We start from the raw sequence: 81,606 nt of genomic DNA on the forward strand, positions 1-81,606 counted from the left end.
AATATTCCTTTTTTAAATAATCTCCTCAGTACAAAACACCAATGCTTATTGCGTTTTAAAACGCTACTCGTCTCATTTGCACTTTGATCTGATTTACCTAACCCCATGTAGTAGAACAGGTAAGCATAACTACGACTATTTAATTACCCTTATGTTGATTAGGTAGTGTGTAATTTTTATGACAGTTGGGTATAATCCGCACCCTTGTCGCAACAGAGATGTAGGTTAATGTCAGTAGCATTTCGAGTGGATCAGGTAGAGTACCCGTTCCCAGCAAAACCACAGCCATTGTCAGAAGCACGTAAAGCTGAATTAAAGGCTGAGATCAAAGCTTTACTTAAAGCCCGTAACGCTGTGCTTGTCGCACACTATTACACCGACCATGAAATTCAGGCACTCGCTGAAGAGACTGGTGGCTGCGTAGCAGACTCATTAGAAATGGCGCGCTTCGGAAGAGATGCACAAGAACAAACCTTAATTGTTGCTGGCGTTCGCTTCATGGGTGAAACGGCAAAAATTCTTAGCCCTGAAAAAACCGTACTAATGCCAACACTTGAAGCAACGTGTTCGCTTGATATTGGTTGCCCGGTAAAAGAGTTTAGCGAATTCTGTGATCAGCACCCTGACCACACCGTCGTGGTTTACGCGAATACATCAGCGGCAGTAAAAGCACGCGCCGACTGGGTAGTAACGTCGAGCATCGCGCTTGAAATCGTTGAGCACTTAGACAGCCAGGGCAAGAAAATCATTTGGGGCCCTGACCGACACTTAGGCTCGTACATTGCCAAGCAAACGGGTGCCGACATGCTAATGTGGCAGGGCGAGTGTATCGTTCACGACGAGTTCTCTGCACAGAAACTAGCAGACATGAAAACACTGTACCCAAATGCCGCGATACTGGTTCACCCTGAATCACCCGCAAGCGTGGTAGAAATGGCAGATGCAGTTGGCTCAACCAGTCAATTGATAAAAGCCTCGCAAACCATGGATAACGACACCTTTATTGTTGCTACCGATAAAGGCATCTTTTACAAGATGCAACAACTTACTCCAGAGAAGACGTTTATAGAGGCTCCAACGGGCGGTAACGGCGCTACGTGTAAAAGCTGTGCTCACTGTCCTTGGATGGCAATGAACGGCTTAGAAGCGATTAAGGCGTCTTTAACGGGCGAAACTGATGGGCATGAAATCTTTGTTGATGATGAATTGCGTAAAGGTGCACTTATTCCACTTGATCGCATGCTTAACTTCTCAGCCGAGTTAAAAGCGAAGGGCGGGCTATAAGCGCACGTTTTATAAGCACTTGCTGAATATTTTCCAGCAAGTTCTTGATTAAGCGCGCGGCTTTACCTACTATACGCGCGCTCAAGGGTTTTCGTCGTTGAAATCTTCTTGATACAAAATTTGGAGAGATGGCTGAGTGGCTGAAGGCGCACGCCTGGAAAGTGTGTATACGTTTATAGCGTATCGAGGGTTCGAATCCCTCTCTCTCCGCCAAATACTGAGAACCGGCTTTAGGCCGGTTTTTTTGTGCCTGCCGATCAGCGCTGGATGATGCGCGGATACTTTTCGCTTACGTAAAAAGAAACCCGCTATGAAGCGGGTTTCTTTTTAAACGCGATTGTTGCGACGCTGGTATGCTAAAGCTAATGGCTTTTCATCTGTGATGTCGCGCCGCTGCTAATTACTTCGCAACCTGCTGGTGAAGCTTGATTAGGTCAGGAAGCTTTTTCGCGTAAATCGCTTTCTTTGTACCTGGGTGAAGTAATTGGCTCACGAACGTGCGTAGGAAGCCAAGTACAAACGTTTGAACGCGATCAGCGTCTGCATCACTTGGGTTAGCAATAAGCTTTTCTGTCTCCGCTTGTACTTTGTGTACAATCGGGTCCATGGTGTCTTTTCCAGAAACTAGGTCATTACCAGTCACAACGCCTTTGCCAAGCAAGTCTCTAACTGCTGAGTATAAATCAGCAGAAACAGCGTTAGACTGTCCCCAGTTCGCAATGTTGAATTCTTCAGCAATCTTATCTAGATCAGCAGTTGGGTCGTTCGACTTCAATAGGCTGTCGATAAGTTTATGGGCTTCAGTTTGTTTTACGGGTGTTGATAATTCTGACATGGTTACATTTAAAGATTATGTGGGTGAGCGCGTTATAAATATTCTGCCAGACAATGTCAACCCGTTTGCCGCCAATAGAGGCAAGAACGGGAGAGGAGCTTACTAAGTCATGATGTAAACATGGCGAACAAAGCACCGAAATAGCACCGAAATAACACAGAAATATTACTGAAAGAGTAGCAAAATAGAGAAAAGGCACCTGCTGCCAAGCACCCTTTATCAAATGAGTAAACGGGCTACGCGGAGATCCTATTCTCTTTGTCTACTTTATCTATTTTGCCTGTTCGACGTGCTGGGAAAGGCAACTTAATTGGACGTTTACCATTTAATGCAGCATGTTCTGATTTCACACTATAATTAGCGCTGTCTTTACTATGCATGCCCTTGGGTGTATCAGTTACATCGAAAAGCGGAGCAACAGGCTGTCTGTTTTCCTCTAGCTGGTAAGCAATGACTTTGTTTTCGGTTTCTAAAAAGGCACTTCCAGCTTGCTTACCAAGCTTATAATCATGACGAAGTTGTGCGTCTGTACTACCTAACAATTTACTTTGAAGCTTATCTGACGCAAAAATTTGAATAACCTCTACGCCTTCTGGCGGGTTTTCAATAAATGCCAGTTCTTTTTGATACGCTTGTTCGTGCTGCAGCAGATAGTCGATGGTCTTTGGGCACGTGCCCGTTGCGCACATTACCGCGCTTAACCTTTGTAGCCAAGGCGACTGTACTTGAAAGCCTCTATCTACGGTGCGAATAACTACGATTTTCGTCGCGCCGCGCTTGTACGCTTCGGTAACAGGCAACGGTGCAGCCAAACCACCGTCTAGAAAGAAATCGGTATTGGCTGCCTTTTTTGTCTCGACATCAATGTGCAGCGGTACGCCCTGTTTGTAAAGTAAGGGGAGGGCGCTCGAAGCCTTGATAAGATCGACCCAGTTGTGAGTACTTTTCATTGGATCAAGAAAATACGCCTGTCTGTCTCTGGAATTTGTGGCGGTAAATAAAATTTCTCTGTCCGCAACATTAGCCTTCGCAGTATCAAGATCAAGTAAACGGTTCGCTTCTTGGGTTTTGTCAAAATACCAATCTAAATCGACAATATGCTTTCCCATTAAACCTCTTCCCATTTGGAAAAAGCGTTTGTGTCGAGTTAAGCCGCGAATAAGACGTTTTGCATAGCCTTTTTGACGCGCGACAAAGCTCGTTAAGTTCTGTGAACCTGCTGATGTGCCGATAAGAATATCGAAAGGGTCGTGTCCGGCGTCTAACCATGTATCGAGTACGCCTGCCGTGAAAATTCCTCGCTGTCCACCACCTTCCGCAACCAAGGCAACTTTGCCATTGTTCGACATTTCAGCATTGTGTGCTTTTGAATAAGCGAGACAAGGAGCAGATTGTTGACCCGACATGATAACCCTCTATTTGACCATGACTATAAATTGACTACTTGGTCTAATTGTAGGGAGATCACGACGCCGGGGAAAATTGAAAGAATAAATCGGACTGATAGGAAATAACTGATACTGAAACACTTTTTGTTATTTTATTGTGATTTTTGTGTTTACATTTCGATCGTTTAATCGCAGTCTAACAAAGTATTGAAAGCTAAACTTTCATTGGGAGTCAATAATGAAAATTGCCGTGTTAGGTGCGGGAAGTATTGGATGTTATGTAGCGGGCTGCCTGTTAGCCTCTGACCCCACATTGAGCGCCGCTAATGCACTTACGCTCATTGGCCGTCAGCGTTTATATGATGATATTACTGCCAATGGTCTTAAAGTAACGGATTGGCAAGGGCGTGAGCAGCTAACAAAGCCTGAGCATATCGCATTTTCAATTGAGAACGATAGTTTAGTTGATGCTGACGTCATTTTGCTTTGCGTTAAAAGCCAAGATACCGAGCAGGCTGCTGAGATAATCAATCAGCATGCAAAGCAATCAGCAGTCGTAGTCAGTCTTCAAAACGGAGTGGGTAATGCACACCTGCTTCGCCAGCACATAAAACAATGCGTAATTGCAGGTATGGTGCCTTTCAATGTTTTTTATAAAGGTAACGGCCATTTTCACCGTGGTACTGAGGGTAATATTGCCCTTGAAGATCCCAATAACCAATGTAGTGACGTCATAAAAGCGCTTAGTAACGCGTCGTTGGCCGTTACGGTTTATAACGATATGAAAGCTGTACAGTATGGCAAACTCATTATGAACTTGAATAACGCGGTCAATGCACTGTCGGGTATACCGCTGAAATCACAGCTAGGAGATAGGCAATATAGGTTAGTTATGGCAAAGGTGTTGTCCGAGGCGTTAGCAGTACTAAAAGCGGAAGGAATTGCACCAGCAAGAACCGGTAAGGTCATTCCCAAACTGATGCCAAAAATTATGAAGCTACCTGATTTTTTATTCAATGTGGTGGCTTCATCTACGCTTAAAATAGATCCCGAAGCACGTTCATCAATGTATGAAGATTTGGCGCTGGGGCGACGAACGGAGATTGATTATTTGAACGGCGAGATAGTCAGGCTCGGTGAAAAAAATCACATAGCTACGCCAGTGAATAAGCATATTGTTAACCTGATCAAACAACACGAAGTTGCTCAGAAAGGAAGTCCTCACTTACCAGCAAATGCTTTACTGTTAAAGTGACAGGTCTATCTAACGGTGTATTTCAACGTTAAATATTACAGTTTTGTGTCATTTTTATGTCAGAGCACTTGATTCTTATACTAAAGTATATATCCTGCGCGCAAACTTCCGTTATATTTAGTGTGCTTTGCTTTTTCAAAATCGTTTTTCTTCTTGTCTTCTGTTGAGTGCTTTATGGGCGTCGCTTTTCCATACGGCGGTTGTAGCGTCTGAGGTTGATGCCGAGCGCGAATCTAGCGCAACGTTCTCTCAATACAATGGCAACGGCCTTTCATTTCAAAGCGACAGCAATACCTTCTCACTACGCGTGCGCGGTAGACTTCAGTTTCGCTATGCCAATCCCGGTATAAGCCAGCCTACCGAGCGTGCTGACTTTGAGCATAACGCCGGTAATCAATTTGGCGTTAACAGGGCGCGGGTCAAATTAGACGGTCACATTGGTTTGCCTTGGATTAAATATGGTGTGGAATATGATGCTGTCGATCAGCGCACCCTGACCGCTACACTATCCTTTGAAAAGTATGACGCGCTTCGGTTTAAGGTTGGTCAGTGGAAAGTCGAGTATTCCAGAGAGCGCAGTGTTAGCAGTGGCGGCCAGCAAATGATGGATCGTTCAATCATCAACAGAATATTTACGCTAGATAGGCAAATGGGGGCATCCCTGTACGGTAATTTTGATGGCCCAGGCGCGGCCAATTTCAATTACTGGGTAGGAGTATTCAATGGCTCAGGCCGTGGTGATTATAGCAATCACGATGGCGAGAATATGTATACAGGGCGATTACAGTGGAATTTCTTAGGTGAGTCTGTCGGGTTTAAAAACAGTGACATTAAACGAACAGCTACGCCCAAAGCCGCTCTAGCAATAGCAGGTGCGAAGTTCAAAAGCCAGTTTACGCGTTTTTCATCGTCTGGCGCTGGTAATTTAGCCAACTTTAGTGCGGGCGAGATCGAAGGTCAGTACGACATTCAGCAGTTTGTGATTGATGGTGCCTATTTTTATAAAGGGTTTAATGCTCAAGCGGAATATCATGAAAAAGATATTGTGGATTTAGCGGACAACGATAGAGAAACTACGCTGCGCGGCTATTATGTGCAGGCGGGTTATTTTTTGAGTGAATCAATCAGCTGGTGGCCAGAGCCCCTTGAAATGGCTGCACGCTTCGGGACCTATTCGCCCCGAGACAGTGAACAAGACGAACGCTTTTTTGAAAAGACAGTAGCATTCAACTATTTTTTTAATGGCCACGAAAACAAACTAACCGCAGAGGTAAGCAGGGTTTCACTGGATCAGTTCGATGCTGAAGTAGGGGACGAGACCATCTACTCTCTGCAGTGGGACGTCAGTTTTTAACTACTCACGCCGGGCGAGCAAGAAACTCACCTAGTGTGTTAACAAGGCGAGCCTTGTCTACGGGCTTGCCCACATGGGCATCCATTCCTGCCGCGTGACAGTTGTCGATATCTTGCTGCATGGCGTTAGCCGTCAGGGCAATGATGGGGGTTTTTAACTTAAGTACATTTCTTATATGCCGTGTGGCGCTAAGCCCATCAACTTCAGGCATTTGAATATCCATTAGTACCAAATCATAAGTGCACGCTTTCAATGCATCAATGGCCTTTTGTCCGTTTGATACGTGTGTTAAATCTAAATGGAATTCATCAAGAAGCGCTTTTATTACTTCAACATTAATGTCGTTGTCTTCTGCAAGGAGGACACGAGCGCCTTCTAGCGTAACGTGTTGCTGAGTTGTCTCAGATAGCGGAATATCAATATCTGCTGCAACAGCAAACGTGACATCAAAAGAAAAAGTAGAGCCTCGTTCTAATTCGCTTTCGAGCGTTAGTGAAGAGCCCATTAGCTTAAGCAGATTATTACTGGTGTTAAGCCCTAGGCCTGTGCCGCCATACTTTCTCGCTATGGAGCTTTCAGCTTGCGTAAAAGGCGTAAACAGCTTTACTTGGTTTTCTTTCGAAATACCAATCCCGTTGTCTTTTACCCAGCAGTGCAGGGCACAATGACTATCGTTCGACTCTGATACGGATAATCCAATTTCTATAATTCCTTTATCAGAAAACTTGATGGCATTGCTTATTAGGTTTGCCAATATTTGCTTAAATCTAAGTTCGTCAAACATCAAATCGTTATTAAGGTTTTTGTCGATATGAAGCTGGAGCACTAATCCTTTGCGTTCCGCTTGGTCTGAAAATATGTCGACTAATGTACACAGGCTTTCATTGATGTCGTGAGGCCTGATAGCCAACGTTAGCTTGCCCGCTTCAATCTTCGAAAAGTCGAGTAGGTCGTTAATAAGTTGAAGCAGCATTTCAGATGCATTGACGATTTTCTTGGTGAGATCCTTTGCTTGCACGTCTGCTGCGCGGCTCGCTAATGATTGTCCAAAACCAATAATGGCATTTAAAGGCGTGCGAATCTCGTGACTAATATTAGAAATAAACTCAGACTTCAACCGATTGTTTAATTCTGCTTTTTCTTTCGCCGTTAAGTAAAGCGCATTAGCCTGTCTTGATTTACTCAATAAAATCAGAATGATAACAATTGTTACTAGGGTGAGTGTGGTAAGTATGACGAGCAACGTGGAAAAAAGTGATTGGGTGCGCTGAGCCTCTGTTTTCAACAAAAGCGCTTCCTCGAATGCTTTATTCTCATTCTCAAGTTGATTTGCTCTGTCTTTCTCTTGGGTTATCTGATCAATTAAGTTGGCGCTTTTTATTAGCTCTAAGTCTTCATATTTCTTTGCATTCAAATAGGCTTCATGGAAAACCTCAAATTGTTTGAATGCCAGCGCGTGATCACCTTTCGCAGCAGTAATGTAGGCTTCTGTTTTGTCCAGCTGTGCGCGCCAAGTCGTTTGCTCGGCTTCGCGGTTTTCATCGTAGAGTACACGTGCTTTATTGAGCGCGTTTGTCGCCTTATCCAGTTCTCCTAAACTAAGGTGAGCTTCCGCTTTTAAACGGTAAATTTCGCTATTGTAAAAAGAAGATGAGAGAGGATGAGCAAGAACGATATCAGACAGTGTCAGTGCTTTCTGGAGGTTACCTGAACGATAATAGGTTGTAGCGATACCGTAAGTGGCAAGAAACTCAGAATAGTTAATATCAATTTGTGAATCGAATTCTATGGCGCGCTCAAAGTAGTCGATGGCCTTGCTATAGTTTCCTAGATTTCTATACAGAATACCAATGGCGTATAGATTGTCACTGACCAAAATTCGCTGGTTTTCAACTTTGGCGCCATCAAGCGACTTCTCATAGTAAGACAGCGCAATGTCATAAGCGCTGACTGATTGATAGTAGTCTGCCACAATTGCATAGTACAACGGTCGAAGCTTGGTAAGCGTATGTTTGGTTAGTATATCGTTTACCGTGTTGATAAGCTCAGCGTTAGGCGCAAAAACCTGCCCCTCGCTGTAAGTTAATACCTGGTAAATAAGCGCGTATGCCTTTACGCTTGGTGGAATATCAGGCGTTGCAACAACGCGGTTAAAGTGCTCGTAGGCTTTGTCGTAGTCTGCTGAAATACCATACATTCTTGCTACACCAGTAGCGATTGTAAGCCCTTCACTCGAGTTGTCTTGCAACGCAATCAGCGAATTTAAGATTTTTTCGGAAGGGCGTTGGTGTATCGAGAGTTGGTACTGAACATAAAGCGCGCCCACTTTTCTTTTTTCATCTTGCGTTAATGTGTCAGATAACAACCAAGCTTCAAGCTTTTTTATTGCTGCCCCTATAGGCATAGGCACTAAGGTTTCAACGTCCACTTTAATTTCGCTGACCTTGTCTGAGATAGATGCATGAGCACTAACCGTTCCCATACTCCAAGTTAGGGCAAGCAATAAAGCCAAACTAATAAAATGCTGCAAACTAAGTGACCCGAATAAATGCTATTTGTCTTATGTTAAACGATTAAGCACGTTTAGAATTTAATCGATAAGTCTAAAGTTGGTGATAGTATGAGCTCATCATTTTTTAAAAAGAGGAGAGTGACATGCAAGAAAGCACCAAACTCAACTATGTAGAATTTGCATCTCTAGATATTCGCCGCTCAAAAGCGTTTTTTGAAAGTGCGTTTGGCTGGTGTTTTACCGATTATGGCAGTGAATACAGTGCGTTTAGCAATGCTGGCATGGACGGAGGGATTTTTTCTGCACAACGTGTGATGAAGGCAGAAAGTGGTGCGCCTTTATTGGTGCTGTATTCCAATAACATTTCTGAATCGCAAGAATGTGTAGAAAAAGCAGGTGGAGCAATTACTAAACCGTTGTTTGACTTCCCGGGGGGCTGTCGCTTTCATTTTGTCGAGCCAGGTGGTAATGAGCTTGCTGTTTGGTCTGAGTCGGCAAAATAGCGCTATCGTGTCAACGAAGTCTAGTGATTCTGGCTTTTATAGTCTGATAAAAAACGCCTTGCGTGTAATGACACAGCAAGGCGCTCTAAATTCAGATTAATTAGCTATAAGCTTGACGTTACTTTTGCTCAAGCACAATGCGCAGCATTCTGCGAAGCGGCTCTGCGGCACCCCACAATAGCTGATCGCCGACAGTAAATGCCGAGATATATTCAGGACCCATGTTAAGCTTGCGAATACGGCCTACGGGAATAGACAGTGTACCGGTCACTTTCGCTGGCGTAAGTTCTTGCATCGTCGCGTCGCGATCGTTAGGAATCACTTTTACCCAGTCGTTGTGGTTAGCCAAGATTGTTTCAATTTCGGCTAGAGGCAAGTCTTTCTTTAGCTTAAGTGTGATAGCCTGGCTATGACAGCGCATGGCGCCAACACGTACACAAATACCGTCTATCGGCACTTCACTGCCTTTAATGCCTAAAATCTTGTTGGCTTCCGCTTGGGCTTTCCACTCTTCGCGGCTTTGACCTGAAGGTAGTTGCGAATCGATGTACGGAATTAAGCTACCCGCAAGCGGAACACCGAACTGTTCACTAGGGTAGTCTGCGCTTCGAATAAACTCAGACACTTGCTGGTCAATTTCTAAAATCGCGGTAGCAGGATCTTCAACTTTAGCTTTCACATTACTGTGAATTGCACCCATTTGATTAATTAGCTCACGCATGTGCTGTGCACCTGAACCTGAAGCGGCTTGATAGGTCATTGGCGAAGCCCATTCAACCAAGTCTTTCTCAAACAGGCCACCGAGTGCCAGAAGCATAAGGGAAACCGTGCAGTTTCCACCTACGTAGGTACGAATGCCTTTTTCAATGCCACTATCAATTTCTTTACGGTTTACTGGATCTAGAATAATTACGGCATCGTCTTTCATACGAAGCGCTGACGCAGCATCAATCCAATAACCGTTCCAGCCAGTGGCTCTTAAATCGTTGTACACGGCTTTTGTGTAGTCGCCGCCCTGACAGGTAATAATGATATCCTGTTTAGATAGCGCTTCGATATCGTGCGCATCTTCTAGAACACCAGCATCCTTTCCAGCAAAATCTGGTGCTGCACTACCTTTTTGCGAGGTAGTGAAAAAGGTGGGCTCAATGTGCGCGAAATCTTGCTCTTCTTGCATGCGCTGCATTAATACTGAGCCAACCATACCGCGCCAGCCCACTAAACCTACTTTTTGTTGTGACATTAAATTGAGAACCCTTGTTACTAAAATGAAAAGTACTTCACCACCTACGCCTTTTGCTCAACGCTAACACATGTACTTTTGAATTAACGTGTCTATCAATTGAACGTAGAATGATGTCGAACGCCGCTGCTTTATTGTGCTGGCGCAATACCTGTCGTTTTTATTTTTGTCTTTGCAGTCTAAGTGTTATTTATCCCGCTGGCTAGATGGTTTTTATAAATAATCTATCGCTGATATAAGCATTTTAGAAACGGCTAGTTCATGGCAAAAAATTTAAATAAAACACTTGAAGGAGCAATCAAATCGCAGGGTAGAGAGTGAACCTGTATTAACCCCTCATTGTGTCTATGCACTGCTTACGGTCTAAAAATTGCTTTATAAATAGAATTAATCCCTCACAATGTGTGAGGAGATATACAATATTGAGATACGCTTTAAGGAAAACGTAGTTCTTAATATGAAAATAAAAGTGAGGAACGCATGCAGTACGATAGTCATAACAAATTTGCTACCACTACGGTATTTTTGCACTGGTTGGTTGGATTAACCATTATTGGCTTGCTTGCCACTGGGATTTACATGTCGGAAAACGGTGTGTATGCACTATACCCCTGGCACAAAGCGATTGGTTTTCTTGTACTCTTTGTCGCACTAGCACGTGTGGTATGGCGCATGAAAAATGGTTGGCCTAGCGCTGCTGCTAACTATAAGCCAATAGAGCATAAATTAGCGTCAGTTGTGCACTGGGTGTTAATTATCGCCACGCTCTTAATGCCAATTTCAGGCTTGATGGCGTCGGTATTGGGTGGGCACGGGCTGTCAGTTTTTGGTCTGGAGGTTTTCGCGCCAAATTATAGTGTTGAAGATCCTGAGAAAACGCTACCGATAAATTATGAGCTTTCCAAAGCAGGTGGCGCTATACACTTCTATCTTGGTTATACCGTTATTGTCGCACTCTTGCTACACATTGCTGGCGCTCTTAAGCATCATTTCGTTGATAAAGATGGCACATTGAAGCGCATGCTAGGCAAAACCATTGGGGAGTAGTGCTTAATATCCTAGTTTTTGTGTATACCTTCGTCATCGTAAAAGTATTTTGACTGAAGTTTGCACCTTGGGAGAACAGGTAGATAACTTTCACGTAGAAGCCGAGCTATTTTTGCTCGGCTTTTTTTCTTCAACATTTATTGGCTGCCATTACGTGATGCTGAGTCAGCAAAGAAGAGATAGTCATTGGGCGCTGAGACCTTGTTTTGTTTCGCTTTGTACATGGCAATGTCAGCCAGTTTTATTAACGTATTCATGTCATCGCTCATGGCAGGGAAAAAGGAAACGCCGACACTCATTGAAATAAAGGTTGGCTCTGGGTCGCCGTTAAAGTAGAAAGGTTGCTTCACCCCGTCATTCACTTTTTCTATGGCGCGTTTTACGGAAACTTCGTCTTCAGCTTGAAGTAATAATACAAACTCATCGCCGCCCCAACGTATCGCTACATCGTTTTTGCGAATTTTTTCCTGTAACTGTTCAGCCACAAAGATGAGTACTTCGTCGCCCGCATCATGACCGAAAATATCGTTCACCGCTTTGAAGCCGTTCAGGTCAATTAACGCGAGAGCGAAGTGGTGGTCTTTTCTCATTAACTTCGCAATCAGCTTTTCACCGCCATTGCGATTATAAATACCTGTGAGTGCATCGAAGTCTGCCTGTAAGGCCAGTTTCTGGAGTTCGTGTTTTCGACTAGAAATATCATTCAGCGTCAGCTGATAGTAGCGTTCGCCATCATCAGTGACTAAAGGGCTTGCGATTAGTTGAACCCATGTGGCGTCGTCAGTTTTCTCTGATTTTAGTTTATATTCACCTGTTGCAAACTCATTGCGTGCAAATGCCTCCGAAAGCGAAGTTTTCATTGCAGTAGGCGCTTCAAATAGCTCCTCAAGTAGCTCGCCATAACCTTGCTTTATCTCTAGGCCAATCTTTTCTACCAAGTCGTTGAAGGCCTTATTTCTAAGCTCGATAATTCCATTTTCCGCCATTAACACAGTGGCAGACTTTGCGTTTTCAAAAAGCATTCTGAAACGCTTTTCCAGAAATTCGATTTCTTCCCTAAGTTGACGCTCTTGAGTGAATTGCTCTTCGACTTTGTTTAACAGTTGATTGGTGTCCTGCACCAGCTCGCCTATTTCACTTCGGGAGTGATACTCCGGCATTTCAATTCTTTCTTTTGTGCCTGGAGTAATCTTATGCAGTGAACGACCCACGCGAAGCATAGGAGAGATTATGATGTAGTAGGTAATTATCAACGCAACAATGCCGACAACCACTGCTTCAACATACAATGAATAATTATTGTCAGTACTTATTTTTTTCGCCTGTTCAATAATGTGGGCAAAGTTAGGGTAAACATTGACCTCAGCCAAGGTGTCTTCAGGAATGAATGGGTGCCTCACCAAAAATACCCGAGGCTTGACGTCTTTGCTGATGGCATCGTTCACGTTGAATTGATAATACATTGCATCGCTTTTTATAGACGCAGCGAGTATTTTTTCACTTTTAACCAAGCCGTTGATCGCCTCTTTTGCCAGATCTTCATCTTCTAAAAAAGCAGCGATAGACGCCGTTGCGGCAACGGTTTGGTAAAGTTCTTGAATATCGTTGTTCGCTTCACTAATTTCGTGTTCATACGTAGCGCGATAAAAAAATTCGGCGGTCGTAAGTACTACCAGCATAGCAGCAGCTACTAATATGAGTGAAAAACGAAACCCTAAGCCGTGGATGTTAATCAAAGCGGTACACTACCTTCATTTTGTCGGTGACGTACGACTCATATACATAGGCTAAGGCTGACTCATCGTCTTCTAGCCGTTGTTTAACATCTTCCATAGTTTGTTCTATCGCAGGTGGTTTAACACGTCCAGAAAACTTCAGTCTAGACCAATACGCATTAACGCGAGCAAGGGGAAGGCCCACCAGCGATTTATAAAATTGACCTTTTAGCTCGTCATTAAGCTCTATATCGATGGGCGTTGCCTGCCTACCGTTAGGGAAAGCCGAGTACTTGCCCATGAAGAGATCTATAATCCCTTTCTTATCTAAAACCTGCACATCATTGTTTAAGTTAGTAACAACAACGATTTTCTCTTGTGATTGCGCTACAGAGGAAAAGCTATACAAGGCAAGCACGACAGCCAGTAGGGGTGAGAAGTGTTTATAAAAAGTCATCTCCTCCCCCTAAAAGCTGAAACTTAACGCAACAAAGAGAGTGTGAACAACCCCATCTTCATCATCTACAACAAGACCATCTCTGGCGCGTAGGCCAGTTCCTCTAGCTTCAACATCAGTTCGCTCAAACTGCACTTTAAAGGCTAGGTTTTCTTGCAAATCCCAACGCCATCCGAGAGAAAGTGTTTGTTGATGATGTGCCAAGCTACTCGCTACTTCTTCTACAAAAACGGCTAGTTGAGCAGTGCTCTCGTTTATTGGGAAGCCAGGTTGCTCTTGGCTAAGAAAGTATGTGTCTGTTTTTGCAAATGAGTATAAACCGTAGAATGTATGCGCACCATAAAGATAGCTGAGGTTGAGGAAGCCATTAAAAGAGGGTCTCAACGCAATTGAATTTGAATCGATATATGATAGCTCGCCAGAAAGCTCCCACGCATCAAAATAACGGTTGAAGTAAACGGACGTATAGTGAATGGTTGTATCTTTAAGGCTTACTTCTTTAGCAAAGTCTATGGCGCCGCTCCAAAATGGCTGTAGCTGCGCAACGGAAGCAGCTACAACTGCTAAATCTTCGTCGTCATTGTCCGCTTCGGTTTGGGTGTGTTTAAGAGCAAGGCTCCAGTCGAATGAGACAAATTCAACACCAATTGAACGTAAGTTATTAAACCTAATCGGGTTGTAATCGTCACTAGAAAAGTCACTCTCTCCGCTTCCCCAAAAGCCTTTAATCAATAAATTAAAGTTGTCGTAAGGCTTAGTGTAGCTAATGTCTCCTCCATCAAAGCTTCTTGCGGGAACAATACCGTAAACCTCGGTGGGGACTTTCACCCAAGGATAGGCTATCGACACGTCTCTGGTATCACTGAAGTGAAAAATATCGGCCGCAAGTCTTCCTGCTCTTACTTGCCACGATGGGGTTATATCGTATCTTAGAAAAGCCATCTGGGTTATCGAATCCAGGTTTTGCTCATCTTGCTCTCGATAAACGAATTGACCCACAAAGTCTAGGTTATCAGAAACGCTGTAATCAAGCTGTACGCCAACTAAACTCAAAGGCTTGAATGCAAGGCCGCCTTTTTTCGCCGATTCAGCTTGAGACCGGTCTGAACGAAACTGATACCTGTCAGAATCGGAAGTTGCTGTTGCAACGGTGCCAAAACCACTAACCTTTACGTTCTCTTTTTCAGCAAACGCACTATTAACAATGAGGAAGCTCATCACCATAGCGATAACTGAGAAGGGCTTTTTAATCATCAATGCGTATCCAAATTCAAGCTTGTCTTTGCTAACACCTAAAAATCATACTTTCGAGCTGCTGGTTACAGTAAGAATAGTAAAGAAACAGGAAAACGTATGAAAAGTCAGCTTTTTTTATTTTTTTAACCGAGCGCTTGATAAATGCGAGTGGTATCTTCGAGCGTTGTTTGACCAGCATATCATTTAGCTTGTCGTTACTGTAGGGGGGATTCCTAATATGACTTATTGTTACTGCTGTTTTTTTATTTTCAACAGAAATGTTTGTAAGCGGCTTTCACTGTCTACGGCTCCAATTTGCTTTATAATTCCTGACGTAAAGGAGAAAAAACGTGAATGAATATGCTCGGTATTTTAACGGCTACCCTTCAACTATTGTGGAGCAAGCCTTACAGCTCATTTCCAGCAATCGGCTACAGCGTTATTTACTAAAAAAATACCCAGAGGCCCATGATATAACCACCGACAAATTGCTGTATCAGTACGCGACGGAATTAAAAAAGCGATACTTAAAAAATGCGCCACCGTTTGGGCGCGCCGCGTTTAAAAAGCAAGGTGATATGATAACTAACGCGCTAGGTACGCATACTTACCGTATGCAGGGTAAAACGCGCAAACACGACTTGGCCATTAATAACGATTTACTCTATGCCCCAGAGGCCTTGTTAAAAGCCCTTGTAGTGCATGAACTGGCGCACTTTAAAGAAAAAGACCACAATAAAGCCTTCTATAAACTTTGCTGCTATATGGAGCCAGATTATCATCAACTAGAGCTGGATTTACGCTTGTTCTGTGTGGCCGTATCAATGGGAGAAAATCCGTACACGTAACATGTGAACGCCTCATCAGGTGTCGCTATGTTTAAACCCATGTTGAGTACAATTGTCGTGTGCTTGCTATAACTAAATTAAAGCCCAAGCGCTGGAATTAACGAGGAGTATTAATGAGCATTGCTAAAATTATGTCTACGCGGGTGGTTAGCGTGCACATGGATGACAGTTTACAGTCATTGCGCGAGCTCTTTGCTGCTACGGGGTTTCATCATTTGGTCGTGGTGCATGACAATAAGCTGCAGGGGATTATATCTGACAGAGACTTGATGAAATCGATTAGTCCTTTTGTAGATACCCTAAGCGAACGAAAGCTTGATCGCGCTACATTGGATAAAAAAGCGCACCAAATCATGACTCGTGAAGTCATTACACTTAACCCAAGTGACTCTGTTTATTCGGCTATTGAGCTTTTTAATACCCATAAAATTTCCTGCATTCCTATTATCGACACGAAAAGGCATCCAGTAGGAATGGTGTCGTGGCGCGATGTGATGAAGTTTATGCAAAGTAGGGTAGAGGCAAAGCGTTAGGTCGGTACTCGTATGTTATTAATAGTGAACACCGCTTTAAAGGGGAGTGGTCTCTCTACCTGCGTTTATAAATTGCGGTAAAGAGACCGTTAGTTTTAAAGCGTTAGCTTTTGCGGTAGCTGACTTTAAACAGCAAACTGTAGAGTACGGGCACAGCGATAAGTGTAAGTACCGTCGCAAAGGCCAGGCCACCCATAATGGTCACTGCCATATCGGCAAAGAAGGCGTCGAACAGCAGCGGCGCCATACCTAAAATGGTCGTTACCGCCGCCAGTGAAACAGGGCGTACACGGCTGATCGTAGCGTCAACAATCGCTTGGCGAATGGCTAAGCCTTCTTCTATCTGAAGGTCAATTTCTTCAATAAGTACAATAGCGTTCTTAATAAGCATGCCAAACAAGCTTAAGAAGCCGAGTAGCGACATAAAGCCAAACGGCATATCGGTACCTAATAGACCAGAGACTACACCAACAATAGCCATAGGTACTACAAGCCAGATAATCAGCGGCTGACGAGCATGACCGAATAGCAACACTGAGATAATAAACATGACTAGGAAGCCAGCAGGCAAGCCAGCGCCCAGCGCTTTTTGTGCATCGCTAGAGCTTTCAAATTCGCCGCCCCATTCTAATGAATATCCAGCTGGAAGTTCTATGTCTTCAATAAGTGGGCGGATTCTCGCTAACGCTTTGGCAGCAGTTTCATCGTCACCCGGCTCAGCTTCTACCGTAATGGTGCGAACGCGGTCGCGACGGTGAATACGCATTTCTTCGGTCATTAACTCCAAGCCCTGAGATACCTGCGTGAAAGGCACATATTGGCGCTGTTGCGTAGACCATACTTGTGATTCACGTATTGATTGAAGCTCGGTATCTTCTGCCTTACCCATCTTTGCAATAATGTTGTAAGCATAATCACCGTCTTGCACCGTACCTAGCTGAACGCCGCTACTTGCATACTGTATAGTCTGGCTAAAGTCACTATGCGAAACGCCAGCAATCCCTGCGTTGTAGTTGTCAAATTGCGTATTAATAGCAAAGCCTTTTTCACGCCAGTTATGTCGAACGTCTTTCACTTGTCCGTCAGCAAAAAGCAGTGCTTTGGCTTCATCCGCCAGTTCGCGAAGTATTTCAGTATCTGGGCCTGAAAAACGGGCCTCAAGTTTTGCACCAGAGCCGGGGCCAAACTGCATGCGCTCCATATAAAAGCTAGCGTCGAAGTCTAGGTCGGTAAGCTTACTCGCAAGCGCGCTTTGAATAGCCGGAATATTATCAAGTTCATTCGCACGAACCATGAAAAAGGCATAGTTTTCGTTAGCACTTTTAGGTGCATAAGTGAGGGTGAAACGATCGGCGCCTTGCCCTATAAAGGTGGTTACAGCCGTGACGTTTTCCATTCCCAAAATACGAGCTTCAGCTTCTTTTGCAATGACTTCAGTGGCACGTATATCTCTATCTTGCGGGCCCCAATAATGCACAAAGAACAGCGGCGCGTTTGACGGAGGGAAGAAGCCTTGTTTTACCATGCCAAAACTTCCATAAGCCACGATAGTAATAACAAACAGTGCACCAATGGTTACCCAACGAAGCTTAAGTGCGCCTAAAAGTGCACGCTTAAACCAGCGTTGCGATGCAGAGAGTTCGTTACCTGTGGTTTGCCCAATACCTTTGCGGTAAAAATACGCGCCAAGCACGGGCACCAAGGTTACCGCTAATACCCAACTTATCATGAGGGAAACCAACACTACGGCAAACAATGAATAAAGAAACTCGCCTGTAGCATCGTTTGAAAGGCCTATGCCTGAAAAAGCCGCAATACCGATAACGGTTGCGCCAAGTAAAGGCCACTGTGTACGCTTAACAATAAAGCTGGCTGATTCTTTGGCTGTAGAGCCGGTGGCCATGCGCAGCATCATCCCCTCAGCAACTACGATAGCGTTATCTACCAGCATACCCATGGCGATAACCATGGCACCAAGTGATATCCTTTGAAGCTGAATATCCATAAGCCACATGATTAGAATAGTACCTAGTACGGTGACAAGTAGCACAGAGCCAACTACCACGCCTGAGCGCCATCCCATGAACAAACATAGCGTTAAGGTAACAACCGCCACCGACATAACGAGGTTATTTATAAAGCCAGTAACCGATTCGTCGACGACTGAGGCCTGATCGTAAATAGGCGTAAGCGTAATACCGACAGGCAGTTCTTGAAGCAGCTTTTCTACTTTTGCGTTAACACGCTCGCCCACATCAACAATGTTAACGTCGGTCAACGCTGATACTGAAAGCGTAAGTGCTTCTTCGCCGTTGTAGCGTACATGAACGGGCTGTATGTCGGCAGGCTCTAACTTTAGCGTGGCAATATCAGCAACCCGAAGGGAACGGTTTGTGCCAGGCACTACCACTGACAGATTAGATATTTCTTCTAGTCTGTCTGGCGCGCGCTCTACAATTAGGCGCACATTTTTTTCGTCAACTTTAATACGGCCGCCGTTGAACGGGCGCAGGTTGTCTTCAAAAAGAGAGGCGAGATCAGGAAATGAAATGCCTAAGCCCGCGAGTTGATAAGGGTTGATATAGGCCACTATCTGTTCTTTTTGAACGCCAGTGACATTTACTTTGGCAACGCCTTCTGTAGTAAGCAGGTCACGTCGAATAATTCGGGCGAATTCTCGAAGCTCCCGGGTATCGAAATCAGGTGCACTTAACGCGTAATAAAGCCCGTAAACGTCACCGAAATCATCAAATACCACTGGGTTTTGTGCACCCGTTGGCAACGAGCTTGCGGTGTCGCGAAGTCGCTTTCTCAACTCATCCCATATCTGTGGTAAGAGGTTACTGTCGTAAGTACTCTTAACTTCAACGGTAATTTCGGAAAGGCCCGGCGATGAAACTGACGTCACTTCCTTTAACTGCGGCATTTGCTGAATGGCAATTTCCAAGCGTTCAGTGACTTCACGTTCTACCTTTTCAGCACTGGCTCCAGGATAGTTGGTGTATACCTTTACCTGTTTGATGGTAAACGCAGGGTCTTCTAAGCGACCAATTTTGCTCATAGCCAAAATGCCGCCTAAAAGCAGGATGACTACCATTAGCCAAATGTTGACGGGCTTATCAATTGAATAGCGTGCGATATCCATAAATTACTTCTCTCCTTGGTAAGGAAGTACTTTCATGTCTGCACGCATTTGTGTTGCTCCAGCAGCAACCACTTGCTGGCCAAGAGTGATTTCACCTTGGCTTTTACCTTCGATAATTGCTAGTTCATTTTCAATATGCTTAACATTTACAGCTCGCTTTGTTACTGCATTCGTTTCTTCGTTGTATACCCATACGGCAAAGCCAGAGTCCTTGTTACCCACAAGTGATCTTACAGGCACAACAAAGCCCTCTGGATACAGACTACCTTGTAGGCTGACTTTTACCACTGCGCGGGCGCCTGGCGTTAACGGTAGTTCTTCGCGAGGCTCCATGGCAAACACCACTTCATAAGTTTGCGACACAGGGTCGGGTTGAGTAGAGTGCTCTACATAGTTCACCGGGTACCACTGGCTGCGATTGGTGGCTAATGTGGCGCTGGCTTGTTTTATCCCACGGCCAATATTGGCAGTAAGTAAGCGCTCAGGAACATTTATGTTGAAGTATATTTTAGACACATCTTGCAGGCGAGCAATCGGCGTACCTGCGGCAACAAAACTGTTATTTTCAACAAGTCGTTGAGATACCTTTGCATCAAAAGGAGCATAAAGCTGTGTGTAGCTCAAATCTTGCTCTGCATTTTTTAAGTCGATAACCGCTAGTTCGTAAGATGTTTTTGCAGTATCCAGAGAGCTCTGTGCAACTAGCTTTTGAGCGAACATTTTCTCAATTCTATCAAGCTCTCGTTTAGCCTGATCAAGTCGTGTCGTAGACTCGTCCACGCGTCTTTCGAATGGTTTACGATCAATAGTGGCCAGTAACTTGCCTTTATTGATATCACTGCCTGTCACCAAGTCGGTCTGGATAAGGCGGCCTGAAACTTCAAAGCTTAAATCGACGGTTTTCACTGCCGATACAACGGCAGGGAAGGTGAATTCGTCAAAATCTGGAATGTTGCTAACCGTAGCGAGTTTGACATAACGAGGTGCAACGTTTGCTTGTTGCTCGGCAGGCTCTTCGGAAGAACATGCACTTAAAGTGGAAACCGATAAAACGCTTAAAAATAAAATGTGAGAGAATCGCATCATGGACATAGGTGTATGTAATCCATAGTCAGGGTAATTAAAGTATAGATGTGTAAACCAAGGTAGTGATGATATGCACAACGGCAGCAAAGATAGTCATTACCTAAAGTAAACTGGTGAGTGCATTTTAGTGCGGTCACATTGAAAAGTAAACTGTTCGGTGTAAAATGATCGGGTTAATGTAGCGGATAACTAATTTTGAGAATTTCCATATGGTAGGCAACACACGTACGCGTAGCGACATCAAACGCGAAGCCATTATTCAGGCGGCAACACAGGCATTCCAAGAGTTTGGCGTTAACGGCACAAGCATGGATAAGCTGGCTGAACTGGCAAATGTGTCAAAGCGCACTGTGTACAATCACTTTTCTACAAAAGAAGAGCTGGTGATGCATTTGGTTACGCAGCAGTGGCAAACGGCTATTTTAAATATTAATAAAAAGTACGATGCTACGCTTCCGCTAGACGAGCAGCTAGAAGACCTTATTTTGCAAGACATTGAGTTTATGGTGAGTGAATCACACCTCGATTTAGCTCGGGTTGCGATTGGCCACTTCTTCTACGAGCCGGAAAAGCTAAAAGATGAAGTTGCGCAATTAAAAGCCCAAGAGACGGCTATGCACCGCTGGTTAAAGGATGCCAAAGCCGACAATAAACTCGCGTTTGACGACTTGGATCGGGTTGTCGATGAAATTGATAGCTTAGTAAAAGGGCAGTGCTTTTGGCCTCAGCTGTTCAAAATTGAAGATTCCCTCAGCGATAACGATAAGAAGAGCTTAGCAAAACACACAGTGGCTTTGATTTTAAGCCGCTATGCTGTTGTGTAGTTGGCAGGCTATATCAATGAGTTTGTTCAAGGCTCTTTCAGTATTGAAGGGCCATTGAACTTTTACTTCCCAAACATTTTTTCCGCTTATCCGTCTTCGCGCTAACTTCACAGATCCCTCTTGATTCAAACGGACTACACTTCAGATGATGTAGCCAGTAAATACCTTTTCACTTAGCTGTTTGTTCTCCCTGTCGCTCGTCCTCCGACACCTGCAATATGCTCCTCTACAATCGTACGAAATATATTCACCTGCTTATTCTTTAGTCTATTTTGGTGCAATTTGAGTCTTATTCATCTAATAAATTAAGAAAATTTATAAAGAGTTTTTAAATTTTGTCGCTTTTGCTCTCGTCATTTGTTCTAAATTTTTATAATATCCCGACCAAAAATAACAACTATTATTATTTGCAATTGCAAAATTCGGCAGAAAGCCGGGTCGTGATAATAGGGTTTTACAGATTTTTAAAAGTAAACACACAACACTTACAGAACACTTGGAGAGCAATTTTGAAATTCAAACTTACGAGTATTGCTGCTGCGATAATTCTAAGCCCAGCAACTTTTGCTGCTGATATGGAAGATATTGAGAGACTAACGGTGAAAGGGAAGTACCTTTCGGTTAACCAGTCCAACTCAATTAAAAGCCCTACACCTATTATCGACGTGCCACAGAGCTTGTCGATTATTACGGCTGAAGAAATAACGGCTCGCGGTATTACTAGCATTGGACAAATTATTGACTACGCACCAGGTGTTAATACATCGCAAGGTGAAGGTCACCGCGACTCGGTAGTATTCCGTGGTGTGCGCTCTACTGCAGATTTCTACTTAGATGGTAACCGTGATGACGTTCAATACTACCGTGCACTTTACAATGTTGAACAGGTAGAAATTCTTCGTGGTCCAAATGCATTGCTATTCGGTCGCGGTGGTACGGGCGGTATCTTAAATCGTGTATCTAAGAAAGCGAAAACGAGCGATAAGTTTGTAAACTACAACGTATCTGCTAATACGTTTGGTGCATATAACTTACAGTTAGACACCAATGTTGACACGGGCGATAAGTCGGCCCTGCGCATTAACGCCATGTACGAAAGCTTAGATAATCATCGCGACTTCTTTTACGGAGATCGTTACGGCTTCAACCCAACGGCACGCTTTGAGTTAAGCGATGACACAATTGTTGATGTGTCGTATGAATATATCGACCACGAGCGCTTTATTGACCGCGGTGTGCCAACAGCCAACGGCGAGCCAGTTGAAGCGTTTGAAGAAATCGTGTTTGGCGATCCAGATAACAATTACCAAACATTGGGCGCTGACGTGTTCCGTGCAAACGTTGAGCACACTTTCTCAGATAACCTGAAAGGTAACTTCAACGCTTTTTACGGTGACTATGACAAAGTTTACTCGACCTTTTATGCGGCAGGTTATAACGCTGAGACTGAGCAAGTAACGCTAGACGGATACGTTGATACTACGCAGCGTGAAAACATGATCTTGTCTTCTAACCTAGTTGGCGAATTTGAAACGGGAAGCATTGGGCACACGGTTATCTTCGGTGGTGAGGTTATTAATACCAAGTCAAACCAAGATCGTTACAACCCTGTGTTTGATTCCACTGACGGTGATAGAGAAACGTTTAATATTTCACGTCCGTTAAGCTTCCGTGGTTTAACTGGTACAAATGCTGAAGGCGTAACAGTTACAGCAGACTTCTCTGACTTGAACGACGATACGCATGTAGACTTGGATGTATACTCTTTCTATGTTCAAGATGAAATTGCACTATCAGACAACTTCGACCTTGTACTAGGTGCACGTTTTGACAGCTTCGATATTGAAGTATTCAACGCGGACCCTGAAGTTTTAGAGACACGCAGCAGAAAAGACGAAGAAGTGTCACCGCGTGCAGGCCTAGTGTATAAGCCACAGAAAAATATCTCTATATACGCTAGCTACAGTGAGTCATTCTTGCCACGCAGCGGCGAGCAATATGCGAATATTAATGGCGACGCAAACGCGCTAGATCCAGACACGTTCACGAACCAAGAAATTGGTGTTAAGTGGGACTTCAACGACAGCATGAGCTTTACAGCAGCTATCTTTGAGAACGAGCAGACGTCATTGGATAACGACCCGAATGACCCTGAAAGCTTTGTTGAAGTTGACTCAGATGTATCTGGTTTTGAGCTACAGCTGCAAGGTTATATCACAGACAAGTGGTATATTACTGCAAACTACAGCAACCTTGACGGCGAAAACGCAAGTGGCGTAGAGCTTCGTGAGCTGCCTGAAAATACGATGTCTGTGTGGACAACCTACGAAGTGAATGAAGTATTTGGCTTCGGCATTGGTGCTACATATCAGGACGAAAGTAAGGTATCGACAAGTGCTTCATCGCCTGTACTACCTAGCTATACGCGTGTTGATGCGTCTGCTTACTACACGCTTAGCGACAAAATGCGCCTTCAGTTAAACGTTGAAAACTTGACTGATACGCTTTACTTCCCGAATGCACACTCTACGCATCAGGTAACAGTAGGTGCGCCAATTAATGCGCGTCTATCACTGATTGGTTCTTTCTAAATTAACCGTCAGTTTTAAAATATTGTTTAAAAGCCATTCGCGAAAGCGAGTGGCTTTTTTTATCTTTGCACTTTGTATTTAGAGGCTTTGTGCTCTATTCGCCTTGCTTTGCAAAGTCGATAAGTGTCTGTCCATCCATACGATAGCCTAACCATTCACTCTTTGGTTTAGCGCCAAGTGACTCGTAAAAATCGATAGCTGGTTTGTTCCAATCTAAAACGCTCCATTCGAAACGCCCGCAGTCGTTTTCTACCGCTGTTTTAGCTAAGTGTTGCAATAACGCTTTCCCTGCACCCAGGCCACGTGATTTTGGTGAAACATACAAATCTTCAAGGTAGAGACCATTGCGTCCTTGCCACGTTGAGTAATTAAAGAAATACACAGCGAAACCAATAGGTGCGTCATCGCTTTCACACATTACACAATGCGCGGTTGCGCCTTCTCCGAATAATGTTTTTAATAGCGCTTCTTCATCTGCTTCTACTTCATGCTCTGCTTTTTCATAAATAGCAAGTTCCAGAATGAACTGGCGAATTTGTGAAATATCCTCAGGCGTGGCGGGTCTTATTGAAATGGCGTTGCTCATGGTGACTCCCATCATAAATAATCAAAAAAAATGAGCCAATAAAGGCTCATTTTAAAACAGTTAGGTGTTTGTAGCTTTTCTCAGCGATAAAAGCTAGTCCATCGATGCACTTGGCTGAGGTACATGTGTGTGTGAAGTACTATTGCCGTCGTTATCCTTAGTAGGCTTTTTGCGTACAATCTTGCGCTTAATAAACGTAAACGGACCACGTAAATCAAGCAATATTAAGTACAAGCACGGCACCAATATAAGCGTTACAAGCGTAGCGTAAAGTACTGCAAAGCCGAGTGCTGCAGCCATTGGTACAACAAACGCTGCCTGTAGGCTTGTTTCAAACATAATGGGCAGTACGCCCACAAACGTAGTGATTGAGGTTAACGTAATCGCTCGGAAGCGCGCGGTACCAGCTTCGGTCACCGCTTCTTTAATGCTGTAGCCTTGTGCACGGCGCTGGTTCACAAAGTCAGTCATGACTAGTGAGTCATTGATAACAACCCCCGCAGCAGCGATTAGGCCAAAGTTAGACATCATAGATAAGTCTAAGCCCAGCACAAAGTGGCCGAAGACTGCGCCTGTAAAACTAAACGGGATAACCGACATGATAATAAGTGGTTGCCCATAGCTTTTAAGTGGTACAGCAAGAAGGATATACACCATGATCATGGCAGCTAAGAAAAACAATATCTGCTCATTCTGTTGCGCTTGCTGCTCCTCAATGTCACCACCAAGTTCAGTCATAACCGACGGGAACGACTCTTTTAATTGAGGAAGTAGCTTCTCTCTAATTTCAGTGACCACTTCGTTTGGCTCAATCTTTTCTTCATCGATATTGCCCCAAATGTAAACGCTACGGTATCCACCTTCACGGCGAATGTAGCTTATACCTGGTTTCTCCTCTAAGGCCACAACGTCACCCAGCATAACTTCCTGACCATTAGGCGTGGTGATCAAAGAGTACTTCAAGTCGGCGAAGCGTTCGCGGGTAAGTTCTGGGTAGCGCACCATTACTTTCACTTCTTCACCGTTTCGAATAACACGTTGTGCCTCGCCGCCGTAGAAGCCTGCACCTACTTGAGAAGCGATATTAGATAAAGTAAGACCCAAGTCGTACGCAACTGGAAGCAATGTCATTTGTACTTCTTTGCTTGGAGGGTCGATAGTTGAGCTAACGTCAAACAAGCCCTCTTGCTGCTGCAGCATTTCAATAAACTTAAGACCTGCTGCGTTTAGGGTGTCGATATCAGGGCCAAAGAGTAAATAACCAAATTCGCCGTCATCACCATCACCGTTTACGTCATCAACTACGGTAAATGATTTCATGCCGGTAATTTCAGGAATGGCTTCGCGCCAGCGACGAGCAAGCTCAAACGTGTCAATAGGGCGGTCTTCTTCATTAACTAACGGCGTTAAAATACGGCCTTCAGTTCTGTCATCGTTAAACGCCAGGCGGTCTCTTATCATGCCTTGACCAAACTCATCGATGATTTGTTCTTCAACGTCTAAGATTGTTTGCTCAACAATTTTTAACGCGTTAATGGTTGCTAAATCTGAGACGTTTTCATTCATCTCTATTTTAACGCTTGGGAAGTCATGAGGTACTTTCGGATTGGGGACCATTCTTACGTAATTAGCACCAATAAGCCCCATACTTAGCATTAGCATTGCGACGAACATCATGAGTACAGCCCAGCGCCATTCAATCGCTTTCGCTAGAGAACGCTTGTAAGGACCGTTAACAAAAGCAAAGAATCGCTTGTTAAAACGCGACCGCCAGCTATTTTGTTTAACTGGGGAAAATTTAGTGTGGGCTAAGTGGGCCGGCAGAATGAGCTTAGATTCAACTAGACTGAATGCTAAACACAAGATTACGACAACAGCGATATTATAGAAGAACGCGCCTTCAGGCCCGCTGCTTAGCGTAAACGGAGCAAACACGGCGATAGTGGTTAAAACACCGAATGTGGCGGGCGTAGCTACGCGCTTGGCACCGCGGATTACATTGTCAACACCGCCACCTTTGCTTTCAATTTCGGTGTAAGCACTCTCGCCAATAACGATCGCATCATCAACCACAATACCCAGTACCATGATAAATGCGAACAGCGAAAGGATGTTTATGCTTACACCAAACAAAGGCATTAGCATCATGGCACCAAGGAAACATACCGGTAAACCAACCATAACCCACACGGCAAGCCTAAAGCGCAAGAACAGGGTTAACATTAGCGCCACTAGAATTGAGCCTTGAACCAGGTTCGACAACATCATGTCTAAACGAGCGTTAAGGTAATAGGTCATATCAACCAGAATTTCTAGGCTTACTCCTTGAGGAAGGCTTTCGTTTTTCTGATCAATATAGGCTTTTACGGTTTCGGCTACAGGAATGGTGTTTTGGGTTTTAGTGGCTTTAACGGCAATGTAGATAGCGTTCATGCCGTTGTATTTAAAGTAGCGTTCACCTTCAACAAATCCATCGTTGATATAAGCGACATCGCCCAAGGTTACCTTAGCGCCGCCTGTGCCAATTTTAATAGGGATTTGCTTAAACTCATCGCCGCTGTAGTACTGGTTTTCAACACGTACCGATACGATACCTGAGTTAGTTCTAAGCTGACCTGCGGAAATGTTGGCAGAGTAACTATTAATTGCCTGTGTGACATCGGCAATAGTTAAGCCGTACTTCCTAAGCGTATCAGGTTTAATTTCAATGGCAATTTCATCGTCCGGCGTATTGGCTTCAACCAAAGAGATAGAGCCAAGTTGTAGAAGCTCATCTTCCACCTCTTTTGCCAGCACTTTGAGTTCTGATAAAGGCAAGTCACCGACAATAGGCATTTCAATAACTTGCTGCTGGAACTCTACTTGGGAAACATTAACCGGCTCCATGCCAGCGGGGAAGGTGGCAATACTGTCAACGCGAAGCTTCACCTTATCAAGTACATCTGTTAATTCAGCTTTAGTGTCAATTTCCAGTGTAACTGCACCGCCACCGCGAAATGCACGTGAAACCGTACGCTTAATCTCAGTAATGTCTTTTACTGCTTCCTCAACTTTAATGAAAATACTCTCTTCAATCTCTTGAGGTGAAGCACCAGGGTAGTTGGCTTCAACGGTGATGTAGTTTATTTCGATGTTTGGAAACATCTGACGCTGAATAGTGAAATAGCTCGCTATCCCCATGATGATGATAAAAATCATCAGTAGGTTGGCGGCCACGGAGTTTCTGGCGAACCAAGAAATAATGCCGGTTTGTGTATCGTTGTGGTTTTCCATGACAGCTCCTTAGTTCGCTTTTGCTGTCACAATTTCGGTCGTGGTCTCAATGACCTTAACAGGCATACCGTTTTGAGGATATTCGGGCAAACTCATCACGACTTTTTTGGCATTGAAATCGCCTTGAATAAGGAAGTCGCCATTTTCTTCGCGAACAACTTTAACCTTTTGCGATTTTAATCTGTCTTCGTCATCTAACGTCCACAACAATCGATTGGTTACCAACTCTTGAGGTACGCGGTATACGTCGCTAAGGGTTTTTCCTTCAAATGCGATTGTGCTATACGAACCAAACTTTACGATAGGCTTCGACGAATTGATGGCGTAAGGATCTTCAATACGGGCAACGAAATAGCTCATACGCGTGGTGTTATCTACCACACCCGTATCACGGTGAATGGTACCTTTTACAGTAGCGCCCTGCACATCATCTACTTCGATGGCGATTTCACTACCAATGGTGTTGTCTGCTAGAAAAACACGGTCAAAGCCGGCTACAGGGAAGGTTACTTCAGCGTATTCGATGTTGTTAATGACAGCGACTGGCGTGCCTTGAGTTACATAGTCACCAGTGCTGATATCTCTAGATACTATAAGTGCATCGTATGGTGCTTTTACCTTACAGTTGTCTAAGTCACGCTTTGCGATTTTAAGCTGCGCTTCAGCTGATTTTACGCCAGCTTGCGCACTCATCACTTGAGGTTTGCGAAGGTAAAGGTCAGTAACCCGTGCGTTAGGCATCGTTTTCGCTTCTTTGGCAGCGACATCAGCTTGGGCTTGCTCTTGGATAAGCTGTGCTTGCGCGCTAGCGAGGTTAGCTTCAGCCAGCAACAATGCCGCTTCATATGCGTCAGCTTCTATTTCAAATAAGGTTTCGCCACGTCGAACCAGACCGCCGCTCACAAACTTAGGGTTCCAGCGCTCAACTTCTCCCGATACCTGAGCTGCAAGGTTTGTGGTTTCAAGGGGCGTTATTTCGCCATACGAGGTAAGTTGAACGCGCACGTCTTCTGGCGATAAAGCTTCAATAGTCACCGTTGGGCGGGTATCAACTTCTTCTGTAATAGTATTATCAGAGGCAGAGGCTTCGATTCCTTTCATACCTAAGTAGCCTACTAATAAAACACCAATAGGCAGTGCAACTTTCATCCATTTCATGGCTAAATCTACTTTTATAGCGAATACTTTACATAGTGTAGCGCTAAAGTGTTTCAGGAATACAGCGCAAATGTAACTAAACATGAGTCAATTTTGTGTAAAGTCAGTTATCCGTACTGATTTAAACAGGGAAATTGGTTTAGTTTTCCGAAAAAGAGGGGGAGCTCAACGACGAAAATTCACACACGAAATCTCGACCATTATCTTTGGCATAGTAAAGTGCTTGGTCTGCTCGACGAACGGCGCAGGAAATATCTATATCGGGATTTACTTCGCTCACCCCGAAACTACTCGTTACATGGATCTCGCTACCGTTAATATTAAGCGGTGCGTTGTTCAAAATATCTCGAATATTTTCCAAGGCATTTACAGCACCCGCTTCATCAGTATCGGTAAAGATGAACATGAATTCTTCGCCACCCCACCGTGCGAGAATATCTTGTCCTCGCAGACGAGAACTAAACACTTTTGAAATCTGACGAAGGACCTCGTCACCTTGTTCATGGCCTAAGGTGTCATTAATACTTTTAAAGCGGTCAATATCTGCAATGGCGACTGAAAATTTACGTTTGCTTCTCAGCATTCTTGCGTACTCGCGCTCTAGACACTGCTGCGCACCTCGCCGGTTTAATAACTGAGTTAAGTGGTCATGCTTGGCCTGGCGCTCAAACTGCTCACTTAAATAAAGTGCTGTGTCGTAACTCTTTTGTCTACTGTACTCATAAAACGCCGACAGAAATGAAACGGTTAAAAAAGAATACAGTAAACGAGTTTTAAACGCGTAGGTGTAGTTTGCTACAAATGAAGCGTCATTGAAGGCGAACAGCACGATGGCGCTAACTAGCGTATAGGCAATAAGTGCGATGAGGCCTCTGACAAAGCCTGCAAAAAACATAGTGACTGGCGGCACCAAGTAAATCCAAAGGGGACCGGTATTGTCTTTTCCACCGGTAATCAGCAGCAGGAGAGTCAGTACCATTAAACAGATAATGAGAAGTGTTATAGACCATGTACGAGCTTTGGCTGACGCAAACCGAACTTGTAAGCGCTGTGAAATAGCAAATACTACACTGGCAGTATAGAGCGTAGTTGAAAGAGAATATTCACCGTCAATAAAAGCCCTAGAGCCAAGCAAGAACGTGATAGACATACCCACTGCCGCAAAAAGGTTCACCACCATAATGCGTCTGTTGGTTTCATCCTTGTAGTGACGGCTTACGCCACTAAATACGTATTGCTTGAGAGCGCCGAACATGATTAAACAGATTTTGTCACAGTTTTTCTAATATCTTCTGCGAGTTGTTGGATAGTATTTCTCATTGCTTTGATACTTGGAGAAAATCCATCATCTTCAAGGGGCGTTTTGAATAAAAATGGATAGCTTTGCGTTTGGCCTTCCACGTGAGTAATCACATATTGGCCAGATAGAATAACTTCCCCTTCATAGGTGCTGACAAAATCATTGAGGTGCAACGCCATATGAATGGCTTCTTCACTTGCGTAGTGATCGGGGCGAAGCAATGACACTTGCTTTGATGCTAACGCGCTGGTTAGCGCCTTAGTAAGCCCTTCGTCTACAGGTTCGGCCCATAAGTGACTGGTTGAGATATGCAAGTTGGTGTCACTGGTTTGGTACACAAGCCCACGGTGTTTGAGATATTCCGGTAGGGTTATCTTATCTATTACAACAGCCGTTGATGCTTTGTTTACGGTATATGCACTGTCACCCGTGGTGTGAAGTAAGTAGTATGTCAGCGAACGAGGCGCGCTACTACACGCCGATAATACGCAGGTGAAAAGCGCAAATACACCGATAAACAGTGCTTTACCTGTAGGTTGAGATGGGAAAACCTTAAACTGCTGTATCATTCTATTTATTCCTTCCATCCTTGTTTTTGGATGTTTCGCTATGGCAATACTGTCAATTGACATTCACTGTAGCGTATTACTTTCTTAATATCGGCTAATTATCAAGGATAAAGAGCATTCATTTTTTACGCCATTGTTGCTCGAAAATTAACCGCGTATTTGTTTGACTCTACTGCGCTAATTCTTCGCTTTAGGTTGAATGTCCGCTTCATCATCCTTTGAAAATATTAAACTATTCGGAGACTGGTTTAGCTTTAACAATAAAGGCTGAATGTTGCGCATGGTTTCTTGCAGCGCATCAACGGTCTCTTTTATCTCAGACTGGTTAAAACCACCCTCGCTGTAATTTTTAAGCAGGCCATCAAGGCTAACAAGAACCTGATTAAGATTACTATTTAATGCTTTCGCATCAATATCAGCGATAAGTACATCAAAGTCGCTGCTCGCCGTTTCCACAGACTCAGCAGCTAAACGCATGTCTTCAACGGCTAACTGCACATTTTCCACCATTTCCTTAAGCGGAAGCTGATTGATTTTGTCTAAAATTGCGTCGGCCTTTTGCGTCAATTGCGTGAACTCGTTACTAACAGTAGGAATTACTTCGTAGCCGTTAATCACTTCAATGCCGCCGTTACTGTCGGCATCAGGTACATGCTGTAAATCTACATACAAACCACTTGTTAATACATTACCCATGCGTAGCGATGCGCGAAGATCTCTTTCTAGCCAGTTTCGAATGGTTTGCTTTATTGCACTAAGGCCTTCTTTGGTATCAGGCTGCCTTGCTTTACCGGGGTAAATATTAATAAGCACGGGGATGGGATAATCTCGCTCCAAAATGTTGCCATCTAAAGCAGGGAAGGAGTTGATAGCAGTTACGTTGCCAATTTCAATACCACGGTATTCAACCGGTGCGCCAACGGTTAGACCTCGCACACTTTCATCGATAAGTAGCAAGTATTCAGCGGCGACTTTATAACGTGCATCTGAGGCGGATGTGCTATCCCCATAAATTGTGAAAAAGGCGTTATCTAGCACTTGTTCACCTTTTGGCACGCCGTCAGGGATCCCAAAGGTAATACCGTTTGCTAATAAGGTTTCCAAGCTGCCTGTTTCAATGCTTACACCGTTCGATTCAAGCAACAATTTAACACCGCTGACATCCCAGAAACGTGTCGTGTTGGTTATGAGTTTATGGTAAGGCGCTTCAATAAATGCGTCGTAATACACCACACGTTCTTCAATATTAAAGGTAGCGTCTTCAAACTCGCCAACTTTAAACCCTTTATAAATAACGGGATCGCCAGGTTTGTAGGCAAATTCGTCGTCACTTTTTAACATAACATGAAGCCCTGGAGTGCCAGGAGGCGTAACCGGTGGGCGCTCAAGTGCCGTAAAATGGAGTTGCTCTTTGCCTTTATCACGGGCTGACATGGCAATATAGCTGCCAGACAAGAGGGTGTTAAGCCCTGAAACCTCTGAAAAACTTATACGGGGGGCGACAACCCAAAACTTTGCATTTTCATTGAGTAGATGGGCCGCGCTAGCATCAATTCTGGCCGTGACAAGTACGCCGTTTAAGTCAGGCTTTAGCGTTATCTTTTTTACCTGTCCAATATCTAGGTCCCGCACTTTTATTGGTGTTTTGTTTACCTCAATACCTGTTGCCGAATGCAGCTCTATCGTAATGAGAGGGCCCTGATTCTTCCATTGGTAGTACACCATCCAGCCACCAATAACGATAACAAGAATTGGGATAATCCAAATGCGAGAAATGGACGAGGTCGGTTTGACCTTAGCTTCATTAATGTTCGGATCGTTTGTGGTCATGGTAATTGCTTCCACTGCTGCCAAATTAGCCTCGAATCAAACGTCATCGCGGCTATCATCGTTACAAATACAACGGCACAAAAGGCGAGTGCCGCTTGGCCCGGATAAATAGACATGGTGTTCCCCATCTGAATAAGGGATACCAGCACTGCTACAACAAAAACGTCTATCATCGACCAGCGGCCTATCGCCTCAGTGATGCGGTAGTAACGTATACGTAATTGTTTTGAAGTGGTTTTCTCTCGCTGTACGGAAAAATTGAGCCAAGCAAGAATGATAATTTTTGCCACTGGCACTACCACGCTGGCAACTAAAATAATTATCGCCACTGGATACGAGCCCGATTCCCACAACGATATGACACCACCAATAATCGTATTGGGCGTCTCTTGGCCAAAAAATTCAGTATACATAATTGGTAGTACATTAGCAGGAATATATAAGATACAAGCAGTGATCAACAACGCCCACGTACGCTGAATACTCTCTTGCGCTTGCGCTTCACACAATGGTTTAGGTTGTGGTGGTTGGCCTTGAGACATCCACATGGCGTAGCGTGTGGGATCAAATTGAGATATACAAAGAGCCGTGAACGCTGAAAAGCCAACGAATGCATAAAATGATAGGCCTATGGAAACGTCGGCCAATTCGGTAATTTTGATAAGGCTAACCAAGGTACCAACAAGAAAAATTTCTGCCATGCTCCACGGTAAGAGGGCTTTCACAAGTTTGTAAAGCCGCGGCAAGTAAAAGGGGCGTCGGTTTTGTATTTGAGCTAAAGATAACAATAGCAGGCCGCCGAGTACCATTCCGGGCAGCAATAATGTTGCTAAGCTGGTTATTATCGCTAGTGACAAATAATCGTTTTCAATGAGTACGGTAATACCGGTAGGCAAATCAATACTGTGCTTTTGCCCGCTAGCTTTAAATGTCAGAAAGTTAAAAGGTAACGAAAGTAATAAAAATATCAGAGCACTGAAAGTATAAGCGAGCAACTTTTCGCTTGCGCCATCGCGATGAGATATTAGTGTGTGGTTACATACTGAGCACACGGCCCGTTGCCTGTGTGCTAGGGCGGGAATGTGTACCTGAGTATGGCATTGCTCACAAACTATAGATAACGTATTTGATTCAGCCATATGCTTTTGCACGCCACTTTTTGTATGCTCGTTGTATGATAGATAGCAGCCTAGAGGTATAACCCGTTGATTTTTAGAATCAACAGCATAGCTTATTGCAGGCATGTCGGGAAGTATAGCCAGTCGTATTTAGCAGTATAACAACAATAATTGACGATTAAGTGATGGAAATAGCAAACGAAATTCGTAGTGTATATGGAAAAATTAAGAAGCAGGTAAGTCGTTTATTCCTGAAAAGGCGTGTTGGTTTTTTACGTTTTTGGATGAGTATTACCTTTGCTCAGCGATGTTATTTTTTAGCAACCAGCATGCTTTTGTTGCAAATATTTCTGAACATAGAAAGTAGACTGTTTGAAGCAATAATGTTTGGTTTTGCTCTTACGGGCATTGTTAGCGAGACATGGCCCAGGTTCATGACACTTTGGAACAGCTTACCAGGTAAAGCTGTGATTCTGTTTGTATACGCAATCATCGCAAACTTTGCACTCGCCTCTGCAAGTGGGTTGGTGAATAGCATAACTGGCGTATCAGCAAACGCCTTGCCTTACAGTCACAACTTTGCGCTTATTCTTATGGTGCCAAGCTGGTTCTTTGTTACCACCATGTTAGGGCTTGTGGGTGGTATGCTTCTTATTATTTTCTATCTGTTTTTCTTACTGCTATTGAAGCCGTTTGGCGTTGCGCGGTTTTGGCATCCAAAACACTATCGGTTTGCTACCTCTACCACATTGGCAAGACTAGCATGGACACTTGGCGTGGCGCTGCAGCTGGGAGTTTTAGCTGGGCAAGTTGGGCTACTCTCTGAATTTAGTAGTGAAAGTGCTAACCCTTTAATAAGCATAGAAAACGTAACGGAAAATGAACTTGAAAATGGTGAAGCGCAACTTACTAAGGAACAAGCGGAAGATATTTCTGAGTTAGAAAAGGACTTAACCTCGCTACTGACTAACGCAAAACAAAAGAGTGTTGATTACAAAAAGTCACAACGACGTGCCTTAGCCTATTTCATTTATGAGTTTGAAGCTGACTCACTCTCACGCTGTGCTCATCCTGAGGGAACCCGCGTTATAGAGCTTAACGACTACGAAATTTTGCAGATTGAAAAGACAGATGAAGTGGAAGAGGGATTTGTTTACACGGTTGAACCTTGTCGCTCTGCTGCAATTGGAATTTCAGTAAGTCCGTAAACTAGCGCTGAGATAATAACGGTTCAAGAAGTAAAAAAGCCCGCATGTAGCAATCTACATGCGGGCTTTTAAATCTAGCGAACAACTGCTTAGAAGCTAGCGTTGCCCGGTGTACGTGGGAATGGGATCACGTCACGTACGTTTTGCATGCCAGTTACGTATGCTACAAGGCGCTCGAAACCAAGACCGAAACCTGAGTGAGGTACGGTGCCGTAGCGGCGAAGGTCGCGATACCACGCGTAGTCTTCTTTCGATAGGCCCATTTCGTCAAGGCGTGCATCGAAAACGTCTAGGCGTTCTTCACGCTGTGAACCACCGATGATTTCACCGATGCCTGGCGCAAGTACATCCATTGCTGCAACAGTCTTACCGTCATCGTTAATGCGCATGTAGAACGCTTTAATATCTTTCGGGTAGTTCTGCATGATAATTGGCGCACCAACGTGTTCTTCTGCAAGATAGCGCTCGTGCTCAGAAGATAAATCGATACCCCATTCAACAGGGAATTCAAATTCTTTGCCGCAGTTTTGCAGAATTTCGATAGCGTCAGTGTAGTCCATGCGAACAAAGTCAGAGCTTACTAACTTTTCTAAACGCTCAATGGCGTCTTTCTTAATACGCTGAGCAAAGAACGCCATGTCGTCAGGCAGCTCTTCAAGCACGGCCTTACATACATACTTCAGCATGTCTTCAGCAAGCTGTGCTACGTCTTTCAATTCAGCAAACGCCACTTCAGGCTCAATCATCCAAAACTCGGCGAGGTGACGAGACGTGTTTGAGTTCTCTGCACGGAACGTAGGGCCGAAGGTGTACACCTTAGACATAGCTGTGCAATATGTTTCAACGTTAAGCTGACCTGATACCGTTAGGTAGGTTTCCTTGCCGAAGAAATCTTCTGAATAGTCAACATTGCCTTTGTCGTCGCGTGGAAGATTCATCATATCAAGAGTTGATACGCGGAACATTTCACCTGCACCTTCTGTGTCGCTAGCCGTTAGAATTGGCGTAGAGATCCAGAAGTAACCTTTCTCATGGAAAAAGCGGTGAATCGCCTGCGACAAACAGTTGCGAACGCGGGTTACCGCGCCGATAACGTTAGTGCGAGGGCGTAGGTGCGCATATTCGCGAAGGTACTCAATGCTGTGACGTTTAGCGGCCATTGGGTAGGTATCAGGGTTTTCTACCCAACCCAAAACTTCAACGTCAGTCGCGTCAATTTCAACGGCTTGGCCTTGGCCCTGAGACTCTTTCACTGTACCGGTAACCGATAATGAGCAGCCTGCTGTTAAGCGCTGGATATCGGCATAATTTGACAGAGAATTTAGCGCAATAACTTGTACAGGATCGAAGCAACTACCGTCGTGTAGTGCAATAAATGATAACCCCGCTTTAGAGTCGCGGCGTGTTCTTACCCAACCCTTTACGGTTACCGATTCGCCAACGGCGTACTTACCTTTAAGTACGTCAACTACGGGCGCATGCGTCATGTTAATTTCTCCGTCTTACTAATTTTATGTTGTTGCTTACTATTGAGTCATTTTCAACAACACAGTGCATTAAACTGTGAATGAAAAAATGCACTAAAATTTGCTTTATAGTCAATGTTTTTGGATTGCCATGCCGATAACTTACTAGAATCTGTATTAGCTTTTCGCTTTTCAAAAAGGCATTTCGCAATTCGCTTGGTGCCAAGTATAAGCAAAATACAGATCGAAACATGACTTGGTGATGTAAAAATAACCAATGAAATACAATCCAATAGCACGCTAGTATACCCAACATAAAGCGGGATGCCAGAGAACAGAGTGACAAATGGGAAATAAAAATGATTCGAACACGCCAGTGTCTCAGCAAGCACAAGAACCGAGTGCTACGCAAAGTGACGCTGACCGTTCTAGCGATGCCGAAAATGAGAGAAGTTCTATGACTTACGAGCAACTTGCAGAGCGACGTTCAACGCCCCGTTCTAAAACGCCTTTTTATAAGGTGATGCTTGGGTTAAACATCGTTGGCTGGGTTGGCATGGTTGTCGTACTCATACTATTTCACTATGCGCGCCCTGACTTTATCAGTGGCGTGCAGCAGTACTGGGGAATAAAAGGCGATACCAGTTGGTCTGAAAGTCATTTATCGGCCATGACCATCATGCTACAGGTATGTTTGATAGTGAGTTTGGTTAGCATAATTATGCGTGCCAGAAGAAACCGTCGTCAAAGCGATAGTTTTGGCATAAACCTATTCATTTTATTTGCTATTGCGGCGATAAGCCTAATCACACTGGCTACCACACTGGGCCTGTGAATAGAGAAAGCGCTCTACATGCGGTGCACGACAAAAACATAACTCAAGGGCAAAATGACAAAGCTTTGTGAGTAGCGCTTTCGACAAGCGGTTTTTATGTCACTTGATGGGGTTGCTGTGAGCTTCCCATCAAGTGAGCGATGCATAATAAGCGTTATTATTTACAAGGCTTGCGGCAATAACTTAAATAAAAGCTGCTTGGATAAGCCAGTACGTATAGGCCGCGTAGGCCAGCACAAATGCTCCGCCTTCCAGACGGTTTAAACGTCCTTGGCGCTTAATGCCAATACAGAAAATGAATAGGGCAATGGTTGATGCGAACATCACCATAACGTCGCGGTATAAAAACTCAGAACCTACAGCCATTGGCTGAATGGTGCCTGCAATGCCCACTACTGCCAAGGTGTTGAACATGTTAGATCCGATCACGTTACCAATGGCTAAATCGTGTTCGCCTTTCTTCACCGCCATTAGCGATGATGCAAGTTCTGGTAACGATGTACCAATTGCGATAACCGTCAACCCGATAATAGTATCGCTAACACCGAAGAAGGTGGCGACTTCTACCGCGCCCCATACCAGCATACGCGAGCTTGCAACTAGCAATAAAAGCCCCGCAATCAACCACATTACATGGGTTTTTACTGTACCTTCGTTGCTATTAATCTCTTCATCGTATTCGTCGGCGAGGGCGTCTTTGTCGCCTTTCATGCCGTGATAAATACTCCAAGAAAGCAGAAGCACAAACAGTCCTAACAAAGAGAATGCGTCGTCTTTCGAGATATTTAAGTCCCACACCTGCCATGCGGCAAAGAAGGTGATGCCAAGTAAAACAGGCAGCTCTTTCTTAATGATTTCTGATTTAACCGCAATAGGACTAATGATTGCGGTAAGGCCAAGGATTAACAAGATATTGGCGATATTAGAGCCATAGGCGTTACCCAGCGCTATGCCAGAGTTGCCTTGAATAGCTGCAAACACTGAAACGATGATTTCAGGGGCCGATGTACCAAACCCAATAATGAGCATACCGATGAGCAAGGGGGAAACACCGAAATGATTGGCAACCGATGCGGCACCACCTACAAACTTCCCTGCGCTCCAAAGCAAAACCGGTAATCCGATTAAAATAGCCAAGCTGGCTAATAACATACGTACTCCTTAAACCATTCGTATCTTGTTTGCTTACTTCAATGTATAGGCAAACTCAATAAACAAAAGTCGTTTCAATCTATTCAAATGCACATTAGTTTTTGTTGTCTTAACGATGAAAAAAAGCCGTGCTGATAATGCTATGCAAATGATGAGTAAAGCGTAAACTCAGCGCTACTTTAATCGTGTTTGTAAATTGAACAAACACAGCAATAATTGTAACTGACAACACACTATTTAGAAGCGAATTACATGCACAATACACTGATTGTTACTGATGATGTTACTCCTTTTTGTAACACAGCTTTAACCGTGCTGACTTTTCAAGATTATCTTGCTGAATTTCCAAAGTTGAACGAGCCCAAAACACGCGTTATCAATATTTGTGATACCACGCGTTACTTAAGCGAAGGGTACTATTGTTCACTTTTGGCTCAGGCACGTAATCACTCTGTATTGCCTTCTGTAAATACCATTAACGATTTACGCATGGCGGAAGAGAAAAGTATCGATCGCATCGTCTTCTCTTTATCGGTATCTCAAGACAATACGGAAATTACTGACGAGCCTATATTAGTACTTTTCGGCGAAGTGAAAGATCAGCGCTTTAAGCGTTTGGCGCGCCAAGCGTTTGAAAAATACCCGTACCCTGTTTTGGTGTTAAGCCCAACAGTTACCGATACGAAAGTGTCGCCTAAAGCCACGGGTAAAGTACAAATTGAAGGCTTTGCAAGCGTACAGGCAAAAGCGTTTAAGGACTTAAACGCCAAGCAACAAGCGCGTTTCATTGAGCAATTAGAAGCACATACCAAAATACAGTGGAAAGCCGGTAAAACGAGCAAACGTACTCGTTGGGATATGGCCATTTTGGTTAACCCTGAAGAGAGCACGCCGCCTAGTGACGAACGCGCCATTAAAAACTTTGTTAAAGCAGCTGAAAAAGTGGGCTTTCGCGCAGATGTGGTGAGTCGCCTGTCGCAAGAAGAATTGGGTCACTATGATGCATTGTTCATTCGTGAAACGACGGCGATTGACCATCATACTTACCGTTTAGCGCGTGCCGCAGAGCGAGAAGGCATTGTGGTTATGGACGATACGCAGTCAATTCTGCGCTGCTGTAACAAAGTGTACTTGCAAGATGCGTTTGCTTATCAGAAAGTGCCAGCGCCGAAAGCGACGTTTGTATCGAGCGCTACTGATGAAGTATGCGAAAAACTCATAGCTGACTTTGGTTTGCCGCTTGTTTTAAAACTGCCAGAAAGCTCGTTTTCCCGCGGCGTGCATAAAGCTGAAAATAAAGAAGCGTTAAAAACGCGCTTAGAACAAATGCTGGCTGAATCGGCGCTTGTTTTGGTTCAGGAATATATATTCACTGAATTCGACTGGCGAATTGGTGTATTAGGTGGCAAACCTATTTACGCTTGCCAATACTTTATGGTGCGCAACCATTGGCAGATATACAACCATCAGGGAGACCGATTCTCTTCGGGTGGATTTGCCACAATGCCAACATTTGAAGTACCTAAACCGGTGTTACAAGCAGCTATAAAGGCCGCTAAAGCGGTGGGTGACGGCTTGTATGGTGTAGACATCAAGCAAACTGGCAATGCAGTTTATGTTATTGAAGTGAACGATAACCCAAGTATCGACTCGGGTGTTGAAGACAAATATTTAGGCAAAGAACTGTACGAATTAATTATGCAGGAATTTGCTGACAGGTTGGAGCAAAGAGGGCGATGATTACATCGGCTGAGCGAGTAATTGAAGTGAATAATGCAAGTCCACAGGAAAGCGCAAATCGTGCATATGGCCTAGCTGAGGGCGCATCTAATACTAAATCGACAAATGGTGCCAGTGTGCCTTCTACACAGTCGAGTGTAGTGCTACGCGTTGCGACATTACACGATCTTGCTTCGCTTCAGCACATTGAGCAAACTTGTTTCACCACCGACAGGCTAAGTAAAAGCCGTTTCAAATTTTACATTGATGCACAGCACGCAGAGCTTATTGTGGCCGAGCGTGAGCCGTCGACTTCAAGTTCTAACCTCGACAAAAATAAGCCGAGTGTAAATAGCATTGTTGGCTATGGACTGTTGCTGCTGCGTCGTGGAACGCAGCTCACTAGACTGTATTCTATCGCAGTCTTGCCTGAGACGAGAGGGCTTGGCGTTGCTGAAAAGCTCATAAATAGCTTGGGGGAGCGGGCGCTTTTGCGGGGAAAGCGATTTATGCGCCTAGAAGTGGCAGTAGGTAATGCCGGCGCCATTGCTCTGTATAAAAAATTAGGGTTTAGTCAGTTTGGTATGTATACCGATTACTACGACGATCACACTGACGCATTACGTATGCAAAAAGTGTTGGTGCCGAGTAAATCAGTTAAGCCAGAGGTTTATCCGTGGTACCAACAGACGACTGATTTTACCTGCGGTCCGTCAGCATTAATGATGGCAATGTGTGCATTGAACAATCGCTATGAGATGACCCAAGAAAAAGAACTATCGTTGTGGCGTACTGCTACCACGATATTTATGATGTCAGGTCATGGCGGTTGCCACCCGGTGGGATTAGCGCTCGCCGCGGTAAACGAAGGTTATGCAGCGAAAGTGGTCATCAATCAGGATGTCCCGCTTTTTGTTGATGGCGTTAGAGATACTAACAAGAAAGCGATAGTCGAAAATGTTGAATCGCAGTTTATGGCAGAGGCGCGTAGAAAAGGCATTTCTGTTGAAATCTCTGACTGGCGAGTTGATGTTATCGACCAAACCCTTAAAGCTGGCGGGGCAGTATTGTGCTTAATCAGCACATACGCGTTTGATAAGAAAAAGGTTCCCCATTGGGTTGCGGTGACTAGCTGCGATTCTCATTGCTATTATCTGCACGATCCAGATGCGAGTGAGGGGCAGCCTGTCGAGTATCAACACATTCCGGTTGCCCGCGAAGACTTTCTAAGGCTTGCCAGCTATGGCTCGCGTAAAGTAAGAACATTGGTACTCCTTAAAAAGAAAAAGTAACACGAATTTTTGCTTAGGCCTGAGGCACGGAGAATGCTTGAGGCCTCATACCATTAGTCCGCAAAGATAAATACCCACTCAGCGAAACTTAAAATAGCCATAACCGTGGCGTGTCATCGCAGGTATTAGTGATGAACTCGTGTAACGTTAACCTTTTTATTTAGCGTTTTAAGTTGTTTTACTAATTGAGAAAGCTCTTTCACCGAACCTGAATAATCAATGTGCTTATTCATTTCTTGGCCTTTCACAGCACTTCTATAAAGCGCCTCACTTTCAAAACACGCAGTTTGCTCATTAAGCGTGTTCCATTCCGCTTTTAGGTCACTTGGAATACAGTGGCGTTTTGCAATAATTTTGTCTTTTATTTGCAACACTTTCCCGATTAATAATTGTGCATCTGTTGGCATAATAATATCTCCTGTATAGCTTTTTGTGCTTAAGTTGCTGTTTATCAAAGGCATTAAGTGTTTACTTTGATAGACGTAGTGTAAATTCAGCAACATCTCAACACACACTCATAATAAGTGTTGCAGCAAAGATGCCAACTCTTACTAGTAGATGACTTAGAACACGCCAAATGTGCCTAAATGCGGATTGCAACTGTTGAGGCTCACTAAAGCGAGAAAGAGAGCGAGGAAAAGAGAGCGAGGAAAAGAGAGCGAGGAAAAGCTAAAAGGAAAAATAGCGAAGCCGGCTAACGGATAGAGAAAAGCCCGAGCGATTTTAGTGCATGGCTTGCATGACGCCTTGAAATCTCAGGCCATGAAATATCAGAGCCATGCTGCTCATTAAGATCTAATGTGTTGGTTTAGTGGGACTGGTAGAAGTGGCTTTTTAAAAAAATAATAAACCACGTATTAACAAGATAAACCCAAGTGCTATTTATAAGCGTAGCGCTTGGGTTTATTTTTAATTTTCTTTACCTGACAATAGCAGAAGTGTGGCGTCCAAATTAACAGATTAAGTAAGATAGCGGTAACAAGGCTGAACACAATTGACGAAGGCGTTAGTGGGACAGAGGGGCTGAAATTATCTAACACGCGCTTCAGCGTACCATATTGAGAAGGCGAGGCCATAAACACAAGCTTTTCGAAGTAATGACCGTGCTCTAGCTTCCTCATGCCTTGCTCTAAAGTGGTGATCTGGGCGAAGCGTGTGGCTTTCATCGAGGCATTCTCTCGCACAACTGGCTCACTGTTTTTCTGTAAGCTTTCAAGCATGGCTTCAACCGAAGAAAAACCATGCTGCTTGGCGAGCGCTGACGAACTAGAAACTTCATCTCTCAGTGCATCATAATAACCATTGAGGTATTGACGATAATGATCCGCCAAGATGGGGACTTGAAGTGTAATGATAAACAAGACTGCAAATACAACTTTATCTAAAACACGTACTATCATTCAAATCTCGCTATAAACACTCTGCATTAATGATCTAATTAGTGACCCGCTTTAAAGTTGAATGTTCACTCTATAACAAAACTAACATCAACCCTCGGGCCAATTGACGTCAACTGGTGGTTCAAAACTCATATTTCACCCAAGAAGATAGTTAGCGTAACAATCTCACACACTATTTCAAGGCGGTGTAAATCGCATGGGTCAGCTTACTTAACTGCTCGGAAGATATAATGTAAGGAGGCATAATGTATACCAGTTTCCCGAATGGCCGTATCCACACACCATGTTTCACAAAATGGCGTTGAATTTCGGCAACATTGACGGGATTTACCGTCTCGACTACCCCTATAGCACCTAACACCCGTACGTCAGCGACTCGCGGCGAGTCTGCACATATTGCCAATTCGGTTTGTAATTGTTTCTCAATGACAGGAACTTGTTGCTGCCAATGATTTTCGTTAATGAGCGACAGACTGGCATTGGCCACCGCGCAGGCTAACGGGTTGCCCATGTAGGTTGGACCGTGCATAAAGACGCCAGGCTCCCCTTGGCAAACTCCTAAAGCTACGTCTTCGGTACACAAGGTCGCGGCCAGTGTCATATAACCACCCGTAATCGCTTTACCCAAACACATGATGTCAGGCGAAATACCTGCATGCTCGCAAGCGAAGAGCTTACCTGTACGGCCGAAGCCAGTAGCAATTTCATCGCAAATTAAAAGTACGTCGTAGGTATCGCAAAGCTGTCGGCAGCGCTTTAAGTATTCGGGGTGGTAAATACGCATGCCTCCCGCGCCTTGAACAACAGGTTCTAGGATAAGGGCTGCCATCGTGTGGTGATGCTTTTCAAAAATCTCTTCAAGTGGAAGAATGTCATCTTCGCTAAACGTTTGGCCAAAGCGAGTTTGAGGAGCGGGCGCAAAAATCTGCTTGCTTAGTACACCCTCAAATAAACTATGCATGCCGTTAACGGGATCGCACACACTCATTGCGGCAAAGGTGTCGCCATGGTAGCCATTGCGCGGCGCGACAATGCGTGACTTCTCTGAGCGCCCTTGACACGCCCAATACTGAATCGCCATTTTTATCGCAACTTCAACAGACACTGAGCCAGAGTCTGCTAAAAATACACGCTCTAACCCTGCCGGCACCATGTTCAGTAACGATTTACACAAATCTACCGCCGGCTGGTGGGTAATACCGCCAAACATAACGTGAGAAAATGCGTCAATTTGCTTGTGCGCAGCATCGTTGAGTACAGGATGGTTGTAACCGTGAATAGCTGCCCACCAGCTAGACATGCCATCTACTAGCACTTCACTTGTGGCCAAGGTAAGTTCAGCGCCTTTTGCACCAACTACTTCATAGCAGGGAAGGGGATTAACCGCCGAGGTATAGGGGTGCCAAATGTGTTGTTTATCAAATTCTATATTGTTCACAAAATAACCATTAGTAAGGGTTTTAAATTGGTCAGAGTTGACAACTCGATATTGGGGCATAGACTAAGCCAGCAATAATAATTAGTAAAGGACAGTCAATGACGCTGGCTAGTGCGCCTTCTGCGCAAACGACAACTATTCGAAACGATTGGACCAAAGCCGAAGTTGAGGCTTTGTTTGCGATGCCATTTAACGATTTACTGTTTAATGCCCAAGTAGTGCATAGACAGCATTTTAATCCGAATGAAGTGCAGGTCAGCACGCTTTTGTCGATTAAAACCGGTGCTTGCCCTGAAGACTGTAAGTACTGCCCACAAAGTGCCCGCTATGATACGGGCCTTGAGAAAGAGCGCCTGCTAGAAATCGAAAAGGTCATCCAGCGTGCGAAAGAAGCAAAGCAAGTAGGCTCAACCCGTTTTTGTATGGGGGCTGCTTGGCGAAACCCGCGCGACAGAGACATGCCTTACATTTTAAAAATGGTTGAAGAGGTGAAAAGCTTAGGCTTAGAAACCTGCATGACGCTGGGTATGTTAACCCGCGAACAAGCTGTGGCCTTAAAGCAAGCGGGTCTTGATTATTATAATCACAACCTTGATACCTCTCCGGAATACTACGGCGATATTATCACGACCCGTACTTATCAGGACCGACTGAATACATTAGAGAACGTGCGTGCGGCAGGTATGAACGTTTGCTCTGGGGGAATTGTGGGCATGGGAGAAACGGTGAGCGATCGGGCTAGTATGTTAGTGCAATTAGCAAACCTTCCTGAGCAGCCTCAAAGTGTACCTATTAACATGTTGGTTAAAGTAAAAGGTACGCCACTCGATAGTGTAGAAGACTTGGACTATTTTGAGTTCATTCGCACTATTGCCGTTGCCCGTATTATGATGCCTAAGTCACATGTGCGCTTGTCGGCAGGCCGCGAAGCAATGAACGAACAAATGCAGGCGCTTTGCTTTATGGCAGGTGCGAATTCCATTTTCTATGGCTGCAAGCTGTTAACCACATCAAATCCAGATACCCATGAAGATGTAATGCTGTTCAAGAAGCTCGGTATTAACACCGAGCGCACAAGGGATTACTCAGACGAAGCACATCAACAAGTGTTAGAAGAAGAAATTGCCCAGCAACAAGAGCAAGGCGACGACAGTAACGACTTGTTTATTGATGCAACCAAGCCTAAGGTAGCGCCAAAGAAACAGCATTTAACGGAGGCGTAATGGCCTTTCACTGGTTAGACGATTCGCTGAGCGCGCGTGCCGAGCAAGGCTTGCTGCGCCAGCGCCACTGCCAACAATACGAAAAAGACAACATTATTTGTATTAACGGTGAGCACTATCTTAACTTTTCAAGCAATGACTACCTAGGCATGCGCCAGCATGAGGGTGTATTGCAAAGTTGGGTTGAGGGGCTAGCGCAGTTTGGTGGTGGCAGCGGTGCATCGCCTTTGGTAACTGGGCACACACAGGCTCACTTGGCGCTAGAAGCCTACATTGCCGATGGGTTAAACCGAGAAGCTGCGCTGTTGTTTAACTCTGGCTTTGCCGCCAATCAGGCACTGTGCATGGCACTTTTTCCTCACATGTCTCACTCTAATAAAAGCGTAAGAGCAGGGCACATAATTGCTGATAAGCTCATGCACGCTTCGTTTTTAGAGGGGGCGCAATGTGTATCTGATAGCGCCAAGCTTCGCCGTTTCAAGCATAACGATCTAAGTCATTTAGAGAGCCTGCTATCGAGCGTTTGTCAAAGCCAGGTGCCCGATGCGGTTGGTAATTCTGGTGCAAACCAGCAAGACACTCTGATTGCCAGTGAAGGTGTGTTTAGTATGGACGGTGACGTAGCGCCTTGTGAAGATATCGCTGAACTGGCCGCTAAATATAATGCATGGTTCATGTTAGACGATGCACACGGTATGGGTGTATTGGGTGAAAACGGCTTCGGCACAGCAGAAGCACTAAACTTAAACCAGCAACAAGCGCCTATTGTTATGGGAACATTTGGCAAAGCAGTGGGCACGGCCGGCGCCTTTATTGCGGGAAGCCAAACCCTAATTGATTATCTGGTGAATTTTTCTAAACACTACGTGTATTCCACTGCCATGCCACCAGCACAAGCGGTCGCGACGTTGTACTCTCTTACACATATCGCCAGTGATACTGCCCGCCGCGAAACGCTGCATAACAATATCGCCTATTTCAGAGACTCGTTTCAAAAGCGCTTTGGACAGACACTTAATACAAGCGAGAAAGGCGATGCATCAATTGAAATCACTTTGGGGCAGTCGCAAAGCGCAATCCAGCCCATTATTGTTGGTAGCCCAGAACGTGCAGTTGCACTAAGTGAGGGGCTAAAGCAGCGCGGTATCTGGGCAACGGCTATCAGGCAGCCTACTGTACCGAAAAACCAAGACAGGCTGCGCATAACGCTTACGTCAAATCATACATCACAAGATATTGACGTATTGCTTGATGCGCTAGAACTTTCACTTAATAACTCGGCGTTGAGTGAGACTGCAGTAGAAAAAGAATCAGACAGCGCTGTGAGCACTCCTGACTCTGTAAGTAAAAAAGAGATGTAACGATGTCATTAAGTCCCGCTATAAAAGCTGCTATGTCGGCAGAATCGAGAAGTCTCTTCGACGGTAAGCTGGCGTGCGACGCGGCACAGGCGGCTTTTAAGGCAAACGGGGCTTTTTCGTCCGAGACATCTTTTGAATCTGAGAGAGCGACCTACGCTAAAGGGACTCTCACAGTTAATACTGCTTCCCCTTCAGATAGCTCCTTCAAAGCTGCGGCACATTTGAGTGCAGAGAAGAGCGTTAAGACTGAGGGCTATGTTACAGCTGAAGGCTCTATAACAACTAAAGGCTCTGTAAAAGCTGAACGCAATGATACTACTTCAGTAATTAACGAGCAGGACGTTGCACATCGTTTTTCAAAAGCGGCTGTGCAGTACAACAGTATTGCGAGTGTTCAGCGCATTATTGCCAAGCAGGCATTAGCGAACTTACCTGTAGACCTTCAGGGTACGGCTCTTGATATTGGCTGTGGTACTGGCATTCATACCCAAACGCTTGCAAGTAAAGGTGCAGCTGCAACTGGCGTAGACATTGCCGAGGGCATGTTGGCGCAGGCCAGAAAAATGTACTCCGACCCCATTTTTGTAGAAGGTAGTGCTGTTGATTTGCCTTTCTCTGATAGCCAATTTTCAACCGTATTTTCATCTATGGCGCTTCAGTGGGTTAGCGATACTCGTCTTGTCGCTAATGAGATAGCGCGAGTGCTTGAAAAGAGTGGTATTGCCGAGCTGGCGATTATGGTGGCGGGTTCATTTAATGAACTTAAAACGGCGCGCAAAGTAGCGCAGCTTCCGCAAGCCGAAACCTATATGCCGACAACCTCACAATGGGTAAATGGCTTTAAGCAGTCGGGCCTTTCTTTGCAACGGGTGATTACTAAGGACTATGTCGATACTCACTGCGATATTATGTCGCTATTGCGCTCTGTGAAAGGGGTGGGGGCAGGTGAGACCGGCCGAAAACAATCGCCGCTCACCCGTCGAGATATTAAAAAATTAGCTATGGCTTACAGCAATATGAGCGGTGTAGAAAGTAAGTTACCGCTTACCTACCGCGTGAGTCATTTTAGATTGGAAAAACGATGAAGCAGTATTTCATTACCGGTACCGACACCGAAGTAGGTAAAACCTATGTTACCTGCCAACTACTACAAGCTGCGCAAAAATCCTCGTTAAGCGCCATCGGCTACAAGCCTATTGCAGCCGGATGCGAACAGATAAACGGCGAGTGGGTTAACGAAGATGCGCTAAATATTCAGAAAGCGTGCTCCAAAATACGCGCAAATAAAGCCATTAAAATTACAGACAATAACGAGCTAAAAAGCGTAAATGAAAACAACGAAGAAAGTGGACAGACACTTCCTTTGCATCAAATAAACCCAATTGCACTAAAGCCGGCTATTGCACCACATATTGCTGCCCTTGAAGAAGGTGTTGCGTTAACGTTTGACGAGATTGCAAAAGGGCTTGACGAACTGCACGCCTATCAACCAGATCTTTTGTTAATGGAAGGTGCAGGTGGGTGGCGTTTACCGCTAACGGTAGGTGATGAGTATACGCCCACTTACTATCTTTCTGATGTCGTGAAAACACTCAAAATGGATGTGATTTTAGTTGTAGGCATGCGACTAGGTTGCTTGAATCATGCGCTATTAACCGCAGAAGCAATTCGCGCCGATGGACTTACCATTAAAGGATGGGTTGCGAACGACATCACGGGTAACATGACGCGATACCAAGAAAATCTGCACTCTCTTAAAGCCATGTTACCCGAACCGCTACTGGCAGAAATTCCTTACCAGGTAGCGCCCAACGATGAGGCGTTATTCGTCGCTATCAAGCAAATAAGTTAAATCATCACCTGAATGAATTGGCGTTTTTTCTTCACCTAGAAAGATAAAGCCGTCTTTTTCACCCACTAGGGTAAGTTGATTATGAGTAAGGCGCAGCGCTGTGCCTTCGCGAATAGCAACTACTGGCGTGGTTGGATTAAGCGTGGTGAACTCTGCCAAACGTTGGTCGCGGGTTTCGCCATTGTGACCCGGCGGCTGATAATCGGTGTAATGCGGGTTTAACTGAAACGGCACGATATCTAGTGCATCAAAACTCGGCGGCTCGATAATGGGCATGTCGTTAGTGGTTCTAATTGATTGACCACAAATATTCGAACCTGCACTCCAGCCAATATAAGGAGTGCAATCGGCGATGGCGTGCTTTATTGGCACAATAAGCGCGTTTGCATAAAGGGTAGAAAGCAGGTGAAAGGTGTTTCCACCGCCTACAACAATGGCTTGGCCGTTTTTCTTTGCGTTATTTACCGCGGCAACCGGATCTTCAACGGAATGTAGCCCAGTAACCTTGCACTCTGGCAGGGCGGTAGCAACGGCGTCTACATAGCTATCGTACGTTTGAGTGACGGCGGCATAAGGAACAAATAGAAGGTCGCGAATTTCGCCTAAGTGTGCAAAAATAAGCGCTCTAGCGTGCTCTAAGTAAGCCTCGTCGCCTTGACGCGAGCTACTTAGCATAAGTACATGTGCGGTCATACTAACTCCACAATTTTTCTGACGGCGTATCATACGTGAAACTAGGCATAAAGTTTAGTCGCGCTCCGTCACTGCGTTGAAATAGGATTTTGAATGAAACAATCTACATCGGTGTTGTTCGTGTGTTTGGGTAATATTTGTCGTTCTCCAACCGCAGAAGCCGTGTTCAAACACAAGGCTGCACAAGCCGGATTAAATATTGAAATTGACTCAGCGGGAACCCACGGCTATCACATTGGTAACCCGCCCGATAAGCGTTCGCAAGCCGCAGGCGTAGAACGAGGCTACAGTTTCAAAGGGCTAAAATGCCGACGTGTGGATGAAAACGACTTTGAGCGATTTGATTTCATTCTTGCCATGGATAACAGCAACCTTGCTAATTTGCACGGTATGTCGCCTAGCCAGTACCACGATAAAATTAAGCTGTTTCTTGATTTTGCAAATGCAGACGATAAAGAAGTACCTGATCCATATTATGGCGGCAAGCGCGGCTTTGAGCTGGTGTTGGATCTTATCGAAGAAGCGTCGGACGGTTTGATTGCGCATATTAAACAAACCCAACAACAATAAACGCAAATCATATTGATAAACCATCTCGAAAGCCCACGTTGAGAACCCGTATTGACAATGACAGGAACTAAACGCACCGCCGTCACTTTGGTTGTAATAACAGTACTTTTGTCACTCGTCATAGGTGTGGTAGGGATTGTTGGCGTGACAGGGCTGTCTGATACGGCGGCTGAACTAAAACAGCATATTATTGTTCAGCTTCAAATACCGCTTATTCTCACTGCGTGTTTAGTAGGGGCGGCACTGTCTACAAGTGGCGCTACCTTGCAAGTAGTACTGCGAAATCCCCTGGCAGATCCGGGAATTATTGGCATTACGAGTGGCGCAAGCTTGGTTGCTGCGCTTTTGCTACTGCTAACCCCACAATGGGCTACAGCGTACCTACACTATTTGCTGCCTTTGGGATGTTTTATTGGTGCGTTGTTATCTACATTTATTATCTACCGCTTAGCAAGAAAACTGTTGGGCTCCTCTACGGCTGTTATTCTAGCGGGTATTGCCATCTCTACTCTTAGCGGCGCTATTATCGCTTGGCTTTACATGTTCAGCGACGCTAATGCCCTGCGCAATCTTACTTTCTGGTTAATGGGTAGTTTGTACCAAACTAACTGGTTAATTTTGTCAGTGGGTGGCCCGTTAATCGCTGTTGCTGTCGCATTACAGCTTTATTTCGCCGGCGATTTAAACAAGCTCTATGCTGGTGAACTTGCAGCAAAAAGCAGTGGTGTGGATGTGGAGAAACTCACTGAGCGCGCACTCATTGTCTGCGCTATTGCTGTAGGCACTGCGGTGTCTATGGCAGGCTCTATTGCTTTTGTTGGCTTATTAGTACCGCATATCTTACGTTTGATCATCGGGCATAATAATCGCTATTTGTTGCCGTTAAGTGCATTAAGTGGTGCAAGTCTGCTGATGCTGGTTGCGTTAAGCTCTGAAATGACCCGTGCCATTACGCTTCCGGTGTCTATGGTAACAGCTACGTTAGGCGGTCCATTATTAATTTGGGCATTAGCTAAAGGTCAAATAAAAGGGTAGTGGAGGGGAAATGAAATGACGACAAACAATTTTAGACCCCAGCAACGCCCTGATTCTGGCAGCAATGAACGAATAAATGCTAGTGAGCAAGACACCATAATTACTAACCCTAAGGAAAACGTTAGCGTTAAAGATGACGTTGCTGATTGCAATAGCCCAGCGAATAGCCATAACCTAGCAGATAGTCGTACCGTTTTAAGCTTACAGAATGTAAAAGTGGCATCGCGACTTTCGGTGGAAGGTTTACGTGCAAAAAAAGGCGAGTGCGTTCACATTATAGGACCAAATGGGGCAGGGAAATCAACACTGTTGCTTATTCTTGCGGGCCTTATTGACGCTGATGAGGGCACCGTCATGCTGCTAGGCAAACCAATGAACGATTGGTCGCTGGCAACACTTGCGAGTGTGCGCACCTTATTAGCGCAACAAAGCGAAAGTGGTTTTCACTTGTCGGTAAAAGAATACCTAAGCTTTTATGCAACAGCACAGCAAGATGAACTAATTCCTCCGGTTTTAGAAAAAGCACTCGAAATATCGGGTTTCTTGAACCAAATTGTCACCCAGCTTTCTGGCGGCGAGCGTCAGCGAGTTGAGATTTGTCGTTCGCTTTTGCAAATTTGGCCGCAGCTAGAGCGCGGAGAGGGGGTAGTGCTTTTAGACGAGCCATTGCAAGGACTTGATATAAGGCATCAATATGCACTGGCTAGTTTGGTAAAATTCCTTTGCGATAAAGGGAATACCCTACTTATGACGTCTCACGATATCGCGCTTAGTGCCAACTATTGCGATAGTTTATGGCTTATGCAAAAAGGTCGCATGGTAGCGTTCGGTAAGCCACAAGAGGTGGCCACGCAAACAAACTTAGAAAGTGTGTTTGAATGCCATTTTGCTATAAGCAAGCACGATAACTTTCTAGAAATTCAAGTTTGCGCACCTATTTCCCTAGAATAAATGTGGTAAAGTGCCCCCAGCATTTTTTTAGATTCACATTTTCACATTAGGCTGATTAGAAAAAAGCGCTACAGACGCACTGTTAAGCGCGTTACAGTCTTTTTATTCGAAGCATCTAGCTTCAATAAATATTTTCAGTAAAACGTTTGCCCTACGTTTTTTATTCAGGAGAACACCGTTGAGTAATTGGCAAGTAGACAGTTGGAGAAATAAACCTATTCTTCAGCAACCAGAGTACGACGACAAAGTACGTTTAAAAGAAGTAGAGCAAACATTAAGTTCTTATCCACCGCTTGTATTTGCTGCTGAAGCCCGTGAGCTTAGACGCCAGCTAGGTGAAGTCAGCTTGGGTAAAGGCTTTCTTTTACAAGGCGGCGACTGTGCTGAGTCGTTTGACGAATTTAATGCGCCTAAAATTCGCGATACCTTTAAAGTTATTCTTCAAATGGCCATTGTGCTTACCTTTGCTGGTCGTTGTCCGGTAACTAAGGTTGCCCGTATGGCAGGCCAGTACGCCAAGCCGCGCTCATCAGATTTCGAAACCCGCGATGGCGTGACCTTGCCAAGCTATCGTGGTGATATCATCAACAACTTCGAATTTACCGAAGCGGCCCGTCGACCAGATCCTGACCGTTTGTTGGAAGCCTACCATCGCAGTGCGTCAACCCTGAATTTACTTCGCGCGTTCGCACAAGGTGGTTTGGCCGACCTTCATGAAGTTAACCGCTGGAACATGGCGTTCGTTGAAAACAATCCGCTTAAAGAGCGTTATTCTGATATGGCCAACCGTATTCAAGACACCCTTGAGTTTATGGATGTTATTGGTATTAACGCACAAACCAGTTCTACGCTGCACGAGACTTCACTGTTCACGTCGCATGAAGCATTGCTGTTGAACTATGAGCAGGCGCTAACACGCATCGATACCCTTACCGGTAAGCCTTACGATTGTTCGGCTCACATGGTGTGGATTGGCGAGCGTACCCGTCAACTTGACCATGCGCACGTTGAGTTTTTCCGTGGCATTCACAACCCAATTGGTGTGAAAGTGGGGCCAAGCATGCAAGAAGACGAGCTTATTCGTTTGATTGATGCGCTTAACCCGCTAAACGATCCAGGTCGTTTAACGCTAATTACGCGTATGGGCGCCGATAATTTAGCCGACAATTTGCCACGCTTATTGCGTAAAGTGAAAGCTGAAGGCAGACACGTTGTGTGGAGTTCTGACCCGATGCACGGCAATACGTTCTCGGCATCGAGCGGCTATAAAACCCGTAACTTCGATGCAATTTTGAAAGAAATTAAGCAGTTCTTCCAAGCTCACGAAGCAGAAGGTACTCACGCAGGTGGTATTCACCTTGAAATGACCGGTCAGCACGTAACGGAGTGTACAGGCGGTGCTTATGAAATTAGCGATGAAGACTTAGCGCAAGCCTACAAAACGCAATGCGACCCGCGCTTAAATGCAGACCAAGTACTTGAAATGGCATTCTTGGTGGCTGATCATTTGCGTAATGCTTAAAGTGACCAACATCGCATTGGCAAGTTGAAGAAACGGCATCATTGAGATGCCGTTTTTTTTACCTAAATTTTACGCGTATATTTGAGGTTAGGTTGATATGCTCATTGTGTTGAAGTAAACACGATTGACCTATGACCCAATTTAAACACGGTTTCTATACACTCTTTATTATGGCTGTGGCTATTTTAGGGTGTTTAGCACTTAGTAACTGGTTACTGCCGCTTGGCGGTATTCTGCTCATTCTACAGCTCGCGTGTGCCATTGTGGCGTTAACGACCTCAAGGTTTTACGGCTTGCTTGCAGGGGTAGCCGGAGCACTGAGCTTTAATTATTTTTTCACCGAGCCTTTGCACTCATTTCAAATTGCAGAAGTTGAAGACAGCATAAATTTTGTCGTTTTCATCATTGTAGCCATCCTCATTAGCGAGCTTGCTGTCTACGTCAATTCTCAACAACATGCACTACAGGTTGTTAAAACACAATCTAGTGTCCTTCGATCTGTGTCCCACGATTTGCGTACGCCGCTCTCTACCATTATCGGTTCTGTTGAAACCTATATGACATATCAAGACAAGCTTGATGACATTGAGAGACAGGCACTGTTAAAAGGGGTTCACGATGAAGGTAAACGCCTTTATGTTTACGTTGAGAACCTGCTTCAAGCCACACGAATTGAGCATAACGCGTTAGCGCTAAATTTAACCCATGTAAACCTGACTGCCTTTTTAGCTAACCTTGAAAGTCGTATTAACAGTGGTCGACTAAAAGTGATCAACAACAGTGACAGTCGCGGTATAACTGTGTCTGAATCACTGTTTGAACAAGCTTTATTTAACGTAATTGATAATGCCCTTAAATTCAGCGATGACAGTGTATTGCTGATGGTTAGCCACTCTGATGGAGAGTTTAAGTTTCAAATAGCCGATAAAGGCGAAGGGATCAGCGATGAACAGCTACAAGCGCCAATACAGCTTTTTCAAACCAGTCGTCGCAGCGATAGTGGAAAAGGCGGCATTGGCTTAGGACTAAGCGTAGCAGCAGGCATAGTTCACGCCCATAGTGGTGCTATCAAGCTGTCGAATACCACACCAGGCCTTCTCGTCAGTATTACAATTCCAAAAAGGGATTAGCGCAATGAGCCACACCATTCTACTTGTTGAAGATGATGCGAATATTCGTCAGATGCTGAGCATTGCGCTAGGTGCAGAAGGCTACCTTTGTGTTGAAGCTGCTTCGGTTCGAGAAGCTTTGTCATTGTTTAATCAGCACCGTCCTGACCTTGTCATACTCGATTTAGGGTTACCTGATGGTGAGGGGAGTGAAGTACTTAAACGCATAAGAGAATCTAGTCGCCTGCCAGTGCTCGTGTTGTCTGCAAGAGATCAGGAGTTAGACAAGGTCGACCTGTTGTCCCGGGGGGCCAATGATTATGTTAGCAAGCCTTTTGGGATCAGAGAGCTTGTCACCCGGGTGAAAGTACTGCTTAGAGACTTCAATCCTGTGGTTGAGCCCACAACGCCCACACGACAGATTGGCAAGATAGCATTGGATATTACCGAGCGACGGCTGCTCGTTGAAGGCGAAGTTATCGCGCTCGCCCCAAAAGAAGTTCAGCTTCTTGACGAGCTTACAAAACAGCCTGGGGCGTTTGTTAGTCAGCAAGAATTGTTAAGAAGAATATGGGGTCTGCATCACAGTGAAGATACCCACTACATCCGCGTTCTTGTAAGACAGCTAAGAAAGAAGATAGATCCGTTCGAGAAAGATTTAATAGAGACAATGCCTAAACAAGGCTACCGAATAGCGGTTGATAAACCGGAGGCTAATTAATGTCGCACTTTAGTGTAATTGGGCTTGGCAAGTTTGGCTTAACGGCCAGTTTAGAGTTAATTCATATGGGACACACCGTTACAGGAATTGACCAAAGTGAAAAGCTGGTTGAACAGTATGCAGGTGAGTTTACACAGTGCGTTGTGTGTGATGCCAGTGATGAGCGTGCACTCAAGGAATTAAACTTGTGTCAGAGCGAAGCCGTGCTTGTTGCTATTGGCGAGGATATGCAAGCTAGCTTACTGTGTACGTTGGCACTAAAAAACTTGGGCGTAGCCAATATTTGGGTGAAAGCTAATAGCTCTGCTCACCACGCTATTTTATCCAAGCTGGGTGTGTCGAAAATTATTCATCCTGAAGAAGAGATGGGAGCAAGGGTGGCGCAAGCGCTTAACTACCCAATGGTGAATGACTACTTGGGTATAGGGCACGGCGTTTATATCGTTGATGTCATTTTGTCTGATCACTTTTCTTCACAGCGCTTAAAAGACGTGCTGTCCGTCGGTAAGGGGCAAGTCTCTTGTTTGTTAGTTAAGCGAGGTCACCAGCTACATCATAATCCATCGTTAGACTTTGAAGTTACTTCGAAAGATACCGTTATCCTCTGCGGCCATAGAGAGAACCTTGTTAAAATAGCGCCTAGGCTAGCACAATGAACAGATGGGATCCTAGCTACAGACCGATAGAGCGCTCGCCTAAAGGTATTAATAAAATTCAGGTAGGGCCGCCTCTTATTCTCTCTCTAAGCTTTGTGGCGGTGATTTTCTTAGGCACCGTTATCCTAAAATTACCAATGATGACTCATGAGCCCATCTCGTGGATCCAAAGCCTATTTACTTCCACATCGGCGGTGACAGTAACGGGTCTTGTGGTAGTCGATACCGGATCTGTTTTTACAACTGCTGGACAAGCGGTGATTGCGGTTTTAATTCAGCTGGGGGGCCTAGGGCTGATGACGTTTGCCATCGTCACGCTCATTGCCTTAGGAAGTAAAATCAGTTTCTTGCAGCAATCGGCAGTGAAGGAGGCGTTTAATCAAACAGATTTATCAACGCTTGTGTCTACAGCAAAGTCGGTACTGATTTTTGCCTTCTTCGTTGAGTTAGTGGGTTTTTGTATTCTGTCGGCCTACTGGATGCAGGAAAAAGGAGTAAGTGAAGCGTTATTTCACGCGTTTTTTTACACCATCTCTGCGTTCAACAACGCAGGATTTGCACTTAGTGGGGATAGTCTTTCCGCCTATGTGGGAGACCCGATTATCAACATCACTATTTCTGCATTATTTATTATTGGTGGTCTCGGGTTTTCCGTTTGGATAGAGCTTCATAAAAAGCGCAGATGGCAACGCATCTCTGTGTATGCCAAGACAATGATATTGGGTACGCTAATTGTCAATGTAACCGCCTTTTTGCTTATCTTTGTTATTGAAAGTGATAATCCTGCAACCTTGGCGAACCTCGATACTCAAAGCGCATTATGGGCATCATGGTTTCAAGCCGTTACTCCAAGAACAGCCGGCTTTAATACGCTGGATATAGCATCGTTAGAAGATCCAACGACAGCATTAATGTTGTTGTTAATGTTTATCGGCGGGGGCTCAATGAGTACCGCAAGCGGTATAAAACTGATGACTTTCATCGTTTTGATCATTGCCGCATACAACTATATTCAGCGGGGAGCTGCACCACGACTCTTTGGCAGAACAATTTCAAATGACACTATCAGCAAAGCGCTAGCGCTTACGATGATTTCCATAGGTATTACGTGGATAGCTATTTTTCTTTTATTAATGTCAGAAAAAGCTGACTTTTTGGATATCGTGTTCGAAGCGGTTTCTGCTCTTGGGACCGTGGGTCTTTCCAGAGGGTTAACTGGCGAACTGTCAAACAGTGGTGAGTGGATCATTATCTTACTGATGTACGCGGGTAGATTAGGGCCTTTGACATTGGCTTATTTTATTGCCAGCCCTCGAATAAGCCGCATTAAATACCCAGAAGCTAAACTAGCAATTGGTTAACCTGCAAAAATAGCGGCTCGTTCATCTTCACTTAAAATACCGACGAAGATGGTTTCTCTTCTTAAGTTGGCTGTACGCTCGTCGTCAGCCAAAAGAAGCGCCTTAAATACGTCTGGTTGATGGCGAGCCTCAATTATTCCTTTCCAAAGAAGGTAGCTTCCATAGCGCATCATTTTGTTGTGATAACGGGTTTCTAATGTTTTTTCGACTTCTTCGAATAGCTCTGGTTGCAACATCAGTTTGTCGGCAATGGCATTATGTATTTTTTTGATACGTTCGTTTACGTCACTTTGACGTTGCTTTCTGGGTCTTGCTAACATAAATCTTAGTGTGGTTAGAGTTTACTCATTTTGCCATTAGGGGACGCTGAGTCCCCGTGTGATTGCTAGTCGTCATTTAATAGCGGTTCTACAACAGACTCTAAGCCGTTTAGCTTAATTTCATACATTAAAGCGAGCTGTTCACCAAGCTTGTTTTCTGGAAAGCCTTGCTTGTGAAACCAGACCAAATAGGGTTCAGGTAAATGAAATAGGCGTCTTCCAGCGTATTTGCCAAAGGGCATCACTTGGTTAATAGCGGCTTTAATAAGCGTTGGGTCCATTTACTGATTACCTTTTGTCTTGGGATTTTCGTTGAGGTCTTCATCTTCACGTTGTTGTGCTTGCCATAGTGCTGCGTATTCACCACCTTGCTCAAGCAAATAAGTGTGTGTCCCTTCCTCTACAATGGTACCGTTTTTAAGTACAAGGATCTTGTCGGCATCAACAATTGTGGACAGTCTATGGGCGATGACTAAGCTGGTGTGTCCTTTAGCAGCGTCGCGAAGGGCCGCTAATATCGCACGTTCTGACGTGCTGTCTAACGAGCTGGTGGCTTCATCAAAAATCATGATTGGCGCGCCTTTAAGTAAGGCCCTTGCGATAGAAACGCGCTGCTTTTCGCCACCAGAAAGTTTTAGGCCTCGCTCACCTACCGTTGTGTCTAGCTTTTCAGGTAGGCTTTCTACAAATGCTTCAAGATGCGCGAGTTTGATAACTTGCTTAATGTCTTCATCGCTGGCGTCAGGGTTACCGTAGCGAATATTCTCTAGCAAGGTAGTGTTAAACAGCACCGTATCCTGAGGGACAATGCCGATATGTGAACGCAGACTTTGTTGCGTAACCGATGCGATGTCTTTTCCATTTATCGTGATGTCGCCCTGTTGAGGCTCATAAAACCGAAAGAGTAGTTTCATCAGCGTTGATTTTCCTGCGCCGCTTTCACCCACTACCGCTACTTTTGAGCCTGGCGGTACATCAAAGCTTAAGCCGTTAAGTATTTGTCGATTCTCAGTGTATGCAAAATGCACATTGTTAAATCGCAGTGCAGGGTTCGCACAGGTTAATTCTGTAGCGTCGTGGGCATCTTTTATGGCCGGCGTTTGGGCGAGAAGGTCAAACAACTTATCGATATTCGCAAGGCTCCCTCGAATTTCACGGTACACAAACCCCAAGAAATTTAAGGGCATAAAAATTTGCATGGTGAAGGCGTTTATCAATACAAAGTCACCTATGGTCATTTCGCCATTCATGACGCCAAAGGCGGCGTTTGCCATCATAGATGTCATGGCGATAGCGATAATGGCAGCTTGACCGCCATTCAATGCAAATAGCGACAAGCGGTTTTTTCTTCGTGCCTTTTCCCATGCAGCTAAATCCGTGTCGTAGCGATTGGCTTCAAAGGATTCGTTGTTAAAATATTTAAAAATGTAATATTGGGATAACACTTGAAGAATACTCAACCTACTAACAAAAAAATAAAAAAAACTTCTTAAGATTTTGAAAAAATTTACTAGAAATATAAATAAGCAAGTTTTAAAAGTGGTAATTATATTATGGCTCGTAAAAATAGATTTAGTAGTAAAGTAGTTAAACCTGTTTCAAACAGAAGTGATGAAACTACATTTGATGGATTACCTCAAATCAAGTTTGATTCGGACGGATTATCAAAAACTAATATTACCAAAAGTAATGGTTCAAAAGCTATTTTAGTATTTAGCAATGAAAAAAAGATTAACCCGCTAAAGCTATCTAACCGTCAACGAAAAGGAAAAGTCTTTCCTGAATGGTTTCCAGAATTATATAAATACAACGAGAACATAGCGATTGAATTAGCAAGAGCGCTGTTAAAAATTTTACAAACTAAAAACTGGCACTCTGCAATCCCACTACCATTTAAGTATTTATCCCAATATATTATCAAAAATAACCTTACGAGCTTATCGGATATTGATTTAAAAACATTTGATGAAGTGATGAGTTCAGTTGTTCATAGTCGCCCAAGAGCAACATTTATGAATTTAAAAGAACTGATTCTCATGTTGCCTTCGGTAACAAATGAAGCCAAATTAGATATTAATTCTGCACATTACAAGAAACCCCAAATTGACAAGTCAAAAAAATCAGTCGAAGAGAGAGTAGAAGCTTCAATTTTAAACTCGGACTACTCAGATTATGTCATGTTCCAAATATATGCATATGGAAATGCTTGCCTGTCTGAAATAAACGAAGCTATAACACAAACAGAAGAATATATTGACGAAGGCAATAATCAATCTTTCTTCGAGGATGACGGGAATAACACATACGCTCTTCTAATTAAGAAAGGAGATATTAAAAGTTATGATATGGCAATTCAAATGGAGTTGGCTGACTCATACAAAATTAATAAAGCCGCAGATCTTATCAAGAAAGGACTTAACAAAGAGCAATACGATGAGTTTAAAGAAGAAATTTTTGCTTCCAATTATTCGAACTTAATAAAATCTGACTGGCCTACTGACTTACATTGCGATGAATACGTTAATTTCCTGTGTTCGAAAGTTATCCCATCAGCATTGAAAAATTGCATCAGCTACAAGATAACCTTCTTTACTCAATTCGAGACAAACAGCGGCTTAAGAATCGATTCAGTATTAAACTTCTTCAACACAGGCCATAAATCAAATAGTGCGATAAAGTACTTAATCCCTTACGAACAATATAAAGTTGAAAAATATTTTGTTTATTCTTGCTTTTATAAAACCAGTGGAGATAGAAAATTCACAGGCGAAGGAATACATAATATTGTCCTAGGGCGGACTCTGCAATTTGACTTTCTGTTACTTCTTATTATTGCTGCTGAATCTGGTCGCAACAAAGAAGTCATTATGTCTATTCCTAATTATGTGCAAGGAATTCATATATTAGAAAATGATGATTTATTTTCTACAGAAGATGCTGTCGAATTGATCGGCAGTAAAAAAAGAGGTCATGCACACAGAGGTGCGGCCCAAATAGAATCATTTTCCGTTCCAAAAACATCAGTTCTTTTCGAGCATTTAGTACAATATTAATAATATTAGACAAGGCCAATTGTTGAGCCGAAAAATGTTCTTTGCTGAGACGGATTTTTTTAAGAATTGGTCAGATATTTTCCCAAAACTAACCGAGATTAAAAATAAGAATGGCTCCTTAATACCTTCTCTTAACTCTACTAAGTTTAGAAAGGTATTCGCAGGAGAAATGCTCTTAAACTGGGTTTCCAACATAAAAGATAAGGACGATCTTATCCGGCAAGTTGCAGCCGACCTGCAAAATTCAATACCGCTAGTGTATTTGCTTCAGTCATCCTCTGCGGAATCAATGATGGCTACAGCGATAGTTGGGTTACAAATGCGCTTTGTAGAACACCACCTGCAAGTTGCCGCAAACTTAAAATTTAACGAATCTCCACCTAAGTCAAAACGTGAAAAAAGATTTCTATGTGATTGCACAGATCCTAGCAATCCTGACTTTGAAGATAATTTAAACGTGGCTTTCTGTAAGCAGTATGACAACTGCCTTGGCTGCTCTAGAGCCGAAGTTTACGCTGAACATATTCCCAACATCATATTTAGATGTTTTCAGTATGAAGAAATATTACAGGCTAACAGAGACCTTTATGACGCAAATTATGCCGTAAAACATCTTAGAGCAAATCAAGTTTTAGACACCTTTAAGAGTAAAGCTTCACATGGCAATACAATTCACGCTGATGCTTTCAATAAAGCATATGAAGCGTGGCAAAGTCCTGAAACTTACCTCTTACCACCATTAATTCATATTAACGCTTAAAGTATAAGGTGATTCATGAAAGCAACGAATTTACAACGTAAAAGTAATCACAAATTTTACTCTGAAATTTCCGAAGATAAACAGAAGAATTTAGGTACTAAATTATGGCAACAACTTAAAGAGTTAGAACAAATTTATGATCAAAAGCCAATGTCGAAATTTTATGGTGAAAACAAATTTTCAGATATGAGCTGGAAAGTAAGCGATGTAAAAAACATAAATTGGAACAAGATATTAGAAGAGTCAGAATCTAATTACCCCTTGATACTGCTGTTAAAGATAACTGCATACCACTATATCCAAGTTCTTGGTAAGGTCGGTGAGATTTTCGTCGGAAACCTGAATCAGTTTAACTCTATATTTGGAAAACGATTTTCTGAAATGGGTATTTTAACTGCACCTAAAAACCAACTATTTACACCTGCTAGTATTATTTCGGAAGACCTAATTAAAGAATGGGTTACCGATGCCGCAGATAACAATGAAATCAAAGCACCAATGAGCTTAGATATTCTAGAAAAAATGGAATCAATACCATTATCTAGGTTTCACGGTCTAAAACAGTTGAAAATGGAGTGTTCTTTCCCTTGGAAAGACCATAATGGAGAAGGAGGTATAACCAAGCGACAAAATTATTTAAATGAGCTACTAGGAGCAAAGGCAACTAGAACTGAAATAAAGCATTATCAACCATTTTCAGAAGCCGTTTGCGCTCAGATCTTAGATTTTTCGATACCAATCGTCACCGATTATGCTAAAGATCTTGAGGCTGTTTTCAAATTGGCTGATGATCTTAATAACTTTATTCCGGCAAACAAAAAAGTGTTCTCAGCGAAAGGTCGAGATAAAGTTTTGGAATACTCAAACACTCTAAACAAAATTCTGCCTTATAAATTGCAAGGTGGATATCAATTAAATATTAGCTATATAAATGATTTGTACGATACCGTTCAAGCAGCATCCATTTGGATAATCTTACTCACAAGTGCAATAAGAAATGTAGATCTACGTAAGAACCTATTTAAACAGTGCTATATAAAAGATAAGGATTCGGATCTTATTCATTATTTAGTAACCGATATTCAAAAGACAAAACTAGAGGACTTTGTAATACCAATCCCGGCTCTGACCGTACAAGCAATCGATTTTTTAAATAATATCAATCAAGCTCCAAGTGATTGTTCTAATCTAATCGTTCGTCGTGTTCTTGAACGAAGTTCTAAAAAGGCAAAAACCTATTACTACTCAAATGGACAACAGATAGGTGCCCTATTACGAAAAATGGCAGCGTTAATTAATGTTGACCTACTGGATGAGCTTAAAGAGTGTGACAATGATGAAGGCGTAGCTCATAGATGCAGAGCGACAATGGCAGGCTGGATAGGAACTAATTCACCATTAGCTGTTTTACTAGTGAGACGACTCTTTGGTCACACCAATGGTGTTATGCCAGATCATTATTTGAGGAACAACACATTAGTTAAAGCTGAACGAAAAAAAATTCAGCAACAAACCTATATTAAAACGGCTGATGAATTTGCTGAAGCTATAGTCAACGAAACCTTTAGCGGTGGTTCAAAAAAAAGTATAGAAGCGTCTAAAGAAATTCTGAAGCAAAAAATAATCAAAGACGCTGAAATTAAAAACCAATCATTAACTCAAGGAGAGATACGAAAACAATTAAAGCAAAGAATAGCAGATATATTTTATCGCAAGCTATACCACGGTGAGGTTATTGGGTTAATGACACCACTGTCCTTCGTCTGCCTAAGGAACCCTGCATCAACAATAGATGCTCCATGTTCGATTGATTCATCTAAACAAAAAAGATTTAACCAGAAAATAAATCAAGTATTTTCCAAATCACTTCAAATGACAGGGCTTCCAGAGCTTGAAAATTGTAAAGGTCCTAGTTGCATGCACTCATTTTTATATGACAGCCCCTTAGGCAAATTGTTACTAAACCAGTTCAAATACTACATTTCCTACTTAGAAGGTTTAACCGAATCTGATGTCGATTTAGACATGGAATCTCAAAATTTTATTGAGTTGTATTATGGTCCATTATCAGAAGTTTACCCCGATGAAATGAATCAATACTCAAATTCAGAGGAAGTCTAAGTATGAATTTGGAGCCGATGTTTTTAAAACCTAAAGATGACAATGATCGACTAAATAATTTGGAACTTGCTTATACGTTAAAAACAGCCGAAGCAATTAGAACTGGTAAACTCAGAACAGTCGCAACAATGGATGCCATTTGTAAGCTAGCTCTTGTAGACCCGACCTACGCTTATGGACATAAAAATCCAAGTGAAAAGGATTTAGGACGTTATAAAGCTTTCCAAAAAAAAGTTAACGATTTCGCTAAGGACTTTAAACAGTTGCAGAAAGAAAGCGAAAATGAGGTAGAAGAAAATAAAGACGTACTCAAAGCAGCACGGGAGCAATTATTTAAGTTAGCTATCGAAAAGAATGACTTGATAAACAAGTACCAGAAGTTGCTAAAGCAGAATAAAAATCTTGAGTCTGAAGCACTCGAAACACAGCTAACAAACACAGCATCATCACCACGAGTAAATGAAAACACTATCAATGTTATTTGCCCTGACGAAACACTCACATATAACGATCAATATGACTTTTATAATAACGAACTAAGAGAAAAAGCATGGAATGAAGCAAGAGCTAAGTTTCAGAAGCTAATGAAAAGAAAAATAGCTCAAAGAGTGTTCTTGTTAGTTGGTCTTCCATGTTCAGGCAAGTCAACATGGATAGAAAAAAGGGAGCTTATTAGTGATAGACATGCTGTCATTATAGATGCCACAAACCTAACTAAAGGTGATAGAGCTGAGTGGATTATGCTAGCCAGAAAATGTGTTGACATAAAAATTAGAGCGGTCTTATTCCTTACCGATTTTTCCACCATAAAGTCCAGAAACACTCAAAGGCGTAATCAAGGGAAATATATAGATGTCTCGATATTAGAGGCCAAAGAAAAGAATTTGCAACCAATTGATGTACGTTTTGAAGATTTCGATGAAATTGAAATTATACGTGAAGATTAACGATTACTAGCTTGAGCAACAGTTTATGAATAATGTCTACGAATTCCCCACAAGCCCAAGTAAAAGTGATATTACTAGGTATCGAAACATTCAACAACAAGTTGAAGTTTCACAAACTGAAGCGATCACAAAAGTGCAATCAGGTGATACAGGGTTGCCAATACTAATCACTTCGTCAGGCTTTCTTCATGAACATGCGAATAATTTCTTACTTACCAGATTTTTTCACTTCGACTTTTTCAATCAACTTGTAGAACTTAATAGCAGAAAAAAAACGTTTAAAAAAGTTACAATAAATACCTTAAATAATTATGCCGACCATATCAGAAATTGGCTAAACATTTGCGAGAGTCAAGGAGTCAGCTATCTTGAAGTCGATGAAGCATTTTTGAATGGTGTATTAGAAATATTTAGAGATCCTGATCTCGACGACAATGAAATGCCTATCACCGAAAGATCTATCGAAAATTATGTTGATACATGGAGGCTGTTTTACAATTATCTTTCATTAATGAAGATCAGCCATAAAATGACCTTCCCTAATAAAGTAACTAAAACAAGAGACAAAACCGACGCTGAAAAAAACTCCGACATGTATAACTATGCTCATAGTTCAACAACAACTTATCAAGACGATCCTTTGATTAAAAATAGCCGAATAATCAAAATAAAAAATTATGCTAGTCAGGCGTTAACTGAATATCAATTTAATATGTTGCTCGAAGAATTAGGCAAAATTGATTTGGTATACAAAATTATGGCAAAAGTACAACTTGATACACTAATGCGCATAAATGAAATTGTTCATTATTTTCCATATGAGGCTAACAACTTAAATCCAGATTGGATGAATTTTGCGATGATGAGACAGTCGAACATGGATTTTCAAGTGTTACATTTTATTGGTAAAGGTCAAATAAAGAGAAATATCGATGTAGATATTAGAACAATGAAGTTTATTGATGATTATTACCTTACTGCCAAATTGGAAAATATTAACGCAGATGTAACCATTTATGATTATCGTAAATCTTTATTTTTAAGTAACTTTCTGAAATCTAAACACGGTAAAAAAAGCAATTACAACTATAGCTCAGATATCATTTGGCTTACAAAAACAGGCAGACCTGTATCCAAAACTATGTACCGTAATGCATTTAAGAAAGCAGCCAAAATATTGAGGGCAACAGGCATCATAAACATGAGGACGATCATTAGGCCACATGGTCTAAGACATACGGGCACCACATTAAGGCTTGTAAAATATGGAGAAGAAACTGGTATAGATATTAGTGTTTCTAACATTGATGATATTGCCGCTTTCTTACGGGAACTTTTAGGGCACTGCGACGAAAACACAATTCGCCTATATATTTCAACTGTAAGAAAACTACCAATTGGTGAACTAGGTAAAAAAACGATGCACGAGTATAAAGATAAATTCGGCACAGGATTACATAAGCATCCATCAGTACAAATAGAGCTAGACAAGTTTTAATCCGCTCTCCTAATTTTTTAGCCATATATACAATGAGCACTTTTTAGGAAATCAGAGTTTCTAACTATCACCCAAACTTGGCATTTATTACTTCCATGCTTTTTTTTAAAAACATGAAATTCAAAGGCTGTTTTGAACATTTTTCGTTCAAAAATAACTTCCAGTGCCAGATTTTTCTTATGTTTTTAAAAAAGCATGGATCTAATAATTAGGTCTTTATTGTAGTTACGCATAACACACAATGAGCACCATTAAAGCTTACTTTTCAATGACTTATGATAATGCTAATATTGTATGGCTAGTAAGGAGTTAAAATGAGCAATTATCTAAAACCACGAAAACTCAAAGGTTCGCTATTATCTGGGTCAAATAATTCACCAGCGATAAAACTTACTGTGCCTCAAAATGTTCAGTTGTTGGCCGTCGTGAGAACAAAGGGAGGAAGCGGTGAAAAGCACTTAGTCAAAGCGCTATCTCAGGCTCTCTTAGACAAACATAAAAGAGTATTTATTTGCCTTGAGACTTATATTAAAAGTAATGACCTACTTTTAACTTACTATTATTCTAACCCTTTGAATAAACTAATTGATATTGAAAAAATTCCTGAATCCCAAGGTGGATTTTTAAACCTTAACTGGAGATTTAATAATAACTTAGAGAAATTGTTCAGCATACTAAAGCATGAGCAAAATGTTTCGATTATTTTCACTTGCAATACCAGCGGCGCAGGGGAAATGGAGTCACGTATAAAGCAACTAGAGAGGTTTTGTGACCAGATCTATATGTCAGTATGCATTGACACACTTGAGTCTATAACCCCAGCCAAAGGCTTTTGTGAAAACCCAACTGTAGATCAAAGCAAGATTACATTCGGCTGTTGGTTAAACAAATCAACAGATGAAAAAAAACTGTATCATCTAGCTTTAGTCAGTTCCAAAGAGTTTAGAACAAGCGATTTATCAAAGATAAAACACAAGGCTCGATTACCAAACATTAATTTATAAAGAAGAAAAATTAATCAAAATTTGCATTATTGCTAATGAAGTCCGTTAGCAACTTAACTCAATGTATTTCATTTAAAATATTTTCATAAAAACTTCCGCAGTATAACTATCTGATTTTTATATTAGATTTTTTACCTACAGTACTCATTGTGTACTATGTTGTTGATTTTATTACGTTTTCTAATTTTAATTTTCAAATTCAACATTATAATAGAGTAAATAATGTACTGGAATTGATTGGTTGATTGGTTGAAATTAAAGAGAAATGTATGAATAAAGATAGTTCGGTAGTAACACTTAAAAAGGCAGGTCGAAAACCAGAGGTTACACTAGCGCAAGTAATAAAAGCGGCAGATATATTAAAACAACAAAAGCGAGATATAACTGGCTGGACTCTACGCGATGTAATCGGGTCTGGTGGACCTAACTATCTCAATGAATTATGGCTTGAACATAAAAAACAAGCTGGTATAGCGCCAGATGATATACAGCCTGCTAATGAAGAACACGTGCTATCTACTGAATTAGAACAAAAAGTAAATTCTTTTCTCGCTGATATTTCGACCCAAATAAACAACTTTGCACTAGAAAGTGATCAGTTGGCTATCCGTATCGCAGAAAGAAAAGCAAAAGCAGCATACGAAACATTGATGACGACAAACAAGCAGTTAGTTGATGAGCAAGATCTGGCGAACCGAATGGTCGAAGAAGCCGATACACTAAATCAACAACAACTAGAGGCATTGCAGTTATTAGAAGAAAAAAACATTGCTCTCTCAAGTACAGAGCAACAACTACTCACCAAGATTGAAAAACTTGAAGCCAATAATTTGAAAATCCAAAAGGATTTGGAAGATTGCCGTAATTCTCTTGAATCTGAAAAAGCTAAAGTTTCAGAATTAGAAAAGTCTGAAGTTAAGCTCGCCACGAAAGTAGAAATTGCTAATGATGATAAAAATAAAGTATTTGATAACTTAACAAATATCCAGAAAGAGCTGGCTGAAGCCGTTGTTAAGCTTGAGGCGCTTGAAAAATTAGTTAAAGACAAAGACCTAACAATTGAATCTCTAAAAACGTCTGTAAAATGAAGTTAGTTACAAAGTTGACAGATTGGGCGATAGTAGAAGTTGTCGATGCTGATATTGGTGTGCATTTAAAGCCTCTATTTTTATGGGGTATCGTGCAAGAAGACCAGCTTGGAAGATATGAAACTGGTAACTATGTCTGCACTTCATTAATTAAATCAATTGCCCCTAAATTAATGCAAGTCGTCACTAATTCAAATAATACCTATGAGCTTTTAGGCAGCGGACAACGAATTAAAGTATCAGTAAAAGAGTTCAAAAAGCTCGTTGAAGGCTATTCACCTGACGAAATATCAATTCTCAGATCGATTACGTCACTAAATTAATTCATGGCCCTTATTGTTTAATAACAACTTAAAGAATACGAACATTTTATTTACATCCCGCCAATAACAAACCCAATACAATAATTTGCTTGTTTTAATGTAAAACAACTCGTAAAGTAATCTACGTAAAGTAAACCCACCTTTATTTTAGGATTGTGATGAAAATCGGCTATGCACGAATAAGCACAGACGAACAATCAGAAAGCGCCCAATTAGATGCGTTAAAAGCGGCAGGCTGTGAGCGAATTTACCAAGAAATATGCAGTGGTAAATCAAAGCAGCGTCCAGAACTTGCGCGTTTGATAGATGCCTTACGAGCAGGTGATATTGTTGTAGTTCAGCGTTTAGATAGGCTTGGGCGAAGCTTAAAGGATTTAATTGAATTACTTGATGGCTTTAAATCTGAGCAAGTTCAGTTTATCAGCCTTAATGAAAATATAGATACAACGACTGCTATTGGTGAATTGGCATTTCATATGATCGGTTCAATCGCCCAATTTGAGCGAAGACTAATATCAGAGCGAACCAAAGCAGGTTTAGAAGCGGCAAGAGCGAGAGGCCGTAAAGGTGGTAGGAAGCAAAAGCTGACTATTGCTGACATTAAGAAAGCTCAAGCAATGTTGCTCGATCCTAACATGACAAAATCTGATGTAGCTAAGTACTTTAATGTAAGTCGCCCAACACTGAATAAATGGCTGAAGTGAAGAATGAGCTTGGAGCAAAAATGAATAATAATTTGGAAAAATTAGAACAGCTTAAATCGGTTCTAAGTAAACACTTAACATCAGAAACGATAGATCATGATCTAGTACTTGAATTAAGCCATAAAATAGCTTCATTAGAAAAAGATAAGGTACGGTTTTCAATTGACGCAGGGGTTATTGATCGACTTGGACAGGAGCTTGTTGCTAGACAGGAGACAGCAGTTTCAGAGCTGGTTAAAAACTCATACGATGCTGATGCAGAACTTGTAACGCTGACTTTTAAAAATTCCGATGACTTAGGCGGCAGTTTGATCATTGAGGATGATGGTGATGGTATGACATATGATGAGTTGGTAAACGGTTTTATGCGAATATCTTCTTCATCTAAATTTCATAATCCATTATCGAAACGTTTTAAGAGACAAAGAGCGGGTCAAAAAGGCATTGGGCGCTTTTCTGTTCAACGCCTTGGATTTGGATTAACAATAATTACTCAAACAAGCGGTAGTAATGAAGCCATAAGGTTAGACATAGATTGGAATGAGTATCAAAGAGATATCAACCTTTTAAGTATTTCAAATAAACTAGAATATTTTGAAAAAAATAGAGAAAAAGGGACAACACTTATTATAAAAAACTTACGTGATAAGTGGAGTAAAGCTGCAATTCAAAGAGTTTATCGGTATGTTTCAAATATAATACAGCCTTTCTCCTTGTCTGATGTCGTTCAGGATGAAACATCTATAGATGAAATCAAACAATTAGATCCCGGTTTTAAAGCTCGATTTTATAAAAGCGTAAATGGTCAACCGCCAGAAACAGTTGCAGATCGTTCAGTAATGGTATACGACCATGCTGTTGCTGAAATTCAAGGGTATATTGATGAAACTGGAATAGGTATATATACAATTGATAGTAAAAAGTTAAGCATAAATGAAATTGGGGAAATTGGTAATGACCCTGATGATTCGACTATTCCTTTTACTGCATTGAATAATGTTCGTTTTAAAGCTTACTATTATATTTTTGATTCAGATCTGATATCAAAAGTACATTCGACAAATATTAAAAAACTGACTGATAGAGAAGGCGGAATTAAGCTGTATAGAAACGGCTTTAGAGTTTTACCCTACGCAGAGGCTGGCAACGACTGGTTAGATCTGGATCGTTCTGTAAGAAGACGGACAATACTACCACCTCATTCAAATAATAATTTTTTGGGATTTGTCGAAATTAAAGATCCAGAGAATATTTTCAATGAAACTTCTAGTCGAGAAGGACTCATTGAAAATGATGCCTTTATGCAATTGCGTAATTTTCTTCATCGAACAATTTTAACAGGAGTTATGAAAGTCGCAGCCGCGAGAAATATTAAATTAACACCCTCGCAAAAAAAAGAAAAAGGTGTCTACGAAGAAATAAGCGTCCGTATTAAGAATATAGCTAAAACTATTGAAGAGCTTGAAAGAGAGTTTGATGTAGAAGATGGGATTAGTAAATCTAAACGTAAGCGTAATACAAAAAAAATAAAGGATGCAGTAGAAGAGCTAGATGCGCTGCACAAATCTGAATTAAAGAAGACCATTAAAGAACGTTCAATGCTCAGAGTCCTCAGTAGTGTAGGCTTGACGGTATCGCAATTTGTTCATGAAATAAAGCATCATATGGATCATGTTAAAAGTGATATCGCATTTTTAATATCAGAATTGCAAGGAAATGCCAAAGCACTAGAACGAGCAACTATATTACAGGCTAATTTTCAATCATTTAGTGACTACACTTCATATTTTAACGATGTTGTGTCTCAAAATATTATTAGAGATATTCGCCCACAAAATATGTGGAAAGTCATTAATGACTTTGTTCATACAATGAGTTCAGACGCAGATAAAGCAGGGATTAAAATACTGCCCCCTATCTTTCATAAAAATTGGCTATATACCAAGTCGATGCACCCTTCTGAATGGTCATCAATACTCTTTAACTTTTATACTAATTCTAAAAAAGCAATTAAAAGAGCCAAATCAGAAGGCAAGATTCAAATTGAATGTGGTGAAGAAAACGACCTTATATACGTTGAATTTTCTGATAACGGTGATGGTATAAAGTCTGGTTCAGAAGACAAAATTTTTGAAGAGTTTTATACAACGACGAGTGTAGAAACTTTGGAAGAATTAGATCAAAACACTGAAATACTAGGTACTGGTTTAGGTCTCAAGATTACAAAGGATATTGTCAAAGGATATCGAGGTAATATTTTTGTAGCATCTGCAAAAGGAGAATTTGCAACATGTTTAAGGGTAGAAATTGGAAAAGCAACTGATAAGGAGTTAGATGAACATGGCATATAAGGTAGTATATATAGAGGATTTAGACGCAGATTCTGTGCTGCATGACTTATCTTTATTCGACTTAGCTATTGAGCATTGCAAGCCAACAACTTTCACAGAAACTATTGCCAATGTTGATAGTAAAATACCAGATCTTATTTTAATGGACTTCAGACTGATGGCAGGTGGTGGAGAAGTTGATGCTCCTGCTATCGCACAATACTACAGAAGCAGAGCAATTGACCATCCTGAGAAAAATATACCGATAGTTCTTCTGTCAAATGACAGTAAAATTCACGGTTATTATGATGATTTTACTAGTCATGATTTATTTGATTTTTCAATAAGTAAAGAGTACTTATCAGAGAAGAAAGACAAGTATGCGCTTTTAATAAAAGAACTAATCGACTCATATCAGACCGTAGCTGAACTGCAAAAACAAAAGCAAGAGCTAATTCAACTTCTGAATGTCCCCGAAAGTATTAAAGATGATCTTGATCCTAGGATAAATGAAACACTTTCAAGTAAAAAATTTCAATCAAACACTTATATGGTATCAGCTTTCATTCTCAATAGTATTGTCAAACCGATTGGAGTCTTAATTGGAGAGGATGTCTTATCTGCCAGATTAGGAGTAAGTAAGTCATCTAGAGACTGGAATTTACTCTGTGAGCAACTGGATGAGGTTGCATATAAGGGATTATATTCTGGTGCTTATAGAAGATGGTGGTCAACAGGCGTCGATAATTGGTGGTTAAGGGATATTTGCGAAACTAACCACTTAAGACGTCTAAGCTCTGACCAAAAATTAGAAGCCCTACACCTGAAATTTGGAGATATGCAGTTAAATAAAGTTGAAGGTGATCCTATGACTAAAACGGATAGTTTTTGGTCAGTTTGCCAGTATAGTTTTGTTCCAGTTGATCCCAGTGAGGCTTTTGAAATTCAACCCGACTTAACTACCTATCCTTGGCTAGAGCCAAAATACTACTCTTTTGAAAGTGTTAGGAATAATGATTTAAATGACAGCTTAACTGAACTAGAAAGAATCAGATTTAAAGAAATTGCTAGAAGGAAATAGCTCGGTGGAATGGTGTAAGACTCAATATGGAAAAGATTTAACGGAACTTGCGCGTTTAATTAATAAATTTGATGTTAGCCGAGTTTTTAAAAATATCGACAGCGCTTTGAATGTCGCCAGTGGAAAGCTTGCCAAAACAACTGGAGATGTGCTGTCTGTTAATGTGGCAGGTGTTGAATTAATTTTGAAGAAGAAAATTTCAGGAACAATACCTCATGATTTAAATTCAATTACAATATTTCTTGAGGTTAATAGTGAATTTGATCTCTCAAAAGACATAGCCACACAAGATAGAATTTTAGATTCTTATTGTTTTCAAATGGAGATTATAGGCATAAATGAAGATGGCTCTCACTTCAATGCTTGGCATTTAGACAAGGACATTAGAGTCCAAGGAGCAAATGCTCCGAAGTATGATCACCCATTGTACCATTTCCAAATTGGAGGAAACCGTTTGGAAGATAAGCCGATGAGTGGAGCTGTTTTTGTTGGAGCACCACGCCTCCCTCATCCACCAATGGATATAATTTTAGGTATTCACTTCATAATGAAAAATTTTTGTAGCACTAAGGATTATCCATTTGTGACGAAGCTATTTATTGATCCCAGTTATCAAGACATCGTTGACAGAGCAAAAAAGAGACTATTTAGTCCCTACTTCAAAGCTTTTTCCGACGGAAATCAACACGAGGACTTCACCCTTAAAAATGTTTTCCCGATGGCTGTCTAATGAAGAAAGAGCTATTCAAATTCCTTAAATCATACTCTTGTGGAACGGAAGAAACAAACAGGTTAATTGTATCTTCGTTCGTTGAAGAAAATAAACTGCGCGGCATAAAAAACAAACAAATTAGTTCTCTCATAATTAAAGAAAGTGACTCTGATTACGAGCAATTCTGTTTGTTTAAAGAACTATATCAAATATCGACTATTGAAGAGCTAATTACCGCATTTGAGTTTGTAATTTCTCCCGAAGAAAAAGTAGTTACTGGCGCTGTATATACCCCGAAGAGTATTCGAGATTTTATAGTCAACGCGTCTTTAGCAGATTCATTGCCATTAAATCCTACCGTATGCGACTTGGCATGTGGATGTGGTGGTTTTCTATACACAGCAACCGAAGCTTTAAAAGAAAAACTAAATTTATCTTTTTATGAAATTTTTAAGAGATATATTTTTGGCGTAGATTTGATGGATTATTCAATCCAACGTTCTAAGATCCTTTTATCTTTACAGGCAATTGTCGCAGGTGAAGATCGCAAATATTTCGATTTCAACTTATATGTTGGAAATTCATTAAATTTTGATTTTAGTTCCTATATAGATAATTTTAAAGGTTTTTATCTGATTACAGGCAATCCACCATACGTTTGCTCTAGGAACATTGACGGGGATTCGAAAAAATTACTTTCAAAATTTGAAGTATGTGCTTCTGGCCATCCTGATTTATATATTCCATTTTTTGAAATAGGGATAAATTTTTTAAGTGCAGAAGGAAAACTTGGCTACATAACGATGAATTCGTTTTTTAAAAGCTTAAATGGAAGAGCTTTGAGAGAGTATTTTAGTAACAGAAAATTTAGCTTAAAGATTTTAGACTTTGGTGGTTTACAAGTATTTGACGCTAGATCCACTTACACATGCATTTGCTTTATAGAAAAAAAAGAAACAAATGCGGTTGAATATAAGAAAGTAAATAATATTAAGAAACTTAGTGCTAAAAATTTTAAAAATATAAATTACGATAAGCTAGATGATTACAATGGTTGGAATTTTCAGTCTTTCAGAATAATTTCTAAAATAGAGTCCGTAGGACAGCCGTTTCAGAAGGTTTTTAAAACTAGTACAGGTATTGCCACATTAAAAAATAATATTTTTATAATTGATGGTAATAGCTTTGATGATGCTTATTATCTATTGGAAAGTGGGCATAAAATCGAAAAACAGTTATGTGTTGATATTCTGAACCCAAACAGATTCATTAGAACTGATGACGCTAGTAGCATTACAAAGAAAATAATTTTTCCTTATGAATATGTAGAAGGTTCAGCTCGTATTATTCCTGAAGATAGATTCAAAAAATTATACCCTTGTGCATATCGCTATCTTCTGAATTTCAAAATTGAATTATCAGAAAGAGATAAAGGGAAAGGTAAATACCCTGAGTGGTATGCGTATGGTCGAACTCAGGGCTTGGAAAAGAATCGGTTCAAGTTATTATTTCCCCATATAACCCCTATAATACCTAATTATGTATTAACCGATAACATGTCTCTTCTCTTTCACAATGGGTTGGGCTTACTGTCTAATGATAAAGACCTCTTATTATTAGCCAAGAAGATCATGAGTTCTAAGCTCTTTTGGTTCTATATTGTAAATACTAGTAAACCATATGGCTCCGGATATTTCTCGCTAAGCCGGAACTATATAAAAAACTTTGGCATCTATGATTTTACACAGGAACAGAAAGATTATTTGATGAATGAAACTGACCAAGAAAGAATTGATCGCTACCTTGAAGAACTATACGACGTAAATTTACCCTCGGAGGGTATCTAGATTTTGAATGACGCTCCTTTACGTCCTAGATCACACATTGTTGGTGATGTAGGACAAACGACAGTATCTCTCCAGTTTAAAAAATGGGGGTGGACTTCTGATATAGTCGAGTCTGATTACGGGGAAGATTTATATTGTGAAGTATTCGTTGATAACAGGCGAACAGCTTTAAACTTTCGATGCCAAGTGAAGTCGTATTATTCTAATAAAGGCCAAGTAAGAAAGCTTCGGTCTGGATGTTTTAGCATATCCATAGCTAGAAGCGTCTGTTCAATATGGGCAAAAAGTTATTTCCCTATAGTTTTGGCGGTATATGATGAGCAGGAGGATGTCGTATACTGGTCAGATATATCGCACCAAGTTCGTGAAAAGGTTACTAGTAGTGTAAATGAATCAATTTCATTAATTATTAAAAACAATGACCTCAGAAGTACTAAATCGTTATTAGAAAGTCAGGTTTGTGATTTTTATTCTAAATTGCTATCAATATCTGAACCTATGTTTTCATGTACTCTATATCCAGTTTTGATGCCACAGCACAGAACCCTCAATTTTCAAGAAATACATTCCATTATAAAACATGAAGAAAAAAGTGGGATGATATTCGAAACAATTCGTCAGTCATATGAGTTATTGCCTTCTTGGATAACATCGGTTGAGTGTACTTTCGACAATTTTTTATATGGTGTCGAAGTTATTTCATCACACAATAGTATTGATGAATTTATTGATAAATTAAAAAGGGAGCTTTTAACAATTTCCTTAGATATTGAAGAAGGGAGTTGGCTTACGTTTATTGTATCCCCCATAGTACTCAAAGAAAAAAATGATTCAGAGACAGTTAATTCAAATGTTTGGGGTAAGCAGCTTACTGAGTGGTCGTCGTATAATATAATATCAAAAAATTGTTTCTTAGATGCTGATTACGCTTTTAGAGTCCCCAATGATTTTAAACGTCAGATAGGTAGAAGATCTAGAAGTTGGGATGGTCAATACTTTGTTTCGACGACTTTAGATATAGCAGTTCAAGTTTTATCAGAACAAAACACTACCCCCGCATTGCGTGAGTCTAACGCGAGATTTAAACAACAAGTTATTGGAAAGTTTGTTCCTTGGGTATGCCAAAGGGATAAAATTGTAGATCTGCAAGAACAATTGAATGAATATAATCTTGTATTTGTGGAAGTATCAGATAAAACGATTAGTACAGAATCAAATTGTATAAATGGCATCATTTCAGTTCCTCACTTTAATCCTGAATTAGGTTTATTGTCTATTACTGACGACTGGAAAAAGTTTAAAGATGGTGAAGTACGTTATCAACTTAGTCAGTTTGATTTGTTAAGCAAACTTTATGGCTATGAAGGAAGTGAGCAAATTACAGAATTCGTATTGAGTTTTTTCGACTCAATAAGTAATGATTTTCCTGAGCAAACGTTGGTATATGAAAATGAACATGTGGTAGGTATGCCACTACATCAAGATAAAAGAGAGATCATTTTTCAAAAACTAATTCAGGTTAACGAAATTCCTTCAGAACAAGTGTTGTCACAGCTAGAAATTGATTTAAAAAATAGTATTGATATTCAAATAGGCTCAAAGTTATCAAATAGTAAACTTAAAGTTGATTTAATTGATTACGGATTTTCTTTTGTTGTTTTCATAGCACTAAGTTATATACCTAATATTAATGAATCAACTTTCGTGGTATTGGAAAAATATAAAGATGAGATTTCTAAACTGCTGAATTCAAGCACTTTAAAAATATCTGATGTTCCAAGTAATTCAATGACCGAATATATTCTAAAAATATTTGGAGAGATTTATTTTGAAGAAGATGCTCTGCTTTAATTAAACAGGACACTTTAGTAATGGAAATCTATTTGATCTGAAAAGAATTTAGCTCAATTCTAAACTGACAAGTAACCGATTTAAAAACCGGAAACTGTGAGTTCAAGTCTGAGCTAGTACACTTCAGAGAACACTTTCTTTAGCGAGTTGAGTTCTCCAAAGAGATGCGTATTTGCCTTTTATTTGGAGCAGCTCCTCGTGTGACCCTTGCTCTGCTATTTGGCCATTTTCTACAAATAATATTTTGTCTGCATCTACTATGGTTGAAAGTCGATGAGCAATAACCAAGCTAGAAGCTGATTTGGATATTTCTTTAAATGCAGACAGAATTGCCTGCTCTGAATGACTATCAAGAGAAGAAGTTGCTTCATCGAAGATAAGAATTCGTGGATTTTTGAGAATAGTCCTAGCTATAGCAACTCTTTGTTTTTCACCTCCACTTAGTTTCAACCCACGTTCACCAACAATAGTTCCGGCTCCATCTGGTAACTTTGATATAAAATCATCCAAGTGAGCTAGGGCTATCGCACTTTCAACTTCCTCATCTGTAGCTGTCGGGCGACCATAACGAACATTTTCAAAAATCGAATCATTGAATAATACAGTGTCTTGAGGCACTACTCCTATGTTAACTCTCAAGGACTCCATAGTGACATCTTTTATATTCTGATCGTCTATATAAATGACACCGTCAGCAGTATCATAAAATCTAAATAACAATTTCATCAGCGTTGATTTTCCGTGACCACTAGGGCCAACGATCGCCACTTTCTCGCCAGATTCGACAGTAAAACTGACATTATTTATTATCGTTCTATTAGGATTATAAGCAAAAGAGACATTTTCAAATTTGACTTGCCCGTCGCTAACCTGAAGTTCTTTGGCATCAGATCTGTTAGTAATTTTAGGCTTTATAGCCATTAGCTTGAATAAGTGCTCTATATTAGCCAAAGATCCTTTAATTTCCCGATAAACAAGCCCTAGGAAATTTAAAGGCATGAATATTTGCATGATAAATGCGTTGATTAGCACAAAATCACCAAGTGTCATTGTTCCATTCGCTACATTCTGCGCAGCAAGCATCATCATTGCTGTTACAGCAACTGAAATAATGAGAGCTTGCCCACCATTCAAAGCAAACAAGGACAATCTATTTTTACGTTTAGCAAATTCCCATACTTCTAAGTTTTTGTCATAACGCTGAGCCTCAAAATGCTCATTAGAAAAGTATTTAGTAGTTTCGTAATTTAATAGCGAGTCAATCGCATGATTATTACTTTCAGAATCGGCCTTGTTCGCTTCCCTGATAAATTTTACACGCCAATCGGTAGTGATAACTGAAAAAGAAACATATGCGATGATGGCGACCAAAGTTATTACTGAAAATCCAACAGCGTAGTTATATATCAATACACCTATCACCATTGAAATTTCTATAAGTGTTGGGACTATATTAAAGACCATAAATCTCATCAGAAAATTAATCCCTGATGCACCTCTTTCAATATCCCTAGCCAATCCACCAGTTCTTCTATCTAGGTGGAATTCGAGGTCTAAGGTATTGAGATGCTTGAAAACATTTAAGCTAATTTGCCTAATCGATCTCTCAGTAACTCTGCCAAAAAGCAAGTCCCGGATTTCTCCAAAAACTACATTTGAAAAACGAACAAATCCGTAAGCTATAACTAACCCTATTGGTACAACTACAAGAGCTTGTGGAGAATTCTCGGATAAATCTAAATCATCTACGATGTACTTTAGAATGAATGGAAGGCCAACACTTGCGACCTTCGCTAGTACCATAAATGAGACCGCAAACATGACGCGCCTTTTATACTCAATCAAGTACGGAAAAATATCTTTTAATATTTTCCAATTGAAGCTATCGACCTCAACATCGCTTAAGCGGCTTCTTCTCATCGTTTGTACCAAAAATAGTTGTTATTATTAGGAATAGAGCTTGGGTTTTATCAAGAGGTATGTTGTTTTTGCATAAAAATAAGTCTTGATAATTTATACCATTAACCTATTGTTAAAATTAAAATAATTTTTATTCAAGAAATAACTTGCCAACATTGATTTAACGGTTTCAAAATTTAGCAGGCTGTCTACCGCCCGGGAATTGGTGGTCGAGTCTGCCTCATTCATCTGAGTAACAAAGCGAGTACGCCAATCCGTGGCTTTCATCGAAAAGCCAATGTAAGCCACCACGCTAACTACAATAATTAACGCGAAAGATACGCCAAACTGAAACAAGAGTAAGCCTACAACAAGAGTGATCTCTAACAGGGTAGGAACAATATTAAACACCATAAAACGCATGAGGAAGCTTACGCCGTTGGTACCGCGCTCTATATCTCGTGACAATCCGCCTGTGCGTCGATTTAAATGAAAGCCCAAGTCTAAGTTGTGCAAATGTTTAAAGACTTTTAGGCCAAGGCGGCGCATGGCACGCTCTGTAACCCGACCAAATAGCGTGTCTCGTACTTCGCCGAGCAAAACATTCAGTAAACGCAGTGTTCCGTAGGCAACGATAAGGCTGATAGGTACCGCTAATGCAAGCGTGGTTAGGTCGCCATTTAAGCTATCGACAGTGTATTTCAATACATAGGGTAGGCCGATACTGGCAAGTTTTGCTGCTACTAGGCACAGTAGAGCAAGAAATACACGGTGCTTGAACTCTAGGAGATAAGGCCAAAGCTGTGAGAGAACGTGCCATTTAACAGGTTCGTCGACATTGGTAGGAAAACGGTTTTTTCTCATTTTATAGTGTGCTTTATTATTGTGTTTACAGTGTTAGGAACGCGCTGATTCAAAAAATAGCTTTTCGTAAACGTTGTAATAGATATTGAGCTAACCTGCTCGTGTAGGGCGATTTTCGCTTTTTGAAGTACGTTTTGAAATAGGCTAGAGATTAAAATGGTCTTAATTATAGCGATGAATGTGTTTAATTTTGGTTTCACCGCGCGTACACTAGAGGTAGTTTAATTTAGTTACCTTGTTATTTACTCAATGTTTTACTGGCTTATGTTAGATTGAGAAAGCCGTGAATTGAATGACTAAGCAGCACAGGATTAAGGAGTTAGTTTGTTAGAAGATAGTTTCGGTAGACAGTTTCATTATTTACGTTTGTCAGTGACCGAAGCGTGCAACTTTCGTTGTCAGTACTGTTTGCCAGACGGATATGAAGGCCCGACGAGCGATCAGTTTATGACGCTAAACGAAATTGATACCTTGCTCAAAGCGTTCGCTAAGCTAGGTACGTCGAAAGTGCGCCTAACAGGCGGCGAACCAACGCTGCGAAGAGACTTTCTTGATATTTTACAGCTAACAAGTAATACGCCTGGTATCGAACGTGTAGCGATGACAACACATGGAGCGCGAATGGAAAAGTTTGCGCATCAGTGGAAAGAAGCAGGGTTACACCAAGTAAATGTAAGTATTGACAGTTTAGATCCCCGTCAGTTTGCCGCTATAACAGGACAAGACAAGCTTAAAGCTGTACTTCGAGGGTTAGACGCAGCGATTGATGCCGGCTTAGACGTGAAAGTGAACTCTGTCTTACTCAACGATTTTTCAGATAGCCGTCTTCATAGGTTTCTTGCTTGGCTAAAAGATATGCCAGTAACGCTCCGGTTTATAGAGCTAATGGAGACAGGCAACTTAAATCAGTTTTTCAATAAGCAACATCAAAGTGGTACGCCGCTAAAAAGTACGTTGTTAGACATGGGCTGGCAGCCTTTGTTGCGTAGAAAAGATGCGGGGCCAGCGCAAGAGTTTTACCACCCTGACTATGCCGGTAAAATTGGCTTAATCATGCCTTACAGCAAAGATTTTTGTAAAACTTGTAATCGACTACGTGTTTCTGCCCCAGGAAAGCTTCACCTATGCTTGTTTAGTGAAAATGGGATAGACATGAGACATCTTCTTGCCACTGGAAATGTGGATGAAGTGGTCGCTTTTTTACAAGATGTGCTGGGTCAAAAACACGAAACACACTATTTGCATGAAGGTAAAACAGGGGCAACCAAGCACCTTGCCATGCTGGGAGGCTAGTTAATTGGCTCTACGTTAAAGGAAAATGTAGGGCAAAATAAATACATCGAATAAGTTTGGTTTGTTGTAAAAATGAGCTATATTCAGCGGTGTAAGTATATTAAAAATAATAACGATAAAGGAAGTATATGCATATCAAGGACAGTGCGCGTCTCTCCTACCACTATATAACCGATAAAGACGCCGATTTTTTATGGGTGCTCGACCAAGACGAGCTCGTCATGAAGTATATCAATGGTGGTAAAAAATCCTCTAAAGAAGACATTCGCGATATTTTTGTTCCTCGCTTCCAAGCTTATTCCAACCCTGCTTTGGGGTGGGGGCTCTGGCGCGTGGAAACGCTAGTCGAAAAGGAAAGCATTGGTTGGATTTTAGTTCGTCCCTTTGGCTTTTTCACACAACACCCCGAAAGTGACAATATGGAACTAGGGTGGCGTTTTAAGCGCCATACGTGGGGGCAAGGCTATGCAACAGAAGCCGCACAAGCTGTGAAAGAAGCGCTGTATGATATAGGTGTTGAAAAATTCTCTGCTATTGCTAACCCGCAAAATAGTGCGTCTATCAATATTATGAAAAAGCTAGGAATGACGTTTAGTCACGAGCTCGAGTATAAAGACAAACTCTATCATGAGACAGTAGTCGTCTATTCTAATTAAG

General features: G+C 42.1%; 66 protein-coding genes, 1 tRNA gene and 2 pseudogenes. 42 read left to right on the plus strand and 27 right to left on the minus strand.

Going from position 1 to position 81,606, the window contains the following annotated elements; translation table 11 throughout:
* The first annotated feature begins 228 nt into the window (after positions 1–228).
* Positions 229–1,284, plus strand: coding sequence for a quinolinate synthase NadA (gene nadA, locus ACFI6J_RS12120; protein ID WP_061485250.1), 1,056 nt, complete (start codon positions 229–231; stop codon positions 1,282–1,284).
* 122 nt (positions 1,285–1,406) lie between these two features.
* Positions 1,407–1,497: transfer RNA gene (locus ACFI6J_RS12125), tRNA-Ser, on the plus strand.
* 187 nt (positions 1,498–1,684) lie between these two features.
* Here the strand turns inward: ACFI6J_RS12125 and ACFI6J_RS12130 are convergent.
* Together ACFI6J_RS12130 and ACFI6J_RS12135 are read right to left on the minus strand one after the other, a co-directional pair.
* The gene (locus tag ACFI6J_RS12130; protein ID WP_039233464.1) at positions 1,685–2,119 is read right to left on the minus strand and encodes a hypothetical protein; all 435 of its coding nucleotides are present in this window, start codon (positions 2,117–2,119) and stop codon (positions 1,685–1,687) included.
* 236 nt (positions 2,120–2,355) lie between these two features.
* Positions 2,356–3,525 carry a patatin-like phospholipase family protein gene (locus ACFI6J_RS12135; RefSeq protein ID WP_061485262.1) on the minus strand — a complete coding sequence of 390 codons (1,170 nt, stop codon included), beginning with the start codon at positions 3,523–3,525 and terminating at the stop codon, positions 2,356–2,358.
* 220 nt (positions 3,526–3,745) lie between these two features.
* Between ACFI6J_RS12135 and ACFI6J_RS12140 the strand changes: the two genes are divergently transcribed.
* Both ACFI6J_RS12140 and ACFI6J_RS12145 read left to right on the plus strand, forming a co-directional pair.
* Complete coding sequence (locus ACFI6J_RS12140; RefSeq protein WP_061485264.1) at positions 3,746–4,762, plus strand: 2-dehydropantoate 2-reductase; 1,017 nt, start codon at positions 3,746–3,748, stop codon at positions 4,760–4,762.
* A gap of 163 nt (positions 4,763–4,925) precedes the next feature.
* A complete protein-coding gene (locus ACFI6J_RS12145; protein WP_231506442.1) occupies positions 4,926–6,116 on the plus strand; it encodes an OprO/OprP family phosphate-selective porin in 1,191 nt (396 codons plus the stop codon).
* 4 nt (positions 6,117–6,120) lie between these two features.
* Here the strand turns inward: ACFI6J_RS12145 and ACFI6J_RS12150 are convergent, their stop codons facing one another.
* Positions 6,121–8,646: an ATP-binding protein gene (locus ACFI6J_RS12150; RefSeq protein WP_231513054.1), complete on the minus strand. Its 2,526-nt coding sequence runs from the start codon at positions 8,644–8,646 to the stop codon at positions 6,121–6,123.
* A 125-nt stretch (positions 8,647–8,771) separates the two neighbouring features.
* Here ACFI6J_RS12150 and ACFI6J_RS12155 point away from each other — a divergent pair, with 125 nt between their 5' ends.
* Entirely contained in the window at positions 8,772–9,131 is a 360-nt protein-coding gene (locus tag ACFI6J_RS12155; protein WP_014948877.1) for a VOC family protein, read from the plus strand.
* A 118-nt stretch (positions 9,132–9,249) separates the two neighbouring features.
* Here the strand turns inward: ACFI6J_RS12155 and asd are convergent, their stop codons facing one another.
* Positions 9,250–10,374, minus strand: a complete 1,125-nt coding sequence (gene asd, locus ACFI6J_RS12160; RefSeq protein WP_014948878.1) for an aspartate-semialdehyde dehydrogenase — start codon at positions 10,372–10,374, stop codon at positions 9,250–9,252.
* Positions 10,375–10,854: 480 nt separating this feature from the next.
* Here asd and ACFI6J_RS12165 point away from each other — a divergent pair, with 480 nt between their 5' ends.
* On the plus strand, positions 10,855–11,421 hold the full coding sequence (locus tag ACFI6J_RS12165) for a cytochrome b (RefSeq protein ID WP_014948879.1): 567 nt from the start codon (positions 10,855–10,857) through the stop codon (positions 11,419–11,421).
* Positions 11,422–11,558: 137 nt separating this feature from the next.
* Here ACFI6J_RS12165 and ACFI6J_RS12170 read toward each other — a convergent pair whose 3' ends face one another.
* From ACFI6J_RS12170 to ACFI6J_RS12180, 3 genes are read right to left on the minus strand one after another with little or no spacing between them, the layout of a single operon-like run.
* Positions 11,559–13,157, minus strand: coding sequence for a sensor domain-containing diguanylate cyclase (locus ACFI6J_RS12170; RefSeq protein ID WP_069943989.1), 1,599 nt, complete (start codon positions 13,155–13,157; stop codon positions 11,559–11,561).
* Positions 13,150–13,593 carry a hypothetical protein gene (locus tag ACFI6J_RS12175; protein ID WP_069943990.1) on the minus strand — a complete coding sequence of 148 codons (444 nt, stop codon included), beginning with the start codon at positions 13,591–13,593 and terminating at the stop codon, positions 13,150–13,152. The genes ACFI6J_RS12170 and ACFI6J_RS12175 overlap by 8 nt, the downstream gene beginning before the upstream one ends.
* Before the next feature lie 9 nt (positions 13,594–13,602).
* Entirely contained in the window at positions 13,603–14,847 is a 1,245-nt protein-coding gene (locus tag ACFI6J_RS12180; RefSeq protein ID WP_069943991.1) for a hypothetical protein, read from the minus strand.
* Between the two features lie 332 nt (positions 14,848–15,179).
* On the opposite strand from ACFI6J_RS12180, the gene ACFI6J_RS12185 reads away from it, so the two are divergent.
* Positions 15,180–15,677, plus strand: coding sequence for a M48 metallopeptidase family protein (locus ACFI6J_RS12185; protein WP_014976045.1), 498 nt, complete (start codon positions 15,180–15,182; stop codon positions 15,675–15,677).
* A 113-nt stretch (positions 15,678–15,790) separates the two neighbouring features.
* Entirely contained in the window at positions 15,791–16,210 is a 420-nt protein-coding gene (locus ACFI6J_RS12190) for a CBS domain-containing protein (protein WP_014948884.1), read from the plus strand.
* A gap of 103 nt (positions 16,211–16,313) precedes the next feature.
* Here the strand turns inward: ACFI6J_RS12190 and ACFI6J_RS12195 are convergent, their stop codons facing one another.
* Together ACFI6J_RS12195 and ACFI6J_RS12200 are read right to left on the minus strand one after the other, a co-directional pair.
* Positions 16,314–19,355, minus strand: a complete 3,042-nt coding sequence (locus ACFI6J_RS12195) for an efflux RND transporter permease subunit (RefSeq protein WP_069943992.1) — start codon at positions 19,353–19,355, stop codon at positions 16,314–16,316.
* Positions 19,356–19,358: 3 nt separating this feature from the next.
* Positions 19,359–20,441, minus strand: coding sequence for an efflux RND transporter periplasmic adaptor subunit (locus ACFI6J_RS12200; protein ID WP_061485276.1), 1,083 nt, complete (start codon positions 20,439–20,441; stop codon positions 19,359–19,361).
* A 209-nt stretch (positions 20,442–20,650) separates the two neighbouring features.
* Here ACFI6J_RS12200 and ACFI6J_RS12205 point away from each other — a divergent pair, with 209 nt between their 5' ends.
* Entirely contained in the window at positions 20,651–21,265 is a 615-nt protein-coding gene (locus tag ACFI6J_RS12205) for a TetR/AcrR family transcriptional regulator (RefSeq protein WP_014976048.1), read from the plus strand.
* A 509-nt stretch (positions 21,266–21,774) separates the two neighbouring features.
* A complete protein-coding gene (locus ACFI6J_RS12210; protein ID WP_049585922.1) occupies positions 21,775–23,856 on the plus strand; it encodes a TonB-dependent receptor in 2,082 nt (693 codons plus the stop codon).
* Between the two features lie 94 nt (positions 23,857–23,950).
* Here the strand turns inward: ACFI6J_RS12210 and ACFI6J_RS12215 are convergent, their stop codons facing one another.
* The 7 genes from ACFI6J_RS12215 to ACFI6J_RS12245 form a co-directional block, all read right to left on the minus strand.
* Complete coding sequence (locus tag ACFI6J_RS12215) at positions 23,951–24,442, minus strand: GNAT family N-acetyltransferase (RefSeq protein WP_049585890.1); 492 nt, start codon at positions 24,440–24,442, stop codon at positions 23,951–23,953.
* Between the two features lie 93 nt (positions 24,443–24,535).
* Positions 24,536–27,715: an efflux RND transporter permease subunit gene (locus tag ACFI6J_RS12220; RefSeq protein WP_156086138.1), complete on the minus strand. Its 3,180-nt coding sequence runs from the start codon at positions 27,713–27,715 to the stop codon at positions 24,536–24,538.
* Positions 27,716–27,724: 9 nt separating this feature from the next.
* Positions 27,725–28,873 (minus strand): efflux RND transporter periplasmic adaptor subunit, encoded by a 1,149-nt coding sequence (locus ACFI6J_RS12225; RefSeq protein ID WP_014948891.1) that lies wholly within the window; start codon positions 28,871–28,873, stop codon positions 27,725–27,727.
* 139 nt (positions 28,874–29,012) lie between these two features.
* Positions 29,013–30,128, minus strand: a complete 1,116-nt coding sequence (locus ACFI6J_RS12230; protein WP_069943995.1) for a GGDEF domain-containing protein — start codon at positions 30,126–30,128, stop codon at positions 29,013–29,015.
* Between the two features lie 2 nt (positions 30,129–30,130).
* Entirely contained in the window at positions 30,131–30,742 is a 612-nt protein-coding gene (locus ACFI6J_RS12235) for a PqiC family protein (protein WP_069943996.1), read from the minus strand.
* A gap of 177 nt (positions 30,743–30,919) precedes the next feature.
* Positions 30,920–32,572, minus strand: coding sequence for an intermembrane transport protein PqiB (pqiB, locus tag ACFI6J_RS12240; protein ID WP_049585894.1), 1,653 nt, complete (start codon positions 32,570–32,572; stop codon positions 30,920–30,922).
* Positions 32,569–33,711 carry a paraquat-inducible protein A gene (locus ACFI6J_RS12245; RefSeq protein ID WP_145912130.1) on the minus strand — a complete coding sequence of 381 codons (1,143 nt, stop codon included), beginning with the start codon at positions 33,709–33,711 and terminating at the stop codon, positions 32,569–32,571. The genes pqiB and ACFI6J_RS12245 overlap by 4 nt, the downstream gene beginning before the upstream one ends.
* A 413-nt stretch (positions 33,712–34,124) precedes the next feature.
* Between ACFI6J_RS12245 and ACFI6J_RS12250 the strand changes: the two genes are divergently transcribed.
* Positions 34,125–34,898, plus strand: a complete 774-nt coding sequence (locus tag ACFI6J_RS12250) for a hypothetical protein (RefSeq protein WP_232375998.1) — start codon at positions 34,125–34,127, stop codon at positions 34,896–34,898.
* An 89-nt stretch (positions 34,899–34,987) separates the two neighbouring features.
* Here the strand turns inward: ACFI6J_RS12250 and asnS are convergent, their stop codons facing one another.
* A complete protein-coding gene (gene asnS / locus ACFI6J_RS12255) occupies positions 34,988–36,385 on the minus strand; it encodes an asparagine--tRNA ligase (protein ID WP_014948897.1) in 1,398 nt (465 codons plus the stop codon).
* 325 nt (positions 36,386–36,710) lie between these two features.
* On the opposite strand from asnS, the gene ACFI6J_RS12260 reads away from it, so the two are divergent.
* Positions 36,711–37,199, plus strand: a complete 489-nt coding sequence (locus ACFI6J_RS12260; RefSeq protein ID WP_014976053.1) for a hypothetical protein — start codon at positions 36,711–36,713, stop codon at positions 37,197–37,199.
* Positions 37,200–37,382: 183 nt separating this feature from the next.
* Here ACFI6J_RS12260 and ACFI6J_RS12265 read toward each other — a convergent pair whose 3' ends face one another.
* Entirely contained in the window at positions 37,383–38,351 is a 969-nt protein-coding gene (locus ACFI6J_RS12265) for a calcium/sodium antiporter (RefSeq protein WP_014948899.1), read from the minus strand.
* Between the two features lie 252 nt (positions 38,352–38,603).
* On the opposite strand from ACFI6J_RS12265, the gene ACFI6J_RS12270 reads away from it, so the two are divergent.
* Complete coding sequence (locus tag ACFI6J_RS12270) at positions 38,604–40,091, plus strand: RimK family protein (RefSeq protein ID WP_014976055.1); 1,488 nt, start codon at positions 38,604–38,606, stop codon at positions 40,089–40,091.
* The gene (locus ACFI6J_RS12275) at positions 40,088–41,362 is read left to right on the plus strand and encodes a GNAT family N-acetyltransferase/peptidase C39 family protein (protein ID WP_462586173.1); all 1,275 of its coding nucleotides are present in this window, start codon (positions 40,088–40,090) and stop codon (positions 41,360–41,362) included. The genes ACFI6J_RS12270 and ACFI6J_RS12275 overlap by 4 nt, the downstream gene beginning before the upstream one ends.
* 125 nt (positions 41,363–41,487) lie before the next feature.
* On the opposite strand, the gene ACFI6J_RS12280 is transcribed toward ACFI6J_RS12275, so the two are convergent.
* The 3 genes from ACFI6J_RS12280 to bioA form a co-directional block, all read right to left on the minus strand.
* Entirely contained in the window at positions 41,488–41,769 is a 282-nt protein-coding gene (locus tag ACFI6J_RS12280; RefSeq protein WP_039233500.1) for a hypothetical protein, read from the minus strand.
* A 471-nt stretch (positions 41,770–42,240) separates the two neighbouring features.
* Entirely contained in the window at positions 42,241–42,762 is a 522-nt protein-coding gene (locus tag ACFI6J_RS12285; RefSeq protein WP_014948903.1) for a DUF2937 family protein, read from the minus strand.
* Between the two features lie 172 nt (positions 42,763–42,934).
* Complete coding sequence (bioA, locus tag ACFI6J_RS12290) at positions 42,935–44,200, minus strand: adenosylmethionine--8-amino-7-oxononanoate transaminase (protein ID WP_462586174.1); 1,266 nt, start codon at positions 44,198–44,200, stop codon at positions 42,935–42,937.
* Positions 44,201–44,298: 98 nt separating this feature from the next.
* Between bioA and bioB the strand changes: the two genes are divergently transcribed.
* From bioB to bioD, 4 genes are read left to right on the plus strand one after another with little or no spacing between them, the layout of a single operon-like run.
* Entirely contained in the window at positions 44,299–45,423 is a 1,125-nt protein-coding gene (gene bioB, locus ACFI6J_RS12295; protein WP_061485293.1) for a biotin synthase BioB, read from the plus strand.
* The gene (locus tag ACFI6J_RS12300; RefSeq protein WP_348670581.1) at positions 45,423–46,784 is read left to right on the plus strand and encodes an aminotransferase class I/II-fold pyridoxal phosphate-dependent enzyme; all 1,362 of its coding nucleotides are present in this window, start codon (positions 45,423–45,425) and stop codon (positions 46,782–46,784) included. Before bioB ends, ACFI6J_RS12300 begins: the two co-directional genes overlap by 1 nt.
* A gap of 2 nt (positions 46,785–46,786) precedes the next feature.
* The gene (locus ACFI6J_RS12305) at positions 46,787–47,869 is read left to right on the plus strand and encodes a methyltransferase domain-containing protein (protein ID WP_283626366.1); all 1,083 of its coding nucleotides are present in this window, start codon (positions 46,787–46,789) and stop codon (positions 47,867–47,869) included.
* Positions 47,866–48,636 (plus strand): dethiobiotin synthase, encoded by a 771-nt coding sequence (gene bioD, locus ACFI6J_RS12310; RefSeq protein WP_131136982.1) that lies wholly within the window; start codon positions 47,866–47,868, stop codon positions 48,634–48,636. Before ACFI6J_RS12305 ends, bioD begins: the two co-directional genes overlap by 4 nt.
* On the opposite strand, the gene pepE is transcribed toward bioD, so the two are convergent.
* Positions 48,607–49,329: a dipeptidase PepE gene (gene pepE / locus ACFI6J_RS12315; protein WP_239220151.1), complete on the minus strand. Its 723-nt coding sequence runs from the start codon at positions 49,327–49,329 to the stop codon at positions 48,607–48,609. The two genes, bioD and pepE, sit on opposite strands and share 30 nt — an antisense overlap.
* A 93-nt stretch (positions 49,330–49,422) precedes the next feature.
* Between pepE and ACFI6J_RS12320 the strand changes: the two genes are divergently transcribed.
* The 8 genes from ACFI6J_RS12320 (at position 49,423) to ACFI6J_RS12355 (ending at position 57,254) form a co-directional block, all read left to right on the plus strand.
* Positions 49,423–49,899, plus strand: coding sequence for a low molecular weight protein-tyrosine-phosphatase (locus ACFI6J_RS12320; RefSeq protein ID WP_239220152.1), 477 nt, complete (start codon positions 49,423–49,425; stop codon positions 49,897–49,899).
* A 57-nt stretch (positions 49,900–49,956) separates the two neighbouring features.
* Positions 49,957–50,934: a FecCD family ABC transporter permease gene (locus ACFI6J_RS12325; RefSeq protein WP_061094643.1), complete on the plus strand. Its 978-nt coding sequence runs from the start codon at positions 49,957–49,959 to the stop codon at positions 50,932–50,934.
* Positions 50,935–50,949: 15 nt separating this feature from the next.
* Positions 50,950–51,885, plus strand: a complete 936-nt coding sequence (locus tag ACFI6J_RS12330; protein WP_239220153.1) for an ABC transporter ATP-binding protein — start codon at positions 50,950–50,952, stop codon at positions 51,883–51,885.
* Positions 51,886–52,063: 178 nt separating this feature from the next.
* Entirely contained in the window at positions 52,064–53,407 is a 1,344-nt protein-coding gene (locus tag ACFI6J_RS12335) for a class II 3-deoxy-7-phosphoheptulonate synthase (protein ID WP_014978802.1), read from the plus strand.
* Between the two features lie 131 nt (positions 53,408–53,538).
* Positions 53,539–54,537 carry a sensor histidine kinase gene (locus tag ACFI6J_RS12340; protein WP_156078139.1) on the plus strand — a complete coding sequence of 333 codons (999 nt, stop codon included), beginning with the start codon at positions 53,539–53,541 and terminating at the stop codon, positions 54,535–54,537.
* 4 nt (positions 54,538–54,541) lie between these two features.
* On the plus strand, positions 54,542–55,237 hold the full coding sequence (locus tag ACFI6J_RS12345) for a response regulator transcription factor (protein ID WP_075176251.1): 696 nt from the start codon (positions 54,542–54,544) through the stop codon (positions 55,235–55,237).
* Entirely contained in the window at positions 55,237–55,893 is a 657-nt protein-coding gene (locus ACFI6J_RS12350) for a potassium channel family protein (protein WP_014948916.1), read from the plus strand. Before ACFI6J_RS12345 ends, ACFI6J_RS12350 begins: the two co-directional genes overlap by 1 nt.
* Positions 55,890–57,254, plus strand: a complete 1,365-nt coding sequence (locus ACFI6J_RS12355) for a TrkH family potassium uptake protein (RefSeq protein ID WP_156078140.1) — start codon at positions 55,890–55,892, stop codon at positions 57,252–57,254. Before ACFI6J_RS12350 ends, ACFI6J_RS12355 begins: the two co-directional genes overlap by 4 nt.
* Here ACFI6J_RS12355 and ACFI6J_RS12360 read toward each other — a convergent pair.
* The 3 genes and pseudogenes from ACFI6J_RS12360 to ACFI6J_RS12370 form a co-directional block, all read right to left on the minus strand.
* Positions 57,251–57,574, minus strand: coding sequence for a hypothetical protein (locus ACFI6J_RS12360; protein ID WP_156078141.1), 324 nt, complete (start codon positions 57,572–57,574; stop codon positions 57,251–57,253). The genes ACFI6J_RS12355 and ACFI6J_RS12360 overlap by 4 nt on opposite strands.
* A 65-nt stretch (positions 57,575–57,639) precedes the next feature.
* Positions 57,640–57,855, minus strand: coding sequence for a DUF3820 family protein (locus ACFI6J_RS12365; RefSeq protein WP_014948919.1), 216 nt, complete (start codon positions 57,853–57,855; stop codon positions 57,640–57,642).
* Positions 57,856–59,016 (minus strand): annotated as a pseudogene (locus ACFI6J_RS12370) (ABCB family ABC transporter ATP-binding protein/permease); the annotation flags it as partial.
* Between the two features lie 111 nt (positions 59,017–59,127).
* Here ACFI6J_RS12370 and ACFI6J_RS12375 point away from each other — a divergent pair.
* The 14 genes from ACFI6J_RS12375 (at position 59,128) to ACFI6J_RS12440 (ending at position 76,893) form a co-directional block, all read left to right on the plus strand.
* Positions 59,128–60,627 (plus strand): hypothetical protein, encoded by a 1,500-nt coding sequence (locus tag ACFI6J_RS12375; protein WP_462586175.1) that lies wholly within the window; start codon positions 59,128–59,130, stop codon positions 60,625–60,627.
* A 22-nt stretch (positions 60,628–60,649) separates the two neighbouring features.
* Positions 60,650–61,387 carry a hypothetical protein gene (locus ACFI6J_RS12380; RefSeq protein ID WP_462586176.1) on the plus strand — a complete coding sequence of 246 codons (738 nt, stop codon included), beginning with the start codon at positions 60,650–60,652 and terminating at the stop codon, positions 61,385–61,387.
* Positions 61,388–61,402: 15 nt separating this feature from the next.
* The gene (locus ACFI6J_RS12385) at positions 61,403–63,508 is read left to right on the plus strand and encodes a hypothetical protein (RefSeq protein WP_462586177.1); all 2,106 of its coding nucleotides are present in this window, start codon (positions 61,403–61,405) and stop codon (positions 63,506–63,508) included.
* A gap of 2 nt (positions 63,509–63,510) precedes the next feature.
* The gene (locus tag ACFI6J_RS12390; RefSeq protein ID WP_462586178.1) at positions 63,511–64,455 is read left to right on the plus strand and encodes an AAA family ATPase; all 945 of its coding nucleotides are present in this window, start codon (positions 63,511–63,513) and stop codon (positions 64,453–64,455) included.
* A 25-nt stretch (positions 64,456–64,480) separates the two neighbouring features.
* The gene (locus ACFI6J_RS12395) at positions 64,481–65,953 is read left to right on the plus strand and encodes a hypothetical protein (RefSeq protein WP_462586179.1); all 1,473 of its coding nucleotides are present in this window, start codon (positions 64,481–64,483) and stop codon (positions 65,951–65,953) included.
* A gap of 314 nt (positions 65,954–66,267) precedes the next feature.
* Positions 66,268–66,957, plus strand: a complete 690-nt coding sequence (locus tag ACFI6J_RS12400; RefSeq protein ID WP_462586180.1) for a hypothetical protein — start codon at positions 66,268–66,270, stop codon at positions 66,955–66,957.
* Positions 66,958–67,226: 269 nt separating this feature from the next.
* Positions 67,227–68,045, plus strand: coding sequence for a DNA-binding protein (locus ACFI6J_RS12405; RefSeq protein ID WP_462586181.1), 819 nt, complete (start codon positions 67,227–67,229; stop codon positions 68,043–68,045).
* Positions 68,042–68,368, plus strand: a complete 327-nt coding sequence (locus tag ACFI6J_RS12410) for a DUF6957 family protein (protein WP_462586182.1) — start codon at positions 68,042–68,044, stop codon at positions 68,366–68,368. The genes ACFI6J_RS12405 and ACFI6J_RS12410 overlap by 4 nt, the downstream gene beginning before the upstream one ends.
* Before the next feature lie 158 nt (positions 68,369–68,526).
* On the plus strand, positions 68,527–69,072 hold the full coding sequence (locus ACFI6J_RS12415; protein WP_462586183.1) for a recombinase family protein: 546 nt from the start codon (positions 68,527–68,529) through the stop codon (positions 69,070–69,072).
* Positions 69,060–71,423, plus strand: coding sequence for an ATP-binding protein (locus ACFI6J_RS12420; protein ID WP_462586184.1), 2,364 nt, complete (start codon positions 69,060–69,062; stop codon positions 71,421–71,423). The genes ACFI6J_RS12415 and ACFI6J_RS12420 overlap by 13 nt, the downstream gene beginning before the upstream one ends.
* Positions 71,413–72,483 carry a hypothetical protein gene (locus ACFI6J_RS12425; protein WP_462586185.1) on the plus strand — a complete coding sequence of 357 codons (1,071 nt, stop codon included), beginning with the start codon at positions 71,413–71,415 and terminating at the stop codon, positions 72,481–72,483. Before ACFI6J_RS12420 ends, ACFI6J_RS12425 begins: the two co-directional genes overlap by 11 nt.
* Before the next feature lie 4 nt (positions 72,484–72,487).
* Complete coding sequence (locus tag ACFI6J_RS12430) at positions 72,488–73,213, plus strand: hypothetical protein (protein WP_462586186.1); 726 nt, start codon at positions 72,488–72,490, stop codon at positions 73,211–73,213.
* Complete coding sequence (locus ACFI6J_RS12435; protein WP_462586187.1) at positions 73,213–75,042, plus strand: Eco57I restriction-modification methylase domain-containing protein; 1,830 nt, start codon at positions 73,213–73,215, stop codon at positions 75,040–75,042. Before ACFI6J_RS12430 ends, ACFI6J_RS12435 begins: the two co-directional genes overlap by 1 nt.
* A 3-nt stretch (positions 75,043–75,045) precedes the next feature.
* Positions 75,046–76,893: a DUF4365 domain-containing protein gene (locus ACFI6J_RS12440; protein ID WP_462586188.1), complete on the plus strand. Its 1,848-nt coding sequence runs from the start codon at positions 75,046–75,048 to the stop codon at positions 76,891–76,893.
* 123 nt (positions 76,894–77,016) lie between these two features.
* Here ACFI6J_RS12440 and ACFI6J_RS12445 read toward each other — a convergent pair whose 3' ends face one another.
* Complete coding sequence (locus ACFI6J_RS12445) at positions 77,017–78,813, minus strand: ABCB family ABC transporter ATP-binding protein/permease (protein WP_462586189.1); 1,797 nt, start codon at positions 78,811–78,813, stop codon at positions 77,017–77,019.
* A 123-nt stretch (positions 78,814–78,936) separates the two neighbouring features.
* A pseudogene (locus ACFI6J_RS12450) lies at positions 78,937–79,656 on the minus strand (ABC transporter transmembrane domain-containing protein); the annotation flags it as partial.
* A gap of 324 nt (positions 79,657–79,980) precedes the next feature.
* Between ACFI6J_RS12450 and moaA the strand changes: the two are divergent.
* Both moaA and ACFI6J_RS12460 read left to right on the plus strand, forming a co-directional pair.
* Positions 79,981–80,949 (plus strand): GTP 3',8-cyclase MoaA, encoded by a 969-nt coding sequence (gene moaA, locus ACFI6J_RS12455; RefSeq protein WP_156078142.1) that lies wholly within the window; start codon positions 79,981–79,983, stop codon positions 80,947–80,949.
* Positions 80,950–81,077: 128 nt separating this feature from the next.
* Positions 81,078–81,605: a GNAT family N-acetyltransferase gene (locus ACFI6J_RS12460; protein ID WP_156078143.1), complete on the plus strand. Its 528-nt coding sequence runs from the start codon at positions 81,078–81,080 to the stop codon at positions 81,603–81,605.
* The last annotated feature ends 1 nt before the right edge of the window (position 81,606 follow it).

This window comes from Alteromonas sp. G4i13 (assembly GCF_054960505.1).

Coding starts and splice junctions, on each gene's coding strand:
- nadA (WP_061485250.1), top strand. CDS start 229: ATGTCAGTAGCATTTCGAGTGGATCAGGTAGAGTACCCGTTCCCAGCA.
- ACFI6J_RS12130 (WP_039233464.1), bottom strand. CDS start 2,119: ATGTCAGAATTATCAACACCCGTAAAACAAACTGAAGCCCATAAACTT.
- ACFI6J_RS12135 (WP_061485262.1), bottom strand. CDS start 3,525: ATGTCGGGTCAACAATCTGCTCCTTGTCTCGCTTATTCAAAAGCACAC.
- ACFI6J_RS12140 (WP_061485264.1), top strand. CDS start 3,746: ATGAAAATTGCCGTGTTAGGTGCGGGAAGTATTGGATGTTATGTAGCG.
- ACFI6J_RS12155 (WP_014948877.1), top strand. CDS start 8,772: ATGCAAGAAAGCACCAAACTCAACTATGTAGAATTTGCATCTCTAGAT.
- asd (WP_014948878.1), bottom strand. CDS start 10,374: ATGTCACAACAAAAAGTAGGTTTAGTGGGCTGGCGCGGTATGGTTGGC.
- ACFI6J_RS12165 (WP_014948879.1), top strand. CDS start 10,855: ATGCAGTACGATAGTCATAACAAATTTGCTACCACTACGGTATTTTTG.
- ACFI6J_RS12175 (WP_069943990.1), bottom strand. CDS start 13,593: ATGACTTTTTATAAACACTTCTCACCCCTACTGGCTGTCGTGCTTGCC.
- ACFI6J_RS12180 (WP_069943991.1), bottom strand. CDS start 14,847: ATGATTAAAAAGCCCTTCTCAGTTATCGCTATGGTGATGAGCTTCCTC.
- ACFI6J_RS12190 (WP_014948884.1), top strand. CDS start 15,791: ATGAGCATTGCTAAAATTATGTCTACGCGGGTGGTTAGCGTGCACATG.
- ACFI6J_RS12195 (WP_069943992.1), bottom strand. CDS start 19,355: ATGGATATCGCACGCTATTCAATTGATAAGCCCGTCAACATTTGGCTA.
- ACFI6J_RS12200 (WP_061485276.1), bottom strand. CDS start 20,441: ATGATGCGATTCTCTCACATTTTATTTTTAAGCGTTTTATCGGTTTCC.
- ACFI6J_RS12205 (WP_014976048.1), top strand. CDS start 20,651: ATGGTAGGCAACACACGTACGCGTAGCGACATCAAACGCGAAGCCATT.
- ACFI6J_RS12215 (WP_049585890.1), bottom strand. CDS start 24,442: ATGAGCAACGCCATTTCAATAAGACCCGCCACGCCTGAGGATATTTCA.
- ACFI6J_RS12220 (WP_156086138.1), bottom strand. CDS start 27,715: ATGGAAAACCACAACGATACACAAACCGGCATTATTTCTTGGTTCGCC.
- ACFI6J_RS12225 (WP_014948891.1), bottom strand. CDS start 28,873: ATGAAATGGATGAAAGTTGCACTGCCTATTGGTGTTTTATTAGTAGGC.
- ACFI6J_RS12230 (WP_069943995.1), bottom strand. CDS start 30,128: ATGTTCGGCGCTCTCAAGCAATACGTATTTAGTGGCGTAAGCCGTCAC.
- ACFI6J_RS12235 (WP_069943996.1), bottom strand. CDS start 30,742: ATGATACAGCAGTTTAAGGTTTTCCCATCTCAACCTACAGGTAAAGCA.
- pqiB (WP_049585894.1), bottom strand. CDS start 32,572: ATGACCACAAACGATCCGAACATTAATGAAGCTAAGGTCAAACCGACC.
- ACFI6J_RS12245 (WP_145912130.1), bottom strand. CDS start 33,711: ATGGCTGAATCAAATACGTTATCTATAGTTTGTGAGCAATGCCATACT.
- ACFI6J_RS12250 (WP_232375998.1), top strand. CDS start 34,125: ATGACACTTTGGAACAGCTTACCAGGTAAAGCTGTGATTCTGTTTGTA.
- asnS (WP_014948897.1), bottom strand. CDS start 36,385: ATGACGCATGCGCCCGTAGTTGACGTACTTAAAGGTAAGTACGCCGTT.
- ACFI6J_RS12260 (WP_014976053.1), top strand. CDS start 36,711: ATGGGAAATAAAAATGATTCGAACACGCCAGTGTCTCAGCAAGCACAA.
- ACFI6J_RS12265 (WP_014948899.1), bottom strand. CDS start 38,351: ATGTTATTAGCCAGCTTGGCTATTTTAATCGGATTACCGGTTTTGCTT.
- ACFI6J_RS12270 (WP_014976055.1), top strand. CDS start 38,604: ATGCACAATACACTGATTGTTACTGATGATGTTACTCCTTTTTGTAAC.
- ACFI6J_RS12275 (WP_462586173.1), top strand. CDS start 40,088: ATGATTACATCGGCTGAGCGAGTAATTGAAGTGAATAATGCAAGTCCA.
- ACFI6J_RS12280 (WP_039233500.1), bottom strand. CDS start 41,769: ATGCCAACAGATGCACAATTATTAATCGGGAAAGTGTTGCAAATAAAA.
- ACFI6J_RS12285 (WP_014948903.1), bottom strand. CDS start 42,762: ATGATAGTACGTGTTTTAGATAAAGTTGTATTTGCAGTCTTGTTTATC.
- bioB (WP_061485293.1), top strand. CDS start 44,299: ATGACGCTGGCTAGTGCGCCTTCTGCGCAAACGACAACTATTCGAAAC.
- ACFI6J_RS12300 (WP_348670581.1), top strand. CDS start 45,423: ATGGCCTTTCACTGGTTAGACGATTCGCTGAGCGCGCGTGCCGAGCAA.
- ACFI6J_RS12305 (WP_283626366.1), top strand. CDS start 46,787: ATGTCATTAAGTCCCGCTATAAAAGCTGCTATGTCGGCAGAATCGAGA.
- bioD (WP_131136982.1), top strand. CDS start 47,866: ATGAAGCAGTATTTCATTACCGGTACCGACACCGAAGTAGGTAAAACC.
- pepE (WP_239220151.1), bottom strand. CDS start 49,329: ATGACCGCACATGTACTTATGCTAAGTAGCTCGCGTCAAGGCGACGAG.
- ACFI6J_RS12320 (WP_239220152.1), top strand. CDS start 49,423: ATGAAACAATCTACATCGGTGTTGTTCGTGTGTTTGGGTAATATTTGT.
- ACFI6J_RS12325 (WP_061094643.1), top strand. CDS start 49,957: ATGACAGGAACTAAACGCACCGCCGTCACTTTGGTTGTAATAACAGTA.
- ACFI6J_RS12330 (WP_239220153.1), top strand. CDS start 50,950: ATGACGACAAACAATTTTAGACCCCAGCAACGCCCTGATTCTGGCAGC.
- ACFI6J_RS12340 (WP_156078139.1), top strand. CDS start 53,539: ATGACCCAATTTAAACACGGTTTCTATACACTCTTTATTATGGCTGTG.
- ACFI6J_RS12345 (WP_075176251.1), top strand. CDS start 54,542: ATGAGCCACACCATTCTACTTGTTGAAGATGATGCGAATATTCGTCAG.
- ACFI6J_RS12350 (WP_014948916.1), top strand. CDS start 55,237: ATGTCGCACTTTAGTGTAATTGGGCTTGGCAAGTTTGGCTTAACGGCC.
- ACFI6J_RS12355 (WP_156078140.1), top strand. CDS start 55,890: ATGAACAGATGGGATCCTAGCTACAGACCGATAGAGCGCTCGCCTAAA.
- ACFI6J_RS12360 (WP_156078141.1), bottom strand. CDS start 57,574: ATGTTAGCAAGACCCAGAAAGCAACGTCAAAGTGACGTAAACGAACGT.
- ACFI6J_RS12365 (WP_014948919.1), bottom strand. CDS start 57,855: ATGGACCCAACGCTTATTAAAGCCGCTATTAACCAAGTGATGCCCTTT.
- ACFI6J_RS12375 (WP_462586175.1), top strand. CDS start 59,128: ATGGCTCGTAAAAATAGATTTAGTAGTAAAGTAGTTAAACCTGTTTCA.
- ACFI6J_RS12385 (WP_462586177.1), top strand. CDS start 61,403: ATGAAAGCAACGAATTTACAACGTAAAAGTAATCACAAATTTTACTCT.
- ACFI6J_RS12390 (WP_462586178.1), top strand. CDS start 63,511: ATGAATTTGGAGCCGATGTTTTTAAAACCTAAAGATGACAATGATCGA.
- ACFI6J_RS12395 (WP_462586179.1), top strand. CDS start 64,481: ATGAATAATGTCTACGAATTCCCCACAAGCCCAAGTAAAAGTGATATT.
- ACFI6J_RS12400 (WP_462586180.1), top strand. CDS start 66,268: ATGAGCAATTATCTAAAACCACGAAAACTCAAAGGTTCGCTATTATCT.
- ACFI6J_RS12405 (WP_462586181.1), top strand. CDS start 67,227: ATGAATAAAGATAGTTCGGTAGTAACACTTAAAAAGGCAGGTCGAAAA.
- ACFI6J_RS12410 (WP_462586182.1), top strand. CDS start 68,042: ATGAAGTTAGTTACAAAGTTGACAGATTGGGCGATAGTAGAAGTTGTC.
- ACFI6J_RS12415 (WP_462586183.1), top strand. CDS start 68,527: ATGAAAATCGGCTATGCACGAATAAGCACAGACGAACAATCAGAAAGC.
- ACFI6J_RS12420 (WP_462586184.1), top strand. CDS start 69,060: ATGGCTGAAGTGAAGAATGAGCTTGGAGCAAAAATGAATAATAATTTG.
- ACFI6J_RS12425 (WP_462586185.1), top strand. CDS start 71,413: ATGGCATATAAGGTAGTATATATAGAGGATTTAGACGCAGATTCTGTG.
- ACFI6J_RS12435 (WP_462586187.1), top strand. CDS start 73,213: ATGAAGAAAGAGCTATTCAAATTCCTTAAATCATACTCTTGTGGAACG.
- ACFI6J_RS12445 (WP_462586189.1), bottom strand. CDS start 78,813: ATGAGAAGAAGCCGCTTAAGCGATGTTGAGGTCGATAGCTTCAATTGG.
- ACFI6J_RS12460 (WP_156078143.1), top strand. CDS start 81,078: ATGCATATCAAGGACAGTGCGCGTCTCTCCTACCACTATATAACCGAT.